Genomic DNA, 115,343 nt, shown 5'->3' on the forward strand with positions numbered 1-115,343 from the left:
CGGGTCGAAGGGGGCGACGGGGTCGTGGCGCAGCCGGCGCGCGTAGTCGGCCTCGGCGGCGAGGGCGTCGGCGAGCGCGTCGCGCTGGGCGCCCCAGCGGCGCACCGGGAAGAGCACGATCAGGGCGGCCTGCACGATGCCGCCCACCATGATCATCCCGGCGTGGCCCGCGGCGGCGCTCACCGAGGTCGGGAGGGTGACGGTGACGAGCATGATCGCCACGTTGGAACTCGCGATCATGCCCGCGGTGGGGCCGATCGCCCACGCCATGCCCGCCAGGAAGGTCCACAGCGCCAGCAGCCCGACGAACAGGATCTGGTGAGACCCGGTCAGGTACCCGACGAACGTCGTCACGGCGAGGCTCGCGCCGGACGCGAGCGCGAGGACGGGGCGGGTGCGCCAACTGCGCTGGAAGGTGGCGAGCGCGGCCTGGAAGGCGCCGAAGGCGGAACTGGCGGCGACCGCGGGACCGAAGAAGTGCAGCGCGGCTCCGACGAGCAGGGCAAGGCCCACGGCGGCCCGGACGGCGACCAGGGGATCGAGCCGCTGCCGCTCGACGGTGAGTCCGGAGCGGGCGGTGTCCTTCAGGGCTTGGAGCCAGCTCATGGTCCGAGATTAGTGGGTGGGGGGCGGATGGGGCATAGGGGGCTTAAGGGGGGCGAAGGGGGGGTGAGGGCTGGGGTGCGGAAGCGGGGCCGGTGCGGGGGCTGGGTGGAGGGAGCGGGAGAGGCGCGCGGGGTGCGGGCAGTGGGTGGGTGCGGGCGCGTAACCGGTGCCGGCCCCGCGCACCGTACGCCGCTCAGCGGGTCAGACGGTCGCGCTGCTCCCGAGTCCCGTGCACCGACGCCCGGTCCGCCGCCGCCGTGCCGTGCTCCCAGCCGGCCAGGTCGTTCACGCCACGCACGCGCGTGGACGTGGTGCGCGGGAACATCTGCTCCGCGCGGTCCGTGACCGCCACGTCCCGCGCCGCGAGGACCGGCAGCAGCGAGCCCGCCGACTCCTCCACCACGTGCTCGGTGGCCTGTGCCAGGCGCGTGCCCAGCCGGCTCGCGTACGCCGTCAGGAAGGACTGGCGGAACGACTTGGTGCGCTTGCGGCCCCCGGCCCGCTGGGCGGCCTCCGCGCGCGTCATCGCGGCCGTCCCCTGCACCAGCAACGAGGTGTACAGCAGCTCGACGGCCTCCAAGTCGGCCTCGAAACCGACGACCGTCGAGAAACCGCACTCGCTGTTCCACACGGCCCGGCAGCGGTTCGCGGTGGCGACGGCGTCCAGCAGGATCGCCTTCGCCGTCTCGTACGGGGCGTCCACGCCGATCCGGCACGCACCCGGCCCGCCCGCGGCCCCGTTCCCCTCGGCGGCGAGGACCGCCTCGTCGATGCTGTGCCGCGCCATCAGCTCCTGCGCCTTCCCGGTGAGCGCCTCGGCCTCCTCCGGGTACTCGGTGGCCTCCGCCTTGGCGAGCAGGGCGCGGATACGGGTGAGCATGCGCGGTTCGCCGGGGGCCGGCCGGGCCTCCCGTACGAGAGCCGGGGCGCCGCCCGGCGCGGGCCCGACCGGCTCGATGGAGGGCAGCCGCAGCAGCAGCCGCAGCAGCTCCAGCACCGCGGTGGCCAGCGCGAACCGGTCGGTCCTCTCCCGGCGGGCGAGAGCCTCGGCGTACTTCTCGTCGCTCTTCCACCACACCTGCCCGCCCACGCCCAGCTCGGTCAGCTGGGCCTGCCAGCGCGGCGGTACGCACGCGCGCCCGTACCGCCGGTGCTCGGCGGCCACCAGGTCGGCGAGGAGCCGTACGTGGACCTCCTTGAGGTCGCGGGCGACGAGCCGGGCGACATCGGCGGGCTGCCAGCCGCGGTCCCAGGCGCGGCGGACGAACTCCTCCCCGCGGCGCAGCACTTCGCGCCCCGCGTCCGGCCAGGGGGCGGCGGCCAGCAGCGAGGCGCCCAGGTCGAGGTCCTCGTCGCCGGTGCCGTACAGCGCGGAGAACGCCCGGTCGGCGCCGGGAAACGCCTGGTCGGTGGCCTGGTCCGGGCCCGGCGTAGTGCGGTCGGTCAACGTCGTGTCTCCTCGGTCGGGCTCACCCTCCTGGTATACCTCGCCCGGCCCCGGGCGCTGCCCCGAGGGCCACGGGGCGGGACCGCCGCCACGGCCCGCGCTCCGGCCCGTTGTCAGTGGTGGCTGTCACACTCGCAAACATGAGCGACCGTTGGGCCATCGCCGAGGAGCCGGGCGGCGGGGCGCTGCTCGTTCCCCTCCGGCGGGACGGCCGACCCGCCGGTGAGGTGCGCCGCGAGCCCGACCTCGTCGAAGCCGTCCGCTCCCGCCCCGAGGTCGGCCGCTGGGTCTGGCGCTCGACCGCCGAGGTCTACCCCCGCCTCCTCGCCGCCGGAGTCCGCGTCGAGCGGTGCTACGACGTCGAGGACGCCGAACTCCTCCTTCTGGGGCACGCCGGCCGCTGGGGCGAGCCCCGCTCGGCGGCGGCCGCCCACGCCCGGCTGCACCACCTCCCCGTACCGCCCGATCCCCCGCAGCGCGCCGCCGAGCCCGGCTCGCAGTCCTCCCTGTTCGAGCCGCAGCCGGTGCACGTCCCCTTCGCCTCCCTGCTGGAGGTGTACGAGGACCAGGTCCGGCGGCACGACGAGGCGAAACACCCCGGCCGGATGCGGCTGCTGACCGCCGCCGAGTCCGCCGGGATGCTCGTCGCCGCCGAGATGAACCGGGCCGGGCTGCCCTGGCGGGCCGACGTCCACCGGGCGGTGCTGGACGAGCTGCTCGGCGAGCGGTACGCGGGCGGCGGCGACCCGCGCAGGATGGCGGAGCTCGCCGACCAGGTGTCCCAGGCGTTCGGACGGCGGGTGCGTCCGGAGCTGCCGGCCGACGTGATCAGGGCGTTCGCGCAGGCCGGGATCAAGGTCAGGTCGACCCGCCGCTGGGAGCTGGAGGAGCTCGACCATCCCGCCGTCGCACCGCTGATCGCGTACAAGAAGCTGTACCGGATCCAGACCGCGCACGGCTGGGGCTGGCTCCAGGACTGGGTGCGCGACGGCCGCTTCCGGCCCGAGTACCTGCCCGGCGGGACGGTCACCGGCCGGTGGGTGACCAACGGCGGGGGCGCGCTCCAGATCCCCAAGGTGATCCGGCGGGCGGTGGTCGCGGACGAGGGGTGGCGGCTGGTGGTGGCCGACGCCGACCAGATGGAACCGCGGGTCCTGGCCGCGATCTCCCGCGACCCCGGCCTGATGGACGTTGCCGGGCAGCCGGGCGACCTCTACAAGGCGGTCTCCGACCGCGCCTTCTCCGGCGACCGCGAGGCGGCCAAACTCGCCGTGCTGGGCGCGGTGTACGGCCAGACGTCGGGCGACGGCCTGAAGAACCTGGCCGCCATGCGGCGAAGATTCCCGCGCGCCGTCCAGTACGTGGACGACGCGGCCCGCGAGGGCGAGGAGGGCCGCCTCGTACGGACCTGGCTCGGCCGCACGTGCCCGCCCGCGCCCGGCTCCGGGGACGACGACGAGGCGGGCATCCCGCAGGAGCGGGGCGCCGGTCCCACCCCGGGGGAGGACGAGTTCACCCCGGGGTACGCCTCGCGCAACGCCCGGGCCCGCGGCCGCTTCACCCGTAACTTCGTGGTGCAGGGCAGCGCCGCCGACTGGGCCCTGCTGATGCTGGCGGCCCTGCGGCAGTCCCTCCACACCTCGGGGATGAAGGCCGAACTGGTCTTCCTCCAGCACGACGAAGTGATCGTGCACTGCCCCGAGGACGAGACGGACGCCGTCGCCCGTGCGATCCGCGCGGCCGGCGAGCTGGCCGGGCGCATCGCCTTCGGCCGGATTCCGGTGCGCTTCCCGTTCACGGTGGCGGTGGTGGAGTGCTATGCCGACGCCAAGTAGGCGGAACGCACGGCCGCCCCCCGGCTACCCCGCCCAGGCGCCCGGGCGAACCCGGCCCGCCCCTGCTCACCCCTCGTGGGCGAGCCTTTCCCCGAGACATGTCGCACCCGCATTCCCAGGCACCCCGTGGGTACCCGGGACGCATGTACACACATGGCATCGAAAGCGTCCGACTCGCCGGAACGGAGCTCGCCGCCAACCGTGACCTGATGGTGGGCATCGCCCCCTTCCTCGTCGGGCTGGCCGTCGTGGCGATCCTCATCGGCGCGGTGTGGCTCGGCATCCGGGTCAAGAAGCGCGAACCCGCCGCGCCTCGCCCGGAGGAGCAGCCGCGCGCCCCGCAGCGGGACCACCCGCCGGGCGAGATGCAGGAGGTCCGGGAGCCGAACGAGGTGCCGCAGGACGGTGTACGCCGCACCCCGCACCAGCTGGGCGGGAACGGCGGGCACGGCAACGCGGGCACCCGCCCGGCGGCCGAGGGCACCGAACCGCCCAAGTGGGGCGACAAGTCCGGCGGGGCGTTCGGCAGCGGCGGCACGGGCGGCTGAGTCGCCCTCGACGGAGGGAGTCCGTCCACCGCGGAGGGGCGCCCGTCCGGCGCGGTCACCGCGGGCGCGCCCCACGGACGGACGTCCGTCCACCGCCGGTCACCGCGGGCGCGCCCCCTGACCCGTACACCTCAGAACACGTGCACCACACGAAACACCGGAACCACCACAACACGCACCACCAGAACCACCAGATCCACAGGGAGGATCCCTTCACCATGACCACCTCCACCTCCACCTCCACCCCCACCCCCACCCCCGTCCACACCTCCGCCCCCACCATCGAGGGCACCCTCCCCGAGGCATCCCGTCGCACGGTCGGCGACGCCCTCCAGGGCGCCCTGGTCGACCTGATAGACCTGTCACTGCTGGCCAAGCAGGCCCACTGGACGGTCGTCGGCCCGCGCTTCCGCTCGGTGCACCTCCAGCTGGACGAGATGGTCGACACCGCCCGCACCTACGCGGACACCGTCGCCGAGCGGGCCTCCGCGATCGGCGTCGCGCCGGACGGACGGGCGACGACCGTGGGCAAGCTGACCCAGCTGCCGCAGCCGCCGAGCGGCTGGCTCGCCGACGGCGACGTGGTGGCGCTGCTGGTCGAGGCGCTGGGCGGCGTGATCCTGCGGATGCGCGAGCGCATCGACGCGACGGACGCGCCGGACCCCGTGTCGCAGGACCTCCTCATCGCGCTGACCGCCGAGCTGGAGAAGCAGCGCTGGATGTTCCAGGCCGAGAACCACTGAGGCCGAACGAGGCGGGACGGACGTCCGGTTCCCGGGCTCCCGTCCCGCCACGGGCCCCGCCCCGCCCGCCCCGGCTGGAGATGCGTGGTCCGCGGCCCTGTGCGTACCTGGGAGGGACCGAAAAGGAGCCCTCCCCATGCCCCACCAGCCGACCGGGGACTCGTCGTCGGTGTCACCACCCCAGACGTCCCCGTCGCCGCGACAGCTGCGCACACCCGCTCACACCACCGGTGAGTCCGGGCTGGTCGTCCCCTACGGGGCGACGGGCCCGCTCCCGGTCCTCGCCGTGTACGAGGACTTCCGCTGCCCGTACTGCGCGGCGGTGGAGACCTCCGCCGGGGCGGCGATCCGGCGCTTCGCCGACGAGGGCAGGCTGCGTGTGGAGTACCACTTCGCGGCCTTCCTCGACGGCATGCTCGGCGGCCGGGGCTCGGCACTGGCGCTCGGCGCGGCAGGTGCCGCCGTGAATGAGAGCCAGCGGGACTTCAAGACCCTGCACGACGCGCTGTACGCCCAGCAGCCCGACGAGAGCGTCGACTCCTACGGCAGCCCCTCGGTGCTGCTGCGCGTCGCCGAGTCCGTCGGCCTCCTCGCACCGGCTTTCCGCGAGGCGGTCGCCACCGGGACGTACACACCGTGGGCAGTGGCGGTCGGGGACGCCTTCGGGCGCAGCGGCGTGCGCGGCACCCCCACTCTTCGCCTCGGCGAGGTGACGATCCGCGGGCTCGACCGGGTCGGCCGCGCGCTGCCCGCGCCGGAGGTCGCCGAGCAGATCGAAACGGCGCTCGCGGCACGCTGAGCCCGCACCCGTACCCGGGCGGGGAACCCGCTCCCGACGAGCTGTTCCCCATCGCGCACCCCCCTGTCAGGCTGGGGACATGGCAGCAACCGCAGGTCACGGCGCGTCGGGCGCAGGGGTGTTCTTCCGTCGGCTGAGCAGGTGGCAGGCCGACCAACAGCGCGACTCCCTCGCGGACCTGCACGTAGCGGCATACCGGGCGAGCCCCGCTCCTCCGCCCGACGACTCGTGCGCCGAGAACCGCCCGCCCTCCCCGGTCCCCCGGTTCCACGACCGGAACCCCTTCCTCGCCCGTTTCGCGGAGGACGTCCAGCGCCCCGGCTTCGACCTGCTGGTCGCCACCACCGGCCCCCGCCTGGTCGGCTGCGTCTACGGGTACCTCCCCGACCGGCAGGGCTCCTGGTGGTACGGACGTCACGACATCCCCGCCCCGGATCTGGGCCAACTCGCCGATTCGGGGCGGGTGTTCAACATCGCGGAGCTGATGGTCGACCCCGAGCACCGCCGCCGGGGCATCGCCCGGCAACTCCAGGAACGCCTCCTGGTCCGGGTCGACGCGGAACTCGTCACCACCGTCATCGAAACGTCCAACTCGGCGGCCAAGGCGGCGTACGAGTCCTGGCTGTGGAGCCGAACCGACCGCCTCCCCGCCGCGAACGGCCGCCCCGAACTCGAAGTCTGGACCCAACGCCCCCCGGCCTAGCCCCGGTCGGCACCGAGGAGCTGCCCCGCCGCCCCTCCCCCGCGACCCGCACGCCACCGACCGCCCGGCACCGCACCACGCGCGCCGACTGCCCCACGGGCCTCGCCACGCCCCGCCGTTGACACCCCCTGCCGGCCCCGCTTCACTCCCCCTCATGAATCTGCACGTGAAAGACTTCGACCACCTCGTCCTCAACGTCCAGGACGTCGAACGCTCCCTCGCCTTCTACACCGGCCCGCTCGGCCTGGAGCCCGTCCGCGTCGAGGAATGGCGCGACGGGAAGGTCCCCTTCCCGTCCGTCCGCGTCACGCCCACCACGATCATCGACCTGTTCAGCCGACCCCGCGGGTCGTCCAACGTCGACCACATCTGCCTGACCGTCGAGCCGCTCGACTGGCAGGAAGTCATCGACTCGGGGGTCTTCACCGTCCTGGAGGGCCCGGTTCCGCGTTTCGGCGCCCGCGGCACCGCCCAGTCCCTCTACGTGCAGGACCCGGACGGCAACACCGTCGAACTCCGCTGGTACCCGCAGGACGCCGAGTAACCGTCCGCCGCCGGCCGGTCGGCCCCGACCGCGCCGGGCCGACGGCCGGGCGGAACATCCCGAAGTCGTCCGAGATCGGCAAGTAGGAGCGGGTTGCTGTCCTTCCGCGGCCCGCCCTGTTGCCATGAAGGGGTTGCTTTCCTTCTCGGACAAGGGAGTTCTCTCGGGATGCGGACCACCACACTGGGCAGGGACGGACCGGTCGTCGGCAGGCTGGGACTGGGGGCGATGGGCCTCTCGTACCGCTACGCCCCGGCCCTGCGGGACAGGAGCAAGGCCGTATCGCTGGTCCAGGAGGCGGTGGACCGCGGAGTCAATCTCGTCGAGACGGCCGGCGCCTACGCGGCCGGGGACAACGAGCGGCTGATCGGCGAGGCGATCCGCGGACGCCGGGACGAGGTCGTACTGTGCACCGGCGGCGGCCTGCTCGGCGACGCGGACGGCACGCTGCGGCCCGCCGGCGGCCCGCAGGAACTGCGGGCCGGCGTCGACGAGAGCCTGCGCCGCCTGCACGTGGACCACATCGACCTCTACCTGCTGCGCCGCGTCGATCCCGGCGTCCCGCTGGAGGAGAGCTGGGGTGCGCTGGCCGAACAGGTCTGGGCGGGGAAGATCCGCATGCTGGGCCTGCCCGTCGTCACCGTGCAGCAGGCCCGCGCCGCCGAGGCCGTGCACGAGGCGGCGGCGATGGCGGCCGAGGTGTCGCTGTTCACGCGCTGCGGCCTGGACGACGTGGTGCCGTACGCGGTGGAGCGCAGGATCGCGCTGCTGGCGGGCGCCCCGCTCGGCCGCGGCCTGCTGACCGGCGCGCTGGCCCGGTTCGACGACCTGCCGCTGGACGACTGGCGGCGCACCCAGCCCCGCTTCGCCCCGCGCGCCATCCGCCACAACTTCGCGCTCGCGCAGGCCGTCTCCCAGGTGGCCGTCCGGCACGGGGCGAGCCCCGCCCAGGTCGCCCTGGCATGGCTGCTGCGGCTCGGTGAGCACGTGGTGCCGCTGCCCGGCACGAGGGCGGCGGAGCACCTCGCGGAAAACCTCGGCGGCGACCGGCTCCGCCTGACCGAGCAGGACCTGACCGATCTGGAGTTCCTGCCCTACCCGTCGGGCGCCCCGGAGGCGTGAGCCGCTCCCGGCCCGCGCCCCAGGGCGTGAGCCACCCGGACACACCCCAGTCACCACATCCCGCCACGGCACCCCGCACTCCCCGCACCTCCGTCCCTGACGCACCTCATCTGGAGTTCTCTCATGACGACCTCTCTGGTAAGGCCGGTCCTCCCGCCGTCGCGGGTAACGAACACCGGCGTGCACGGAACCACGGCACCGGGGTTCGCCTCCGTGCGCCACCTCTTCGAACGGGCCTGCCTGGACGCGGGCCCGCCCGGTGAGCAGGGAGCCGCGCTGGCGGTCGTACGGGACGGTGAGATGGTCGTCGACCTGTGGCACGGCACCGCCGACCCGGTCACCGGAACGGCGTGGACCGGCGACACCCTCCAGCCGGTGCTGACGGGCTCCCACGGAATCCTGGCCACGGCGGTCCTGCTGCTCGCCGACATGGGCGCGCTCGCACTGGACCGGCCCCTCGCGCACTTCTGGCCGGAGTTCGCGATGCGCGGCAAGGAGGCGGTGACACTGCGGGACGTGCTGACCTTCACCGCCCGCCTCCCCGGCATGACGGCCCCTCTCGACCAGCGGGACGTCGAGAACCCGCGCATGATGGCCGCGCTGCTCGAACTGCACAGCCTGGAGGACGACCCGCGGGCCGGCGGCGTGCTGCACGGGCCGTGGACCGCCGGGTGGATCGTCGCCGAGGTCGTCCGCCGGGTCGACGGTCGTGATCTCGACCTGTTCTTCCTGGAGGAGATCGCGGGTCCGCTGGGCCTCGACGTCCACTTCGGACTCGTCCCCGACCAACTGCCGCAGGCCGCGCGGATCTCGTACGAGGCGGGCTTCGGCGGCCGTTTCCCGGCACTGGGCGCCGGGGCGGACGGCGGCGGGGCGGACCTCTTCGCGCGCGTGTGGGAGAACCCGTCGCCGTTCCCCGCGGACCCGGGTGTGTGGAGCGAGAACCGGCGGCGCTACGCCGTCGTCCCCTCGCTGGGCGTGTACGCGTCGGCCCGCGGTCTCGCCCGGCTCCAGGGCGTCCTTGCCGCGGACGCCGTACGGGCCCCGGGCGAGGAACCGCTCCTGCTCTCGCGCCGCATGCTCGACCAGGCGCGGAGCTTCTGGGTCGAGGGCCTGGACCCGCTGCTGGGCGGGATCAGCGCATACGGCGAGGGCGGCCTGCAACTCCTCGACGAGGGCCTCCACCCGGCCGTCCGCTCCGGCGCCTTCGGCCACCAGGGGCCCGGCGGAGTCGCGTACCAGGCCTGGCCGCAGGCCGCGGCGGGGGCCGCAATGGTCCGCAGCCGGCTGACGACGGACCCCGGCACGGGGGTCCTGGACGAGGTCGCGGGCGCTGTGGCGAAGGCGCTGCGCGCCGTCTGAGCCACGGCCGGACGGGAACGGGCGGAACCGGCCTGCGGGCGGGTCCCGCCCGACACGACGTTCGGACGCGGGTTTCGCGCGGCGTTCCGCTCGGACGTGCGTTCCGCTCGGACGTGCGTTCCGCCCGGCGTCACGTGCAATCGCGGGTCCGTCCGGCGTCACATGCAGACGCGGGTCCGCCCGGCGTCACAAGCAGACGCGGGTCCGTCCCGGCACGGCATGGGGGACGGACTCGGCCCGCATCACCTCCGCCCCGCCTCACCCACCCCTCCCACTCCGTCGGCCGTGAGGCCGTGCAGGACGACGTCCCAGACCGAGTCCCAGTCCGCCTCCCGCCCCCCGGCCCGGTCCGCCTCGCGCACGGTGCCCCGCGTCGCACCGTGGGCGGCCATGGCTCCCTCCGCCAGGTGTTCCAGCAGGGCCACGGCATCCCCCGGGGATATTCCGGGACGCAGCCGGTGCGCACCGTGGGCCCGGTCGAGCAGGCCGTGCAGGACGGGAAGCCAGGTCTCGGTCAGCGGCGGCACCTCCCCGGGGCGGTCGGTCTCCAGCCGTCGCGCGGCCCGTACGAAGGGGTCCTCGTACGCCAGCCTGGCGAGCCGGCCGATGAGCGTGCGCAGCTCCCGCATCGGGTCGGCCGCCCCGAGATCCTCCAGGCAGCATCCCAAACGGGCCCGCGCGGCCGTCCGCACCTCTTGCGCCAGCACGTTCTTGGTCCCGAAGTGAAAGGTCAGCGCGCCGATCGAGGTCGCTGCCCGCCAGACCATCCGCTGGAGTGAGGCGCCCTCGTAGCCGCGCTCGGCGAACTCCTCGGCGGCCGCTTCCATCAGGGCCCGGCGCGTTCTGGCCGCTCGTTCCTGCATGCGCCTTCTCCTTGAACCTCGGCAAGTAGTCGAACCCCCCATGGAAAATATAACGAACATTCTCTATGTTTGTTACTGTGCAGAGCAACCACCGACCTGGGAGGGACCTGCAGTGACGACGACGCAAGAGACGCCCGACATGCTGACGGGCCGGCCGCTGGGCGATCTGTCCCGCCGCCTGTTCGGTCACCTGCACCGTTCCGACCAGCAGCGATGGGGGCATGTGTATCTGCAGGGACTGCTTCGTACGCACGGCAAGAAGACCGTGAGACGGATGGCGGCGGTCGTGACCGGTTCGGAGGCCGCCTCGGTCTCGTTGCACCAGTTCGTCAATGCCAGCCCCTGGGAATGGGCCCCGGCGCGCGGCGAACTGGCCCGCTGGGCCGCCCAGTCACTGCCCGTACGGGCCTGGACCCTGGCGCCCGCGGTGCTGCCCAAACGCGGCAACCACTCGGCAGGAGTGCACCAGCGCTTCCTGCCGGAGTCCGGACGCACCGTCAACTGCCAGCTGGGCCTCGGCCTGTTCCTGGACGCCGGACAGGCGCACGTGCCGGTCGACTGGCAGCTGTTCCTGCCGCCCCGCTTCACCGGCGACGAGGCGGTGCGCGACCGGGCGAAGATCCCCGCGTCGGCGCAGGCCCGGCCGCTGTGGGCGCACGCCCTGCGACTGGTCCAGGACATGGCGTCGCGGTCGGGCGGGCGGACGGCACCGGTGGTGGCCGACCTGACGGCTTTGTGCGACACCATGCCGCTGACACGGCGGCTGCACGGCGGCGGGCACACCTTCGTCCTCGCCGTCCCGGGCCAGACCACCCTCGCGGACCCGAATCTGCCGCCCGGCGAACGGGAGTCGGTGCGCGGTCTGCTGCTGCGCCGGGGCCTTCGGCACCCGGTGGGGGCGGGCCGGCAGGTCGTCTCGTACGACACCCCGGTGCGCGGGCTGCGCCCGGAGGGTCAGCACATCCACGCGACCGGCCGACTGCTGGCCGAGTGGGACGCGGGCACCGGACGTCCCGGCCGGATCTGGCTGACGAACATCACCGACCGCCACCCGGCGGAGCTGCTGGACCTGGCCCGTTCGCCGCAGGGGGCGCGGACCGCCATCGCCCGCATGGGTGAGGACTTCGGCCTCCTCGACTTCGAGGGGCGCTCCTTCCCCGGCTGGCACCGGCACATGACCCTCGTCTCGGCCGCCTACGCGTGCAGCACCCTGGAGGGCATGGGACGCTGATCGAATGATTGCGCCTACAAGTACATAGCGGACGGACCCCAAGTTCACGGGTTCGGCAACTCCCCAGATGATTGCATGGGCATGTATCTTGTTGTTCATCACATCGAGAAGGGGAGTCGTTCCATGACGATCCAGCAGCAGCCGCGCGCCGCCTCAGATCAGGCCATGTGGGAGGCCGTTCTCGGCCTGCACGCCTTCGTGGAGCGTCAGCTCGCACAGACCCTCCAGCGCCGCCACGGCGTGGGCCTGTCCGAGTACCGGGCCCTGGAGGTCCTCACCCAGGCCGAGAAGGGCGAGCGCCGCATGCAGGAGCTCGCGGACCACATCGGGCTGGGCCAGAGCTCGGTCACTCGCCTGGTGGGACGGCTGGACAGCGCCGGCTACGCCTACAAGGACAACTGCGCCGACGACCGGCGCGGCGTCTTCGCTGTGATCACCGAGGAAGGCCGCAAGCGCTACCAGGATGCCCGTGCCACGTACGCCGACGTCCTCAGCTCGGCCCTCAACACGGCGGGCGCCGACGATCAGTTCGCCCGCGCGGTGCAAGCGTTGCGCAGCGCCGCCTGACACCGGTCTCGACAGACGGCGGGAGCGCCCGGGGTGACCCGGCGCCCCGCCGTCTTTTGCATGTGCGGGATCACTTCCCGGCGCTCGGGGAGGTGACCTGGATCACTCCAGCCTCGTAAGTATTTGCTTGACCATGCATATAAAGACCCCGTAGGTTCTCTCTCGTAGCCAAGAAGCCAAGTCCAACGAGGGGGGACCGTTGCCTTCGCCACGCCTGTTGCAGGCACTCAGCCGGCACGTGCAGGAACAGCCCGACAGCACCGCGCTCGTCTTCGCCGGCGAACGGGTCACCTACGCCGGCCTCGACCGGCTGACCCGCCGCGCCGCCACGGACCTCGACGGCGTCGACCTCGGCCCCGTACGTGCCCTGTGCGTCCCGGCCCACAAGTCGCCGGAGACCGTCGCTCTGCTACTGGCGGCATGGAGTCTGGGAATCAACACCCTGGTCCCGTCGCCCGGCCTGGGCGCCGCCGCCCTGGCCACGCTCACCGCCCAGGCGCACGGCCCGCTGTCGGCGGTCGCGGTGCCCGGCGGCGGCGCGGTCCTGACGCGGCAGGCGGCGGACCCGGCGCTGTCGGACGGGTTCAGCGCCCCCGACCCGCGGGAGTCGCTGCTGACCCTCACCACCTCCGGGTCCACCGGCGTGCCCAAGCTCGTACCGGTCCGCACCGAGGCCTTCGACCGCTTCGGCGCCTGGGCCACGGAGAAGTTCGGGCTCGACGGCGGGACCCGCTCGCTGAGCTTCTCGCCGCTCAACTTCGACCTGGCACTCCTCGACGTGTGGGCGGTGCTCCAGGCCGGCGGCACCGTCGTCCTGGCCGACGCCGGAGCCAGCGGGGACGCCGGCTACCTGCGGGACCTCACGCAGAACAACGAGGTGACCCTCGTCCAGGGGGTGCCACTGCTGCACCGGCTGCTGGCGACGGGCGGCGCCCGCTATCCGGCGGTCCGCACGGTCGTCTTCACCGGGGAGGCCGTCTCCGACCAGGGCCTGCGGGACGCGTTCGCCGCCTGTCCGGCCGCCCGCTTCCACAACGTCTTCGGCTGCACCGAGACCAACGACAGCTTCGTCCAGGACATCGACCCGGACGCGTACATGCACCCGCTGCCCATCGGCGACCCGATCGACGGCACCGACGCCGTGCTGCTGATCGAGGGGGCCGAAGGCACCGAGGTGCTGCGGGGTCCCGGCACCGGCGAACTGCTGGTGCACACCCCCTTCCAGACGTGCGGCTACCTGGAGCAGGCCCGCAACGCGCACGCCTTCATGCCGGACCCGCGCGGCGGCGGCGCCATGTTCTACCGCACCGGGGACCTCGTCCACCGCGACGCCGACGGCCGCCACTTCCTCCAGGGACGCACCGACTTCCAGGTCAAGGTGCGCGGCGTGCGCACCAACACGCTGGAGGTCGAGACCGTCCTGGCGGCACACCCGGACGTCGTCGAGGCCGCGGTCGTCGCGCTGCCCTGCCCCGAGGCCGGCACCCGGCTGCACGCCGAAGTGGTGCGCCGGGACGGCACCACCCTGAGCTCGCTGGGCCTGCGGGCGTACGCGGCCAAGCACCTGCCGCGGCACGCGGTGCCCAGTTCCGTGGGGCTCGGCGGCACGCCGCTGCCGAAGACCCAGACCGGAAAGCCCGACCGTAATTCGATCAAGAAAACCAAACTGAACGGAGCCTCTTGATGATCACCGGCGACAACGACCCGATCCGCGAGTACATCGTCCGGGAATTCCTGGGCGGCGAGGACACCGAAGACCTGACCGACGACTTCGACCTCATCGAGAGCACCGTCGTCAACAGCCTCGGCCTGGTCCGCCTCATCTCCTGGATCTCCGAGACGTACGGCATCTCCGTCGACGACATACCGCTGGAGCCGGACGTCTACCGCACCCTCGCGGACATCCGGAACTTCGTCCGGCAGGCCGCCCCGGCCACGGTCTGACCACGCCTCTCCTCCCGCGCACAGCTCCCGCACACGGCACACGGCACACAGCAACACCCGTCCGCAACACAGCGATGACAGGAGTACTCGCCATGATCGTTCGTTCTCTTTCCGACGTCCCCGCGGTCGAGTGGGGCAGCGGCACCAGCCACCGCCTGCTCACCGAGGCCGACGGCATGGGCTTCACCGTCTGCGAGACGCTGGTCCGCCAGGGCACCTCCAGCGCGTTGCAGTACCTGGGCCACCTGGAGGCCTGCTACTGCATAGGCGGCTCGGGCGAGGTCGTCACCACGGACGGCGCCCACCACAAGATCATGACGGGCACCATCTACGCCCTGGACAAGAACGACGCCCACCACCTGATCGCCTCCGACGACGAGGACCTCCTGCTGGTCTCCGTCTTCAGCCCGGCCCTGCGCGGCGACGAGAAGCACTCGCTGTCCGAGGACGGCTTCTCCCGCTACTGACCCGCTCCGCCGGGGGCGGGCCCGCACACCCGCGGACCCGCCCCCGGCACCGCCCCGCACTCCGCGCCCAGCACCCGGCGCCGGCCCGGCGCCCAGCGAAAGGCAAGGCAGAACACGCATGGCAGCAGACACAGCCGAAGACACCTACGGCGTCACGGCCCCGTACGCGGACGAGCTGAACGACGACGTCGCCCGCTGGGACCGCGCCGCCGAGTTCCCGCACGAGAAGTGGAAGCCGCTGCAGCGGTCCGGCCTCTTCACCCTCCCCTTCGCCCCGGAGTACGGCGGCTCCGGCCGGACGCTCACCGAGACCATGAGGGCGCTGGAGGGCCTCGGCCACACCAGCCGGGACGCCGGCCTGAACTTCTCGGCGTCCACGCAGATCGTCAGCGTCGGCATCCCGCTGCAGGCGTTCGGCTCCGACGCACTGCGCGAGCACTACCTGCCGCGCGTCACCTCCGGTCAGGCCATCACCGCGCACGCGATCACCGAGCCGGGCCACGGTTCGGACGTGATGAACATCCGGACCACGGCCGTCCGCGACGGCGACGAGTACGTGCTCAACGGCGGCAAGATGTTCATCACCAACGCCCCGGTCGCCGACCTCTTCCTGCTCTACGTCCGTACCGGCAAGCCGGGCGCCTTCGGCCTCAGCACCTTCCTCGCCGAACGCGGCACTCCGGGCCTGACGGTCGGCGAGCCGCTGGAGACGATGGGACTGCGCACGTCCCCCATCAGCGAGGTCCTCCTGGAGGATGTCCGGCTGCCCGTCGGCAACCGGCTGGGCAGCGAGGGCGCCGGGTTCCTGATCATGGACCACGTGATGAAGCGGGAGGTCCTCTTCTCCTTCGCCGTCAACCTCGGCGAGATGACCCACCGCCTGCAGCGCGTGGTCGAACACGCCACCACACGCCAGCAGTTCGGCACCGCCATCGGCAAGAACCAGGCCGTCGCCCACAAGGTGGCGGACATGAAGATCGCCGTGGAGACCGCCCGCAAGTGGCTGTACGACACCGGCCGCAAGGTCGAGGCGGGCAAGGACGCCTCGACGGACGTGGCCATCACCAAGATCGTGGTCAGCGAGGCCAACCAGCGCACCGCCCAGGACGCGATCCAGATCTTCGGCGCCCGCGGCTACCTGACGGACACCGGCATCGAGCGCGAGCTGCGCAACGCCGCCGCCGGCTCCATCTACTCCGGCACCAACGAAATCCAGCGCAACTGCATCGCCGCCCTGATGGGCCTGTGACGAGAGGCACCCACATGACCGACACCCTCGCCGAAGCCGCGTTCGTACCGACGGCAGTGCCCGAACAGCCCGACCCGTCCGGGCGGGCGACCGCCCCCGAGCAGCTGACCGCCGACGACCGCGCACACCTCACGGCGGCCACCGACTTCCTCGACTACGAGCACGAGACCGTCAAGGCCTTCGTCGACAAGGCCCTGGTCGGGGTCGACCGCGAGACCGCCGACCCGGTCGACCTCGCCGTCGCCCTCTACTACGCGGTGCGCGACGGCATCCACTACGAGGTCTACGGCGCCAGCCTGTCGCCGCAGGGCCTGCAGGCGTCCTCCATCATCGACGCCCGCAAGGGCTTCTGCCTGCACAAGTCCGTCCTCTACGCCGCCTGTTGCCGCGCCGTCGGCATCCCCGCCCGACTGCACTACAGCGACGTCCGCAACCACCTCGCCTCCGACCGGCTGCGCTCGTACATAGGCGGCGACGTCTTCTTCCACGGCCTGGCCACCGTGTATCTCAACGGGCGCTGGATGAAGGTGACCCCGGTCTTCAACAAGCTCCTGTGCCGGCTGTACGGCATGACTCCGCTGGAGTTCGACGGCCGCTCCGACAGCCTCTACCACCCCTTCGACGCGAAGGGGCGGCAGAACATGGAGTTCCTCACCGACCACGGCGACTTCGACGACGTCCCGTACGAGTTCGTGATGGGCAACATGCGCCGCAAGCACCCGAAGTTCCTGGACAAGGACGGCACCGGCACCGTCAGCGGCGGCTCGCTCGCCGACGAAGCGGTCTGAGCCCCGGGCGCGCCCACCCCCGCCGCGGGCACCGCATCCGCACCGACACAGCAGCAGGACAGCAGAAGAGGAGAGGCACCCCATGACGCAGTTCCAGGCCCGTGAGGACGGCTGGGCCGCGACCGCCCGCGTCGGCGTCGTCGTTCCGCACGCGGACGTCGGGCCGGAGACCGAGCTGCAGGCGATGGCGCCGCGCGACGTCTCCGTGCACGGTTCGCGCGTCCACTTCGGAGCGATGCGCCCCGGCGGGGAGATGGACCCCAAGATCCCGCACGACCCGGTGCGCGCCTTCATCGACCCGCCCTTCATCGACGACGCGGTGGAGCTGCTCGCCGCCTCCCCGCTGGACTCCATCGCCCTGGGCTTCACCAGCTCTGCCTACGTCCTGGGCGCCGACGGCGAGCAGAAGCTGTTCGAGCGGCTCGCCGAACGCACCCGCGGCATCCCGCTCACCGGCACGACCCACGCCGCCGCGGCCGGCTTCACCGCCCTGGGCGCCGAACGGATCGCGCTCGTCAACCCGCCCTGGTTCGACGACGAGCTGTCCGCCCTGGGCGCCTCGTACTTCGACGAGCGCGGCTTCGACGTCGTCCACCACGCCCCCTGCGGCCTCCCCAGCAACCAGAAACTGATCACACCGGAGGCGCTGGTGCACTGGATCGAGACAGCCGTCGCACCGCACCAGCCGCAGGCGGTACTGGTCGCCGGCAACGGCATCCGCGCGGTGGGCACCATCGCGGGCCTGGAGGAGCGGCTCGGGTTCCCCGTACTCACCGCGAACCAGGTGCTCTTCTGGCACGCGCTTCACCTCGCCGGGGGAAGCGGGGCGGCCGCGCGGATCACCGAGTACGGATCCCTGTTCAGCGTCCGCCCCGAGTCCGAGGGCGCGGGCATGGGCGTGGCGGTGGGTGCGGCCGCATGAGCATGCTGCCCGCGTACGGCTACCAAGCCGCCGTGCAGGAGACCTGCGACACCCCGGAGTACTTCGTTCCCCTCGTGTGCTGGCACGACGACGGGACCGGCGTGCGCGGCCTGGTGCTGCACCGCGGATCGCTGCGCCCGGCGGAGCAGGTGCCGGGATTCCGGCGCTATCTCGCCCACGAGGACCTTGAGCAGTACGCCACGACCGGTCCGTGGTCGCTGCTCGCAGCCACCGCCTGATCCGACCCGTGGCGGGGACCGGCCGGGTCCCCGTCGCATCAGGAGCCGTATCGACATGACACACGACCTCAAGTGGTCCGACGCACCCCCGGGGGAGGTCCGCGATCCGGTCGGCATCTGGATTGTCCGGGCTCCGGCAGGGCAGCACCTCTCGGACGGCGGGCCTCCGCCCGACTGGTTCGACGAGAGGGAAAGGCGCCGGCTGGCCTCGATACCGCAGCCGGCCGGGAGGGAGGCCTACGTCTTCGCCCACTGGGCGCTGCGGAGCGTTCTCGGGTCCTCGCTCGGCTGCTCACCCAGGAGCGTCGGCTTCCTGCGGCAGCCGTGTCCCGGCTGTGGCGGGGCACACGGAAGACCGGCCATCCGCGACCCGGGCCCGGACAGCGAAGCACTGGAGTTCTCGATGTCGCACAGCGGGGACCACGTCGCCATCGGCGTCGCCGAGGCCACCATCGGCATCGACATCGAGTCCTGGCCGACCCCGGAATCCGTCGCCGGTTACCTGCCGTTCCTCCACCCGAAGGAACAGCAGTGGCTGGGCGGGCGTCCAGATGACGAACTCGTCCGGGACTTCGCCCGCCTGTGGACCCGCAAGGAGGCCATGGCCAAGGCGACGGGCCAGGGCATGGCCGCCATCATGAACCGGCTGGATCTCACCAACCAGCCGCTCGGCTGGCGGGTACGGCAGCTGCTCGCACCACCCGGGTACGAGGCCAGCTTCGCGGTCCCGGCCTCGGTGCACGTCGACGTCACGATGCACGACGAGCTCCCGGAGCCGATGCCGGAGCCGGTGGCCATGCCGGAGCCGGTGCAGGTCTGACCCGACGGCGGGCGGCCCGTATCCCCCTTGGCAAGGGATACGGGCCGCCCGCCGCGCTGCGTACTGCGTTGTTTCCGGTAATACGGTCTACAGGCCGATCGCGGGCTCGACGGTCACCTCGGAGCTGAAGACCCGGACGCCGCGCTGCTCGATCGACACGTCCACCCGGCTCCGGCCCGTGCGGTCGCGGACCGGCTCGCCGGCCAGGACGGAGGCGGGGACGTCGAACTCGACGTACCGGGCGAAGTCCGTCTTCATCCCGGTGACCACCGAAGCTCCGTCGCCGACGGCGTGCGCCGCCTGCCGGGCGGCTTCCAGGAGAAGCATCCCTGGCACGTGATCGACGGCGTGGTCGAACAGCACCGGGTGCCCGGGGTCCACCCGCAGCCTCCACTGTCCGGGCACACCGGCCGGATCCGGTGAGAGCACCACGTCGTCCGGGGAGACCCGGTCCACCAGGTGCGGCTCCACGGGCGGGCCCGGCGGCAGGCAGTGCGCGAGCGCGGCGCCGATGTCCGCGTAACTCCCGCGCAACCGCCGGTATATGGCCGCGGGCTGGTTGTTGAAGCGGGTGTGAGCGGTACCCATCAGCCGCTCCCCCAGGTGGACTTCCATGTCCATCGTCATGCCGGCGAACCTGGCGCCGCGGCGGACCACGTCCGAGCAGGACACCACGAGGCGCACCTCCTCCTCGGTGGTGGCCACCAGCGACGCCAGCGGCTCGATCGAGAAGCTGAAGTTCTCCCACGCCTGCTTGTACTCCCGCGGAACGCCGTGCACGGCGTGGGACAGCAGCGGCACCGCCTGGCGCACGCTCTCGGCGAGCAGCAGCGGGTCGTACACCCCCTTCGACGGGCGGTAGAAGCCGTGCCCCTGCGGCCAGCGTGCGGTGATCACGTATTGCCCCTGGGACGGCTCGGCCCACGCCTTGAGCAGCACTTCCTCACCCCGAAGCTTGTGCACCTGCCACTGATGGACCGACTGCGTCTCAAGATCCAGTACCGAAACAGACAACTTTCCGCCCCCACGATCGGTAGTCATTTGCGGACGACTACACAGAGATGCCCGAGGCCCACTCCGTGTACCCGACGCAAAAATAATGATCCTTTTGTTTTCTTAAGTCAAGGGGTCGCAATCTCTTTGTCTTCTTGCGAGAGGATTAGGGGATATTGGCAACTCAAAGCCCATAAAACGGACTTGCTCAAACCGGGGGGCCCTCGGATAACGTAAGGAGCGTTCTTTTTGGGAAGGTGAGAGAAATGGCGCAACTGAAACAGGAGCGAGCGGAACAGACCCGCCGCACACTCCTGCTCGCTGCAGCAGAGGTCTTCGACGAGTCCGGCTACGCGGGGGCCAGCATCACCCGCATCCTCAAGCGCGCCGGCGTGACGGCAGGGGCGCTCTACTTCCACTTCGGCTCCAAGGAAGGCCTCGCCAAGGCCGTGATGGTCGAGCAAGGTGAGCACCTCGAACTGCCGGGCGGCCCGGACGGTTTGCAGCGGCTCGTATACATCACCCTGTACTTGGCCCGGCAGTTGCAGGTCGACCCGGTTCTGCGTGGCGGCGTACGGCTAGCCGTGGAGCAAGGTGAGTTCGGCCTGCAGGACGACGAGGCCTATCAGGGATGGATCCAGGTCTTCGACGAACAGTTGCTTGCCGCCCGCTCCCATGGCGAACTGGCCCACGACGCGCTGGTGGACGAGGTGTCCTGGCTCCTGGTGGGTTCGTTCACCGGAATGCAGCTCTTCTCCCAGATCACCACCCACCGGGCTGACCTGCCTGCCCGGATCCGTATGCTGTGGCGCTACCTCCTACCGTCCGTGGCGTCCCCGCAGATCAAGAGATCGATCGTCATCGACGATGCCCCGTCGGCCGAGCAGAGCGCGTGAGGGCCACAGTCATCGGCGCGACCGGCTTCATCGGTGGCGCCGTGGTGGACCAACTCCTCTGCCTCGGGGTGGAGGTCAGAGCCGTAGGGCGCCACGCCCCGGCCGTCGAGGAGCGGGCAGGGGTCGAGTGGGTCGAAGCCGACCTTGCGGAGCCGCCCTCCTTGCGCGGTCTGTGCAGGGGCAGTGATGTACTGCTGCAACTCGCTTCGTACATCGGGCCCGACCCCGCACGCTGTCACCGCGTCAACACACTCGGCACCCGTGAGGTGGTGCGCGAAGCAGAGCGCTCCGGAATCCGGCGCACGGTCCTGCTGTCGACGGCCGCCGCGTACGGGGCCGGAGTGCACCGTGGGGTCGCTGTCGGACAGGTGGAGCCCGGTCCGCTTTCGGTGACCAGCGCAAGTCGTCGTGCCGCCGAGCAGTCGGTCCTCGATGCCCACGGGGTGGTGCTGCGGCCCGGTCTGGTGGTCGGCACAGGCGACCGATGGGTGGTGCCCGCACTCGCGGATGCTCTCCGCAGGGTGCCTGCACGCTGGAGCGGCGGACAGGCACTGCACTCCCTGATCTCCGTGCACGACCTGGCCCGGCTGATCGCCGGGATCACGGTCGTACAGCCCACCCCGGAAACGGGAGGACGCATCTTTCACGCGAACCATCCGCGCCCCGTGCCGATCGCCGACTTGATCTCCTCGCTGGCCGCGCGCGGACTTGTAGTGGACCCGACGGAGGATTGGCCGCTCGACCGGTGCCTGGCCGCGCTCGGTGAACGGTCCGGTTGGGTGAGCGAGCGTCAGTTCCGGTTGCTCGCTGAGGACCACTGGTACCTGAGCGAGGATGTGTGGAACGCGTTCGGCGTCGCCCCCGCCCCCGATCCGCTGTTATGGCTCACTCATGCGGCCGACTGGTATCGGAGGCACTTGGCCGAGACGGACCGCCACAGCGCTCAGTCTCGCTGTTCCGGTTGAGTCGATGAGGTTGTCGCTGGGCGCCGGCACTCGGGCGCGCGGGGCGCTTTCGCCGCCCAGCACGGATGTGGCTCGGCGCGATGGCTGGATGCCGGATCGGACGGAGCCGCCCGGCCGGCCGGAGGCGGCCACGCGTCGTGCCGGGAACCCGTGCACCCGCGCTGCGAGCACCACCAGGACCCCGGCCGGCGCGGGCTCGATCGTCCACACCTCGGAGCCGCCCTCGCGGTGGACGGCGGCAGAACCGCGAAGTGACACAGCACGCACGCCACAGGCGCCGGGTGCCCTTTTCCAGAAAGGGCAGCAGGCGCCTGTGGGCGTTGGCTTCGGCGTACGTCAGACCGTCACCGTTCCGGGCCGGTCCGTGAGACGCCCGGCTTCCGGGGTCCCGGCCTGTGCCTCGGCGGGCTTCGTACGGTCGGCGAGCTTGAGCCAGATGACTCCGACGATGATGACGGCCAGCCAGACGCCCTTGGTCACGGTGAGGGTCTCGTCGAAGAAGAGCGGGCCGAAGACCGCGGCACCGACCGCTCCGATACCCGCCCAGACGGCGTAGCCGACACTCACGTCGATCGTGCGCAGGGCGAGGCTCAGTGCGTAGAGCGTGAGGAGGAAGAACACCACGGCGACCAGGGACCAGGTCAGGCGGGTGAAGCCTTCACTGCCGCCGACGGCGAGCGCGTACCCGATCTCGAAGACTCCGGCGAGGAGGAGCATGAGCCAGGCGTTGGCGGAGCTCCGGGCTGCGTTGGACATGGGAGGTGGGTCCTCTCGTGAAAGATCGTCAGGTCGTTGCGGGTGGAGCGGAGTGCGAAGTCGGGGAGGCCGGGCGCGGGGCTCAGGCGGAGCCGCTCAGCTGCAGGCCGACGACCCCGCCGATGACGAGGGCGATGCCGATCAGCTTGTTCAGGTTCAGGCGCTGGGCGAAGAACAGCGCTCCGATGACCGTGATGCCGACACCGGCGACGGACGTCCACAGGGCGTAGCCGACACCGACCTCGAAGGTCAGCAGCGCCTTGCTGAGGAAGAAGGTCGCGGCGGCCCCGCTGAGCAGGGTGATGGCGGTCCACTTGCGGTTCTTGAAGCCTTCGGCCTTGCCGGCGGCGATGGCGACCGTGGTCTCGAAGGCTACGGCGATCGCGAGGTAGAGCCAGTGCATGGGGGTGGTCCTTCCGTGCGGTGTATGGAGGAGGAGAGGGAGGGGCGTCGTACCGGAATGCGGGTCGTACCGGATTGCAGGTCGTACGGGAGGGCGGAGAGACGCGGGCCGGTTACCGCCCGGCGCGGCTCAAGGTGAGGAAGTCCTGGAACGGCTGCTCCGCTTCGGGAAGTTGCAGCGCCGTGACCTTCAGGGGCCAGTCCGCCGGATCCTCGGCGAAGAGGGAGTACGAACTCGTGTAGTCGAACCCGTACCGGGCGGCGGTCCTGCGGTCGGCGACGTGCACGATGTGGCCGATGCTGGCGTACAGCGACGCCATGTAGCACAGCGCGCAGGGTTCACCGGAGGCGATCAGGGTGGCTCCGGCCACGGCGCGGATGCCGTGCTTGGTGGTGGCCTCCCGGAGGGCGACGACCTCGGCGTGGGCGGTGGGGTCGTTGTCCTCGCGTACCCGGTTGAAGCCGGTCCCCAGGATCCGTCCACTGCCCACGATCACGCCGGAGAAGGGGATGCCGCCCTGCGCCACGTGCTCGCGGCTGAGCCGGATCGCTTCGTGGGCGTAGTCCATCAGTTCGCTGTCGTGTGTACGCATGAGCAGTTCGTCTCCCGAGTGACGCGCGACCTATCACTTGCCTGCACAAGCAAGCAGATGGTGACACCAGATCGCCGTCGGCGTTCCGGCCTTGGGTACTAATCTTGTATGTGCAAGTAACGACTGTCAAGCCGTCGTGCGGAGGCGCGCGTTGGCCAGCGTCGCCAGCGGCTCCAGCACCCCGGGATCGAACGGCGCCAGGGCCACACCCGCGGCCACCCTGCGCGGCAGATCGGGGTTGGCCAGCGCGGCCGTCCCGATCGCCAGGAGATCGGCGTGCCGTTCGTCCAGGACGCGCCGTGCCGCCGCGTCCTGGTGCAGCGCGCCGTTGGCGATCACCGGAAGTCCGGTGACCTCGCGGGCGAGCGCGGCAAGCGTCGGCTCACCGGGGAGCCAGTCCCGCCAACCGCCCGCGAGGTGCACGTAGTCCGCCCCCGCTTCGGCTGCCGCCGAGAAGACGGCGCCGGCCTCCGCGTCCCCGCCCGGCCATCGCCACGAGGCGTCGTTGATCTTCCCCTGCGAGAACCGCACACCGACCGGGAAACCCGACCCCACCGCGCGTGCGACCTCCGACACCACTTCCCGTACGAGCCGCAGACGCCCTTCGAGGGCGCCTCCGTAGGCATCGGTCCGCGTGTTCGTGTACGGAGTGAGGAACTGGTCGAGCAGGTAGCCGTTGGCCGCGTGAACCTCCACGCCGTCGAACCCGGCCCCCCGGGCCCGGACCGCGGCGGCGGCGAACCCCTGCACCGTCTCGTCGATCTGGCCGTGCGTCATCTCTGCGGGGACCGGCCAGCGCCCGTCCCCCCGGTACTTGGCCAACTGCTCACCCAGCGGCCGGACCGGCGAAGGTCCCGCGGTCCCGTCGCGGAAGCGGTTGCCCTGCGCGAGCGCTCCGGCGTGCATCAGCTGCAGGACGATGCGGGCCCCGGCCGCGTGGGCCCTGTCCACGACGGGCCGCCAGGCGGCGGCCTGCGCCTCGTCCGTGATGCCGGGCTGATGCAGGTACCCCTGACTGAACGCGGTGTCGGTATAGGTCCCTTCGGTCACCAGGAGCCCGAACCCGCCCTCGGCGAAGGCCCCGTAGTACTCGGCCATCTCCTCCGTGGCCCTGCCGTCCTCGGTGGCGGACACCCGGGTCATGGGGGCGAGGGCGAACCTGTTGCGCAGATCGAGCCCCGCGAAACGGCAGGCGGCGAGGGCGGGATGACCGCCGGGAGGACTCCCGGACGGCAGCCCGCCCGAGGTGCCGGGCGGCGTGCGGGGCCGCGTGACGGACGGGGTGCCGGCCGAAGCGCCGGGCCGTTCGTCGGGCCAGGTACCGGACGGATCGACGGGCCGGATACCGGACGCAGCGCCGGACCCGGTATCGGGGCGGGCGCCGGAACGACTGCCGGGCCGGACCCCGGAAGGGCCGACGGAACGGCCACCCGGATGAGTGCCGCTCACCTCAGCAGCCCCCGTCGATACCGCAGGAAGCCCCGTAGACGGTGTCCTCGGACTGCTGTGCCTGGGCGTCGAGGATCGCCTTGCGCAACTGCGCGGGCCGCGGCACACCCTCGATCCGGGTGTCACCGATCAGCAGGGTGGGCACCGACTGCACCCGGTGGGCCGCCGCCTCGCGCAGCGCCTCCTTGTGCTTGGCGCGGTACGTGCCGTCCGTCAACGCGCCCCGGAAGCCCGCCTCGTCGAGGCCGACCTCGCCGGCCAGTGCGGTGAGGACGTCGATCTCCCCCAGGTCCTGACTCTCCTGGAAGAACGCCCGGAACATCCGCCGGTTGTAGGCGGTCCCCAGGCCGTGCTCCGCCGCGTACTGGTAACCCTCGAAAGCAAGGGCGGTGTACGGCTGCGGGGACACGGTGGGGAGCGTGATGTCGACCCCCAGACGGCGGGCCATGGGATAGACGGCCCGCTGCCAGATGGCCGGAAGGTACTCGTCCTCCGGTCGAAGGGTGGGCTGCGGGTGGGGACGCAGCTCGAACGGCATCCACTCGATCTCCACCTCGACGCCGACATCCGCCACCCCCTCTTCGAGGGGGCCCTCGGCCAGCATGCAGAAGGGGCAGACGTAGTCGGACCAGATCTTGATCTTTACGGGATCGGCCATGCGCAGACCTCCAATTATTTGATCGCACACGCAATGACATCCCCCGACAGCTCGACAGGGGACACGCGGAACACCAAGAAGGTTGCACGCACATGCACTTTAGTGTCAAGTCGCCGGTCCCACGGCAGAGATCAGCGTTTTCTACGGCGCCCCGTCCCCCGGACACGAAAAAGCCCCAGGTCACCGCAAGTGAGTCCTGGGGCTGATCCGAGCCGCCTCCGGGTCTCGCGCCCGAGACCTGCGCTTGACCGAACCGAGTGGTCAGGTGCTCCCCTCGCGCGTCAGCGCCCCTTCTTCGCCGTACGGCTGCCGCAAGCCCAGCTGCCGTACGTCAAGGGTTTCCGGACTGTGCATCGGGACGCACGTCGATCAGCACACCTCGCCGGTCCAGGTCGAGAACGTGCTCCATGTCCCGTGCCAGTACCTGGGCGTCCGAGTGGGCGAGCACGACCCTGCCGTAGGAGGTGATCAGGTCGGTCGTCTTCTCGATGCGGGCGCCCGGCACCTGGTCGCAGGTGTCGAAGAGGTAGCTGTCGAGGGCCTGGCAGCTCTCTCGTACCCGGTTCACGCCGACCACGCCCGCCACCGGCGAGAACAGGAAGCACTCGACGACGCTCTTGTGCAGCACCGGTCGTGTCCCGGTCCGGCTCAGGAAGTCGTCCGGCTGCACGCGTGCAGCCAGCGCCAGGTCGATGAGGGAGTGCGAGGACGCCGCCTCGACCAGGTTCGGTCCTTGACCGCCGTGCATCCGGGCACCCGTCTCGATGAGGACCGGCCCGTCCTCGGTGAGGATGAGCTCGCTGTGGGCCGGCCCGTTCTCGATCCCCAGCGCGGTCAGAGCCTTCTCCACATAGGCCACCAGGTCGGGGTGCGCGGCGACGTCGACGCCCTTCATCGCACGGTAGACGGGATTGCCCTCCACGTTCTCCTTCGTGTACCGGAACATGTCGACGACGAAGTGGTCGCCGTCGAGGGAGACCGAGTCGACCACGAACTCAGGTCCTATGACGCGTTCCTGGACAAGAACTTCGGTGATGTCCTCGCCGGAGAAGTCAGCGCGCCGGAACAGGTTCTGACAGGCGGCGCGCACCTCGTCCGGGGTCGAGCAGAAGAAGACGCCGTCAGTGGCGAAGGACTTCACCGGCTTCACCACGAACTGGGTCAACCCGCTGCCGGCACACCACTTCAGGGCGGAATCGAGATCAGCCGCCTTGTGGTGCGAAATGTGCCGGAGACCCGCGTCCCGCAGGCGGTGCTGCATCAGGAACTTGTCCCTGCGGGCCAGGGACGAGCCGGAGTTCGGGCGAAGCCCCCAGTGAGCGGCGAGGGCGTCGAATGCCTCGACCCCTGGCTCCGACCCGCAGATCACAGCCTCCGGGCGCCCGCCGCACAGCGCTTCAACCGCTGCCGCCGTCTCGGCCACGGAGACGAACCGGACCTCTCCGACGAAGTCCTCGGGTACATATGACGCCGTGAGCGCGGTAGGCAACAGGTCCGAAGTCAGCACGGCGACCGCGTCCAGTCCGTACAACTCCCTTGCGCGACGGGCGAAGACCCCGCCGCTGGAGAACGGATCCACGACCACCAGCTTTCCGGTCACCCGCCCTTCCGCACCGTCGGAAAGGTCAGGGCTGATTCGCATTTCCGGTTCACGCATTTTCCAGAACTTTCTCTGTGGGGGGATGTGCCCGCCGTGTACCTGCATCGGCTTCCCGTACGAGGGTCACCGCGACTGCCCCAGCAAGTGCACACCCGCCGGATATCCAGAGCGTGGCCTGCCAGTTTCCTCGCTGCAGGAGATCTCCGTAGACCGCCGCAGCGACAGCTCCGCCGAGATAGAACGACGATTGCCGAAGGCTGGTCGACACCAGTCTCCGCCGTGGCAGGAAGCCCGAAATGGCGACGGTGTCGAGCAGGGGCATCAGACAGTAATTGGAGAAGAGCCGCAGCAGGTAGAACAGCACGAAGACCACCAGCGGAACCGTGAAGGACTGCACCATCAAGCTGACGAAGGCGAGCCCTCCGAAGAATCCGGCGCTGGGGCGGAGGGAGAAGCGCTTGACGAGGAGAGGAGCTACGACAGCACCGACGACACTGACGACCTTGTCACCGCCCAGAATCAGCGAGATCTCGCTGACCGGAAGGTCGTAGATCTGCCGGAAAAGGACATTCGCGAACCGGAAGACGAGCGTGATCGAGGCCCCCAGACAAGCGGCCGCAAGGACGAGTACCGCGAAGTTTCGCCTCTCCTCGGATGTGATCCCGTCGCCCGTCGCCTCGGCCTTGTCCGTCCGCAGCGTCTTGCGTGCCGAAGGGACACGCAGCACGAGCATCAGGCAACCGGAGAGGAAAGAAATCAGCAGGATGACCTGATACTTCTGCAGATCCGCCAGCGGGAGCAAGCTGCTCAGGGCCGAAACCACGGCGGAAGCAACAGCACCTGCACCGAGATAACAGATGAAGAACCCGCTGAACAGGCGGGTCCGCGCAGCGTCCGGAACATGGGAGGCAGCAATCGAGTTGCCCAGCGAAAGGCACCCGAGAAACCCCACTTGGTTCAGGCCCAGCGCCACGGCCGCGGCAGGAACCGACGGCACGAACGGCATAGCGGCGAACGGGAAGGCAAAGAATACGGACGCCCAAATCAGCAGGGTCCGGTGGGACACGAACCGCGGCAGCACCAGGAGCGGCACGACCGCGACCGCCATGGCTCCCGTACCGATGGAGTAGATCGCCCCTGCCGCCGCCTCGTCAATTCCGCGGTCGGCGAGGTAGAAGTTGAACACCACGTCGAAAATGGTGTTGGAAAGCCCCATGAAGAACGAGGCTCCAAGGTAATAGAGGATGGGACGCGGCACCATCGACAGTTTGTCACGCAAGGGAAGGTTGTTCCTCAGTCGTTTCGAGTGTGTTCAGCAGTCCCGCGGCCCTCGCGCCGAGATCCGCCGCGGACGCCGGAGCGTCAGACATTGAGTACGAGACGGTCACTTATCGCCTTGCTCACACATGCGATCATGTAGCCCGACTCGGCCTTCTCCTGATCGGTGAGCACTTCGTCACGATGGTCGATACGACCCGTCCGGACCTCGATCTCACACGTCCCGCAAATACCCTGCCGGCATGACGAGGAGACAGCCACTCCATTGCGCTTCAACTCGTCCAGCAGGGGCTGATGCTGTGCGGCCCGGAACGTGATACCGCACTTTGCGCATTCCACCTCAACGGTTTCCGGCAGACCGCCGACAATAGGCGCGGCAGGTTCGTCAGTGACCAGAAGCCGCTTCCCCGACTCCCTTGCCACAGCGTTGCGCACATCCGCGACCATTCCTGTCGGACCGCAGACGCCGACGGTGCTTCCCTCCGGTATCCGGGCGACGACCTCGGTCCAGTCCGGTCGGCCCCCGGTCCCGGTATCCACAACTTCGACGGTGCCGCCCTGTTCTCGTGCCAGATCCTCGATCCGGTCGAGGAACGGGAACTCGCCTTCGCCCCGATCGACATAGACCAGCCGCCAACCGCGCAACCGTCCCGCGGTCAGCACAGCGAGAATCGGGTTGATGCCCACACCACCGGCCAGGAAGTGGGTGAAGGGCGCGGCGTGTTCAGCGGTGAAATGCCCTCCCGGCGAGCTCACGGCAACGGGGGCACCGACGTGCAGACGCGGGGAGAGGACATCACGTCTGCCACCTCGGTGCCGATTGCGTACCGCCAGCTCGTAACCGTCGTCGCTGACCGCCACGACGGTGAGGGTCTTGAGCCGGGGACCGATACGCAGGGTGACGTGCTGGCCGGGGACCGCGGTCGGCAGGCGCGCCGCTCCCTGTGCGCCGGTCAGCCAGTACTGCGTAACGGTCGGCGTCAGCGAGCGCGCGGCCCGAACGACTGCCGTATTCATGGTGTTCACGCGACCAACCCCGATTCCTGGAACGCCTCAAGCGTTGCGCCGTGCTCCAGAGCGCCGGCCTCGACGAAGTACTGCAAGGTCGGCGCGGCGCCGCGGCGCACGTCCGCCACGATCCTGTCTCGGGTGTAGACCTCGCTCATGACCTGCTCCACCGCCTCGCCTCCGAGGCCGGCGGCCCTCAGCCCCAGAGCGGTACTCGGATAGTCCGGTTCCAGGAACGCGAAGATCAACCGAGGTATGTAGGGGCCTGCCAGTTCCCGTTCCCTCTTCGTCATCGCAGGCCAGGTACCGAAGCAGCGTCGAGAAGTACGTGTGGTGCTTGGCCTCGTCGACGGCGTGGTCAGCCACCATTTCCCGTACGGCCTCGGGAAGCCTCCTGTCCTGCGGAAGTTCATCGAGCAGCGAGGAGATCAACGTTTCACTTACGATCGCGGACAGCATTTCGTCGAGTCCACGGATCTCACTCGGCAGTTCTTCATGGATGCGCGCGAGAACGCCGGTGAAGGTGGGCGCCTGAGGCAGGGCCGGCACGATCTTCGTGCGACTCCGCACCTCCCGCAGGAGTTCATAGGTGAACTGTGCGTGCCACGCCTCATCGGTGACGATCTTGAATGCGTCCAGAAGCATCCCCTCGGGAAGGTCGATACCGGCCATCCCGCGACTGATGTGACCGGTCACCGGTATGACCGCACTCTGTTCCAGGTCGATCGTGAACTTCAGGTACTCGTAAAGGCGGTGAACGAGGACCGTCTCACGGACCCCGGGCTCCGACTCCTGGAGAATCGGATGCGCCATGGCGGGAACAAGTTCTGGGCTGAAGAAAATCTCACCGTCACCGGCCAGCTCCCGCACCGGACTGTTCCTGACGGTGGCCACACGCTCCCAATTGCGAAAGCGGCTTCGATATCCGGCTGTCACGACCGCCTGATCGAGGCTCTTCTGGTGATGCCGGTGGAGAACACTTCGGTTCGCCGTACTAGCAAATTGCAGTGCCATACTGCTGAAACCTTCACAGAGTTGTCCCCGATCTGTGTGTGACCTGGGATTTGAGATTCCCCCGGGGTTCGGAGGGCACGAGTTGTGCCATCGCTCGCACAATGACATCGAACGGGCGGGCATGTGATTCAGGCCCCGCAAGACGTGGATGGTGTCACCGGCGAAAGTCCCCGTCAAGAGGCAAAATTTTGCCGATATAGAACCCCGGCGGCTTTCTGCGACACAACGCACTGGAACGCAGAGAGGTGACCGGCAAATATGTGCCGGTCACCTCTTGGAGGGCCAGAAAGGAGCGGCAATAATCTGCCGCTCCACTGACCTCGGAGCCACAGCTAGAATCGACTCCGGTCCGCGCCCCGAGCGGGCTGCGGATCGTGCCCCTACAGAGCTGCTTCGGCGCCTCGCTGCGGCAGCAGCACGACGTACCGGAGCACGTGCTGGTACGCGGGAAGGAGGACCTGGGAGACGACACTGACCGGCTCGGGCGAGATGTGCGGCAGCGCGAGCTTGTATCTGTGTCCCTGTCGGAAAGCGATCACCTTGGGGCCCTGCGCCCAGATTTGACGGCACTCCGGGTCCCGCAGGATGTCATTGATGAGGTTTTCCAACGCTTGATCGGAGGCAGTGGCCCGCGCGAATCGCAGCATGGCTACGTATACCTCCGCGTGTGATCGCCAGTCCAGGATCTGCACGCGGGCCCGTTGGTCGGCGAGTGCCCAGCGCATGAGATTGGCGCCTGGCTCGCGCACCCAAGGAAACCAAGCCGCCATCATTGTGTTGTACCCGAGGATGTTCCAAGCGGCGTCGGTGAGATAGGCAGGAAATTCCGTCTGAGCTGTGACGAGACGCAGCAACGTGAACTGCTCCTCGGCCTCCCCGCCTTCATCGACCAGGGCTACCGAAGCGCCGTCGAGCGCAAGGCCGTACAACACCATGCGTTCATCGGGTCCGAGCAGTAGCGCCTCGGAAAGTTTGTTGAGGGTGGTCCCGGAGAGCGAAATGGCCGCACCCGCCTCAAGACTGCGGTACCAGCGCTCGCTGACGCCCATGAACTCCGCAACCTCCTTTTGCGGGAGGGGGCGGCTCCGCTGCAACTTGATACCCGCGTCGACGCGCCAGGACCGCAGCAGCGCGGACAAATCCATGGGGTGCGCGGCGGAATCTCTACTGTCTTCGGTGACCGCTTTCACAAGCATTCCTCTCAGCGGTAAAAAGTAGTTGACGCAGCCTCACCTCGCAAACTCTACCTTCCACTCCTGCCGCGGATCCATTTGTCCCTCCCGATATAAGGAGGGTTGGCGGCAGGCGCTCCAGCGCACCGCATGACGCGATTCGTTGCGACCCCGCGCGACCAAATAAGCATTCGTCAGCGGGTAGTTGAGCACTGCCCCATGCCAACTCACCGCAGCTACCTCCAGGAAGGCCTGAAGGCCATCGCACCTCGCTGACGAGGGGGCGCTGGGCGAGGCCGTCGCCACGGCGTCGGCGGTACGCGACGGCGGGCCGGCCCCGCACCCCGTACGCGCAGGTGCAGGCCCCCGTCGACGGGCCCGGCGTCACGTGCCGGTGAGCTTGTCGAGGTCGGGGGCGTAGACGGTCATCCAGTGCGGGTTCAGCCGGTAGTAGACGACCTCGCGGTTCCAGTCGAAGGCGTCGTCGTCGTAGAAGTCCTGCAGGTAGGTGAGGAGTTCCTGCCAGTCGGCCGTGGTCTCGGCGCCCTCGGGGTTCAGCTCCTCCACCGTGCCGTGGGTGAACACGCCGAGGTCCTCGCCGCGCATGTGCGCGACGCTGGCAGCCGGACGGGCCGCGAGATGACGGGCCTTGGCGGCGTTGCGCGCCGTGCCGAAGTGCCAGCGGCCGTGCAGGAAGTGCCCGTCGGCGCCGCTGATCCGCGGTTCGCCCTTTGCGGTCACCGTGGAGAGGGCGAGCGTGCACATGCCGTTGAGGACCCCGGTGAGCTGCGCCGCCGTGATGGTGCGGCCCTCGACGATCGAGCGGAGGTGTGCGGTCGAGCCGGAGAGGGAGGAGTCGAGGAGGGACTGGAGCCTGTCGAGTTCTTCTGGGGTTTCGCGCATACGTCCATCGTCGGCCGCAAACCCGACACCCTCTGTCGTCATTGTTGAAGCAGCGGTGAGGTTGCTCCGCGCGGGTCGCGCTCGATGCTGCGTGGCTGGCAACAGGTGGAGGAGGTCAAGCGAACCGGGAGCAGCGCGAACTCAGCGGGGAACGGTTCACCAGGGTGGCCCGGACGGCACCGAGCGCACCTCCGTCAGCGGGCCGGCCTGGACGCAACGGAGACCACTGAGCCTCGCGAGGGCCGTCTGCGCCGTCGCCGTCACCCCCGGACATGAAAAAGCCCCAGGTCACGGCGAGTGAGTCCTGGGGCTGATCCGAGCCGCCTTCGGGATTCGAACCCGAGACCTACGCATTACGAGTGCGTTGCTCTGGCCAACTGAGCTAAGGCGGCGCCGCTGTGTTCACACCATGGTGCGATCAGCAGCGTGCCCAAGTCTACACAGTTTCGGGGGGTGCTCCGTCCACCCCCGGAGTGAGGGCTTCCGCGCAGGTCAGGAGCACTGTTTGCCGTCTTGTGGAGGGGTGCCTTCCAACAGGTAGGCGTTGATCGCGGTGTCGATGCAGTCGCTGCCTCGGCCGTAGGCCGTGTGGCCGTCGCCGTCGTAGGTGAGGAGGGTGCCGGTGGCGAGCTGGGCGGCCAGGGACTTGGCCCATTTGTACGGGGTGGCCGGGTCTCGGGTGGTGCCGACGACGACGATCGGGGCGGCGCCCGGGGCTTCGATGCGGTGGGGTTTGCCAGTGGCGGGAACCGGCCAGGAGGCGCAGTTCAGGGAGGCCCAGGCGAGGCCCGCGCCGAAGACCGGGGAGGCCTTCTCGAAGGAGGGGAGGGCGGTCTCGACGTCGGCGGCGGTGGCGAAGGCCGGGGGGAGGTCGAGGCAGTTGACGGCGGTGTTGGCGTACATCAGGTTGGCGTACTCGCCGTTGGGCCCGCGCTCGTAGTAGCTGTCGGCGAGGGCGAGGAGTCCGTTGCCGTCGCCTCGCTGGGCGGCTTTGAGGCCCGCGCGGAGCCTCGGCCAGGCGCCCTCGTCGTACATGGCGGCGATCGCTCCCATGGTGGCGAGGGCTTCACCGAGGGGGCGGTTCTTGTCCTTGGTGGGGGCGGGCTTGGCGTCGAGGGCGGTGAGGAGGGCCTTGAGGCGCGTGGCGGCCTGGGCCGGGGTGCCGGTGCCGAGGGGGCAGTCCCGCTGCTTGACGCAGTCGGCGGCGAAGGACTGGACGGCCGTCTGGAAGCCGGCCGTCTGGTCGCGGTTCAGGTCGCGGGACGGCAGGGAGGGGTCCATCGCGCCGTCCAGGACGAGGCGGCCGGTGCGGTCGGGGAAGAGTTCCGCGTAGGTGGCCCCCAGGAAGGTGCCGTACGAGGCGCCGACGTACTGGAGCTTCTCGTCGCCGAGGATCTCGCGGAGGAGGTCCATGTCGCGGGCCGCCTCGACCGTGGAGACGTGCGGCAGGATGCGGGCGGAGCGCTTCTTGCAGCCGGCCGAGAACTTCTCGTACGCGGCGGACAGCGCGGCCACCTCGGCCGCGTTGTCCGGGGTCTGGTCGACCTGGGTGTGCGCGTCCATCTCCTTTCCGGTCAGGCACTGGACGGGTTCGCTGCGGGCGACGCCACGGGGATCGACGGCGACCATGTCGTAACGGGCGCGGACCGGCGCGGGGTAGCCGAGGCCCGCGTACGCCTGCAGGTAACCGATCGCGGAACCGCCCGGTCCGCCCGGGTTGACCAGCAGTGACCCGTTGCGCTTGCCGGGGCCGGTGGCCTTGACGCGGGCCACGGCGAGCTTGATGTCGCCGCTGCCTCCGCTTCCGCTGCCGGGCTTCGCATAGTCGAGGGGGGCCTTCATGGTGGCGCACTCGAAGCCGGGGACACCGCACTGGCGCCACGTCAGTTTCTGCGCGTAGTAGGGGGCGAGGGCCGCGCGGTCGGCGGCGCCGGAGGAGCCCTGCGCCTGCCCCTGGGTGGTGGTGGACACCGTTTTGATCGGCGGGGACGACGTGCCCGACGAGCAGCCGGACGCACCCCCGACCAGTAGGCCGGTCGCGGCGAGGAGGGCGACTGACGTACGCAGCCGGGGGCGGGGCGAGGTACGGGGCGGGGGCCTGAAGTCCATGCCCGGAGCGTAGTCGCGACGTGACGTGTCGTGCATGCTCGGTGTGCCCGGGTGCTCGTACGAGTGAGGCGGTCAACGGGCTGCCGTGGTGTTGAGGCGGTCCACGGGGTGGCTGCCACGTGGCCGTCGGGGCACGCGGCGGTGCCCCTCGGGCCGCGTGACGTTCAGCCCGTGCGCAGGGACACCGCCATCGCCTCGACCGCCAGGAGGGGCGCCACGTTGCGGTCCAGGGCTTCACGGCAGGCGATGATCGACTCGATGCGGCGCAGGGTGCGCTCGGGGGTGGAGTCGCGGGCGATCCGGTCCAGGGAGTCCCGTACGTCCTCGTTGGCCAGCGCCACGGACGAGCCCAGCTGGAGGGCGAGCACGTCGCGGTAGAAGCCGGTCAGGTCGGTGAGGGCCAGGTCCAGGCTGTCGCGCTGGGTGCGGGTGGAACGGCGCTTCTGGCGGTCGGCCAGTTCCTTCATCGCGCCAGCCGTGCCGCGCGGCATGCGTCCGCCGGTGGACGCGCCGAGCGCCGCCTTCAGGTCCTCGGTCTCCTTCCCGTCGACGTCCTCGGCCACCTGTTTGGCGTCCTCGGCCGCCGCGTCGACGAGTTCCTGGGCGGCCTTGAGGCAGGCGCCGATGTCGTCGGTGCGGAGCGGGAGGCGGAGGACCGCGGCGCGTCTCTTGCGGGCCCGTTCGTCGGTGGCGAGACGGCGGGCCCGGCCGATGTGGCCCTGCGTGGCACGGGCGGCGGTCATCGCCGCTTCGGGGTCGATGCCGTCCCTGCGTACGAGAACGTCGGCCACCGCAGCGACCGAGGGGGTGTTCAGGGTGAGGTGCCGGCAGCGGGAGCGGATGGTGGGCAGCACGTCTTCGAGGGAGGGCGCGCAGAGCAGCCAGACCGTGCGGGGGGCGGGCTCCTCGACAGCCTTCAGGAGTACGTTGCCCGCGCCCTCGGTGAGGCGGTCGGCGTCCTCCAGGACGATGACCTGCCAGCGTCCGACAGCGGGTGAGAGCTGGGCTCGGCGGACCAGGTCCCGGGTCTCCTTCACGCCGATGGACAGCATGTCCGTACGGACGATCTCCACGTCGGCGTGCGTGCCGATGAGAGTGGTGTGGCAGCCGTCGCAGAAGCCGCAGCCCGGGATGCCGCCGAGGGCGCGGTCCGGGCTCACGCACTGGAGGGCTGCGGCGAAGGCGCGGGCGGCGGTGGAACGGCCGGAACCGGGCGGGCCGGTGAACAGCCAGGCGTGCGTCATCTTGGACGCGTCGGGGGCGGTCCCTCCAGAGGTCTGGAGGGTGACCTGCGCGTCGGCGTCCTTGGCGGCGCCGGCGAGCTGTTCCTGAACACGTGCCTGTCCGACGAGATCGTCCCAGACGGTCATGTGGGGGTTGCCCTCCTTCCTCTGGTGGCGGGGTGGTGCGTGGGTGGCCCGCGGGCTGCATGGCAGGGCGGGGTGCGGGCCCGCGGGTCGCGTCGCGGGATGGTGGCGCGGGCCCCACGGTCGCGCCCTGGGTCCATTGTGGCGGCACCCACTGACAACGTGCGACGGGCTTTTCCGGACCGCCTCCCTCCGCGGGGCGGCCTCGTTGCGGGCAGGGCTCCCGCCAGGCCTCGGGGTCTGGGGCGCGTCTCCCTGCCCGTACCCACGAGCCCGGAGCGGCCACCGGCCCGCCACCAGGGCTTTTCCAGATCAGCGACGTCCCTTGCCGTGCCCGTTCCCCTGGTCGCCGTTCTCTCCGTCCGGGTCGCCCAGCAGCTCGTCGGCCAATGACGGCAGGTCGTCCAGCGGGGTTTCCTCCGCCCAGTCCGATCGGCGGCGCGGACGTTCGGGTGCGCCGCCGCCCCGGGCATCCGGGTCGAACTGGGGAAGTTCCCGGGTCCGGTCCTCCCCGCCGCCGGTCACTGCCGGCTCGTCGCGGAAGTACCCGCGCGGAACCCGGTCCGCCGGTTCGCCGCGCGCCCCCGCTTCGGGCCCGCCCCGGGCACCCGCGTCCCGCACGGGCGGCAGCACAGCGGTCTCGTCCATCGGGGAAGCCGGAGCCGCCGGGGAAGTCGGAGCCGGCGGAGCCACCCGGCCCGGTCGGACCGGCGGCAGCACCGCGGTCTCGTCCGCGGCCGAACCCGCTGCCGAACCGGACGGCGAAGCCGCCTGCGAGCGCTCCGTCCGCGAAGGAGCCTGCGGCAGCACCGTCGTCTCCTCCATGTCCGCGCGCGGGTCAGCGGGGGGCGCGGGAGCTGCGGACGGCGCGTCGTCCTTCGTCATGTCCAGCCGCACGACCGGAGTCGGCACCGTCACCTCGCTGTCGGACTCCGGCTGCTTCCGCAGCGAAGCACGACCGGAAGCGGCACTTCCGGAACCAGCAGCTCCGGAAGCAGGGGTTCCGGAGGTGGACGTTCCGGAGGTAGACGTTCCGGGCGCAGGCGCAGGGGGATTTCCGGGAGCCGGGGGCGAGGCCGGGCGAGGCGCAGGCGTCGGGCCGGCGCTCGCGGCCGACAGGGCCGCCGCGGCAGCCGCCGCGTTTGCCGCCTCCGTCGCCCGCCTGGCCTCCTCGGCCCGCAGCAGCGCCTCCTCCGCCTTGCGCTGCTTCTCGCGTCGGCGTTCCTCCGCCTCCGCGCGCAGCCGGGCCTCTTCCTCGGCCTGCTTGCGCAGGCGCTCCTGCTCGGCCGCCCGCGCCTTGGCCTCGGCCTCGCGGCGCACCCGCTCCTCCTCGGCGAGCCGGCGCGCCTCCTCGGCCCGCAGCCTGACCTCCTCGGCCTGCCGCTCCGCCTCCCGCTGGCGCGCCTCCTCGATCTCGCGGCGCTTGCGCTCCTCCTCCTCGGCTCGCAGCCGGGCGAGCTGCTCCTGCCGTTCGCGCTCGATCCGCTCCTCCTCGGCCTTGCGCGCGGCCTCTTCCTCGGCGAGGCGGCGCGCCTCTTCCTCGGCTGCCTTGCGGGCGGCTGCGGCGGCGGCGATCTCCTGTTCGGACATCGGCAGCATCTGGTCGAGCCGGTGGCGTACGACCGTGCTGACCGTCTCGGGCTCCTGGCCCGCGTCGACGACCAGGTATCGGCTCGCGTCGGCCGCCGCCAGGGTCAGGAAGCCGGACCGTACGCGCGCGTGGAACTCCGGAGGCTCCGACTCCAGCCGGTCCGGCGCTTCGGTGAAGCGCTCGCGCGCCGTTTCGGGCGACACGTCCAGCAGGATTGTCAGATGCGGTACGAGGCCGTGCGTGGCCCACCGCGACATGCGGGCGATCTCCGTGGGGGCCAGGTCGCGGCCGGCGCCCTGGTAAGCCACCGAGGAGTCGATGTACCGGTCGGTGATGACGACCGCGCCGCGCTCCAGGGCCGGCCGTACGACCGAGTCCACGTGTTCCGCCCGGTCGGCCGCGTACAGCAGCGCCTCCGCGCGGTTCGACAGGCCCGCGCTCGACACGTCCAGCAGGATCGTCCGCAGCCGCTTGCCGATCGGTGTCGCACCGGGCTCGCGGGTGACGACGACCTCGTGGCCCTTGGCCCTTATCCAGTCGGCGAGAACCTTGGCCTGGGTGGACTTCCCCGCTCCGTCGCCGCCCTCCAGGGCGATGAAGAACCCGGTCGCGGACGGTGCCTGCGCCGGCTCGCCGCCCGAGATCGCCTCGCGCAGGTCACGTCGCAGGGGCACCCCCTGCCGGTCGTCCGTCTTCGCGAGCACGAGCGCGGCCACGGGCAGCAGCAAAGCTCCGACCAGCATCAGCGTGTACCCGGCGCCGCCTCCCCTGATGAAGACGAAGCTCCCGCTCTCCAGCCGGTGGTAGCCGATCGCAGCGGCCAGCAGCGGCCCGGCGAGAACGCCGACTGCGCCGCAGAGGCGCACGACCGCCTGCAGGTGCTCGGTCGTACGGGCCCGGCGGTATTCCTCGGTCTCCAGGTCGAGCAGGGTGTGCCCGGTGTTCGCGGCGACGCCCGCCGTGAAGCCCGCGAGAAGCGCGAGGAGCAGCACGGTGGTGGTGTCGGGCACGACGCCCATGGCCAGCAGCGCGACACCGGTGGCGGCGATCGCCAGGGCAAGCAGCCGGCGGCGCGACAGGGTGGGCAGGATCCGGGCGGCGCCGCGGATACCGGTGCCGGTACCGGCCGCGAGGGCCAGCACGAGCAGCGCGAAGACGGCCGGACCGCGCCCGAGGTCCACCGCGTGCAGTACGGAGACGGCCCCGGCGGCGGCGATCGCCGCGGTCACGGCGGCGCAGGCCGGAACCAGAAGCGGAATGGCACCGGTACGCCCCTTGTCGGGACCGTTGCCGGTACTGGGACGACGCAGTCCCTCAAGCGGCGACCGGGGACGCGGGGTGTGCGCGTCAGGCAGCCGAAGCAGCACCAGGATCGAAACGGAAGCCGCGAAGAGCCCTGCGGCGAGGTACGAACCGAGCGCAGCCTGGTGGTGCGAGAACCAGTCGAGCCCGGCGCCCAGCAGCCGTCCGAGCAGGGTGGCGGCCAGCAGAACGGCGGCAGCGACGGGGATGGCCACGAAGCGTGTACGGAGGGACAGCTTCCGCAGAGCCCCGAGGTGATCCGGAAGCGGCCGTACCGCAGCCCCTTCGATCGGCGGCGCGGGCAGCAGCGCGGGCGCGGCGCTCTCGTGCGCCACCGACCAGAACCGCTCCGCGACCCCCGCGATGAACACGGTGACCAGCAGCATCGCCGTCGCCCTGTCCGGCAGCCAGACCACCCACAGGGGAGCGACGACGAGCAGCGCGACCCGCAGCCCGTCGGCGGCGAGCATCGCCCACCGCCGGTCGAGCGGGCCGCCCGGCGCGACGAGCGCGGACAGCGGACCGAGGAGCACGGCGCCGAAGAGAAGCGTGGCGAGGAGGCGGGCACCGAACACGGTGGCCACGACGAGGGCGACACCGCGGTAGTCGCCGCCGAAGACCTCCCGGGGGCCCGATGCCTCCAGCGTCAGCAGGAGAAGTACGAGAAGGGCGAGAGCATCTCCGACACCGCTGACGAGCTGTGCGCTCCACAGCCGCTTGAGCGGCTGATGGCGCAGGAGAGCCCGGACGGCTCGCTCGCGGGAGTCTGCGGCTAGTGCGTCGGAGGTGGGGCTCACGACCGTTGGCTGCTCGGCTCGCGTCATCCCGTCAGCCTATCCGCAGTGCCGGGGGCGTATGCGCGAGTACTCGAACTGGAGTGTGGGGCGCTCCCCCGCGTCAGCCCGCACGGACCGTGGGCCCAAGCAACCGTCGTCAGCCCGCTTGGGCGGCGGGGCCCAGTGATCCACATCAGCCCTCTTGGGCGGCGGGGCCGGCCGCCCACAGGGGGCGCGGGTGTCCCCCTGCACGAGCGAAGCCGAGTGCTTGCGGCAGGGCGGGCAAGGGGGCGGCCCCCGCGCGGAGCGTCGCCCCCGCCGTACGCCCTTGCTTCCGCCTGCCCGAAGAGGGCCGACGTCGAGGGCCGGTCCCCGTCCCCCCGACTACTCCGAAGGCGCGGCCGTCTTCTTCGCAGCAGCCGTCTTCTTCGCGGCCGTCCCGGAAGCCGTCTTCTTCGCCACCGTCTTCTTGGCCGCGGCCTTCTTCGCCGGCGCCTTCTTCGCGGGAGCCTTCTTCGCCGCCTTCTTGGCGACCTTCTTCGCCGGCCCCTTCGCCCGCTTCTCCGCGAGCAGTTCGTACCCGCGCTCGGGCGTGATCTCCTCGACGCTGTCGCCGGACCGCAGCGTCGCGTTCGTCTCGCCGTCCGTCACGTACGGACCGAACCGTCCGTCCTTCACCACGACCGGACGCTCGCTCACCGGGTCCGTGCCCAGTTCCTTCAGCGGCGGCTTGGCGGCGGCCCGCCCGCGCTGCTTGGGCTGGGCGTAGATCGCCAGCGCCTCCTCGACCGTGATCGAGAAGAGCTGGTCCTCGGTCTCCAGCGACCGCGAGTCCGTGCCCTTCTTCAGGTACGGACCGTAGCGCCCGTTCTGCGCGGTGATCTCGACGCCCTCGGCGTCGACCCCGACCACCCGCGGCAGCGACATCAGCTTCAGGGCGTCCGCCAGGGTCACCGTGTCCAGCGCCATCGACTTGAACAGCGAGGCCGTCCGCGGCTTGACGGCGTTCTTGCCCGTCTTCGGGGTGCCCTCGGGCAGGATCTCCGTCACGTACGGGCCGTAACGCCCGTCCTTGGCGACGATCTGCCGTCCGGTCTCCGGGTCCACGCCCAGCTCGAAGTCGCCGCTCGGCCTGGCCAGCAGCTCCTCCGCGTACTCCACGGTCAGCTCGTCCGGGGCCATGTCGTCCGGGACGTCGGCGCGCTGGTGGCCCTCGGCGTCCTTCTCGCCGCGCTCGATGTACGGCCCGTAGCGGCCGACCCGCAGCACGATCCCGTCGCCGACGGGGAACGAGGAGATCTCCCGGGCGTCGATCGCGCCGAGGTCCGTGACGAGCTCCTTGAGCCCGCCCAGGTGGTCGCCGTCGCCGTTGCCCGCCTCGGACGCCAGCCCGGCCGCCTCGCCCTCGCCGAAATAGAACCGCCGCAGCCACGGCACGGACTGTGCCTCGCCCCGCGCGATGCGGTCGAGGTCGTCCTCCATGCGGGCGGTGAAGTCGTAGTCGACGAGCCGGCCGAAGTGCTTCTCCAGCAGGTTGACCACGGCGAACGACAGGAACGACGGGACGAGCGCCGTCCCCTTCTTGAAGACGTAGCCGCGGTCCAGGATCGTGCCGATGATCGACGCGTACGTGGACGGACGGCCGATCTCGCGCTCTTCCAGCTCCTTGACCAGCGAGGCCTCGGTGTAGCGGGCGGGCGGCTTGGTGGCGTGCCCGTCGACGGTCATCTCCTCGGCACCGAGCGGGTCGCCCTCGGCGACCTGCGGCAGCCGGCGCTCGCGGTCGTCGAGCTCGGCGTTCGGGTCGTCGGCGCCTTCGACGTACGCCTTCATGAAGCCGTGGAAGGTGATCGTCTTGCCGGAGGCCGAGAACTCGGCGACCCGGCCGTCGGCGGAGGTTCCCGCGATCTTCACGGTCACCGAGTTGCCGACCGCGTCCTTCATCTGGGAGGCGACGGTCCGCTTCCAGATCAACTCGTACAGGCGGAACTGGTCGCCGGTCAGGCCGGTCTCGGCCGGAGTGCGGAAACGATCACCCGACGGGCGGATCGCCTCGTGCGCCTCCTGCGCGTTCTTGACCTTCCCGGCGTACGTGCGCGGCTTGTCCGGCAGGTAGTCGGCGCCGTACAGCTGGGTCACCTGGGCCCGCGCGGCCTGGACCGCGGTGCCGGACAGCGTTGTGGAGTCCGTACGCATGTAGGTGATGAAGCCGTTCTCGTACAGCTTCTGGGCCACCTGCATGGTCGACTTCGCACCGAAGCCGAGCTTGCGGGACGCCTCCTGCTGGAGGGTCGTCGTACGGAACGGGGCGTACGGCGAGCGGCGGTACGGCTTGGACTCGACCGAGCGCACCGCGAAGGAGGAGTCGGCGAGGGCGGCGGCCAGTGCGCGAGCATTCGCCTCGTCCAGGTGCAGGACGTCGCTCTTCAGTTGTCCGTCCGCGCTGAAGTCGCGGCCCTGGGCGACGCGCCTGCCGTCGACCGTGGTCAGGCGGGCGACCAGGGCGGACGGGTCGGAGGCGTCCCCGGTGCGTCCGGTGGAGAACGTACCGGTGAGGTCCCAGTACTCAGCAGAACGAAACGCGATGCGCTCGCGTTCCCGGGCGACGACGAGGCGTGTCGCGACGGACTGCACCCGGCCCGCCGAGAGCTTCGGCATGACCTTCTTCCACAGGACGGGAGACACCTCGTAGCCGTACAGCCGGTCGAGGATGCGGCGGGTCTCCTGCGCGTCGACCATCGGCTTGTTCAGCTCGCGCGGGTTCGACACGGCCTCGCGGATCGCGTCCTTGGTGATCTCGTGGAAGACCATCCGGTGGACCGGGACCTTGGGCTTGAGGACCTCTTGCAGGTGCCACGCGATGGCTTCGCCCTCGCGGTCCTCATCGGTGGCGAGGAAGAGTTCGTCCGACTCGGCCAGCAGCTCCTTGAGCTTCTTGACCTGCGCCTTCTTGTCGGCGTTCACGACGTAGATGGGCTGGAAGTCGTGCTCGACGTCCACGCCGAGGCGGCGTACCTCACCGGTGTACTTGTCGGGCACCTCGGCGGCGCCGTTGGGGAGGTCGCGGATGTGCCCGACGCTCGCCTCGACTACGTATCCGGGGCCGAGGTAGCCCTTGATCGTCTTCGCCTTGGCAGGCGACTCGACGATGACGAGTCGGCGGCCGCCATGTGCGGTCTCGCTGGTCGGGGACAACTTGGCTCTTCTCTCCGGTCGACACTCGGTGGTCACAAGTGGTGGTCGGTACCCGTCCGGCACGGCTGTGCCGGACGGGCAACGCTGCGGAGTGTGACGGTACAACCCGCCCCCGTGTCAAACGGCAAAAGCCCGAAAGACCGCAACGGCCACACCGGAGACGGTAACCCGACAATCGCCATTCCTGCCGCCCGGACCGCCACGCCGCCCCCGGACGCGCTCGGCCCGTCCGCAATCCGGGGACGCGTCGGCCCGGCCCGTGAGAGGGCCCCGGGCCCGGCCCGGATCCGGCGCGGCGACCACCTCCAGGGGCCTGCGGCCAGCGGTTCCGGAAAGCGGCGCAAGGGGGCGCGCGCCGCGAAGTGGCGCGACCCGTCGGTGTCCCGCCCTGCGCGGCCCCGCACCGTCCGGCCCCTTCACCCCACCGGTACCAGGAACCCCTGCTCGACCAGCAGCCGAATGGCCTCCGGCGTCCGGTCCCGCAGCAACACGGGGTCCTCCTCCATCAATTGGGCGATGGCGTCCAGAATCTGCCCCGCGCTCAGCGACCCGTCCGACACCCCTGCGAATCCCGCACCGACCGTGTCGACCTTCGTCGCCCGCCGCATTCCCCGGTGCTGACGCAGCACCACGTACTCCGGATCCTCGTCCCCCGGCACCCCGATCTGCTCCTGCACGATCTCCTCGGCCAGCACGAACCGGTCGGCGAGCAGCGCCGCGTCGTCGTGCGTCCGCAGGTAGTCCTGACGCTCGAAGTGCGCTCGGATCACCGGCCCGAGCGGCTGCTCGACGGGGTGCGGCCACTCCTCGACAGTGACGGACGGCTCACCCGTGGCCCCTGCCGCGCGCTTGCGCAGGGTGATCCATCCGAAGCCCACCCCGGTGGTCCCGCGCGCCTCGAACTCGTCGAGCCACGCCTCGTACCGTGCCGCGTACTCGGCGGGTTCGCTCCGGTGGTCGCCGCCGTCCCGCAGCCACAGTTCCGCGTACTGCGTGATGTCCTGCACCTCGCGCTGCACGATCCACGCGTCGCAGCCGGCCGGCACCCAGGAACGGAGCCGGTCCTTCCAGTCCTCGCCCTCGACGTGCTGCCAATTGGCCAGGAACTGCGCGTACCCGCCCTCGTTCAGCCGCTCCCCCGCGCCGGACACCAGCGTGCGGCACAGGTCGTCACCGCCCATTCCGCCGTCCCGGTAGGTCAGCCGCGCGCCTGGCGAGATCACGAAGGGCGGATTGGAGACGATCAGGTCGTACGTCGCTCCCTCGACCGGTTCGAACAGGGAGCCCTCCAGCAGCTCGGCCGGTGCCGCGCCCGACAGGGCGAGGGTCAGCCGGGTGAAGGCGAGCGCACGTGGATTCAGGTCGGTCGCCGTCACCCGCACGGCGTGCTGCGCGGCGTGCAGCGTCTGGATCCCGGAGCCCGTGCCGAGGTCGAGGGCGGAAGCGGCGGGGGTGCGTACGGTGATCGAGGCGAGCGTGGTGGACGCGCCTCCGACGCCGAGCACGACGCCCTCCTCGCGGGTGCCCGCGCCACCCGCGCCGCCCACCGAGCGGCCGAGATCGGACACGATGAACCAGTCCTGGCCGTCGTCCCCGCCGTACGGACGCACGTCGACGGTCGCCCGGACGTGGTCGCCGTCGGCCACCAGCCAGCCGCCGGCCAGACATTCCGCGACCGGCAGCACCTCGGCGGCGCGCGCGGCGGGCACGGACTCCTGGAGCAGGAAGAGCCGGACGAGCGTTCGAAGGGGCCCGTCCCCGCGGGTCGCCCGCAGCGCGGGCACGGTCTCGCCGCGCGCCAGGGCGCTGTAAGCGGGCGCGCCGAGCAGGTCGAGCAGGCCGTCGGCGGTGAACGCGGCGGCGAGCAGGGCGTCCCGCAGCCGGGCCGCGTTCTCGGGGCCGGGCAGGGACTCGGGCAGGGGCGCGGAAAGGCTGGTCTGACTCACCCGGCCATTGTCACCGCTGCCACTGACAATCGCCGTACCGGCCGGGCCCGCCCGCGTGCGACGGGCCCGGCCTTCCGGCGCGGGTCCGAGCGGCCCTACGCCGGCTTCGGTGCCCCCGCGCCCCCGGAGCTCGGGCAGAAGGACTTGGGCACCGGCAGCTCGCCGACCTTCCCCAGGTCCTCGCCGAGCTTGTCCAGGCCCTTCGGGAACTCCTTGCCCTTCGGGTCCAGGGCGTCCGCCTGCTTCTTCAGGTTCTCGAAGGCGGTGGCCTGCCCCTCCAGGTTCTTGATCATTTCCTTGTGGTCGCGCTCGCCGTTGGCCACCGGCGGGGGCCCGGCGTCGCGCAGGGCCTTGATCCGTTCCCGGGCGGCCTCCGCGTACATCTGGAAGGCCTCGGAATCGGCCTTCTTGATGTCCTCGGGCTTGCCGTCGGCGGCCGTCGCCTTCAGCAGGCCGTCGGCCTTGACCCGCTTCTCCTCGGCCGCCTTCTCCTTGGGGCAGTAGGACTTCGACCAGGCCGCCTGCTCCTTCTTGGCCTTCTCCTCGGGGCTGTCGCCGCAGGCGGTCAGCGTGGCCGCCATCATCAGTACCGCACCGCCGGACAGTGCGGCTGCAAGCTTCTTGTTCACCGGATTGGTCCCTTCCAAGGTTCTCGGCCCCGGAACATACACGCCAAGTGGGCTACCACCGGGTGCCGGGTGACACATTCATCCGATATTGAAGCCATTTGCACCACGAGAGAGACGGCTCACGGGCGTCGTTCGTGTCCCCGCGCACGTCCCGCACAAACCCCGCGCACCACACACGGAACGGGCGGGCGGCGCACCAACGCGCGCCGCCCGCCCGCCTCCTGACGTGCCGTGCCGCCCCCGTACCCGGCCCGGGGCGTCACCCTCCGCGCCTCACCCCGGCGACCTCACCGCCTTGGACGCCACCGGCGGCTCCGACTGCTTCGGAACGCCTCCCTCCGTACCGCCCCCGTCCCCCATCGCGACACCGCGCCGCTTCGACACGTACACCGCCGCGACGATGACCCCGAAGGCGATGACCGCGACGACCGCCCGCACCCACGGGTTCGCGTCCACACCGAAGCTGTACTGCACGACAGCGGGGGCGATCAGCAGCGCCACCAGGTTCATCACCTTCAGCAACGGGTTGATCGCGGGACCCGCGGTGTCCTTGAACGGGTCGCCGACCGTGTCGCCGATGACGGTCGCGGCGTGCGCGTCGCTGCCCTTCCCGCCGTGATGTCCGTCCTCGACGAGCTTCTTGGCGTTGTCCCAGGCGCCGCCCGAGTTGGCGAGGAAGACCGCCATCAGCGTGCCCGCCCCGATCGCCCCCGCGAGGTACGAGCCGAGCGCCCCCACACCGAAGGTGAACCCGACCGCGATCGGGGCCATGACGGCGAGCAGGCCCGGGGTCGCCAGCTCACGCAGCGCGTCCTTCGTACAGATGTCGACGACCCGTCCGTACTCCGGCTTCTCCGTGTAGTCCATGATCCCGGGATGCTCGCGGAACTGCCGCCGCACCTCGAAGACCACGGCGCCCGCCGACCGGGACACCGCGTTGATCGCCAGCCCGGAGAAGAGGAAGACGACCGCCGCGCCGAGCATCAGCCCGACGAGGTTGTTGGGCTGCGAGATGTCCATGGAGAGGTTGACCGGCGTACCCTCCCCGCCGGTCACGATGCCTGCCTTCCGCGCCGCGCCGAGGATCGCGTCGCGGTACGAGCCGAAGAGCGCCGCCGCCGCGAGGACCGCGGTCGCGATGGCGATGCCCTTGGTGATGGCCTTGGTCGTGTTGCCGACGGCGTCCAGGTCGGTGAGCACCTGCGCGCCGGCGCCCGTGACGTCTCCGGACATCTCGGCGATGCCCTGCGCGTTGTCGGAGACCGGGCCGAACGTGTCCATCGCGACGATCACGCCGACGGTGGTGAGCAGTCCGGTTCCGGCGAGCGCGACCGCGAAGAGGGCGAGGATGATCGACGTTCCGCCGAGCAGGAACGCCCCGTACACCCCGAGCCCGATCAGCAGCGCCGTGTAGACGGCCGATTCGAGCCCGATCGAGATGCCCGCCAGTACGACGGTCGCGGGCCCGGTCAGTGACGACTTCCCGATGTCCCGCACGGGCCGCCGACTGGTCTCGGTGAAGTACCCGGTGAGCTGCTGGATCAGCGCGGCCAGCACGATGCCGATGGCCACGGCGACCAGCGCCAGCACCCGTGGGTCCCCGCTGTGCCCGAGCACGGATTCGTCCCCGACGCCCCGCAGATCGGCGTACGACGACGGCAGGTGCACGAAGACGGCCACGGCGACCAGCACGAGCGAGACCGCGGCGGAGATGAAGAACCCGCGGTTGATCGCCGTCATGCCGCTGCGGTCGCCGCGCCGTGGCGCGACGGCGAAGATGCCGATCATCGCGGTGATCACGCCGATCGCCGGGACGATCAGCGGGAAGGCCAGGCCGGCGTCGCCGAAGGCCGCCATGCCCAGGATCAGCGCGGCGACCAGGGTGACGGCGTACGACTCGAAGAGGTCGGCGGCCATGCCCGCGCAGTCGCCGACGTTGTCGCCCACGTTGTCGGCGATCGTGGCGGCATTGCGCGGATCGTCCTCCGGAATGCCCTGCTCCACCTTGCCGACCAGGTCGGCGCCGACGTCGGCGGCCTTGGTGAAGATGCCACCGCCGACCCTCATGAACATCGCGATCAGGGCCGCCCCGAGGCCGAAGCCCTCCAGGACCTTGGGCGCGTGTTCGGCGTACACGAGGACGACGACGGCCGCACCGAGCAGGCCGAGGCCCACCGTGATCATGCCGACGACGCCGCCCGTACGAAAAGCGATCTTCATCGCTTTGTGCGAGACCTTGGTCAAATCCTTTTCCGGCTCCCCGGCCACAGGAGTCGCTTCCCGCGCAGCCGCGGCGACGCGCACATTGCTTCGTACGGCAAGGCGCATACCGATGTATCCGGTGGCCGCCGAGAACAGAGCGCCGACGAGGAAGAACAGCGACCGTCCGATCCGCTGCGAGGTGTTGTCCGCCGGGAGCAGCAACAACAGAAAGACCACGACGACCGCGAAGATCCCCAGAGTGCGCAGCTGTCGCATCAGATAGGCGTTGGCGCCTTCCTGGATGGCGACCGCGATCTCCTTCATGGAGTCGGTGCCCTCGTCGGCCGCCAGCACCTGGCGCACCAGCAGCCGGGCGACGATCAGCGCGGCGACGGCGACGGCCGCGATGACGATCACGATGAGGCGGTTGTCTTCGGTGAGGGAAACCGCGAGGTACGAGACATGATCGGACTGTGGGGAGTTGAGAAGTCCCGCCATTCGTCCTCCTTGATGCAGAAGCTCAAGATGTGGACGGATTGTAGGTAGCGGAAGCTGTTCCCAACAGAGTGCCGTTCAACCGATCACGGAAAACGATCGAGGAATACCGCGCAAAAAACGAAAGGCCCTGCTCAGCAGGGCCTTTCCTTCATCACTCGAACCACTTCGGAATCACTGGGGAAATGCATTCACGGCATTACCACCGCCGAAGTGGTGGGCCAGCTCATCAGGATCACTCCGCCGCCGGGCCCGCCGGTGACCCGGAGGTCGTCGACGAGCCCGCTGATCACGGCGAGACCCATGTCGTCCTCGCCGTCGGCATCGAGATCCACGGCGCCCGGCACGGCCGCGGAGGCGCTGCGCGCCCCTGGAGCCGAACTGTCCAGAACGGGCACCTCGTCGCCGACCTCGATGGAGAAGGACTTCTCCTCCTCGGTCAGCGCCACCCGCACCGGAGCCGCGATGTTGTTCGTACGGTGCAGCCCCACGGCCCGGGAACAGGCCTCGCCCACCGCGAGCCGGACCTCGTCCAGCACCGCCTCGTCGACCCCGGCACGGCGCGCCACGGCGGCCGCCACGAGGCGGGCCGTCCTGACGTGCTCGGGCTGGGCGCTGAAACGGAGTTCCACGGTGGCCATTGCGCTCCCCCTAGGACGTACGGGCGTGCATGCGCGGGGGACCGGACCATGAGCCCGGCACCCCGCAAAATGTCCTGCTTGTGTTGCTTGTTCTGCTTCCGGTGGACCGAAAGCCGTCGGCGCGACCGTCAGTCGGTGGCGGCGACGGCTTCGTCGACCGTGGTGTGAATCGGGAACACCTTGGTCAGCCCGGTAATCCGGAAGATCTTGAGAATGCGCTCCTGGTTGCAGACCAGGCGCAGCGAGCCCTCGTGGGCGCGCACACGCTTCAGTCCGCCCACGAGCACGCCGAGGCCGGTGGAGTCGAGGAAGTCCACGCCCTCCATGTCGACAACCAGGTGATAGCTGCCGTCGTTCACCAACTCGACCAACTGCTCGCGCAGCTTGGGCGCGGTATACACATCAATCTCGCCACCGACCTCGACGACCGTTCGGTCGCCAGCAGGTCCAGTCACATTGCGAGTCGACAGGGACAGGTCCACGGATCCTCCAGCACCTTGCTATCGAGCGGCCGCCCCCCTGAGGTCTCCCCGGCGGAGCCAGAGGACGGAACGCCAGCCGCGAAAGGCATTCAATCACTTACCAGCAGGCGAGCACGACGCCTTGGGACCATTGTCCGTCACGCCAGTGACACACTCGGCGGTGATGGCCACCAATCCCCGTACCGGACGACCTGCCCAGAGCAGGGCCCAGACCCCGTCTCCCGGCGAGGTCCTCGCCCGTCTCACCGCAGGGGGGAGCCGGGCCGCTCGCGTCACTCATACGGAGCACCTGCCCCCGAGAGAGGGCAGCCATGCAGTGTGGCCCCACCGCATCCGTACCGAAGTGATCACGACGATCCGGGAAGCCGGGATCGAGCACCCCTGGACCCACCAGGCGCGGGCCGCGGAGCACGCCCTGGACGGCGAATCCGTGGTGATCGCCACAGGAACGGCCTCCGGCAAGTCCCTCGCGTACCTCGCACCGGTCCTCACCGCGCTCCTCGACGGCTCCGAGGCCCCCAACGGCCGCGGGGCGACCGCCCTCTACCTGGCGCCCACGAAGGCGCTGGCCGCCGACCAGCGGCGCGCGGTGAAGTCGCTCGCGGCCCCCCTCGGCAACGCGGTCCGCCCGGCGGTCTACGACGGGGACACCCCCGTCGAGGAACGCGAGTGGGTCCGGCAGTACGCGAACCTGGTCCTCACCAACCCGGACATGCTGCATCGCGGGATACTTCCCTCCCACCCCCGCTGGTCGTCCTTCCTGAAGGCCCTGCGGTACGTCGTCATCGACGAGTGCCACACCTACCGGGGTGTCTTCGGCTCGCACGTGGCCCAGGTGATCCGCCGGCTGCGGCGACTGTGCGCCCGGTACGGATCCGAACCGGTCTTCCTCCTCGCCTCCGCCACCGCCGCCGAGCCCGCGGTGGCCGCGGGGCGCCTTACGGGGCTGCCCGTCGCGGAGGTCGCGGACGACGGCTCCCCCCGCGGCGAGCTGGTGTTCGCGCTCTGGGAGCCGCCGCTCACCGAGCTGCACGGCGAGAACAACGCACCCGTCCGGCGTACGGCCACCGCCGAGACCGCGGACCTCCTCACCGACCTGGTTCTCCACAAGATCCGCACAGTCGCCTTCGTACGGTCCCGCCGCGGCGCCGAACTGATCTCGCTCATCGCCAAGGACCGGCTGGCTGCGGTCGACCGCTCGCTCCCCCACCGGGTGGCCGCCTACCGCGGCGGCTACCTGCCCGAGGAACGCCGCGCCCTCGAAGCCGCCCTCCACTCCGGCGAACTGCTCGGCCTGGCCGCCACCACCGCCCTCGAACTCGGCATCGACGTCTCCGGCCTGGACGCCGTCCTCATCGCGGGCTACCCGGGAACCCGCGCCTCCCTCTGGCAGCAGGCCGGCCGTGCGGGCCGCTCCGGCGAAGGCGCCCTGGCGATCCTCGTCGCCCGCGACGACCCCCTGGACACCTACCTCGCCCACCATCCGGAGGCCCTGTTCTCCCAACCCGTCGAGTCGACGGTCCTCGACCCGGACAACCCCTACGTCCTGGCCCCCCACCTCTGCGCCGCAGCGGCCGAGCAGCCGCTCACCGAGTCGGACTTCGCCCTCTTCGGCCCCGCATGCGAGCCCCTCCTCCCGTCCCTCGAAGCGGCCCACCTGCTCCGCCGCCGCAACCGATCCTGGTACTGGACCCGCCGCGAGCGGGCCGCCGATCTGGCCGACATCCGGGGTGGCGGCGGCCGTCCCGTCCAGATCGTGGAGGAATCCACGGGCCGGCTCCTCGGCACCGTCGACGCCGAGGCCGCCCACACCGCCGTCCACCAAGGGGCCGTCCACCTCCACCAGGGCCGCACCTATCTGGTCCGCCACCTCGACCTCGAAGACTCCGCAGCACTGGTCGAGGCGGCCGACCCGCCGTACTCCACCACCGCCCGCGACACCACCTCCCTCTCCGTCCTCACCACCGACGAGACCGTCCCGTGGGGCACGGCCCGGCTCCAGTACGGCTCCGTCGAGGTCACCCACCAGGTGGTCTCCTATCTCCGCCGCAAACTCATCACCGGCGAAGTGCTCGGCGAGACCAAACTCGACCTCCCGCCCCGCACCCTGCGCACCCGCGCCGTGTGGTGGACCCTCACCGAGGACGACCTCGACACGGCCCGCCTCATCCCGGAGACCCTCCCGGGTGCCCTGCACGCCGCCGAACACGCCGCCATCGGCCTGCTCCCGCTGTTCGCCACCTGCGACCGCTGGGACATCGGCGGCGTCTCGATCCCCCTCCACCCGGACACGCTCCTCCCGACGGTCTTCGTGTACGACGGCCACCCCGGCGGCGCGGGCTTCGCCGAGCGCGGCTTCCACACCGCCCGCGCCTGGCTCACCGCCACCCGCGAAGCCATCGCCTCCTGCGAGTGCGACGCCGGCTGCCCTTCCTGCATCCAGTCCCCCAAGTGCGGCAACGGCAACGAACCCCTCCACAAACGAGGCGCCGTCCGCCTCCTCACCACCCTCCTGAACGCAGCCCCCGCCCAACCGCCCGAGTCCTGAGGACACACCCCGACAGCCGGGGACTGCCCGAAGGCGACACCCGCAGGACCTGGGAGTGCGGAGAGCCCGCGGGGACCTAGCGAGCACGAGGGGCGCCCGGAGGACCTGGGAGGGCGGGGCGCCCGCGGGACCTGGCGTGCAGGCTCCCCCGCTGGACCTGACGAGTACGGGGCTCCCGGAGACCGCGCCCGGCCCCGCGGAGCCCGAGCCCCCGGGCCCCCGCCGTGTCCGGAGACGCCACGCGCGCGCATGCATCCGCACCGCGCCTGCCGCGCTCAGTGCCCCGGGCCCGCCCTCGACCGCACCACCACCGCATGCGGCCCCACGCTCACCGCCGCCGACACATCCGCCACTTCCCCCCGCACCGCGCACTCCACCACACGCACCCCCTGCGCCGCCGCGACCTCCACCGCCCGTCCGCAGGCCACCTCCTCCCCCCGTGCCCACGCCCCCGCCGCCGCCAGCGCCGCCAAGTCCGCACCGCCGCCCGCCCGGTGCCGCGCCACCACGACCTGCGCCATGGCCAGCACCCCGGCGAACACCACGGCCAGCACCGCGACGACCCCCAGGCCCCAGACCGTCGCCGACCCCCGCTCCCCCCGGCCCAGCCGACCCAGACGACTCAGCCGACCGGACCACCTGCCCAGCCGAGGCCGCCCCGGCCCGGACCAGCCGCCCCCCTCCCCCGTCGGTCTCCCACAGGCCCCGAACCCCCACCGACCCAGGCACCAGCACCGGCCCAGGCACCACCACCCCGAGCTCCGCCTCCCCCTCCCCCGCCCTCTCACGTCCCCGCCCCCACCGACTCCTCCGCCAGGGCGACCGCCTCCGCCCGCAGCGTCAGCCGCAGCCGCCCCGCCCCCAGGACGCCCGCGCCCGGCACGGGGGCCTCGACCCGTACCCGCACCAGGTCGCCCTCCCGCCGGAACGCCACGCGTGCCCCGTCCGGAGCCGCCTGCCGGGCCGCCTCTTCCGTCGCAGCCCGGGGCTCCTGCCGGGCCGCGGCCCGAGCCCCGGCGCGGGCCGCGTCCACGCACTGGATCTGGGCGGAGGCGGCCATCAGCGCCCACACCAGCGCCATCCCGAACAGGAGCAGCACCGGCAGTCCCATCGCCGCCTCCGCCGTCACGTATCCGCGGTCCGCATCCCGCACACCGCCTTCCCGCTCGTCCACCTCCGTCGGCTCCTCAGAACTGCACATCCAGCGCCCTCCCCACCGCCGCCTGCAAGGCCGCCGAAACAGCACCGCTCGTCACCACCTTGTAGAGCACGGCTGCGAAGGCGCAGGCCGCGATCGTCCCTACCGCGTACTCGGCCGTGGACATTCCGTCGTCGGCAGCCCACCGCCCCCGTACTCGCGCCCGCACCCTGCCCGCACTCCGCACCGCCCGGTCCTGCAACCACTTCCACATGTCGACCTCCCGCAGATCAAAGCCAATGCCCTTCCCGACAACCCAGTCCCGCTCACCGTCCCGCCAGCAGTCCCTCCCCCAGCCCGATCACCACCGGTGCCACCCCCAGCAGCAGGAAGGCCGGCAGAAAGCAGACCGACAGGGGCAGGACGATCAGCACGGCCGCCCTGTTCGCACCCGCCTCGGCCCGGCGCGCCCGCTCGGCCCTGAGCCGGTCCGCCACCCGGCCCACCGGTCCGGCCGCCGGAGCGCCGCTTGCCCCGGCCCGCTCCAGGCACCTCGCCAACCCAGCAGCGCCCGGTACCGCCCCCAGCCGCCCCCACGCCTCGGCGGGTTCTCCTCCGAGCCGCAGTTCGGCCGCCACCCGCACGAGCCGTTCTCCGACCGGTCCGCCGAGCGACTCCCCCACCGCCCCGGCCGCCTCCACGGGCCCCGCCCCGGCAGCCACGCAGGCCGCCAGGAGGTCCGCCGCGAGCGGCAATTGCCGTCCAGCGGCAGCCGCCTCCTCCCCGGCCGCCTCACCCCGCGGCTGCCGCGCCCGCCACCATCGCCGCACCCCGATCGCCGCAGCACCGCCGACGAGGCAGCCCCACACCCCGCCCACCAGCACGTATCCGAGAACCACGGCACCCACGGGGCCGCCCCAGCCCCGTGCCCACGCCGCCCCTCCCCGCCAGTTCCGGCGCCCTCCCGTCCCGTACACCGCGGCCTCGACCGCAAGCAGCGTCGCGAGCCGCCGTTTCGTCTCCCGCTCCCGCCGCCCGCCGGCCACGGCGAGGGCCAGGCATCCCACAGCCGCACCAACCGACACCACTGCCCCCAGCCTGTGGACAACCTCCCCGTTCACGCGCCCTCCCCCTCTCCGCCCCGCACGATCCGGCGCGCCCAGACGAGCCCCCCGGCCTCCAGCGCCCCGCCCATGACCAGGCACCCCCACCCCCACGGCGTGTGCAGCAGCACCCTCAGCGGATCCGCGCCCATCGCACTTCCGATCAGCACCCCCACGACCGGCAGCAGTGCGAGCAGCCCGACCGTCGACCAGGCCCCGGACAGCCTGGCCCGCAACTGCTCCCGCCGGTCCTGTTCGTCCCGCAGGGCGGCCTCCAGCCGGTCGAGCCCTGCCACCAGCCCGGCCCCGCTGCCCACCGCCACCTGCCAGCACACCCCGATCCCGGCCAGCCCTCCGGCCCCCGGCTCCCGTGCCGCCCTGCGCAGCGCCTCCGGCACGTCGCCCCCGAACCGCGCCGCCGCCACGACGTCCGCCTCTGCTGCCCCGAGCCCCCCGGTGTCCACGGCGGCCACGCACAGGGCCCGCCCCGGATGGCCGCCGGCCCGCAGCTCCCCGGACAACGCCCCGCACAGGTCGATCACCCGCTCCCCCCTGCGCTTCCGTTCCCGCGCCGCCTGCCTCACCCGTAGCTGTCGCCCCACCCACGGCACCGCCGCCGCCCCCAGCGCGAGCGGAATCACCGATTCACCCAGTACGGCGAGCACACCCGACACCGGCACGCACCACCACTGCGGGCGCACCCGCTCCCGGACCACTCCCCACCACCGCTCCCGCGGGAGCGCCGCCCTCTCCTGCGCCACGCCCCCGGCCACCACCAGCCGCGCCCGGCGCAGCTCGCCCTCCGAGCCGACCAGCAGTGCGGCGGCCAGCCCCGCACACACCGCCGCCCACACAACCGCCCCGCCCGCGGTCACCACGCTCCCCCGATCAGTTCCCGCAACCGCGGCCATCCCCGCTCCTCCACGAACCCCCCGACGCCCCACCGCAGCGCGGGCACCGTCCTCACCAGGCCGGCCGGATCCCGTTCGAGCACATGCAGCTCCGCGAGCCGGCGCCGGCCGTCCCGGTCCCGCACGAGATGCAGGACCACTGACAGCGCCGCGGCCAACTGACTGTGAAGCGCGGCCCGGTCGAGCCCGGCGGCCGTCCCCAGCGCCTCCAGCCGGGCCGGAACGTGCCCCGCCGCATTCGCATGAACCGTTCCACAACCGCCCTCGTGTCCCGTATTGAGAGCCGCCAGCAGCTCGGTCACCTCCGCCCCGCGCACCTCGCCCACCACCAGCCGGTCCGGTCGCATCCGCAGCGCCTGGCGCACCAGGTCCTGCAAAGTCACCCGTCCGGCGCCCTCCTGGTTCGGCGGCCGTGACTCCAGCCGCACCACGTGCGGATGGTCGGGCCGCAGCTCCGCCGAGTCCTCGGCCAGCACGATCCGCTCCCGCTCGCCCACCAGCCCCAGCAACGCCGACAGCAGGGTGGTCTTCCCGGCCCCGGTCCCCCCGCTGATCAGGTACGACAGGCGGGATTCCACCAGCGCCCGCAGCACCGCGTCCCCACCCGGCGGTACCGTCCCGGCCGCCACCAGTTCCTCGGGCCTGAAAGCCCTGGGCCGCACGACCCGCAGCGACAGGCACGTCGTCCCGACCGCCACCGGCGGCAGCACCGCGTGCATCCGCGTCCCGTCGGGCAGCCGCGCGTCCACCCACGGCCGGGCGTCGTCCAGCCGTCGCCCCGCGACGGCCGCGAGCCGCTGAGCCAGCCTGCGCACCGCCGCGGCGTCCGGAAAGGTCACCGCGGTGAGCTCCAGGCCCGCACCCCGGTCCACCCACACCCGGTCCGGTGCGGACACCAGCACGTCACTTACGGACGGATCGGCGAGCAATGGCTCCAGCGGCCCCGTCCCCACCAGCTCCGACCGCAGTTCCTCGGCCGCGCCCAGCACTTCGGCGTCTCCCATCAACCGGCCCTGGGCGCGCAGCGCGGCGGCCACCCGCGCGGGCGTCGGCTCGGCCCCGCTCTCCGCAAGCCGTTGCCGTACGGCGTCCAGCAGCACGCTCGTGCTCATCCGGCCGCACCCCCGACCAGCGCCCGCTCCCAGAACGCCGTACAGAACCGGGACAGCGGCCCGCGCGCCGAGCCGCCCGGCGGCTCCCCGTCCGCCATCGCCTCCCACAGGCGCGGCTCCGCGGGCAGTTCTCCCACCAGCGGCAGGTCCAGCGCCTTGGCCACCCACTCCTCGTCCAATCCCGCCGCGTACGGCCCGCGCACGACGGTCCGCAGATCGCCGAGAACCATCCTCACGGCCGAGGCGACCCGCTGTGCGGCGGCCACCGCCCGCAGCTCTCCGGGGACCACCAGCAGCCCCAGGTCGAGCTGGGCGAGCGCCTCCGCCACCCCCTCGTCCACCCGGCGCGGCAGGTCCACGACCACCACCCCGCCGGCCCGCCGCGCGGCCGCCAGCACGGCCCGCATCGCCTCGGGCGGGATCACCACCGCGTCGCTCCGGTCCCAGCTCAGCACGCGCAGCCCGTGCAGTCTGGGCAGCGACTCCTCCAGCGCGGCGCTGGCCACTCGCCCTCGGGAAGCGGCGAATTCCGGCCACCGCATGCCCTGTGCGCTCTCCCCGCCCAGCAGGACATCGAGTCCGCCGCCGAGCGGGTCACCGTCGATGAGCATCGTCCGCCTGCCGTCCCGCGCCGCCGCCAGGGCCAGCGCACAGGCCAGAGTGGAGGCCCCCGCTCCGCCGCGTCCGCCCATCACCCCGACCGTGAGTGCTTGACGGCCGACGCCCTCCGCCGCGTCGGCGATCTGGTTCACCAGCCAGTTCTCGGCGTCCGGCAGCCGCAGCACGTAGTCCGCGCCGATCTCGACGGCCCGCTGCCACACCAGCGGATCGTCCTGGTCGTGCCCCACGAGCATGACCCCGCGTCCGCGCACGGCTCCGCGCACCCGGGCCGCGGCGTCGTCCCCGACGAGCACCAGCGGCGCCGCCTCCCAGCTGCCACGCCGTTCCGGCAGCCCGTAGTGGACTTCGGGCTCCGCGCCGGCCGCGGCGCACAGCCGCAGCAGATCGTCGAGCAGATCCACGTCCTCGGTGACGATCAGCGGCCCGCCCCGCCGCCCGTCGGCGGCCGACAACCGGTCGCCCGTGATCGGTCCAGTCACGATGCACACCCCTCTCGCCGCGCTCTTCAGCGACAGCGATTCCGACTTCCGCGAACTCCGCGGCTGGAATCACCGTGCAGCGATCCGGAAATCCGTGTGGATCTTGCTCGAAAACAGTGGACAACTCATCGGTTGTGCATATTCCACTCACTCATACCGGTGACTTCCAAGGGGAGCGGAACAACTACACAGCGTGACGAGTTCGCACGGTACGAGTCCCTCCCCGAAGAGCGGTCGTGAGCGGAGGAGACGCACGATGAGGCCGCACGATCGACGGGCCGAGTGCTCGAAAAGCATCCGGACATGCGACGACCCCAGCCGGGGGGGAGAGCTGGGGTCGTCTGCCACGGTTCGACTCGGGGGGGGAGGAGCCGAACCGGGGTAGCACGGTCGCGAACGATCCGTGACTTCCATGGTGTACCCGAGAGGCTTCTCAGGCAAACCCACACGCCCCAGCGTACGCCGAATGGTGGGCCCCTATGCTCGCTTCGTGGAAAACCACTCGTTGCCGCGCACCGCTGCCTTCTTCGATCTGGACAAGACCGTCATTGCGAAGTCGAGCACGCTGACCTTCAGCAAGTCCTTCTACCAAGGCGGCCTGATCAACCGCCGCGCCGTTCTACGCACGGCGTACACCCAGTTCGTCTTCCTGGCGGGCGGCGCGGATCACGATCAGATGGAGGGGATGCGCAAGTACCTCTCGGCGCTCTGCAAGGGCTGGAACGTCCAGCAGGTCCGGGAGATCGTCGCCGAGACCCTGCACGACCTGATCGACCCGATCATCTACGACGAGGCTGCCTCCCTCATCGAAGAGCACCACGCGGCCGGCCGCGACGTCGTGATCGTCTCGACGTCCGGCGCCGAGGTCGTGGAACCGATCGGTGCCCTGCTGGGCGCGGACCGGGTCGTGGCCACCCGCATGGTGGTCGGCGCCGACGGCTGCTTCACCGGCGAGGTGGAGTACTACGCGTACGGGCCGACCAAGGCGGAAGCCGTCAAGGAACTCGCCGCATCCGAGGGGTACGACCTGTCGCGCTGCTTCGCGTACAGCGACTCGATCACCGACGTGCCGATGCTGGAGTCGGTCGGCCACCCCCACGCCGTCAACCCGGACCGTGCGCTGCGCCGTGAGGCGACGGCCCGCGAATGGCCGGTTCTCGTCTTCAACCGCCCCGTACGGCTCAAGCAGCGCCTTCCGCACCTCACCATGCCGCCGCGCCCCGCACTCATGGCGGCGGCGGCGGTGGGCGCCGCGGCCGCCACCGCCGGACTGGTCTGGTACGCGAGCCGTCGCCGCACCCCCGTGGACGCCTGAGGGTATGCCCGTATTTGAGAGTAAAAGTAAAGAAGCTCTGCCGAGGGTTCCGCTCACCCGGGAACGGGAGTAGAAAGGACTCAACGGCCCGCGAGACCCAGGCCATCCGAGATGGATCGCCTGCCAGGCATCACGGCCCCACGGACCGCGCATGGAAGTCGAGCACCCACGCGACGTCGACCCGTCGATTACGGGCCAGCCGCACCAGGTGACGGGCGAAGATCCCGACCTGATGGGCAAATATTCGAGGACGCTTGGTAACTCGACGGACATGCCAGCGGCGGTACCGATTCCGGTACCGCCGCACTTTTGTGCCCGTCGACGCCTGGAACCATCCGCGCCCTGCGCCACCTGGACCCGTCCGTGCCCCACCGGCATCCGGCTCACCCGCGCACCCTCCTGCCGCAGCCGTCCAGCAAGCCCGGCCCGCACCCCCCGAGCAGGGCCCTCGAACCGCGCGGAAAGCCGTCAGGCCGCGCCGCGCTGCAACGCCTCGCACACCGCCATCGACTCGCGCGCCCCCAGCTCCACCGCGCGCCCGCAGTGCACGATCCACGCGGCCACGCCCTCCGGCGTGCCGGAGACGTAACCCTCCAGCGCCGCGAGGTACTCCGCCCGGCCCCGTTCGGCGTGGCCGACCTCGGCCGGGCAGACCGACTTGGGGTCCAGACCGCTGTTGATCAGCACGATGCGCTCGGCGGCCCGCGCGACGAGGCCGTTGTGCGAACCGAACGGCCGCAGCGCCAGCAGCTCCCCGTGCACGACGGCCGCGGTGACCAGGGCGGGCGCCGCCGCTCCTCCCGCGATGATCAGCTGCGACAGACCCTCCAGCCGCCCGGCCACCTCACTCGCACTCGGCAGCGGCAGCCCGACCAGCGGCTCGGACACGGCCTCGCCCGCCAGCCTCGGCCGTCCGACCAGTTCGTCGGCGATCCCCGCCCCACCGGCCGCCACCAGGTGCAGCCGCGCCAGCACCCGCAGCGGGGACTGACGCCAGATGGACAGCAGCTGACCGGCCTCGGCCGTCAGCCTCAGCGCCCCGCCGATCACCCGCGCCTCGTCGTCGCCGCTGAAGTCGGTCCGCCGGCGCACTTCCTCCAGCGCCCAGTCAGCGCCCGAGAGCGCCGCCGAGCCGCGTGCGCCGCGCAGCGCCGCCTCCCCGGTGATCGAGTTGCTGCGACGCCGCATGACACGGTGCCCGTAGACCCGGTCCACGGCCTTGCGTACGGAATCCACGGCCTCGGGCACGCCGGTCAGCGCGCCCAGCGCCGCCAGCGGATCAGCGTTCGTACTCATAAGTAGCGAGCGTACGCACCGATAGGGCGCACCCCGCTCCGCCCCACCTTGGAGTGGTCTTCTTCACTGATCGCACCAACGCAACGCATTCATGCCATTACCCTTGGTGAACATGAAGATCGCTTTCGTCGGGAAGGGCGGCAGTGGCAAGACCACGCTGTCCTCGCTGTTCATCCGCCACCTCACCGCCAATGAAGCCCCGGTTGTCGCCGTCGACGCCGACATCAACCAGCACCTGGGCGCGGCCCTCGGCCTCGACGAGTCCGAGGCGGCGGCGATGCCCGCGATGGGCGCGCACCTGAACCTCATCAAGAACTACCTGCGGGGCACCAACCCCCGTATCGCGTCCGCCGAGACCATGATCAAGACGACGCCGCCCGGCGAGGGTTCCCGGCTGCTGCGCGTCCGCGAGGACAACCCGGTGTACGACGCGTGTGCCCGCCCGGTCCTCCTCGACGACGGCGAGATCCGGCTGATGGCGACGGGCCCGTTCACCGAGTCCGACCTGGGCGTGGCCTGCTACCACTCCAAGGTCGGCGCGGTCGAGATGTGCCTGAACCACCTGGTCGACGGGCCCGACGAGTACGTCGTCGTCGACATGACGGCGGGCTCGGACTCCTTCGCGTCGGGCATGTTCACCCGCTTCGACATGACGTTCCTGGTCGCCGAACCTACCCGCAAGGGCGTCTCGGTCTACCGCCAGTACAAGGAGTACGCCCGGGACTACGGCATCACGCTCAAGGTCGTCGGCAACAAGGTGCAGGGCCAGGACGACCTGGACTTCCTGCGCGACGAGGTCGGCGACGACCTGCTGGTGACCATGGGTCACTCGGACTGGGTGCGCGGCATGGAGAAGGGCCGCCCCTCGCGATTCGAGCTGCTGGAGGCGGACAACCGCCTCGCTCTCCAGGTCCTGCAGAACGCCGCCGAGGACAGCTACGCGCACCGCGACTGGGAGCGGTACACCCGTCAGATGGTGCACTTCCATCTGAAGAACGCGGAGAGCTGGGGCAATGCGAAGACCGGCGCCGACCTGGCTGCCCAGGTCGACCCGGCCTTCGTACTGGACGAGCGGCGGGCGGTTCCGCAGCCCTCGTGACCCGGCCGAGGGGTCAGTGACGCTCGGCGTGCTTCGCGGGCGCGACGGCGGCCGGGGGCTGGGCCAGGAAGGTGCCCCAGTCCGTCTTCGGCGCCTGGCCGACCTTCAGGGTGCGGAGCTTGGCCAGGACCTGCGGGTCCTGGGCGTCCAGCCAGTCCGCGAGCTGGCGGAAGGACACGCAGCGCACCTCCTGCTGGGTGCAGACGGTCTTGATGGTGTCCTCGATGGCGCGCATGTACGTGCCGCCGTTCCAGGACTCGAAGTGGTTGCCGATGATCAGCGGGGCGCGGTTGCCCCGGTACGAGCGCTCGAAGGCCTGCACCAGGCCGTCGCGCATCTGGTTGCCCCAGTACTCGTGCTTGCTCTCGTCACCCCGGGCCGCGCCGGACTGGTTCATGTAGAAGTTGTAGTCCATGGACAGGGTCTGGAAGGCGCGGCCCGGGATGGGGACCAGCTGCATCGACAGGTCCCACAGCTTGCCCTGCTTCTGGGGCCAGATCTGGTCGTTGACGCCGCTGGTGTCGTAGCGGAAGCCCATCTCGGAGGCCGCCCGCATGAAGTTCTTGCGGCCCTCCAGGCAGGGGGTGCGGGCGCCGATCAGTTCCGTTTCGTAGTCGAAGGGCAGCGGCTTCACGGACTTGAGCGCCGCGTTGGACTTCCAGTTCTTGACGAAGGCCTTGGCCTGGAGGATCTCGCTCTTCCACTCCTCCTTCGACCAGGTGCCGACGCCGCCGTCCTTGCCACAGAAGTGGCCGTTGAAGTGCGTGCCGATCTCGTTGCCCTCGAACCAGGCGCCGCGGATCTGCTCCACGGTGTCCTTGATTCCCCTGGCGTCGTTGAAGCCGATGTCGGAGCGGCCCACCGAATGCCGGGGCGGGTTGTAGAGCGTCTTCTTGTCCTCGGGCAGGAGATAGACCCCGCTGAGGAAGTACGTCATCTTCGCGCCGTACTTCTGGCCGACCTTGCGGAAGTGCGAGAAGAGCCGCTGGCTGTCCTCCCCGGCCCCGTCCCACGAGAACACCACGAACTGCGGCGGCTTCTCACCGGGTGTCAGTTTCCGCGGTACGGGCTGGAACGGCTGGGGCCCGGTGTACGCGGTGGAGCCGTCGCCGATGAGACGGACAGGGCTCTTGGGGGCGGCGGCCGGACCGTTTTCCTTGGCGCCGTGGGCACCGCTTCGGCCCACGTCGGCGCCCCGGTCCGCGGAGCCCGCGCAGCCCGCGAGAAAGGCCAGGGACATTACTGCGGCTGTGACGCCGAAAGTGACTCTCTTCGTGGCGGCCATCATCCGCCCACCTCTTTCTGGATCGGCTTTTCCAACGGCCGCAGCCCGAACAGGCCGAAACGGCGCGGCAAACCTCGCATGCACCCACACGCCTATTGATGCGACAAGCCGTAGAAAAGCTTTATTCACCGGTTCGGGTGAACACACGACCCATTTGCCCCCATAGGCCCTGCCGACTCTTTACTCCGAATTACGATTCATTTACCGAGAGTTTTAAGTCCCCCGCTGCATGCCGTGACCCACGGCCGCGACACCTGAGTCCCGCGACCCGCGCTGCCCCGGAGGAGACAAAGATGTCTGCTTGCGTACCCACTCGCCCCGACCACACCTCTCGCACCACCCGGGCCTCCCGGTTCCAGCGACCGCACAGCCCGCCGTCCGACGCCTCCGGCGCACCCGGCGAGGGCGGATCCCGCAGAGGCCGCTTCAAAATCGCCGGCTCCGACGTGTCCGCCTCGATCACCGTGTTCCTGATCGCGGTGCCCATGTCGCTGGGGCTGGCCGTCGCCATCGGCGCGCCGCTCCAGGCGGGATTGATCGGCGCCGCCGTCGGCGGCATCGTCGCCGGCCTCCTCGGCGGCTCCCCCCTCCAGGTCAGCGGCCCCTCCGCCGGGCTGACCGTCGTGACCGCCGAGCTGATCCAGCGGTACGGATGGCGCACCACCTGCGGGATCGTGATCTGCGCCGGTCTGGTGCAGGTCCTCCTCGGGTCCCTCAAGGCCGCCCGCAACGCGCTCGCCGTCAGCCCCGCCATCGTGCACGGCACCCTCGCCGGCATCGGCGTCGCCATCGCACTGGCCCAGCTGCACATCGTCCTGGGCGGCTCACCGCAGAGTTCGGCCACCGCCAACGCCCTGGCGCTGCCCGAGCAGCTGGCGAACGTCCGGCCCGCCGCGCCGCTGATCGGCGCGCTCACCATCGCCGTGCTCGCCCTGTGGCCCCGCCTTCCCGGCCGTACGGGACGAATCCTCCGCAAGACCCCCGCCGCGCTCGCGTCGGTCGCGCTCGCCACGGCGGTCGCCGCCCTCGCGGCCCCCCGCATCGCCCGGGTCGACCTGCCGTCCTGGCGCAGTCACGCGCTGCCGGAAATGCCCGAGGGGCCGGTACTCGCCCTGGTGGCGGCGGTGCTGACCGTGACCCTGGTGGCGAGCCTGGAGTCGCTGCTGTCCGCGGTGGCCGTGGACAAGCTGGCCGCCGACCGGGCGACCACCGCCGGGACGGCGCCGGTACCGCGCTCCGACCTGGACCGCGAACTGCGCGCGCAGGGCGCCTCCAACATGCTGACCGGGCTGCTCGGCGGGCTGCCGATCTCCGGCGGCGCCGTGCGCAGTTCCGCCAACGTCCGGGCGGGTGCGGTCAGCCGGGCCTCCACCGTGCTGCACGGGGTGTGGGTGCTGCTCGCCGCCGCGCTGCTGGTCGGCGTGCTGGAGTGGATTCCGCTCGCCGCGCTGGCCGCCCTCGTGATGGTGGTGGGCATCCAGATGGTGAGCTTCGCGCACATCCGTAACGTGCACCGGCACCGGGAGTTCCTGGTGTACGCCACCACGGTCGCCGGTGTCGTGCTGTTCGGCGTACTGGAGGGCGTGGCCGTGGGCGTCGCGGTCGCCGTCGCCGTGGCCATGCACCGGCTGGCCAGAACTCGTATCGTCGCCGAGGTCACGTCCGACGGGATCCATCACGTACGGGCCCGGGGGCAGTTGACCTTCCTGGCCGTGCCCCGGCTGAGCCGGGCCCTGAGCCAGGTGCCGCGCGGGGCGCACGCGGTGGTGGAGCTGGACGGTTCCTTCATGGATCACGCGGCGTACGAGACCCTGCAGACCTGGCAGGACTGTCATGTGGCGCAGGGCGGGAAGGTCGAGGTCACGGGCCGTACCGGCATCCGGGTCTCCGGTTCCGCTTCGCATCCGGCGCACAACTGCTGCCGGCCGTGGACGCCCTGGCGCAACCACCACTGCTCCGAACACGCCCCTCCCGCCGAGGCGTCCACGCCGTCCCGCCCCGCGCGCACGCGTCACCTGGCCAGCGGGCTCAGCGCGTTCCAGCGCAACACCGCGCCGCTGGTCCGCGACGAACTGGCCCGACTGGCCCGCGAGGGACAGCAGCCGACGCAGCTCTTCCTGACCTGCGCGGACTCCCGGCTGGTCACGAGCATGATCACGTCGAGCGGGCCGGGCGACCTGTTCACCGTGCGCAACGTGGGCAATCTGGTGCCGCCGACCGGCTCCGAGGCCGGGGACGACTCGGTTGCCGCTGCCATCGAGTACGCCGTGGACGTGCTGGGGGTCGAATCGATCACGATCTGCGGACACTCCGGTTGCGGGGCCATGCAGGCCCTGCTGAACGGGCCCGCCGAGGGCGGGGCGAACACCCCGCTGCGACGCTGGCTGCGGCACGGGACGCCGAGCCTCAAGCGGATGACGAGCCGGTCCCACTCGTGGGCGCGGATCTCCGGGCGGCTGCCCACCGATGTGGTCGAGCAACTGTGTCTGACCAATGTGGTCCAGCAGTTGGAGCACCTGCGCCAGCACGAGTCGGTCAAGCGGCGGCTCGCCGAAGGCACGCTGGAGCTGCACGGAATGTACTTCCACGTGGGCGAGGCACAGGCGTATCTGCTGGTCGACGGGGCCCGCGTCGGGGAGACCATCGAGGTCTTCGAGCGGGTGCCACCGTCGGTGGACGCCGGACAGCCCGTACCGCCACTGCCGTCGCACACCGAGCTGCCGTCCCACGCGAAGCCGGTGACCCGGCCGAAGCCCTCGTCGCACTCCGAACTGGAGGACCTCAACGCCTGAACCTTCGCAGGCGTGCGTCCGTGCAACCGTATGGCCCCCCGCGCAGGGACGCGCGGGGGGCCGTACGGGTGTCGGGCACGGAGTCCGGGGGAGACGGCGGGCAGTACGTCGTAGCAGTGCGCAGCAGCTCAGAGCCGCAATAGGTCTAAACCAATTGTCCGATGGCTCTTGTCACCCGGCCCCGGGACTGATGAGCTGGACACCGGGACACATCGGACGCCCTGGGAATGGGAGATGTCGTGAGCAATGAAAGCCTGGCCAACCTTTTGAAGGAAGAGCGTCGATTCGCTCCTCCCACAGAGCTGGCCGCGAACGCCAACGTCACCGCGGAGGCGTACGAACAGGCCAAGGCCGACCGTCTCGGCTTCTGGGCCGAGCAGGCGCGCCGGCTCACCTGGGCCACCGAGCCCACCGAGACGCTCGACTGGTCGAACCCGCCCTTCGCGAAGTGGTTCGCGGACGGCGAACTCAACGTCGCCTACAACTGCGTGGACCGGCACGTCGAGGCCGGCAACGGCGACCGCGTCGCCATCCACTTCGAGGGCGAGCCGGGCGACAGTCGCGCCCTCACGTATGCGGAGCTCAAGGACGAGGTGTCGCGCGCCGCGAACGCCCTGACCGAGCTGGGCGTACGCAAGGGCGACCGCGTCGCCGTCTACCTGCCGATGATCCCCGAGGCCGCGGTCGCGATGCTGGCCTGCGCCCGGATCGGCGCCGCGCACTCGGTCGTCTTCGGCGGTTTCTCCGCCGACGCCGTCGCCTCCCGCATCCAGGACGCCGACGCGAAGCTCGTCATCACCGCCGACGGCGGCTACCGGCGCGGCAAGCCGACCGCACTGAAGCCCGCGATCGACGAGGCCGTCGCGAAGTGCCCGCAGGTGGAGCACGTCCTCGTCGTACAGCGCACGCAGCAGGAGACGGCGTGGGACGCGCCCCGCGACGTGTGGTGGCACGAGATCGTGGAGCGTCAGTCCGCCGAGCACACGCCGGAGGCCTTCGACGCCGAGCACCCGCTGTTCATCCTCTACACCTCCGGCACAACGGGTAAGCCCAAGGGCATCCTGCACACCTCTGGCGGCTACCTCACCCAGACGGCATACACCCACCACGCGGTCTTCGACCTCAAGCCGGAGACCGACGTCTACTGGTGCACCGCCGACATCGGCTGGGTGACCGGCCACTCGTACATCGTGTACGGCCCGCTCGCGAACGGCGCCACGCAGGTCATGTACGAGGGCACGCCCGACACCCCGCACCAGGGGCGCTTCTGGGAGATCGTCCAGAAGTACGGCGTGACGATCCTCTACACCGCGCCGACCGCGATCCGCACGTTCATGAAGTGGGGCGACGACATCCCCGCGAAGCTCGACCTGTCGTCGCTGCGGGTCCTGGGATCGGTCGGCGAGCCGATCAACCCCGAGGCGTGGATGTGGTACCGCAAGCACATCGGCGCCGACAAGTGCCCCATCGTGGACACCTGGTGGCAGACCGAGACCGGGGCGATGATGATCGCGCCGCTGCCGGGCGTGACGGAGACCAAGCCGGGTTCGGCGCAGCGCGCACTGCCCGGAATCTCCGCGACCGTGGTCGACGACGAGGCCCGCGAGGTACCCGACGGCGGTGGCGGCTACCTGGTGCTGACGGAGCCGTGGCCGTCCATGCTCCGTACGATCTGGGGCGACGACCAGCGGTTCCTCGACACGTACTGGGCCCGGTTCCAGGACAAGTACTTCGCCGGTGACGGCGCGAAGAAGGACGACGACGGCGACATCTGGCTGCTGGGCCGGGTCGACGACGTGATGCTGGTCTCCGGTCACAACATCTCCACCACCGAGGTCGAATCCGCGCTCGTCTCGCACCCGTCGGTCGCCGAGGCGGCCGTCGTGGGCGCCGCCGACGAGACGACCGGTCAGGCGATCGTCGCCTTCGTGATCCTGCGCGGCACCGCGTCCGAGACCGAGACGCTCGTCGCCGAACTCCGCAGCCACGTAGGCACCGCCCTCGGCCCGATCGCCAAGCCGAAGCGCATCCTGCCGGTCGCGGAACTACCCAAGACCCGCTCCGGAAAGATCATGCGGCGGCTGCTGCGCGACATCGCCGAGGACCGTGAGCTGGGCGACGTCTCGACGCTCACCGACGCCTCGGTGATGGGCCTCATTCAGGCGAAGCTGCCGAGCTCGGCACAGAACGAGGACTGAAACGCGTCATCGCGGGCAAGGGCATCCGGACGGCGGCTCCGCCGTGCCGGGTGCCCTTTTCGCTCGTATGGTGAAGATCGCCGGATACGTCCTTGCGCACCCCGGGTAGAGTTGATCGTCGCGTCAGGAGCGCGTCAAAACTCAACAGGTGCGCCGGGAAGTCTGGTCGGCAATGTGCTTCGTGCTGCCCACCGACCGGAGGTTTTTCCCGTGGCCGCCCCCCCTCAGACCCCCACGCCCACCCCGCCGGGAGACCGCAAGGTGCTCGGCCGGCTCCCGCTCCCCGAGCGGACGTACGTCGCCAACGCGCTGCGCACCGAGACGGTCGGCGGAATACTGCTCCTCATAGCCGCGATCGCCGCACTGATCTGGGCGAACACCTTCGGAGCGAGTTACGAGGCCTTCCGCAATCTGCACTTCGGCCCCGACTTCCTCCACCTGAACCTGAGCATCCAGCACTGGGCCGCCGACGGTCTGCTGGCCATCTTCTTCTTCGTCGCCGGCATCGAGCTCAAGCGCGAGCTGGTCGCGGGCGAACTGCGCGACCCCAAGGCCGCCGCCCTCCCCGTGATCGCCGCCGTCTGCGGCATGGCAGCCCCGGCCCTGGTCTACGTCGCGGTGAACACCTTCGGCGGCGGCGACCTGGGCGGCTGGGCCGTTCCGACCGCCACCGACATCGCCTTCGCCCTGGCCGTCCTCGCGGTCATCGGCACCTCGCTGCCGTCCGCGCTGCGGGCCTTCCTGCTGACCCTGGCGGTCGTCGACGACCTCTTCGCGATCCTGATCATCGCGGTCTTCTTCACCAGCGACCTGAACTTTCTGGCGCTCGGCGGGGCGGTCGTCGGCCTGGCCCTCTTCTGGCTGCTGCTGCGCGTAGGCGTCCGTGGCTGGTACGTGTACGTGCCGCTGGCCCTGGCGATCTGGGGCCTGATGTACAACAGCGGCGTGCACGCCACCATCGCCGGTGTCGCGATGGGCCTGATGCTGCGCTGCTCGCGGCGCGAGGGCGAGGAGCACTCGCCGGGCGAGCACATCGAGCACCTGGTGCGACCGGTGTCGGCAGGGTTGGCGGTTCCGATGTTCGCCCTGTTCTCGGCCGGTGTCGCCATCACCGGCGGTGCGCTCGCCGACGTGTTCACCAAGCCGGAGACGCTGGGCGTGGTGCTGGGCCTGGTGCTCGGCAAGGCGCTGGGCATCTTCGGCGGTACGTGGCTGGCGGCCCGGTTCACCAAGGCGGAACTCAACGACGACCTGGTCTGGCCCGACGTCTTCGCGATCGCCACGCTGGCCGGAATCGGCTTCACCGTCTCGCTGCTGATCGGCGAACTCGCCTTCACCGACGACCTGAAGCTCGCCGACGAGGTCAAGGCGTCCGTCCTCATCGGCTCGCTGATCGCGGCTCTGCTGTCGGCGGTACTGCTGAGGCTGCGGGTCCGCAAGTACCGTGCGCTCTACGAAGAGGAAGAGCGCGACGAGGACATGAGCGGCGTGCCGGACGTCTACGAGGTGGGCCAGCAGGACTACCACCTGCGGATGGCCGCCATCCACGAGGCGAAGGCCGAGGAGCACCGGAAGCTGGCCGAACAGTGCGCCGGCGGCGACAAGAGCGGAGAAGTGCCGGGGGCAGCGCGCGACGAGGGCGCCGGTCCGGCATGATCTGACTGGCGATCCAACGAGTCCGGGCCGAGACGGGCCCGGACTCGTACAGCTTGAACCGAAGAAGGAGACAGCGATGAGCGACCCCGCGCGCAACGTCCACGGCGTCGAGAGCGCCGAACGCAGCCTCGGCCAGCTGGTCGCCGCGGCGACCACCGAGATGTCCGCGCTCGTGCACGACGAGATCGCGCTGGCAAAGATCCAGCTCAGGCAGGACGTCAAGCGCGGAGCGGTCGGCGGCGGGGCGTTCGGCGCGGCGGGGGTCGTGCTGATCTTCTCGCTGCCGATGCTGAGCTTCGCACTGGCGTACGGCATTCACGCGTGGACCGACTGGCACCTCTCGGTCTGCTTCGTACTTTCCTTCGTCGCGAACCTGCTGGTGGCAGGGCTGCTCGCGCTGATCGGCGTCGTCTTCGCGAAGAAGGCCAAGCAGGGCAAGGGCCCGCAGAAGGTCGCCGCCTCCGCCAAGGAGACGGCCGCCGTCCTCGGAAACGCGAAGCCCCACCCGCGAGAGGTGCAGGACGACACGGTCGTTGTGGCACGCTCATCGGTATGACAGCCCTCGACGCGGACAGCTCCTCCGGTACGCTCCCGCCGGCCCCGGTAAGCGGACCGTCGGCCTCCGGCAACGGGTCGACGGCCTCTCTCGTACGGCTCGACGGGCCGTGGACACACCGGGACGTGGCCGCCAACGGCGCCCGCTTCCACATCGCGGAGCTGGGGGAAGGACCGCTGGTCCTCCTGCTGCACGGGTTCCCCCAGTTCTGGTGGACGTGGCGGCACCAGATGACCGCGCTCGCCGACGCCGGTTACCGGGCCGTGGCCATGGACCTGCGCGGAGTGGGCGGCAGCGACCGTACGCCCCGGGGTTACGACCCGGCCAACCTCGCGCTCGACATCACGGGCGTCGTACGGTCCCTGGGCGAGCCGGACGCCGCTCTCGTCGGGCACGACCTGGGCGGGTACCTGGCCTGGACGGCGGCGGCGATGCGGCCCAAGCTGGTGCGCCGGCTGGTCGTCTCGTCGATGCCGCACCCCAGGCGCTGGCGCTCGGCGATGCTGTCGGACTTCGCCCAGACCCGGGCCGGCTCCTACGTCTGGGGATTCCAGCGGCCGTGGGTGCCGGAGCGTCAGCTGGTCGCGGACGACGCGGCGCTGACCGGACGGCTGATCCGCGAGTGGTCGGGGCCCCGGCAGCCGGAGGACAAGGACGTGGACACCTACCGCCGGGTGATCCAGATCCCCTCGACCGCGCACTGCTCGATCGAGCCGTACCGGTGGATGGTGCGGTCGATGGCGCGCCCCGACGGGCTCCAGTTCAACCGGCGGATGAAGGCACCGGTGCGGGTGCCGACACTGCACCTGCACGGTGCGCTCGACCCGGTGATGCGCACGCGCAGCGCGGCCGGTTCGGGCGAGTACGTCGACGCGCCCTACCGGTGGCGGCTGTTCGACGGGCTCGGGCACTTCCCGCACGAGGAGGACCCGGCGGCCTTCTCCACCGAGCTGGTGAACTGGCTGAAGGACCCCGAACAGGACCGGTAGCAGCCCCCGCCCAGCAGCAAATCTCTTCACGCACCGGAACGCTTGTCCTACGAACAGCCAAATGCCTGCCGCATAGGCCAATTGGCGGGCCGTCAGGCGATTACCGACCTTGGGGCCCGGGCAAACGTCGGGGTATGGGCTGGACGCACGACTTCGGTGACTCAGCACGCAACCGCCGCTCGGCCACAGCGCCGACCACCCGCGAGAGGGGACGCCCGCACGATGAGGGTCATGTACACCCCGGTCAGGCGATGGGCATCCCGCGCATCCTCCGGCGCCGCGCCCGGTGGGTGTCGGCGCGACTGAGGCACCAGCGGACCTGATCCGTCGTCCGCGGCTGCGACCGTACCCCCCGTCCCTGGCGGTCCGGGGTGCGCGCGTGCGCGCGCGGGGCTAACGCTCCCGGAGGTACCCGAGGCCCGGGTGCGCGTCCCGGTAGCCCGTCAGCAGCCTGCGCGCCACCTGGACCGAGTCGACGAGCGGGTGCAGGGCGAACGCCTTCACCGCGTCCCGCGCCGACCCGCTCTCCGCCGCGTCAAGTACGCAGCGCTCCACGGCCTTCACGGCGGCCACCAGACCCGCCTCGTGGCCGGCGAGCTGCGACACGGCGACGGGTCGGGCACCGGCCGCGTCGACCGTGCAGGGGACCTCGACAACGGCTGCCTCGTCGAGGACGTCCAGGACCCGGCCCCCCGGCCGGTCCGGCATCGCGTTGCGGACGTTGAGGATCAGCGTCGTGCGTTCGTCGCGCGCGACGGCCCGCATCAGGGCCAGCGCGACGTACTCGTACCCGCCGGACTCCAGGTCGTCGGCCGCGCGCTCACCCGCGCCCGCCGCCTCCCGGTTCTCCGCCATGTACGTCGCCTCCCGCTCGGCCCTCGTACGGTCCCAGGCCTCCCAGGCAGCGCCCGAGGGCGCGCGGTGCGGCCCGGCGGACAGCTCCTCGTAGAAACGTGCCTGCTGGTCCCGGAGGAAGGCTCCGCGGGTCTGCCTCGCCTGCCGGTAGGCCGCCACCGCCTCCCGGTTGAAGTAGTAGTAGTGCAGGTACTCGTTGGGCACGGAGCCCAGCGCACGCAGCCAGTCCGCGCCGAACAGCCTGCCCTCCTCGAAGGACGTCAGCCGGGCCTGGTCGACGAACAGCTCCGGGAGTACGTCGCGGTCGTCGACGTACAGGCCGCGCAGCCAGCCCAGGTGGTTGAGACCGGCGTAGTCGGCGCGGGCCGCCGCCGGGTCGGGCACGCCGAGGGTCCGCGCCACCCGGCGGGCCAGGCCGACCGGTGAGTCGCAGATGCCGATGACCCGGCTCCCGAGATGGCGCGACATCGCCTCGGTGACCAGTCCGGCAGGGTTGGTGAAGTTGATCACCCAGGCGTCCGGGGCCAGCCGCGCCACCCGGCGGGCGATGTCGACCGCGACGGGCACCGTCCGCAGCCCGTACGCGATGCCGCCCGCGCCGACGGTCTCCTGCCCCAGCACCCCCTCGTCCAGGGCCACCCGTTCGTCGGCCGCCCGGCCCGCCAGACCGCCGACCCGGATCGCCGAGAAGACGAAGTCCGCGCCCCGCAGAGCGTCGTCGAGGTCCGTGGTGACCCGCACCTCGGGCGCCTCGGGGGCGCCTTCGGCGCGGGCGGCCACCGCCTGGTCGCAAAGGACCCGGGCGATGGCGTCCAGCCGGGCCGCGTCGAGATCGTGCAGGGTGACGCGGGTGACACGGCCCTCGCCTCGGTCGCGCAGCAGCGCCCCGTACACCAGGGGGACACGGAATCCGCCGCCGCCCAGGATCGTCAGATGCACGCTTCAGCCTCTCGGATCGGGGATCGGCAGTTCTTCGGACCAGGACCTCAGAGCGCGCAGCCCTGGCTGTCCACCTGCTGGTTGGCCGTGCGGCCGATCCTGATGTCGTCGCGGATCTCGTCGACCGTCAGCGCGTACCCGGTGTCCGGGTCGTCCAGGGACTTGGCGAAGACGACGCCGTACACCTCGCCCTCGGGGGTGAGCAGGGGGCCGCCGGAGTTGCCCTGGCGGACCGTCGAGTACAGCGAGTAGACGTCGCGGCGGACCGTGCCGCGATGGTAGATGTCCGGGCCCTTGGCGTTGATGCGGCCGCGGACGCGCGCCGAGCGGACGTCGTACGCGCCGTTCTCCGGGAACCCGGCGACGATCGCCCCGTCGCCGCTGCGGGCGTCGCCCTCGGTGAACTGGAGCGGGCGCGCCCTCAGGTCGGGTACGTCCAGGACGGCGATGTCGCGCTGCCAGTCGTAGAGGACGACCTTCGCGTCGTACAGCTTGCCCTCGCCGCCGATCTGCACGGTGGGCTCGCTGACCCCGCCGACGACGTGCGCGTTCGTCATGACGCGGCGGTCGGAGAAGACGAAGCCGGTGCCCTCCAGGACCTTGCCGCAGCTGGGCGCGGTACCGACGACCTTGACGATGGACTGCTTGGCGCGAGCCGCGACCGGGCTGCCCGCGAGTTTCGGGTCCGGGGCCCTGACCTCGGTGATCGGCTCGTTGGAGAACGGGCTGAACACCTGCGGGAAACCGTTCTGCGCGAGCACCGAGCTGAAGTCCGCGAACCAGTTGGCGGCCTCGCCCGGCACCACCCGGTCCACCCCGAGCAGCACCTTGGAACTGCGCACCTCCTTGCCGACGGTGGGCAACGAGGTGCCCGCGACGAGCGAGCCGATCAGCCACGCCACGAGCAGCATCGCGCAGACGTTGACCAGCGCGCCGCCGGACGCGTCCAGGGCGCGCGCGGGCGACCAGGTGATGTGCCGGCGCAGCTTGTTGCCGAGGTGGGTGGTGAAGGCCTGCCCCACCGAGGCACAGACGATCACGATCACGACCGCCACCAGGATGCCGGTGGTGGAGTCGCCGAGGGACGAACCGTCGGCGAACCACCCCCAGACCACCGGCAGCAGATAGACCGCGGCGAGTCCGCCGCCGAGGAACCCGATCACCGACAGCACGCCGACGACGAATCCCTGGCGGTATCCGATGATCGCGAACCACACGGCAGCGAGCAGCAACACAATGTCCAGGACGTTCACGCCCGCCACCCTGTCATGTCCGTCATGCGTGCCAGTCGAGAGGGACCTCGCGAGAGGGGTCCCAGGGCCGCTCCCAGCCGGCGAAGTGCAGCACTTTGTCGACCACACCGGCCGTGAATCCCCACAGCAGGCCCTCCTCCAGCAGGAAGGCCGGGCCACGGTGACCACGCGGGTGCACGCTGGTGGCGCGGTTGGCCGGGTCAGTGAGGTACGCCACCGGCACCGTGAAGACACTGGCCGTCTCGCCCTGGTCGACGGCACCGACCGGGCTCGGGGAGCGCCACCAGCCCAGCACGGGCGTCACCACGAAACCGCTGACGGGGATGTAGAGGCGGGGCAGCACGCCGAAGACCTGAACGCCGGAGGGGTCGAGTCCGGTCTCCTCCTCGGCCTCCCGCAGCGCCGTCCGCAGCGGCCCGGTGGTCAGCGGGTCGCCGTCCTCGGGGTCGAGGGCGCCGCCGGGGAAGGAGATCTGCCCCGCGTGCGAGCGCAGGCTGCTCGCACGCTCCATCAGCAGCAGCTCGGGGCCGTGCGTCCCCTCACCGAAGAGGACCAGGACGGCGGACTGCCGCCCGCTGCCGCTCGCGGGCGGCAGGAAGGCGCTGAGCTGCTCCGGCCGGACGCTGCGGGCCGCGGCGGCCACCGGCTCCAGCCAGCCGGGCAACCCGCGGTCGGTGACGTTGACCAGGGGGAGGCCGGGGACGTCCGCCGGTGGCGCGGCCCCGCTCCCGTACACCTCACTTGTGGCGCTCGGCGCGCTCGCACGTCTCATAGGCACCCCCGTACTGTCCCGTACTGTCCCAACGTCCGCTCCCGGGACGATCGTTCCGGATTCGGCCGACCCGTTCGGTCACGGTGCGGCCGGCCCCGCTCCCAGCGGCGGGGCGGGTTTGCCGCCCGCGTCCAGGAACGACTGCGGGGGCTTCAGCCGCTGCCCCGGGTACCCGCCCTTCTCGTACTTCAGCAGCTTCTCGGCCTTCTGCGGGTCCGTCTCGCCCTCGCCGTACGACGGGCACAGCGCGGCGATCGGGCAGGCTCCGCAGGCCGGCTTGCGGGAATGGCAGATGCGGCGGCCGTGGAAGACGACGCGGTGCGAAAGCATCGTCCACTCGCTCTTCGGGAAGATCTCGGCGACCACCGCCTCGACCTTGACCGGGTCCTCCTCGTCGGTCCACTTCCAGCGGCGCACCAGGCGGCCGAAATGGGTGTCGACGGTGATGCCGGGGACTCCGAAGTAGTTCCCGAGGACCACGTTGGCGGTCTTGCGGCCCACGCCCGGCAGCTTCACCAGGTCCTCGATCCGGCCGGGCACCTCCCCGCCGAAGTCGTCCCGCAGGGCCGTGGCGAGCCCCAGCAGGGACCTGGCCTTGGCGCGGAAGAAACCCGTCGGCCGGATGATCTCCTCCAGCTCCTCCGGCACCGCCGCCGCCATGTCCTCCGGCGTCGGGTAGGCCGCGAAGAGGGCCGGAGTGGTCTGATTGACCCGCAGGTCCGTGGTCTGGGCGGACAGCACCGTGGCGACCAGCAGCTGGAAGGGGTCCTCGAAATCGAGCTCCGGATGGGCGTACGGGTAAACCTCCGCGAGCGCTCGGTTGATCTTGCGGGCGCGGCGGACCATGCCGAGGTGCGACTCGGCCTTCGCCTTTTTCGCCGCCCTCACCGGCTTCGCCGCGCCCTGTTCGCCCACGGCTGAATCACGACCTGCTGTCACCTGCCCTGCCCCCTTGACCTGCGCTCTCACCGGCTTGTTGGACACCCGGCCAGCCTAGAGGCAGGCACTGACATCCGCCTTGGTCACGGCCAAATGCCTACCCAATCAGCCCCCTGCAGCACGACCAGGCCCGCTGGTAAGTCATCCTTAGTGATTGATCGCACTGTTTTACCGTCCGGCATCATGGGGACCCAGGTCCCCTGAGCAGGTCGACAAGGAGAGAACACGTGGACGACGTTCTGCGGCGCGCCCCGCTCTTCGCGGCGCTCGATGACGAGCAGGCCGCGGAGCTGCGCGCCTCGATGAGTGAGGTGACCCTCGCACGCGGGGACGCCCTGTTCCACGAGGGCGACCCCGGCGACCGCCTCTATGTGGTGACCGAGGGCAAGGTGAAGCTGCACCGCACCTCCCCCGACGGCCGCGAGAACATGCTGGCCGTGCTCGGCCCCGGCGAACTGATCGGCGAACTGTCGCTCTTCGACCCGGGCCCGCGCACCGCCACCTCGACGGCACTCACCGAGGTCAAGCTGCTCGGCCTCGGCCACGGCGACCTCCAGCCCTGGCTGAACGTACGCCCCGAGGTCGCGACCGCGCTGCTGCGCGCCGTGGCCCGCCGGCTGCGCAAGACCAACGACCAGATGTCCGACCTGGTCTTCTCCGACGTACCGGGCCGGGTGGCCCGCGCGCTCCTGGACCTGTCGCGCCGCTTCGGCGTGCAGTCCGAGGAGGGCATCCACGTCGTGCACGACCTCACGCAGGAAGAGCTCGCCCAGCTGGTCGGCGCCTCCCGCGAGACGGTCAACAAGGCGCTCGCGGACTTCGCGGGCCGCGGCTGGCTGCGCCTGGAGGCACGGGCCGTGATCCTGCTGGACGTCGAGCGTCTGGCGAAGCGCTCGCGCTGACGGGACCGCTCGCCCGCACGGCAGCTTCCTCCGCCCGTACGGGAGTGGGCCGCACCCTCCTGGGGTGCGGCCCACTGGCGTACCCGGACAGGCCCGTACGGGCGGCGCGCACGGGCAGGACCGCACCGACGGCACGTACCGGCAGGCGCTCGGCGTGACGGGCCGTGCCGACGCTCCGAACCGGCGCGCACGTACCCGGCCGGGCCCGCGGCGGCGGTCCGTAGGTTCGTACCGGTGCACGCGTACCCGGGTGCGCCGTGTCTCCGTGTCCGGCCTGCGGTCAGTTCTTGCCGACGATCACGGGGGTCTTGCCGCCCTCGCCGCACGGGACCGCGTACACCGGGTGCTTCTGGGCGGCCTCCTTGTAGGCGTCGATGCACTGGTTGTAGAGCACCTTGTCGGTGAGGGAGTTGTTCAGGATGCGATTGGCCTGCGCGATGCCCTCGGCCTCGATCTTTCGGCGCCTGGCCTCGGCGGCGGCCGTCTTCGCCGCCTCCTCGGCCCGCTCGGTGGACTGCTGCTGCTGGATCTTGCGGTCGATCTGGCCCTGGAGCTGGGCGGACGGCTTCACGTTGCGCAAATTGACCGCGGTGACGGCGATCCCGCGAGGGGCCAGCCGAGCCTTGGTCAGGTCGCCGATCTCCGCGTTGATCTTCTCGCGGGCCGAGGAGTAGCCCTGCTCGCTCGTGTGCCGGGCGAACACGTTGCGGATGATCTCCCGGCTGTCCGGCTGCACCAGACGCTGCTGCACGGACTCCTCGCTGCCCGCGAGGCGGTACAGCTCCACGACCTTGTCCGGGGTCACCGCCCATTTCACGGTCACCTCGACCTCCATGACGCCGCCCTGCGACGAACGGACTTCCACGACGTCCTTGTCGGACAGGTTGAGGTCGACGGGACGCGTCGAGAAGGACGTGACGGTGGTGAACGGCGACCGGATGTGCATCCCGGACAGCATCGGCCCGCCGACCTTGCCGAAGGTGACCGGCACTCCGACTTCGTACGCGCTCATCACGTACAGGCAGCTGGTGATCCCCGCCAGGAGACCCGCCAGGAGGGCGCCCGCCGCGCCCAGCTTCAGACCGCGGGCACGCTGCGCGCGGCCGACCAGGAACAGCACCAGTGCCGCGAGGAGCAGCAGGATGGACAGCACGAACACAGTGGTTCCCCCCAGGAACAAAACGATCATGATACGAACGCGGACGATGTAGGCGGAGCGTAAGCCATGGCGGCCGAACAGGGCGGTGGGATGGGAAGGCGAAGCCACCCGTACATCGAGCGCGAAGGCTCGCTGAAGCGGGTCCAGGAGGAGTTCCGGCCCGTCGTGGACGCGCTGCACGCGCGCGTGGCCGAGGTGTTCGGCCCCGACCGGCTGCACAGTGCCTACCTGTACGGGTCGGTGCCGCGCGGGACCGCCCGCCCCGGCCGCTCGGACCTCGACGTCCTGCTGGTCCTGCACGCGCAGCCGACGGAGGCCGACCGGGCGGACGCGGAGCGCGTCGGTGCGGAACTGGACGCCGGGTTCGGGCAGATCGACGGCGTGGGAACGCTGTTGTTCAGCGAGACCGTGCTGATGAGCGAGCTGGAACGGTACGACCTGGGCTGGTTCGTCGCCTGCCTCTGCACACCCCTCATCGGGCCGGACCTGGCGCAGCGGCTGCCCCGCTACCGGCCCACCTCGTTGCTCGCCCGGGAGACCAACGGGGACCTGGCAGACGTGCTCCCGCGCTGGCGGGAACTGGTCGGCCGGGCCGCTACGGACACGGAACGGCGCCGATTGGCACGCATCTTCGCGCGGCGCCTCGTACGGACCGGCCTGACCCTCGTCATGCCGCGCGCGGGCCTTTTCACCAGCGATCTCACCGAATCCGCCGAAGTGTTCGCCCGCTACTACCCGGCGCGTGGCGACGAGATGCGAAAAGCCGCGCAGGCGGCCGGGAACCCGACGGCCGATCCGTCCGTTCTCCTTTCGTACACCGAGGATCTCGGCCCGTGGCTGGCGAGCGAATACATCGCGGTCCACGGCCGCAAGACTCCCCGGCCGTACTGAACCACCGCAGGCCCCGGGCCTTCGCGCCCCCGCAGCTTGTGAACTGCACAGGGATGAAGCAGGAGTTCCGGTTCCGCACGGCATCGGCCGACCCGACCGGCCCGCCCGGCCCCACACGATCCGGAGCCTTCCGGACGACCCGCAGCCTCCCCCACGGTCCGGAACGAGCCGTACGACCCCGCGCGGCCCGTACGGCCCGCAGCAGTTCCGCGCGGCTCAGATCAGGCCGTGCTCGCGCAGGTACTCCAGCTGCGCGCGCACCGACAGTTCGGCCGCCGGCCACAGGGAACGGTCCACGTCCGCGTACACCGCCGCCACCACCTCGGACGCACCGCGGTGCCCGTTCTCCACGGCCGTCTCCACCTGCGCCAGCCGGTTGGCCCGGTGCGCCAGATAGAACTCGACCGCGCCCTGGGCGTCTTCGAGCACGGGACCGTGCCCCGGCAGGACGAACCGCACCCCGTCGTCCACCGTCAGCGACCGCAGCCGCCGCAGCGAGTCGAGGTAGTCCCCCAGCCGCCCGTCCGGGTGCGCCACCACTGTCGTGCCGCGCCCCAGTACCGTGTCCCCCGTCAACACGGCCTGGTCGGACGGCAGATGGAAGCAGAGGGAGTCGGCGGTGTGCCCGGGAGTGGGCACCACCCGCATCTCGATTCCGCCGGTGGTGATCACATCACCCGCGCCCAGTCCCTCGTCCCCGATCCGCAGCGCGGGATCGAGCGCCCGCACCGGGGTCCGGGTCAGCTCCGCGAACCGTGCGGCGCCCTCCGCGTGGTCCGGATGCCCGTGCGTCAGCAGGGTCAGCGCGACGCGCTTGCCCGCCCTCTCGGCGGCGCCGATCACCGCCCGCAGGTGCCCGTCGTCCAGGGGCCCGGGGTCCACCACGACGGCCAGGTCCGAATCCGGCTCGGACACGATCCAGGTGTTGGTGCCGTCGAGCGTCATCGCCGACGGATTGGGGGCAAGGACATTCACCGCGCGTGCGGTGGCACGCCCGGACAGCACACCGCCCCGCGGCTGGCCCGGCAGGGCCGCTGCGTCGGTCAACGGGATCCTCCCCGGGTTCCGCCGCCCGCGGCGGGGACGTGTTTGGTGAACTCCTCGTGGCCCGGCCAGCTCAGCACCACCTCGCCGCCCTCCAGCCGTGCCTGTGCAAGCACGGGCGTCATGTCCCGGTCAGCTGCCCCGGCCAGGACCTCTGACACCGTCCCGTACGGCTGGAGTCCGCGCAGCGTGGAAATGGTGGGCGGCATCATCAGCAGCTCACCCCGGTCGTAACCGGCGGCGGCCTCGGCCGGGGCGATCCACACCGTCCGGTCGGCCTCCGTGGAGGCGTTGCGGGTCCGCTGCCCGGCCGGCAGTGCGGCCACGAAGAACCAGGTGTCGTACCGCCTGGGTTCGAACTCCGGGGTGATCCAGCGCGCCCACGCGCCCAGCAGGTCGGAGCGCAGCACCAGCTGCCGCCGGTCGAGGAACTCGGCGAAGCCCAGCTCACGGGCGACCAGGGCCTGCCGGTCCGCCTCCCAGTCCGGGCCGGTGATGTCACCGACCACGGTCTGCGCGGTGGGTCCGGCAAGGAGGACGCCCGCTTCCTCGAAGGTCTCGCGCACCGCCGCGCAGACGACCGCCTGGGCGCCGCCCGGGTCGTCGGGCAGCCCGAGCCGTTCGGCCCAGCGGGTCAGCGAGGGGCCCGCCCAGCGGACGCGGGAGTCGTCGTCGCGGGGATCGACGCCGCCCCCGGGATACGCGTACGCGCCTCCGGCGAAGGCCATGGAGGCGCGTCTGCGCAACATGTGTACGGACAGCCGGCCCGCGTCACCGGCACCGCTCGTACCGTCGCTCAGCAACAGCACCGTCGCGGCCCGCTTCGGGGCGGCGGCGACCAGCTCGCCGTTCGCCAGCGCACGGATCCGGTCGGGCCATTCGGGCGGGTACCACTGACCATTGGACATGGCCGGATGCTACGGGCAACCGTCCCGATGTTCGAGAGGCGGCTGCCCCCAGCACGCGTCCACAAGTGCTCATCCAGCGGAGCTCGGCCATCGGTGCTCATGCATCGGTGCTCGGACACCAGCACGCACACGCCGGCCCTCGCGCACCTGCACGCCCAGGTTCCGGCGCACACCGCCCTTCGCGCGCCCGCACGCCCGGGTACCGGCACACACCAGCCCTCGCGCGTCCGCGCCCTCAGGCAGCGGCACTCGCCCGGCGCACTCGCCTGTCGCACTCGCCTGCCGAGGAGGGTCAGGCGCTGACGAGCTCCACCTGGATCTCGACCTCGACCGGTGCGTCAAGCGGCAGGACGGCCACGCCGACGGCGCTGCGGGCGTGCACGCCCTTGTCGCCGAGGACCTCGCCGAGCAGCTCGCTCGTGCCGTTGAGCACGGCGGGCTGGCCGGTGAAGTCCGGGGCCGAGGCCACGAAGCCGACGACCTTCACGACGCGCGCGATGCGGTCCAGGTCACCGACGACGGACTTCACGGCCGCCAGGGCGTTCAGCGCGCAGATCCGCGCCAGGTCCTTGGCCTCCTCGGGGGTGACCTCCGCGCCGACCTTGCCGGTGCACGGCATGGCGCCGTCCACCATCGGCAGCTGGCCCGCGGTGTACACGTACACCCCGGACTGCACGGCCGGCTGGTAGGCGGCCAGTGGCGGAACCACCGCCGGCAGGGTCAGGCCGAGCGAGGCGAGCTTCTCCTCGACAGCGCTCATGCGGACTTCTCCCGCTTGAGGTAGGCCACCAGCTGCTCCGGGTTGTTCGGCCCAGGCACTACCTGGACGAGCTCCCAGCCGTCTTCGCCCCACGTGTCCAGGATCTGCTTCGTCGCGTGCACGAGCAGGGGGACGGTGGCGTATTCCCATTTGGTCATGCGGCCGACTGTAGCCGGTGGAAACGGACGGGAAGGACGGCCTCCTGATTGGGCGACGGGCGGACTGGTTAGGCTCGGAGGCGTGAGCAGGCTCCAGGTCGTCAGTGGCAAGGGCGGTACCGGCAAGACCACGGTCGCCGCCGCACTCGCGCTCGCCCTCGCCACCGAGGGCAAACGCGCCCTCCTGGTGGAGGTCGAGGGCAGACAGGGCATCGCGCAGCTCTTCGAGACGGAAGCCCTTCCGTACGAGGAGCGCAAGATCGCTGTCGCGTCGGGCGGCGGGGAGGTGTACGCCCTCGCGATCGACGCGGAACGCGCGCTGCTCGACTACCTCCAGATGTTCTACAAGCTGGGGAGCGCCGGCCGGGCCCTGAAGAAGCTCGGCGCGATCGACTTCGCGACAACCATCGCACCGGGGCTGCGGGACGTCCTGCTGACCGGCAAGGCCTGCGAGGCGGTGCGCCGCCGGGACAAGAAGAACGCCTACGTCTACGACTACGTGGTGATGGACGCCCCGCCGACCGGGCGCATCACCAAGTTCCTCAACGTGAACGACGAGGTCGCGGGCCTGGCGAAGTTCGGGCCGATACACAACCAGGCGCAGGCCGTGATGCGGGTCCTCAAGTCCCCCGAGACGGCCGTGCACTTCGTGACGCTCCTGGAGGAGATGCCGGTCCAGGAGACCGCCGACGGCATCGCGGAGCTGCGGGCCGCCGAGCTGCCCGTCGGCAAGGTCATCGTGAACATGGTCCGCCCGCAGCTGGTGGACGAGCAGGCGCTGCGCACGGCGGCCGGCGAGCAGCGCACCGAGGTGGCCAGGGCGCTCTCCCGGGCCGGCCTGGGCGGGGCAGGGCGCGGAGGCGTCGCCGAGCGCCTGGTGGAGCCCCTCCTGGAGCAGGCCGCGGAACACGCGCAGCGGGTCGAACTGGAGCGGGAGCAACGTGCCGCGCTGGCCCAGCTGGACCTGACGACGTACGAACTCCCGCTGCTGGGCGAGGGGTTGGACCTGGCCGGCCTGTACCGGCTGGCGGCGGAGCTCCGTGCCCACCTGGGCGCGGAACGAGCGGGGGGAACGGCATGAGCACAAGCACGGGCAGGCCGCAGGCGATGGCCGCGGCACCGGCGCTGGACATCGATCCGCTGCTCGACGACCCCGCGACCCGCATCATCGTGTGCTGCGGCTCCGGCGGCGTCGGCAAGACGACGACCGCGGCCGCCCTGGGCGTACGCGCGGCCGAGCGCGGGCGGCGTGCGGTCGTACTGACCATCGACCCGGCGCGCAGGCTGGCGCAGTCGATGGGCATCGACTCCCTCGACAACGTGCCGCGCCGGGTCAAGGGCATCGACGAGGGCGCCGGTGGCGAGCTGCACGCGATGATGCTCGACATGAAGCGCACCTTCGACGAGATCGTCGAGGCGCACGCGGACGCGGACCGGGCCCGCGCCATCCTGGACAACCCCTTCTACCAGTCCCTGTCCGCCGGGTTCGCCGGTACGCAGGAGTACATGGCGATGGAGAAGCTGGGCCAGCTCCGTGCGCGCGACGAGTGGGACCTGATCGTCGTGGACACCCCGCCGAGCCGGTCCGCACTGGACTTCCTGGACGCCCCGAAGCGGCTGGGGTCCTTCCTGGACGGCAAGTTCATCCGGGTGCTGATGGCGCCGGCGAAGGTCGGCGGCCGCGCCGGGATGAAGTTCCTCAACGTCGGCATGTCGATGATGACGGGCACGCTCAGCAAGCTGATGGGCGGTCAACTCCTGCGTGATGTGCAGACGTTCGTGGCGGCGATGGACACGATGTTCGGCGGCTTCCGGACGCGGGCGGACGCGACGTACCGGCTGCTCCAGGCGCCGGGCACGGCCTTCCTGGTGGTCGCCGCCCCGGAGCGGGACGCGTTGCGCGAGGCGGCGTACTTCGTCGAGCGGCTCGCGGCGGAGGACATGCCACTGGCCGGTCTCGTACTCAACCGGGTCCACGGCAGCGCAGCCCCTCAGCTGTCGGCCGAGCGGGCACTCGCCGCCGCGGAGAGTCTCACGGCGGAGAACGGCCACGGGGAAAACCTCGGCGAGCACGGCATTGTGGATCAGACGGACGGGAATGCTGGTCCTCGTGACGCCACGGCCGCCACTCCCCAGACGCCCGGGTCACCCCCGACGCCCAGCACAACGCAGACCCCTGAGTCACCCCAGGCCCTTGAGCACGCTTCCGCCGAACGCGCCGCCGACTCCACGGACGAGGACGGCGCAGACGGTGTCGAGCAGCTGACGGCGGGCCTGCTGCGGCTGCATGCCGAACGCATGCGGGTACTCGCGCGTGAACAGCGAACGCGCGACCGCTTCACCGCGCTCCACCCCGAGGTGGCAGTGACCGAAGTCGCCGCCCTGCCCGGGGACGTGCACGATCTGGCCGGTCTTCGGACCATCGGTGAGCGGCTGGCGGACGATCAGGCATCCCCGCCCGACCTCGCACCTTCTGCACCGTCACCTTCGGTCTGACGGACCCCAGTTCGACACCGGAGCACTCGCGGTCCTATCCGTACTCGTCCCGCACCCGTCAGCGCGGGGTCCGACGTAACCCGTCCGGCCCCGTGCCACGAGTGGCCCAACGAGCACGATCGGCCTAGCCCACCGCGGCGTACGTCTCCTCGTAGATCTCGTCGTCCTCCAGCACGTCCGGCAGGATTCCCGCGCTGCGCTCGTACTCCGTGCGCGCGGTCTCCAGGAGCCGACGCCACGAGGTGACGGTCGGACGCCGGCGCAGCAGAGCGCGGCGTTCCCGCTCCGTCATGCCGCCCCACACGCCGAACTCGACGCGGTTGTCCAGCGCATCGGCCAGGCACTCGGTACGCACCGGACATCCGGTGCACACCGCCTTGGCCCGGTTCTGCGCTGCTCCTTGTACGAACAGTTCATCCGGATCGGTAGTGCGGCAGGCTGCCTGCGCACTCCAGTCGGTTACCCAGCCCATCCCGGCGCCGTCCTCTCCCGAATAATCGAGGCTCCCCCACGGCGACAGCGGCATATTCACCGCTGCCAGTTGAGGACGTTACGGAAGGTGGGCACAGCGCAACACCCCCTTCGGGCCCAATCTTGAATGGCCCGAACGGACTATGCGTTAGCGGCAGATCACCCAGGGGAGTGACCAGGGAGCACGCGCCATCCCGCCGATCACCCAGCGGTAAACCGGGACAGTTCAGCCCGAGTGTGGCAGTTTCACCGGGATCAGGCCGACATAGCGGACGTCATGCCGCTCACCTGAGGCGCAAATGCACTGCTGTGACAGAACGAGAGCAGCTTAGGCCAGAGCCTTTCCGCGTGTCCGGCGAATACGCACGCGGACGCCTCCCCCGCCCCCGGACGAGATCCCGCCAACGACACCCCGCCATGTCGACGCCCGGAAGCCCGAACCACCCGGCAGCCCCCGGCCGACCCGTCCTCCACTCCCCGGATGTCACAACCTGGTACTCGAACATCCCGAGAGACCCCCGCTCCTGCGGAACGCCCTGGTCTACGGATTAGGCTGCCCCCATGGCAAAGAAGCGCTCGGGCGGGGGTCTCTCAAGGACCCAGCAGGCCGCCAAATTCCTCGGTGTCAGCGTGCTCTCCGGAGCCGTGCTGGCAGGCATCGCCCTGCCCGCCGCCGGTGCGCTCGGCCTCGCGGCCAAAGGCACGGTCGAGGGATTCGACACCATCCCCGCGAACCTCAAGCGACCTCCGCTGAGCGAGCGCACCACCATCCTGGACAGCGCGGGCGGCAAGATCGCCACGGTGTTCTCGCGCGACCGTACGGTGGTCCCGCTCAAGGACATCTCGCCGTACATGCAGAAGGCGATCGTCGCGATCGAGGACAACCGGTTCTACGAGCACGGCGCGATCGACCTCAAGGGCATCCTGCGCGCACTGAACCGGAACGTGCAGGCAGGCGGCACGGCCCAGGGCGCTTCCACCCTGACCCAGCAGTACGTGAAGAACGTCTTCGTCGAGGAAGCCGGCGACGACCCGGACAAGGTCGCCGAAGCCACCCAGCAGACTCTCGGCCGCAAGATCCGCGAACTGAAGTACGCGATCCAGGTCGAGGAGGAGCTGGGCAAGAAGAAGATCCTGGAGAACTACCTCAACATCACCTTCTTCGGACAGCAGGCGTACGGCGTCGAGGCAGCCTCCCAGCGCTACTTCAGCAAGCCCGCCAAGGACCTGAAGCTCGAAGAGGCCGCGATGCTGGCCGGGCTGGTCCAGTCGCCGACCCGGTACGACCCGGTCAACGACTCGGCCGAGGCCACCAAGCGCCGCAACATCGTGATCCAGCGCATGGCCGACATCCGCCAGATCTCGCCGGCCGAGGCGGCCCGGGCCAAGGCCACGCCGCTGAAGCTGAAGGTCAGCAAGGCCAAGAACGGCTGCATCACCGCCGTGAGCGGCGCGGGCTTCTTCTGCGACTACGTACGCGCGGTCTTCCTCAGCGACCCGATCTACGGCAAGTCCAGGGAGGAGCGGGCCAAGATCTGGAACCAGGGCGGGCTGACGGTCCGTACGACCCTGGACCCGAAGGCGCAGGAGTCCGCCCAGGCCTCGATCAAGGACCACGTCTACCAGAGCGACAAGGTCGCCACGGCGGTCACCCTGGTCGAGCCCGGCACCGGCAAGATCCTCGCGATGGGCCAGTCCAGGCCGTACGGCTTCGGCCCCAACGAGACGCAGATCAACTACTCGGTCGACAAGCAGATGGGCGGCTCCAACTTCGGCTTCCCGACCGGCTCGACCTTCAAGCCGTTCCTCGCGGCGGCGGCACTGGAGCAGGGCAGGCCACCGACGCAGGTGTACTCGTCGCCGTACCAGATGCCGTACCCGGAGCGGGTCACCACGTGCAGCGGCAAGCCGTGGGTGAACGCCGCGAACGAGAAGCTGGAGAACGAGGACGAGAGCGAGGTCGGCCCGTACGCGCTGCGCGAGGCGATGGGCAAGTCCGTCAACACGTACTTCGTCCAGATGCTCCAGGACATCGGAATGTGCCCGGTGCGCCAGCTGAGCGACAAGATCGGCCTCGTACAGGGCAACGGGGGCAAGATCCCCGAGGTCCCGTCCTCGCTGACCCTCGGTTCCACCGGTGTCTCCCCGCTGCGGATGGCCAGTTCGTACGCGGCCTTCGCCAACCGGGGCACGTACTGCACGCCGATCGCCATCGAGGCGATCACCGGCCGCGGCGGCAAGGCCTTCCCGGTACCGAAGACCTCGTGCTCGCTGGCGATGGCCGAGCAGACGGCGGACACCATCAACACCCTGCTGCGCGGAGTGGTCGACTCCGGTACGGGTAAGGAAGCCGGACTCAAGAACGGCCGGGACAACGCGGGCAAGACGGGTACCACCGACGCCCGCAAGAACGCCTGGTTCGTCGGCTACACGCCGAACCTGTCCGGCGCGGTCTGGGTCGGCAGCCCGTCCCAGCAGGTGGAGATGGAGAACATCACCATCGGCGGCCAGTACCAGCAGAAGGTGTACGGCGGACAGGTTCCGGGCCCGATCTGGAAGGACGCCATGACCGGCGCCCTGGAGGGCAAGGATTCGCCCCAGTTCAACAGCGTCCACATCCCCGAGGACAACAAGGACAAGAACCGGCCGGGCGGCGACAACAAGCCGCCGGGAGGCAACCCGGGCGGAGGCAACGGCACCCCGGGCGGTGGCAACGGCAACCCGGGCGGTGGCAACGGGAAACCGGGTGGCGGCAATGGAAACCCGGGCGGCGGCAACGGCAACTGGCCCGACATCCTCGGCGGGGACTGGCCGTAAACGAGCCGAACCCCCGTAACGGCCGAACACCTGTAGCGGGCGCACACCCGTAGTGGCCGGAGACCCGTATCGGCCGAAGCGCCCGGCCGAGACGTCGGAGCTGCGGCCCCGAGGGCCTGACGAGCCGCGAGCCCCAGGGCCGAACGAGAGGGGGGCTCCACCCGTGACCGGGTGGAGCCCCCCTCTCCGTACCGTCGGCTCTCCGTACCGTCAGCCCGCCAGGAGCCGCTTCACCGCGGCGGCGACGCGGCCGCCCTCGGCGCGCCCCGCGACCTTCGGGTTGACGATCTTCATGACCGCTCCCATCGCCCGCGGCCCCTCGGCTCCCGCCGCCCGCGCCTCCGCGACCGCGTCCGCGACGATCGCGGTGAGCTCGTCGTCGCTCAGCTGCTGCGGGAGGTACGTCGCGAGGATCTCGCCCTCCGCCTTCTCCCGCTCGGCCTGCTCGGCCCGGCCGCCCTTGGCGAACGCGTCGGCCGCCTCACGGCGCTTCTTCGCCTCCTTGGCGATCACCTTCTCGACCTCGGCGTCGGACAGCTCGCGGGCCTCCTTGCCCGACACCTCCTCGACCTGGACGGCGGCGAGGGTGAGCCGGAGCGTGGAGGAGCGGAGCTCGTCACGCGCCCGGATGGCTGCGGTGAGGTCTTCCTTCAACTGCGACTTGAGCTGGGACTTGAGCGTGGTCATGACGCAAGTGTGGCAGGTCGTACGGGCCCACCGCCCGCCGATTTGCGCACCGCGCCCACCGGCACCAGCCGTCGTTCCGCCCCCGTCGGCGCCCGCACCAGCACCTGCGCCCGTCCCCGTACCGGTCTGCGACGATGGGCACATGCGCGCACGTTACGGAGTACCCCTGGGAATCACGGCCGTTGGAGCGGCCGGACTCGCCTACGCCACCGGTATCGAACCCCGTCTGTTCCGGCTCCGCCGGGTGACCGTCCCCGTCCTGCCACCGGGGGCCCGCCCCCTGCGCGTACTCCAGGTCTCCGACATCCACATGGTGAGCGGGCAGCGCAGGAAGCAGCGCTGGCTCCAGTCCCTGGCCGGCCTGCGCCCCGACTTCGTCGTCAATACGGGTGACAACCTGTCCGACCCGGAGGCCGTGCCGGAGGTCCTGGACGCGCTCGGACCGCTGATGAGCTTCCCCGGCGTGTACGTGTTCGGCTCCAACGACTACTACGGTCCCAAGCCGCGCAACCCTGCCCGCTATCTGCTGGAGAAGGCCCAGGGCAAGCACGGCCTGAACGGCAACGAACCCGTCGTCGGTGCCGTGCACAACCCGTGGGAGGACCTCCGCGACGGCTTCGACGCGGCGGGCTGGCGCAACCTCACCAACACCCGCACCCGCGTCAAGCTCCCCACCGCCGAGGGCTTCGACCTGGCTTTCACGGGCCTCGACGACCCGCACATCAAGCGCGACCGGTACACCGAGGTGACCGGCGGTCCCGACCCCTCCGCCGACTTCTCCATCGGTGTCGTCCACGCCCCGTACCTGCGCTCCCTGGACGCCTTCACCGCCGACGGCTACCCGCTCGTCCTCGCCGGGCACACCCACGGCGGCCAGCTCTGCATCCCCTTCTACGGCGCGCTCGTCACCAACTGCGACCTGGACACCGGCCGCGTCAAGGGCCTCTCCACCCACGAGTCCGGCGGCCACCGCTCGTACCTGCACGTCTCGGCGGGCTGCGGCGCCAACCGCTACACCCCGGTCCGCTTCGCCTGCCCCCCGGAGGCAACCCTGCTGACGCTGACGGCGGCGTAGGGACCGGCCCGGGCGCGTGGGTACGGGTGCGGTGCGGTGCGGTCCTGGCTGCGGCCGCGGTCTTCGCTGCGCTGCGGGGTATGCGGCCCAGCCCAGGGAGGACAAGAGGGGACTTTCTCCCCGCGCCCGTTGGTCCCGTCTCCCCTACCGTGGAGTTCATGATCGCTCCGTCCCCCGCGGGCTCCACGGGCGTGCCCGCCTCAGCAGTCGTACCGCCCCGCCGCCGCCCGTACGCCGCCGCCTTCCGGGCGCTCCTGTGCGCGGCGGCGGTCACGGGCATCGTGATCGACCTGTTCATCGGTGACCCGTCGCGCGTGCCGATCTACTTCACGATCCAGTCGAACGCACTGCTCGCCCTGACCCTCGGCTGGTCCGCCGTCCGCGCCTGGACCGGCGGCCCGCCCCTCTCCCCCCGCCTGACCGGCGGTGCGCTCCTCTTCATCGTGATCACCGGCCTCGTGTACCACCTGATCCTCGCCAACGACGCCTCCGGCTTCTCCATGACCGACGACCCCGCCCACCGGGACACCGGCTGGCACACCGTCTCCAACCAGCTCCTCCACACCGTCACCCCCATCGGCGCGGTCCTGGACTGGCTCCTCCTCACTGCCCCCGGCGGCCTCGCCTACCGGTACGCCGCCCAGTGGCTCGCCTACCCGGCCGCGTACTTCGCCTTCGCCCTGCTCCGCGGCGCCGCCCTCACGCCCGGCACCCCGGCCCGCTACCCCTACCCCTTCCTGGACGCCGCCGCCCACGGCTACGCCGGCGTCGCCACCAACGCCCTGGTCCTGGGCCTGCTCTTCTACGCCCTGGCCCTGTCCCTGGTCGCCCTGGACCGGGTACGTCCTTACCTGCAACCCCGCGAAAACCGGATTTCGCCTACACGCGCGGGTGGGCTAAAGTAATCGATGTCGCCGCGGCAACGTGGTGGACATCGGGGTGTAGCGCAGCTTGGCAGCGCGCTTCGTTCGGGACGAAGAGGTCGTGGGTTCAAATCCCGCCACCCCGACAGTCAAAACAGCAGATCAGGCCCGGTCTTCCTTCTCGGAAGACCGGGCCTGATCTGCGTTGTGGGAGTGCTGGGGAGTGAGCAAAGGTGTGGATCATGGAAATCCCCACCCAGCGACGCTACGTGGATCCCGGTGAGGGGACTGCGGAGTCCCCTGGCCACAGCGGTCGGGCCGAAGCTCCACCGAGGTACAGACCGGGTCCGAGTAGCGAGGGACACGCGGCCGCTGCACGCACCGGGAAGCCGCTTGCGGGCCCACACGCACGCGTCGCGCTGTTCGGCACCGGTCCCTCCCCTGTGGGGACCGGTGGCGAACAACGCGACGGTGTCGATACGCGCCGCATCGGCGTCAGCGCGGGTCGAGGTGCATCGGATCCGCAGTCGACACACAGAGGGAGGGCAGCCTCACAGGGGCACCGCCCCCTGGGCGCGGCAGTAGTGACCTACTCTGACGCTGCGTGGTCGGATCAGTACCGGAAGGCGATCCTGCCAGTTGCAACTCAACCCGAGGAGTCCCCACCGTCGTCCGGACGTCATAATCCCAGGTCAGGGGTATAAAGCGAGTTTTCCGGTCCGGATATCCGCATGCGACAGAAGTAAGGGGTGGAGGCCTTGAGTCCCGACTCAAGGGCGCGCACAGCCTTCGCGGAGCGTCTCGCGCTGCTGTACAAGGAAGCCGGTAACCCTCCCCTCCAGCGTGTGGCCGAGTCGGTCGTCCGCCTCCAGCGGGTCGATGAGCGAGGCCGGCCCGTACGGGTATCTGCCCAGCGGCTCAGCGACTGGCGACGGGCCAAGAACGTCCCTGCCCAGTTCGCCGCTCTCGCAGCGGTGCTGCACATCCTGATCCCCGAAGCACGGCGAGAACGTCCGACGCCGGTGTCCGCGGGTCTGTACGACATGGCGCAGTGGCAGCTCCTCTGGGACCGCGCGGTGACCGACCCGGTCACCAGCCGCGCCGCTACGACATCCACGGAGGACGAGGGTCCCTTTCAGGCCGGGGCCCGGGCCGACCCGGGTGTGTGCCCGTACCGGGGACTGGCTTCGTATCGGCAGCAAGACGCCCGGTGGTTCTTCGGCCGCGAGCGGAGTACTGATGCCCTCGTCGCCCAGCTTCGCGCGGCGGAGAAGGCGGGCGGCTTAGTCATGCTCGTGGGTGCCTCGGGATCGGGGAAGTCCTCGCTTCTGAACGCCGGCCTGGTGCCCGTAGTGCAGAGCGGCTCGCTGAGCACGGACAGCGGCCGAGCAGATTTCGTACTGCAACTCGTACCTGGAGCAGATCCGCTCGCAGAGTTGACCCGTCGCATACCTGAACTCGCGGACGTCGTCTCTGCCGCGGAGGAACCCGCGGCGCCGGAGCCCGGTACTCCGGAATTCGGGCACGCAGTACGGAAGGCTCTCGCCGCATGGGCACGGCAGGCGACGTCCTCCGCCGCCCGTCCGGTGATCATCGTGGACCAGTTCGAGGAAGCGTTCACGCTCTGCTCCGACGAAGCGGCCAGGCGCACCTTCGTCCAGGTCCTTCATGCCGCGTGCTCGCCCACTGCCCCTGACGACCCTGCTCCGGCGCTCGTAGTCCTCGGCCTGCGGGCCGATTTCTACGAGCAGTGCCTGCGGCACCCCGAACTGGCCGACGCACTGCAACACCGGCACATGGTGCTCGGGCCTCTCTCCCCATCCGAATTGCGCGATGCCATGACCGGCCCGGCCAAGGCTGTGGGACTGGAACTCGAAACGGGCCTCACGGAGCTGATCGTCCGGGAAGTCGGCACGGACGGTTCCAACGGAGCACACGACGTGGGAGTGCTGCCGCTCCTCTCCCATGCCTTGATGGCGACCTGGCAGCGACGGAAGGCGGGACGGCTGACGCTGGCCGGCTACCGCGCGGCGGGGGGCATCCAGGGGGCGGTGGCGGCGACCGCTGAACGCGCCTGGTCCGACCTCGACCCGGCGGCGCGCACGGCCGCGAGACTGCTCCTCCTCAGGCTTGTCCGGCTGGGCGAAGACGTCCAGACCACCCGCAGGCGGGGGACCCGACGCCAACTGGCGGAGGAGTCGACGGACCCCGGCAAGACGGAGGAGTCCCTCGAAGCGCTGGTCCACGCACGCCTGGTGACGCTCGACGCGGAAACCGTGGAGATCACGCATGAGGCGTTGCTCCACGCCTGGCCCCGCCTTCGTGGCTGGATCGACGAGGACAGAGACGACCACCTGCTGCGCCAGCGCCTTGAGGAGGACGGCAAGGCATGGGAGGAGTCCGCCCGCGATGCGGCGCTTCTCTACCGGGGTTCTCGGCTGGAACAAGCCCGGGACTGGGCAAGATCTACCGGCGACACCTTCCTGACCCGGGGCGCGGTGGATTTCCTGGCCGCTTCGGCCAAGCTGAACCGACGCTCGCGCTGGATCGCCCGCGGTGCGGTGGCGGCTCTGGTCGCGTTGGCGATCGTGGCTGTCTCCTCGGCAGTGGTGGCATGGCAGCAGCGCGACGACGCGGTCTTCGAGCAGGTCATCGCCGAGGCTGACCGAGCCCAGCACACCGACCCATCGCTGTCCGCTCAACTCGGCCTGGTGGCACACCGCTTGCGACCGAACGACGAGGCGACGAAGAATCGGTTGCGCTCCATCGTGAACGCTCCTCTTGCCACTCCTCTTCTTGGCCACACGGGCGCCGTCTACCTCACCTCTTTCAGCCCGAACGGGAGGCTCCTGGCCACTGCGAGCTACGACCGAACCGTTCGCCTGTGGGATGTAGCAGACCCGTCGCGCCCCAAGAGCCTGGGCGAACCCCTGACCGGCCATAAAAGCTGGGTGAGCAGCGCGGTCTTCAGCCCGGACGGCAACACCCTCGCCAGCGCATCTGAGGACGGCGTGATCAGGCTGTGGAACGTTCGGGATCCCCACCGTCCGCAGCTACTGGGTGACCCGATAGCCAGCGACGGGGGCTCGATCTATCTGGTCGCTTTCAGTCCGGACGGGCGCACTCTGGCCACAGCCAATGACGACCACGACGTTCGCCTGTGGAACGTGGAGAACCCGGGCCGTCCGGAAGCGCTCGGTGCGTTTCCCGGACACACCGCCGCGGTGCGCTCCGTGGCCTTCAGCCATAACGGGCGGACGCTGGCGGCCGGCGGTGACGACGGCACGATCAGGCTGTGGGACGTGGCCGACCCTCGTCGCCCGAAGCCACTGGACAGAGTACTGACCGGCCATACCGGCACAGTGCATTCCGTGGCCTTCAACCCCGACGGCCGTACTCTCGCCAGTGGTGGCTCGGACGACACCATCCGGTTCTGGAACGTGACCGACCCGCGTCGCGGGGAAGCCCTCGGCTCACCGCTGACCCTTCACACCGGCCCCGTATGGTCGGTGGCCTACAGCCCCAACGGGTCCATGCTCGCGGCGGCGAGCGCGGACAGTACCGCGAGTCTGTGGAACGTCAGCGATCGTGCGCATCCTTCTCAGGTCGGCGAGTCCCTGACCGGCAGCAGCGGGGAGATGTACGCTCTCGGCTTCCGCCCCGACGGACGGACCCTCGCCACCGGCAGCGGAGACAACAAGGTCCGCCTGTGGTCGATACCGACGGCGGACATGATCGGCCGGATCGGCGCTTTCCGGCCAGACGGGAAGGTGCTCGCCACTGCCGCGCGCGACGAGCAGGTTCGGCTCTGGAACGTGGAGCGCCCCAACCGGCCTGTGCGGCTGAGCCAACCCTTCAAGCTTGGAGAAGGGGAGGCGCGTGCGCTGGAGTTCTCCCCCGACGGCCACACGCTCGCGGTGCTGACGGGACGCCGTGCCGTGCAGCTGTGGAATGTCACCGACCCGGCTCGGCCCATCCCCTACGGACCCCCCGTCGCCCTGGGGACACGCTTCGCGGGACCCCACGCTCTGGCTTTCAGCCCGGACGGACGCACGCTGGCGACCGCCCAGACCGACCACACCATCCAGTTGTGGAACGTCAGCGACCCGACCCGCCTCGTTCCGCGCTCCGCACCGCTCACCGGTCACACGGGCTACGTCAATGCGCTCGCCTTCAGCACAGATGGACGAGCTCTCGCCAGCGGCAGCGCCGACGGCACCATCCGGCTCTGGGACGCGACCGATCCCCGCCGCGCACGTCAGCTGAGCAAACCCCTGGTGGGGCACCTGGGCCCGGTCAACACGCTCGCCTACAGCTCGGACAGCCGCACCCTCGCCAGCGGGAGTGACGACGGTACGGTCCAGCTCTGGAACGTCACCGACCCCCTCAAGGCCAACCGGCCGGAGTCCTCCCTCACCGGCCACACCGACGCCATCGTGTCTCTCACTTTCAGCCAGGACGGTCACACCCTGGCCAGCGGCGGCAACGACAACACGGTCCGTCTCTGGGATGTCACCCATCCGTCCAGCGCCTCCCCCATCGGTCAGTCGATGAGCCCCAACGCCAAGACCGGCAGCTTCCTGTCGTTCAGTCCGCAAGGCCGCATGCTCGGAGTTTCGAGCGGCACCGATACGGTCCGGCTCTGGAACCTGGAAACCTCCGAGGCGATTCACCGCATTTGCTCGACCACGCGAAGCGTCCTGACGCGGGAGAAGTGGCTGGAATACCTACCCCGTATGTCCTACGCTCCCCCCTGCGACGAATAGCGCTCCTCCCTCGTCACCCGCAGAGCACCTCCCGTGATCCCGATCACAACCCCCTGCTTGAACCGAGAGTGACCTATCCCCGCGTCGGCAGGCTTGTTACGGTTCGTCACAGCCCGGTCGTTGATGCATCCCCCGTCGTCAACGGCCGGGCGTTTTCATGCTTCCGCAGGGTCCGACTCAAAGCAGAAGAGCCCGGTTCGCTCGACGCTGAGCCGGGCTCATTTCGTGTTGGATGTCCAGTTGGCGACGGCAGCGGCCTCTGACTTCTCTACGGACGGCAGGCTAGGCGCCGGTTCTGAGCAGTTCCTCAAGCACGGCCACCGCCGAGTGCGGAGAGAGGCTGCGGCGTGCGGCCAAGGCCGCCTCCCAACGAGCGCTGCCTTTGTGGTCAGTCCGGAGGAAAGCCCGAGGGGGTGGTCTTGTATTCAACTCGTCTTTATGAGCGCGCCGACGATGACAATCTCGCCTCACCCATCAAGACCTCTCTTTATGAGTCGTATGCTGAGCAGCGTCGAACGGCAGGTCGGTGAGCACTTCGTGGCAGTGGCATACGAGCGGATCGCGGACGAACTCCGCGAGGCCATCCGTGCAGGTCAGCTCAAGCCAGGAGACCGGCTCCTGTCGGAGGCGAAGCTCGCCGAGAAGTACCGGAAGAGCGTGCCGACGATCCGTGACGCGCTGCGTCTCCTGCGCGACGAAGGACTCGTCGAGAAGGAGCACGGCCGAGGCACCTTCGTCCGCCGGCCCCGCACGAAGGTGTCGCGGACGAACACTCGCCACCAGTGGGAGAAGGACCGCGCACGCGACCCGGAAGAGAACCAGGCGAAGACCGGAGCTCAGGCGAAGACCGGAGCTACGGAGCACGACACCGAGCTCACGGTCAACGACCTGGTCTTCCACTCCTCGTACCGCGAGGTCGAGGCATCCGAGGAGATCGCGAGGGCGTTCGGCGTCGACGAGGGAACGCCACTCGTCGAGCGGACCTGCCGGACGCGGTACGCGGCAGAGGACGCGCCCTGCAACCTGGTCACCTCTTACCTCGTCCGCGAGATGGTCGCCGCGAATCCCGACCTCCTGGACGAGACCGGGGAACCGTGGCCCGGCGGCACCCAGAACCAGCTCCACACCGTCGGAATCGAACTGGACCGGATCGAGGAGCACGTCACCGCGCGCCCGCCGACCCCGGAAGAGGCCGAAGAGCTGGGACTGCCGCACGGCACGGCCGTCCTGATCCTGCGCAAGACGGCGTACGACACGAGCGGCCGGGTGGTGGAGATGTCCGTCATCACCCTCCCCGGCGACCGCACGGAAATGCTGTTCACGACTCCCCTGGAAAGGTGGTGAGCCGTGACCCGGCGCATCATCATCGTCACGGCCGTACACGCGCCTTCGGCGCACTTCCTGTCGGACGCGTACAAGTCGCTCTGTGAGCAGGAGCTGCCCGAGGGCTGGGAGTGGCACTGGCTCATTCAGGAGGACGGCCAGGGCGACAAGGTCGCTCCCCACGTCCCTCAGGACGAGCGGGTGAGCTTCCGGCAGGGGCGGCGGGGTGGGCCCGGAGTGGCGCGCACGATCGCACTCGCCCACGCGGACGGCGACTACGTCAAGGTGCTGGACGCCGACGACCAGCTGCCGCCCGGCGGCCTGGCCCGCGACCTCGCGGCACTCGAAGCGGACCCGAGCATCGGCTGGGCGACGTCACGCGTGCTCGACCTGCTTCCCGACGGCTCGACGGCCGGCTTCCCCGGCGATCCCGAGCCCGGCCCCATCGAGCGGGGCGAGGTGCTCGACTTCTGGAAGGCCAACAACTTCCGCGCCTCGGTCCACCCGGCGACCCTCTTCGTCCGGCGTGACCTGCTGGTCGCACTGGGCGGCTGGATGGCGCTTCCGGCTTCGGAGGACACGGGCCTCCTGCTCGCTCTCAACTCCGTTGCCCGCGGCTGGTTCTCCGCCGAGGTGGGACTCCACTACCGCAAGTGGGAGGGGCAGGCGACCGGCCAGACCGCGCACGTCGACCCGGCTGAGCGCGACGCGCGCATGGCCGTTGTCGAAGCCCGCGCTCGCGCGCTGGACTTCTTCCAGTGGCGCTACCCGGTCAGCTCGGACTGACCGGAAAGACCTTCCCGGCGGTCGGAGCGGTCAGCTCCGACTGACCGGGCCTTCGTAGACGATTTCACAGAGGGCGGCGGGCGGAAGAAGGAGCCTGGTGACGACCTCGTTGATCGAGCACTTCCGGCCGCCGTCACGTACGTGCAGCCCCGACGTCTGTCGGCCCACCCGCTCTTCTCCTGCAGGGAGCGTCAGACGATGCCACTGACACAGCGACGGCATCCGCCGCTACCTGGACGGTGCTCTCCACGGGCAGCCCACCTGCCATGTGCGGGCCTTGCTCTGCCGAAAGCAGGTGGATTCTGGGGATCTTGCTCCCGCTGGAACGGGACCGTACGGTCACGGACATGCTTCCTGCTGCCACTCCGTCGCTCTCGGAGCTGATGGTCACTCTCAGCCGCGGATATGTGCGCAACGTTCCTGGATCGTTGCTCAAGGGGCCCATCGCGGCCAGGTATCTCAATCCTCATCTGCGGGATCATCCCCGCCGCAGAGCCGTGGAAGCCCGCTTCGACGCCCGCTTCGCGGTCGACACCCGCGACCTCATCCAGCGCTACATCCACCTCTTCGGAGTGTGGGAGCCGCACATGACCCAGTGGCTGCGGGGGCGTCTTAAGACTGGTGACGTGCTGGTGGACGTCGGCGCCAATGTGGGCTATTTCACCGTCCTCGGCTCACGGCTCGTCGGCAGTGCCGGCAAGGTGGTCGCCATCGAGGCCTCTCCTGCGTTCCACCGCAGAGTGCTGCAACACATCGAGCTCAACGGCTGCGGAAACGTCCGTGCCGTCAACAGCGCCGTCGCCGACAGCCACAAAACCCTGACGTTCGTGCTCGCCAGCTCGAACAACATGGGGGCCAACAGCATCGTCCCGTACGACGGGCCTGCCGAATCGTCCTTCGACATGGAGGCGGTACCGCTCCCCGAACTCCTAAAGCCCGACGAACTCGCCCGAGCCCGCGTCATCAAGATTGACGTCGAAGGCGCCGAGGGCGGTGTCATCCGAGGACTGGCCCCGGTACTCGGCAAGCTGCGTCAGGACGTGGAGATCGCGGTGGAGGTCACTCCTGAACGAATGGCCAAGCTGGGGGACTCCCCGGAGGAGTTGCTGGCGACCATGCGAGAGCACGGCTTCCACACGTACCGCTTGCCGAGCGAGTACAGGCCGGAGAGCTACCCACCTGCTATCCGCCGTCCTACACCACCGGTGCGTTGGCGCGGGCCGATTGTTGGCGAGAGCGAGTTGCTCTTCTCGCGCATCGACGCGGAAGTCTTGGCTTAACCTTGCGCTCACTCGCCTCGAGTTCCGCCACCCTCGCCTCCAGGCGGCGCACCCTCTCGTCCGGATCAGCGGACGCGACCGCTGCCGACCGCCTCGTCCGAAGGGCAGCCGTCGGACGGTGCGCGGCAGTGAGCGCGGCCGGCGCCGACGTCGTGGAGCTGCGCATCAGTCGGGCCCGCAGACCCGGCAGCGCCGAGGCGGAGGTACTCCCGTGGCGTACCAGCCGCTGCGGGCGTCCGGTTTGATGGGGGGATGAGCAGCAGCGGAGAGAACAGCAGCAGTGCGGCCGTCCCCGAGTGGGAGATGCGCTTCCGGGCGCCGCGGGTTTCGTTGCCCGAGTGGGCCGAGGGGGCTCCGGAGCGGTCGTTGTTCGTGTCGAACGCGACCGGCACCTACGAGCTGTACGCCTGGGACCGGGCCAGTGGTGCGCAGCGGCAGGTGACGGACCGGGCCAACGGGACGACCGACGGGATGCTGTCGCCGGACGGGGAGAGCATCTGGTGGTTCGACGACAGCGACGGGGACGAGTTCGGGGTGTGGATGCGGCAGCCGTTCGCGGGCGGGGAGGACGTCGTGGCCGTGGAGGGCCTGGAGGCGTCGTATCCGGCCGGGCTGGCGCTGGGGGCCGACGGGACCGTGGCGGTGGGGCGGTCGACCGACGAGGAGGGGTCGACCGTTCATGTGGTGCGCAAGGGTGAGGGGGCGCCCCGTGAGCTGTACCGGCACCGGGAGTCGGCCGGGGTCGGGGGCCTGAGTCACGACGCGTCGCTGCTCGCCGTCGAGCACACCGAGCACGGCGACGCGATGCACTCCTCGCTGCGGGTGCTGCGGGTGGCGGACGGAAGCGTCGTCGCGGAGCTGGACGACACCCGGGACGGGACCGAGGAGCTGGGCCTGGAGGCGCTCGGGTTCGCGCCCGTGGACGGGGACAGCCGGTTGCTGGTGGGGCACCAGCGGCGCGGGCGGTGGGAGCCGATGATCTGGGACCCGGTGACGGGCGTCGAGACGGAGCTGGCCATCGACCTGCCCGGCGACGTGAGCGCGGACTGGTACCCGGACGGCAGGGCCCTGATCATCGGGCACAGCTTCGAGGCCCGGGGGGAGCTGTGGCGGTACGAGATCGAGGGCGGCGTCCTGGAGCGGGTGCAGACGCCGCCGGGGTCGGTGAGCGGGGCCACCGCCCGGCCCGACGGTTCGGTGGAGTACATGTGGTCGTCCGCTGCCGAGCCTCCGGTCGTACGGTCCACGGGCGGTGGTGTGGTGCTGGATCCGCCCGGCGCGAAGGCGCCGCGGTCCGTGCCGGTGGAGACGGTCTGGGTGGACGGGCCCGGGGGGCGCGTCCACGCCCTCGTACAGCGGCCGGAAGGACACACGGCGGGGAACGGCGGGCCGTTGCCGACGATCTTCGAGGTGCACGGGGGGCCCACGTGGCACGACAGCGACTCCTTCGTGGCGGGGCCGGCCGCCTGGGTTGATCACGGCTTCGCCGTCGTACGGGTCAACTACCGGGGCTCGACCGGGTACGGGCGCGCCTGGACGGACGCGCTCAAGCACCGGGTCGGGCTGATCGAGCTGGAGGACATCGCCGCCGTACGGGAGTGGGCCGTGTCGTCCGGGCTCGCCGACCCGGAGCGGATCGTGCTGTCCGGGGGGTCGTGGGGCGGGTACCTGACGCTCCTCGGACTGGGGGTGCAGCCGGACGCGTGGGCACTTGGGCTCGCGGCGGTTCCGGTGGCCGACTACGTGAGCGCGTACGAGGACGAGATGGAAGCGCTGAAGGCCATGGACCGGACGCTGCTCGGAGGCACGCCCGAGGAGGTGCCCGAGCGGTTCGCCGCCTCGTCGCCGCTGACGTACGTGGACGCGGTGAAGGCGCCGGTCTACATCTCGGCCGGGGTGAACGACCCGCGGTGTCCGATCCGGCAGATCGACAACTACGTGGACCGGCTGCGGGAGCGCGGGGCGGTGCACGAGGTGTACCGGTACGACGCCGGGCACGGGTCGCTCGTCGTGGAGGAGCGGATCAAGCAGGTGCGGCTGGAGATCGATTTCGTGCGGCGGCACCTGGGGTGAAGCGGACAGGGCGTTCCCGGGCCGCCCCGCCCGCCGGAGGGGCGGTCCGGGAACGTACCTTGGGAGCGTGTACCGGTTTCTGCTGACCCCGCGCTGGTGGGGGATCAACCTGTTCGTCGTGCTCGCCATCCCCTTCTGCATCTACATGGGGTCCTGGCAGCTCGGCCGCTTCGAGGACCGGGTCGACTCGCACCGCAGCGCGGAGACGGCCCCCGACCCGGCGAAACAGGCCGCCCAGCCTCTGGAACGGCTGCTTCCGGTGACGACGGAGACGTCGGGCAAGCTCGCGGAGGTACGGGGGCGTTACGCCGAGCAGTTCCTCGTACCGGGGCGGACGCTCGACGACCGGCAGGGGTACTACGTCCTCGCGATGCTGAAGACGGCCGGAGCGGGCGGTGACGGCGGGAAGGCGCTGCCGGTCGTACGGGGATGGGCCGCCGGAGACGCGCGCGGCGCCGCCCCGCCGCCCGCGCCCACCGGCGAGGTCACCGTGACGGGAGCCCTCCAGGCATCCGAGAACGCACAGACGGACGGCGTGAACACGGCCGGGGGGCTGCCGGCCGGACAGGTCGGAATGATCAGCTCCGCGACGCTCGTCAACCTCGTGCCGTACGAGGTCCACGACGCGTGGATCACGCAGAGCGCGGGAGGCGAGGGCACGGGGTCCGGAGCGCCGGGCGGCCTGAAGCCGGTGCCGGCGGTGGCGCCGCAGGGCAGTGGCCTCGACCTGAAGGCATTCCAGAACCTCGGGTACACCGGCGAGTGGTTCGTCTTCGCGGGCTTCGTGCTGTTCATGTGGTTCCGCCTCGTGCGCCGGGAGGTCGAGGCGCTGCGGGACCTGGAACTGGGGATTCAGTCGGAGGACGCCGCGGCGGACACGGAGTCAGCGGAGGCAGCCGGGACGGGCGGGGCCGTCGAGGCGGCCGGGGCCGAGGCCGGGGTACGAGGGAAGTAGCGCGGCGCCGGGCGGGCATCGCCTTCCCAGGCGTCCGAGGGGCCGACCGAGCGGGCCACGGGCGGTCGGTCCCGCCGCCCGGGGCGGCCCCCACGCGCGGGCTGAGCCGTCCCGGCCGAAGGGCCGGAGGACACAGGGGCGGCGCCACCGGCGCTGGTTGAGCCGGCCCGGAACAATACGGGGCGAGGGGTCGCAAGGCCCAGGGGGTGGCCGACCGGGGCCGCGGGTGGATCGGCCGGGTCGTGGGGGTCAGGGGGTGGTGTTGAGGACGCCCGTGCGGTAGATCGTTCCGGCGCAGGCGTTGGGGATGGTGGCTTCGGCGCTCGGGGCGCCCGGTTCCGCCGTGTGGGTCACGGCGACCTTGCCCTCCGCCGGGTCGCCGTCGGCCGTGCCGAGCTGGGTGGTCGTGCCGGTGGCGTCCGTCCCGTCCACCGTCTCCGGAACCTTGCCGCCGCCGGGCTCGTCACCGCCGGGGGTGCTGCCGGTCGTCTGCCCTGGGTCGTCACCTGCCCCGTTGGTGGGCGAGGGATCCGGGGAGGCGCCGGTCGTGGGGCACGTGTCCTGGGGCACCCAGGCGAACTGCACCTCGTACGCGGCCTCCGGCGGCAGCACCAGGCTGCGCGCTTCCATAGCCGGGTCGGGAAGGCCCGCGGCGGGGTCGTCCGCGGTGTGGTCGACGACCTTGATGCGCTTGCCGTCGGCCGCGCCCATCGCGTGGAAGTTCATCCGGCCTTCGCCCGGCACGGCGCAGTCCGAGGCGGACTTGTTGGCGATGCGGAACGTGCCGTAGACCCGTCCCTGGGCGTCGGGGGCCCCCGTGGTCGCCTTGACGACCGCGAGCTGGGTGCCGTCGCAGGCGGGCTTCTCGGGCTCCGACGCGTCCTGTTCGTACGCGCCCTCGCCCGGCTCGGCGCGGCCGGTGCCGGACTTCCCGGCGTCGGGGCTGCCCGCCTCGGACTCCTTCTCCTTGCCGTCGGGGTCCGCGCCGGTGGTCTCGCCCGGGGTCCTGCCGCCGAGCGCGCCGCCGTCGCTGCCGCGGCCGTCGCTGCCGGGGCCCCGGCCCGTGGGGTCGGTGCCGGGGTCCGGGGAGTCCTGGGCGTGGCCCGCGTTGGCGGGGCGGGCGGTGGCGGAGTCGCGGGACTGGGACACGTGCAGGAACGCCGGGACCGCGGTGCCGATCAGCAGTGCGGCGGCCGCCGCGCCGACGACGGCCTGACGCTTCCTGGCCCGGCGGACCGGGACCGCCCGGCGCAGGTGGTCGAGGGCTCCGTCGGAGGGTGCGAGATCCGCCACCGCACCCTGCAGAAGCCGGCGTACGGCGAGCTCGTCGGGGCTGAGCGCGGGGCCGCCCCGACCGGAGGAGCCCCCATCGGCGGCATCGTCCTCACCGAAGGGGCCATGGCCCGTACCGCGCGCGCCGAAGGAGGGCCCGCGTCCCGAGCCGCCCCGGCCGGAGGCGGGGCCGCCGGGGCCGGGGGTGCGGTCGCCGGAGCCGGGCGTGTAGCCGCCGGTGCCGGGGGTGCGGTCGCCCGCGCGGTCGCTGTCCCTGGTGCCGTGCGGCGGGATGTCTCGCCCGTGGCGCTCGTCGCGCCCGTTGCGCCCGTCGTTCACTTTTCCGTTCCCAGTCCGGTCGTTTCTCGGCCCGTCCGGCCCGTACTGCTCGCCGCGCCCGAGGCGATCGTCTCCTCCGTCGCCGTGGGGGCGGCCGGTCCTGTCGCCGTTCATACGGTGGCCTCCATCGCGACGCGCAGCGCCGCGATCCCGCGTGAACCGTACGCCTTCACGGACCCCAGAGATATTCCGAGCACCTCGGCGACCTGCGCCTCCGTCATGTCGGAGAAGTAGCGCAGGCTGAGCACCTCGCGCTGGCGGCGCTGCAGTCCGCGCATCGCCTTGATCAGCGCGTCGCGCTCCAGGCTGACGTACGCACCCTCCTCGGCGCTCGCCATGTCCGGCATGGGTTTGGAAAGGAGCTTGAGGCCCAGGATGCGGCGGCGCAGCGCCGAGCGGGAGAGGTTGACGACGGTCTGACGCAGGTAGGCCAGGGTCTTCTCGGGGTCACGGACGCGTCCGCGTGCGGAGTGCACTCGGATGAACGCCTCCTGCACGACGTCCTCGCAGGACGCGACGTCGTCGAGGAGGAGCGCGGCGAGGCCGAGCAGCGAGCGGTAGTGCGCGCGGTAGGTCTCGGTGAGGTGGTCGACCGTGGTGCCCTCGGCGAGGGTCGTCTCGTCAGCGGTCACGGGCGAGGGACCGTCCGGCGCGGAGTCCTGCACGGGCTGCGGGGCCGGCTGGGCGGCCGGCCGGCGTCCCGGCTGCGACGGGAGCTGCCGGGCCTGCTGCGGAGGAATGTGCCGCAGGGGAAGCGGAGCGGTGGATTCCGAACCGACGCCCAGGACGGGGACGGTCCCCGGAACCGGTCCCGAAAGAGGTCCCGCGACGGGTCCCGGCAGGGCGCCCGTACCCGGCCCGGTGGGAGGCTGCGCCACCGGGTGTGCCGCGAAGCGCGCGGGCCGCGCCGCCGGCATGGGGGCGATCACCGGCATGCCGCCGGGCACGCGGGACGTACGCCGCGGGCACACCTGTGCGCCGCGCCGCAGGACCGCCGTGATGTCGAGAACCTCTGCTGCCACGCCTGTTGGACACGCTTCCCCCCACCAGGGTTGTACGCGCAGGCCGCCGCTTTTGACTCCACACCCGGTGTGCTCGGCGTACCCCGTCCGTCCGGTCCATTCGGTGCACCGATTCGCGCCATGCGTAATCGCCCCTCCCCATTGCCCCAATTTCTCCCCATAAGAAGGGATTGCCGCGGCCCCGCCCAAGGGCGATCACAAAGACGCTCCCCGCTCAGTCCCCGGTTCCCGCAAGGCCGCCAGACGACCGGAGCAGGGCCGGGACAGTTCCGGAACCATGCCGGTGGCGAATAATCAAAACACGCTCATTCGTCGCCATACACGGTCCAGACCTGTTATCCACTCACAGAGTGTTCACAGATCCTACAAAGAATTCCGGTCAGCTCGCCGCTGGTTCAGAAGCGACCAATTCGCCGATCTGCACCGTATTCAGGGCAGAACCCTTGCGGAGATTGTCGCCACACACGAAAAGTTCGAGGCCCTGCGGATCGTCGAGGCTGCGGCGCACCCGTCCCACCCAGGTGGGGTCGGTGCCGACCACGTCGGCGGGGGTCGGGAAGTCGCCGGAACCCGGATCGTCGAAAAGGACCACGCCGGGGGCGGTGGCGAGGATCTCGTGCGCCCGCTCCACGCTCACCTCGGACTCGAAGCGGGCGTGCACCGACGCGGAGTGGGTGCTGATCACCGGAACCCGCACGCAGGTCGCGGTCACCCGCAGATCCGGCAGACCGAGGATCTTGCGGGACTCGTTCCGGATCTTGAGTTCCTCGGACGACCAGCCGCCGTCGCGCACAGAACCCACCCACGGCACCACGTTCAGCGCCAGTGGCGCCGGGAACGGGCCCAGGCCGTCGCCGACCGCCCGCCGGACCCCGCCCGGCGCGGTGCCCGCGTCCGGCTCGGCCGCGAGCAGCGAGAGCTGGGCGCGCAGGGTGTCCACACCGGCCTGACCGGCTCCGCTCGCCGCCTGGTAGGAGGAGACGACCAGTTCGGTCAGCCCGAACTCGGCGTGCAGCGCGCCCAGCGCGACGATCATGGAGAGGGTGGTGCAGTTCGGGGAGGCGACGATGCCCCGCTGCCGTGCCCGTACGGCGTGCGGGTTGACCTCGGGGACGACCAGCGGGACGCCCTCGGCCATCCGGAACGCGGCCGAGTTGTCCACCACGACCGCGCCCTTGGCGACGGCGACCGGCGCCCACTGGGCGGCGACCTCGTCGGGTACGTCGAAGAGGGCGACATCGACGCCCTCCAGGGCTTCCTCGCAGAGCGTCACCACCGTCACCTGCTCCCCGCGTACGGCCAGGGTGGTACCGGCCGTACGACGGGAGGAGAGGAGTCGGATCTCGCCCCAGACGTCGGCGTGCTGCGACAGGATCTGGAGCATGACCCGGCCGACCGCCCCGGTCGCCCCGACGACCGCGAGCGTCGGCTTGTGCGTCACCTTCCGGTGCCTCCGTAAACCACGGCCTCGTCCGAGTCCGTGTCGAGTCCGAAGGCGGTGTGCACGGCGCGCACGGCCCCCGTCACGTCGTCGGCGCGGGTGACCACCGAGATGCGGATCTCGGAGGTCGAGATCAGCTCGATGTTCACGCCCGCGTCACTGAGCGCCTCGAAGAAGGTCGCGGTGACTCCGGGGTTGGTCTTCATACCGGCTCCGACGAGGGAGATCTTCGCGATCTGGTCGTCGTAGCGCAGCGACTCGAAGCCGACGGCGGCGCGGGCCTTCTCCAGCGCCTCGGTCGCCTTGCGGCCCTCGGTCTTGGGGAGGGTGAAGGAGATGTCCGTCAGCCCGGTGGTGGCGGCGGACACGTTCTGCACGACCATGTCGATGTTGATCTCGGCGTCCGCGATGGCGCGGAAGATCGCCGCGGCCTCGCCCGGCTTGTCCGGCACTCCGACGACCGTGACCTTGGCCTCGGAGACGTCGTGGGCGACTCCGGAGATGATGGCCTGCTCCACCTGCTGGTCTCCCTGCGGCTCGTTGCTGACCCAGGTGCCGCGCAGTCCGGAGAAGGACGAGCGGACGTGGATCGGGATGTTGTATCGGCGTGCGTACTCCACGCACCGGTGCAGCAGCACCTTGGAGCCCGAGGCGGCGAGCTCCAGCATGTCCTCGAAGGAGATCCAGTCGATCTTCTTCGCCTTCTTCACCACGCGCGGGTCGGCGGTGAACACGCCGTCCACGTCGGTGTAGATCTCACAGACCTCGGCGTCGAGGGCGGCGGCCAGCGCCACGGCCGTCGTGTCCGAGCCACCGCGACCGAGGGTCGTGATGTTCTTCCCCTCCTGGCTGACGCCCTGGAACCCGGCGACGATGGCGATGTTGCCCTCGTCGATCGAGGTCCGGATGCGGCCCGGGGTGACGTCGATGATGCGCGCCTTGTTGTGGACCGAGTCGGTGATGACACCGGCCTGGCTGCCCGTGAAGGACTGGGCCTCGTGGCCCAGGTTTTTGATCGCCATGGCCAGCAGAGCCATGGAGATCCGCTCTCCTGCGGTCAGCAGCATGTCGAATTCGCGCCCGGCAGGGATCGGAGATACCTGCCCGGCGAGGTCGATCAGCTCATCCGTGGTGTCGCCCATCGCGGACACCACGACGACGACCTGATGGCCGTCTCTCTTGGCATCCACGACCCGCTTGGCGACACGCTTGATGCCTTCGGCATCGGCGACGGAGGAGCCTCCGTACTTCTGCACGACAAGGCCCACGTGCGCTCCTCGTTAGTCCATTACGGCAGTTCATTACTGCGCTCGGGTCAGTTTAACGAGCAGGCCGGTCGCGCCGGGTGGGTATCGCATGGTGAGACGTTCCGCTCACACCCTGGTCCCGCCCGCGCGGCCCCGCCTGCTCGACGGGGATGCTGCCCCGCCGCGGTGGTCGTACTCGAAAGGTGTGCCGGGTCACACGGGAACCGGGCCGGCACACGGTCCGTCCCAACGGCGCGCCCCACCGCAGCCACTGGAACTCCGTGCTCCACCCGCTCTGGAGGAACCATGAACAGACGTACGGCAGCCGCCTGCGCCGTCCTCACCCTGCTCACGCTCACCGCCGCCTGCGGAACCGAACCCGGCGACCGCGCGGACGGCGCACCGGCGCGGGACCTCGCCGACCGGGTCTGTCCCGTAGTCGACGCCACGGCGCAGGACCTGCCGACCCAGGACGGCACCCCGATGAACACCCCCGAGGCGAGCGCCCTGGCGGCGGCCGTCGACCCGCCCAAGCGCGGCACCGGGGCGAACGCCGCGTACTACGACGTCTACAGCGACCTGATCGTCGACCAGCCGGCCGGCCGCGTCGCCCTGTGCGTCACGGACCTGGAGCGCGGCCGGGCCTGGCGGGCTGCGGTGGCGAAGGCGCATCCCGAGGTGGACGTGGAGCGGCTGGACCTCTACCGGGGGCGCTGGTCGAAGAAGACGCTCGACGCGGCGGGCGACCGCGTGTGGCGGAACCCGAAGCAGTACGCCTTCCCCCTCCACACCCTGTCCCGCGACGGCACCAAGGGCCTCACCGTCGGCACCAGCGCCGAGGGCGCGAAATCGGCGGACTTCCGCAAACAGCTCACCGAGAACGCGGGCGGGGTCGCGGTACGGGTCGAGGCGACCGGCCCCGTGGAGGCGCTCGGCGGCGACGTGAAGCGCGGCTGACCGGACGTTCCGGGGGGCGGGCCCCGGGGAGCCGTGCGTAGGGGTGCCGTTCGTAGGGGGCGCGCCGTTCCGAGGGGGCGCCGTTCGGAGCGGAGGAGGGGCGGCGCAGGGGGCGGCGCGGAGGAGGAACGCGAAAGAGGGGCGCACCGCAGCGGGCGGTGTGCCCCTCCTCCGTGCCGCCCGGCCTGCAGCCGAGGCACCCGGCCCTACGGCGTCTTGAGTCCCAGCGGTCCCGCGATCTCCTCCAGCATCACGCGTCCCGCCTCCTCCTCCAGGTCCGCCTCCGCCGCCAGGTCCTCGTCCGTGTCCAGGCCGTCGAGTTCTTGGAGCGGCTGGTCGAGGCGGACGTGGGCGACCAGGGACTGGAGCGCGCGCAGCGTGGCCGAGGCGGTGGAGCCCCAGTTGGAGAAGTAGGAGAACTGCCACCACCACAGGGCCTCGGAGGTGCGCCCGGCCCGGTAGTGCGCCAGCCCGTGCCGCAGGTCGGTGACGACGTCCGCGAGGTCGTCGGAGATGCGGCAGGCGACAGGAGGCTTGCGCGGCTCGTACGGGTCGAAGACCTCGGAGTACACGTCGATGGGCTCCAGCATGCGCGCGAAGCGGATGCGGAGGTCGTCGACGTCCGGCTCCGGGCCGAGATCCGGCTCGTACCGCTCGTCCGGGACGATGTCCTCGTGTGCGCCCAGCCGGCCGCCGGCGAGCAGCAGCTGGGACACCTCCAGCAGGAGGAAGGGCACCGCGCTGTCCGGTTCGTCGCCCTTGGCGACCTCCGTGACGGCCAGGATGAAGCTCTCGATCTGGTCCGCGATCTGCACCGCGAACGAATCCGGCTCCTGGCCCCGGTCCCCTGCGACCGAACCCACAATGACGTCAGACATCCAGCAATCGTCTCCCCTCGAAGGCACGCCCGAGCGTGACCTCGTCGGCGTACTCAAGGTCTCCCCCTACGGGTAGACCACTGGCCAGCCGGGTGACCTTCAAACCCATGGGTTTGATCATCCGGGCCAGGTACGTGGCGGTGGCCTCGCCCTCCAGGTTCGGGTCCGTCGCGAGGATGAGCTCGGTGACGGAGCCGTCGGCGAGGCGGGCGAGCAGTTCGCGGATCCGCAGATCGTCCGGCCCGACGCCCTCGATGGGACTGATGGCGCCGCCCAGGACGTGGTAACGCCCCCGGAACTCCCGGGTCCGCTCGATCGCGACGACGTCCTTGGGCTCTTCCACGACGCAGATGACGGTGTCGTCACGGCGCGGGTCGCGGCAGATGTTGCACCGCTCCTCCTGCGCGACGTTCCCGCACACGGCGCAGAAGCGGACCTTGTCCTTCACCTCAAGGAGGGCGTGCGCGAGCCGGCGTACGTCGGTCGGCTCGGCCTGGAGGATGTGGAAGGCGATCCGCTGCGCGCTCTTGGGACCGACGCCGGGCAGCCTGCCCAACTCGTCGATGAGGTCCTGGACCACGCCTTCGTACAACGGATTGCCTTCCCTGGTTCTGCTTGGTTCGTACGGTAGTTGCTGCGGGGGCCCGGACAGAAGAGCTGGTGGGCCGGTGTCTGGGACCGGTGCCCGGGGCCCGGCGCGCGGTCCTGCTCCGCGCGGGCCGCCGACCCGGGCCTCCGGCAGGCGCCCCGGGCCCGAAAGCGCAGGCCGGCTTCGGAGGGCAGGCTCCTCAGAAGGGCAGGCCGGGCATGCCGCCCAGGCCCTGGGTCAGCGGGCCGAGCTTCTCCTGCTGGAGGGTCTGCGCGTTCTCGTTCGCGGCCTGGACGGCGGCCACGACGAGGTCGGCGAGGGTCTCGGTGTCGTCCGGGTCGACGGCCTTGGGGTCGATGACCAGGCCGCGCAGCTCGCCGGAGCCGTTGACGGTCGCCTTGACCAGACCGCCGCCGGCCGTGCCGTCGACCTCGGTCCTGGCGAGCTCCTCCTGCGCGTTCGCGAGGTCCTGCTGCATCTTCTGGGCCTGCTGGAGCAGCTGCTGCATGTTGGGCTGGCCACCACCGGGGATCACGGCATGTCTCCTAGTCGTCGGTCGTACGGGTCGGGCATTCCGAGCCTACGTGGTCGCCCGACGGCATGCCCCACGCCGTACCCAGCAACTCTTTCGAGTGAAGGGTTCGCGCTCTCCCACCTGATCACGGCCCCCTACGGGGGGAAATACCGGGACAACGGCCACGCGGCCCACCGTTCGGCGGTAGGAAGGGCCAAGCGCACCCGTACGGAGGAGTTTGGCCGGTACGCGGCGGTGGGCGCCGTCCGCGCGGCGTTTCGACCCGCACGCAGACCTCGCGCACGCGGGCGTCCTGCCCGCAGACGTCCTGCAGGCAGTCGTCCTGTAAGCAGTCGTCCCGAACGACCCGCACGAACCGTACGAGTCAGTACGCATTCTCAGACGCAGAGGAGTGCCCGGTGAGTCAGCCGGAGATGCAGCCCGAGGGGCCGTCGGCCCGGCACGACGCCGGCGCAGTTTCCGGTGCCGGGAGCCCTGTCAACGACGACTGGGGCTGGGACGAGGAGGACCTGGCGGGACGGCCGTTCCCGCTCGGCGACTGGGGCGAGCCCGCGGAACGGCTGGACGAGCTGTACCGGTGGGTCGAGGAGGGCGCGCTGCGCACCGCCCGCTGGTACCTGGCGGACCGGGGCTGGAAGCGGCGGGGTGCGCGGGCGCTGCGCGCCGGGGCGGCGGTGGCCGTCGTCGCGGGCGCCGCCCTCCCCCTGCTCGACCTGATCGGCGCGCTGCCCGGCGGGGCGGGCTGGGGCTACCTCTCGCTGCTGGCCGCGGCGGCGTGCGTGGCCTGCGACCGGTACTTCGGGCTGACGTCCGGGTGGATGCGGGACACGGCGACCGCGCAGGCGGTGCAGCGGCGGCTCACCGCGCTCCAGTTCGACTGGGCATCGGAGAGCGTACGGGAGATCCTCGGGCCCACCGAGGGGACGGCCAGTGAGGCGGCGGAGCGGTGCCTGCTGGTGCTGCGGCGGTTCACGGAGGACGTGACGGAGCTGGTGCGCGTCGAGACGACGGACTGGATGGTGGAGTTCCGGTCCGGTCCCGCGCCGCTGGTCATGCAGACGTTGGGGGCGGCTTCGGCGGCCCGTCCGGAGGGGGCGGCGGGGCATCCGAGCGGGCGGGTTCCGCTGCCGCCGGGGACTCGGCCGAACATGCCTCGCCAGAGGCCGCCGGAGTCGCCGAGGTAGGTGGGGCGGGGAGCGGGGAGGCGGGAGCGGGAAGCCGGGGGCTGGAGCGGTAGCGGGAGCGGCGGGGCGGGTGCCGGGGTGGGTGCGTGCGGGTGAGTGGGCTGGGCGTTGGACGGGGGGGTGCACCTCCGGTGGGGGCCGCCCCCTTGCCCGCCCGTTCCGCCCCCGGGGGGCGGCCCCGGTGCCCAAGGGCGCTACGGGGCGGGCGGTCCCGCCGCCCAAGGGCGCTACCGGGGGCAGGGCGCGCGGCCCCGCCGGCCAAGGGGGCTGCGGGGGCGGTGCGCGCGATCCGGGGTGGTCAGCTGAAGACGATCATGGAGCCTTGGCCCAGGCTTCGGGTTGTCGCGGCGTGCAGGCCCAGCCAGACGTGCCGTTCGCGGGCGAACGGGGACGGGTCCACCGGTCCCGGGGCGGGCTCCTCCAGGGCGGTCGGCCCGGCCGGAGGGGCCGGCGGTGCCGGCGGGTTCGCGGGGTCGATGCCGATGGACGGAGCCACGTACTCCAGCTCCCGCAGCAGCCCCTGCGCGGACCCCAGCGGCCCGCCCCCGCCGAGGAGCTCGTCGTTCGCCAGCGGCACGGGGAAGTCCACCGGCACGTACGCCCCCGCGTGGTCGTAGTGCCACACCAGGTGCGACCGCAGCGCGCTCTCCTCGAACATCTCCAGCAACTGCTCGTAGTCACCCCCGAGTTCGTCGACCGGGGTGACCGCGAGTCCGCGCACCTGCAACAGGTACGCCCGCCGCAGGAAGTGCAGCGCGTCGTAGTCGAAGCCCGCGACGGGCGCGACGCCGCCGGACAGCCCCGGCATGTACGGGAAGATCGGGACCGTCGGCAGGCCGGCCTCCGTCAGCGCCTTGTCGTACGCGGCGATCTCTTCGGCGAAGGGGTTGTCGGGGCTCTGGCACAGTACGTCGACAAGGGGGACCAGCCACAGGTCACAGGCCAAGGGGTGCGCTCCTCCACGGTCCGCGGTGTCCGGCCCCGTGGTCGGCGACCGGTCGCAACAGCGTAGTGCCATGCGCACGCCGCGCGAAGGGTGCCCGTCGCAGGCCCGGGCCTCAGATCCCGGTCCGTTCGGTGTGTTCCGCCCGCCCTTCGAGCCGGTCCGCCCACCCCAGCGCCGTCCTGTCGTGCGCGGCCAGCAGCTCGTAGACGGCCTCCTCGTCGCACCGCGCGAGCGCCGCGACGACTTCCTCGTGCCCGCTCCACAGGCAGTCCGCCGCCCGGAGGTCGAGTTCCGCCCGCAGATGCAGGACGGAGAACACCCAGCACCGGACGCGGAGTTGGTGCAGGAACTCGGCTATGTGCGGGTTGCCGATCATGGTGGCCAGCTCCTGCCAGAAGCGCAGGTCGTAGCCGATGAGAACGTCCAGGTCCCCCGCCCTGGCCGCCCGCGCCGCCTCCTCGGCCCGGCGCCGCAGCACCGCGAGCCGGTCGGGCGCAAGGTCGCTCGCGGCGATGGCGAGCCGCTGGTGGACGCCGGACACCACGAGGGAACGCGCCTCGACCATGCCCCTGAACTCGGCGACGCTGTACTCCCGTACCCGGAATCCCTTGTGCTGGTCGGAGGCGAGGAGGCCCTGCGCCGCGAGGTCGAAGAGCGCCTCGCGCACGGGCGTCGCGGAGACCTCGTAACTCTCGGCGATGTGCTTGACCGTGAACTCACGGCCGGGTTGCAGCCGTCCCGCCAGCACTTCGTCACGCAGTGCGTCGGCGAGCTGCTGGCGCAGGGTGCTGCGGTTGACGGTCCCGCGGGTACCGGCTCCGCTCGCGGGCATGGTGACTCCCCCTTCGTCCGCTCCGGACACCCTATGGGGCGGACGGAGCGGGACAAGGGGGAAGATCACATGCCGTCGCGCGGGACGGCGCCGCAGGTCACGCGGTGTGCTCGTCCGCCACCGTCAGTGCCTCGTCCAGGGCCGCCAGGCCTTCCTTCGCCTCGGCCTCGGTGACGTTGCACGGCGGTACGACGTGCGTGCGGTTCATGTTGATGAAGGGCCACAGGCCCCTCTTCCTGCACGCCGCCCCGAAGGCGGCCATCGGTGCGGCGGCGGCGCCGGTCGCGTTGTACGGCACCAGCGGTTCCCGCGTCTCGCGGTTCTTCACCAGCTCCAGTGCCCAGAACATGCCCGTACCGCGGACGTCGCCGATGCTCGGGTGGCGTTCGGCGAGGTTCCGCAGGCCCGGCTCGATGACGGTCGCTCCGATGTGCGCGGCGTTCTCGACGACCTGCTCCTCCTCCATCACCGTGAGCGTGGCAACGGCCGCGGCGCAGGCGAGCGGGTGCCCGGAGTACGTCAGACCGCCCGGGAAGGCGCGCTGGTCGAAGGTCTCCGCGATCTCGCCGGAGATCGCGACGCCGCCCAGCGGCACGTACCCGCTGTTCACGCCCTTCGCGAAGGTCATCAGGTCGGGCACCACGTCGTAGTGCTCGGCCGCGAACCACTTGCCGGTGCGCCCGAAGCCGGCCATGACCTCGTCCAGCACGAAGACGATTCCGTGGCGGTCGCAGATCTCCCGCACGCCCTTGAGGTAGCCGGGCGGCGGCGTCATGATCCCCGCGGTGCCGGGCACGGTTTCGAGGACGATCGCGGCGATGGAGGCCGGCCCCTCGAAGGCGATCGTGTCCTGCAGGTGCTGGAGGGCGCGGGCGCACTCCTCCTCCTCGGTCGACGCGTAGAACACGGACCGGTAGAGGAACGGCGCCCAGAAGTGGACCGCCCCGGAGGTCCCGTTGTCGGAGGCCCAGCGGCGCGGGTCGCCGGTCAGGTTGATCGCGGTGTTCGTCCCCCCGTGGTACGAGCGGTACGCGGCCAGCACCTTGTGGCGGCCCGTGTGCAGGCGGGCCATCCGCACGGCGTTCTCGATGGCTTCGGCGCCGCCGTTGGTGAAGAAGATCTTGTCGAGGTCGCCCGGGGTGCGGGAGGCGATGAGGCGGGCGGCCTCGGACCGTGCCTCGACGGCGAACGCCGGGGCGAAGGTGGTCATGGTGGCCGCCTGCTCCTGGATCGCCCGGACGACCTTCGGGTGCTGGTAGCCGATGTTGGTGAAGACGAGGCCGCTGGTGAAGTCGAGGTAGCGGTTGCCCTCGTAGTCCCAGAAGTACGAGCCCTCCGCACCGGCGACGGCCAGGGGGTCGATCAGGCCCTGGGCGGACCAGGAGTGGAACACGTGCGCCCGGTCGGCGGCCTTGACGGCTGCGCCCTTGGCCGGGTCGGGGGTGAGATGAGGGGTCATGGAAAAAGGGTAGAGAACGCGGGGCCGGGGCCGCCATGACCATCTTGTACGGGTGGGGGCGTACGGGTCGGCAGGGTGTCGAGAGCGGGGGCCTCTCGGGGGCGGACCCCGTCGACGCGTCCGGTGGGGGCGCGGGGGTACGGGATGCGGAGGCCGCTGCGACCGCCCCCGGTCATGCGCCCGGAGGCGCGTCACGAGAACGCCCCTCACCGCGTGTACGTCACCGACTTCCCGTCCCCCGTCGTACGCCGCATCCGCCCGTCGGGCAGCAGCACCACCTCGGACGCCCTGCCCGGTGAGCACGTGCTCGACGGGCCCAGCACGACCCGGGACGGGCCGAGCCGCAACGGCCCGTACTCCCCGGGCTCCGCGGTCAGATCGGCCTCGAAGCGGCAGTGGTAACTCCCGGCTCCGGTCGTCCCGTTGGCCGTGAGCGTCATGACGGTGTCGCCCACCTTCCCCTGCCGGATGGTGAGGCTCCGCGTACTGATCCCGGCGTCGCCGCCGACCGTGCCGCGCCAGGTCCCGAGGTACCCCGCCGGGACGGTGGTGGCTTCGGAGGGGGGCGGGGTGTCGCCGCCGGCCGGGTCGGAGGACGACTCGGGGGTGGTGGGCGTGCTGCCCGTACCGGGGGCCGCCCCCTGCCCGGTGGGGCTGTTGTTGCCGGTGGGTGAGGCGGAGGGACGGTCCGTGGCGTCGTCGCCCCGCATGAAGGTGTAGACCGCCCCGCCCGCGCCCAGCGCCACCACGAGTGCGACGGCGATCAGGGCGGCGGTGGCCCGGTTGCTGCGGGGCGGGGGCCCGGAGTCCGGCGTACCCATCGGGGCCGGGTAGCCGTAACCGCCGGGCGGGGTGGGGTAGCCGTACGGGTCAGGTGCCCCGTGGCCGTGACCCTGACCCGCCGGAGGCAGCTGGGGGTGGCCGTAACCGCCGTACTGGCCGGGCGGGGTCGGGTACCCGTACGCGCCGGGCTGGGCGGGCGGCAGTGCGGGGAGCGGGCCCTGCCCGTGCCCGTGGGGCTGCGCGGGCGCGCCGCCCGGGGAACGCGGCGTGCCGGGGGCGGGCGGGCCGCCAGGGCTCCCGGCGGTGCCCGGGACACCTGCCCCTCCGGGAGCGCCCGCGCCGCCGGCCCCCGCTGGGGTACCGGGTCGGTTCGGGACGACGACGGTGGGCAGCGAGTGCACCCCGCCGGGACGACCGGGGCCGCTGGGGCCACCGGGGCTGCTGGGGTTTCCCGGGCTACCGGGCACACCGGGGCCGGCGGAACCGTCGCCGGGGCCGGCCGGCTGGTGCGGGCTTCCCGGCGGCGGAGTGCCCGGTCCCCCCTCGGTGGGCGGCTGCGGGACGGCGGAGCCGGGAGCTGCGGAGCCTTCGGCCGGGCCGGGACCGGCAGGTGGAACGGATCCGACGGAGGCGCCGTGGACGGCGGGTGTGCCGGACCCGGCGGTCTTACCCGGCCCGGCAGGTGCGCCGGGAGACCCCGCGGGGCCGTTCGCGGTGGGGGCCACGAGCGACGTCGCCGGGTTCTCCAGATCCAGCAACTGGACCGCGTGCGCACCCAGTTGGGCCACCAGGGACGCCGGGAGCCACGGGTCCCCCGGGGCCTGCCCCGGGCCCGTACGGGACAGGAGGTCGTCCAGCGCGGGACGGGCGGCGGGGGGCTTCTGGAGGCAGTCGCGGATCAGGTCGTGGAGGGATTCCGGAACGCCGGAGAGGTCCGGGGGCTCCTGGGCGATGCGGAACATCATCGCGTGCACGCCGCTGTGCGAGGTGCCGAAAGGCAGCTTGCCGGTGGCCGCGTACGCGAGGACCGAACCCAGGCAGAACACGTCGCACGCCGGGGTCACCCGGTCGCCGCGGATCTGCTCCGGCGCCATGAAACCCGGCGAGCCGACCAGTGCGCCGGTGCGGGTCAGACCGCTTTCGGTGACCGTTTCGAGGGCACGGGCGATGCCGAAGTCGATCACGCGCGGCCCGTCGATGGTGACCAGGACGTTGGAGGGCTTGAGGTCGCGGTGGATCAGGCCCGCGGCGTGGATGTCCTTGAGCGCACGGGCGAGGCCGGCTGCGAGGATCACGACCGAGCGCTCCGGCAGGGGGCCGTGGCTGCCGGAGACCACCTGCTGGAGGGTGGGCCCGGCGACGTAACCC

The 115,343-nt window shown here is 71.0% G+C and carries 99 protein-coding genes, 2 tRNA genes and 1 pseudogene (2 of these 102 running past the window's edge); 45 read left to right on the plus strand and 57 right to left on the minus strand.

What is annotated here, in order from left to right; all coding sequences use genetic code 11:
- Both HNQ79_RS22255 and HNQ79_RS22260 read right to left on the minus strand, forming a co-directional pair.
- On the minus strand, positions 1-606 hold the 5' end (the start) of the coding sequence (locus HNQ79_RS22255) for an FUSC family protein (RefSeq protein ID WP_185033827.1). The gene continues 1,638 nt to the left of window position 1, outside the view; only the first 606 of its 2,244 coding nucleotides appear in the window; its start codon is at positions 604-606; the stop codon falls past the left edge of the window.
- A gap of 193 nt (positions 607-799) precedes the next feature.
- Positions 800-1,975 carry a DUF2786 domain-containing protein gene (locus HNQ79_RS22260; RefSeq protein WP_229923307.1) on the minus strand — a complete coding sequence of 392 codons (1,176 nt, stop codon included), beginning with the start codon at positions 1,973-1,975 and terminating at the stop codon, positions 800-802.
- A gap of 218 nt (positions 1,976-2,193) precedes the next feature.
- Between HNQ79_RS22260 and HNQ79_RS22265 the strand changes: the two genes are divergently transcribed.
- From HNQ79_RS22265 to HNQ79_RS22300, 8 genes are all read left to right on the plus strand, one after another.
- A complete protein-coding gene (locus HNQ79_RS22265; protein WP_185033831.1) occupies positions 2,194-3,888 on the plus strand; it encodes a bifunctional 3'-5' exonuclease/DNA polymerase in 1,695 nt (564 codons plus the stop codon).
- A 143-nt stretch (positions 3,889-4,031) separates the two neighbouring features.
- Entirely contained in the window at positions 4,032-4,436 is a 405-nt protein-coding gene (locus tag HNQ79_RS22270) for a DUF6479 family protein (RefSeq protein ID WP_221508036.1), read from the plus strand.
- Between the two features lie 281 nt (positions 4,437-4,717).
- Positions 4,718-5,179, plus strand: coding sequence for a Dps family protein (locus tag HNQ79_RS22275; protein ID WP_229923306.1), 462 nt, complete (start codon positions 4,718-4,720; stop codon positions 5,177-5,179).
- Positions 5,180-5,315: 136 nt separating this feature from the next.
- Positions 5,316-5,978 (plus strand): DsbA family protein, encoded by a 663-nt coding sequence (locus HNQ79_RS22280; protein ID WP_185033835.1) that lies wholly within the window; start codon positions 5,316-5,318, stop codon positions 5,976-5,978.
- 79 nt (positions 5,979-6,057) lie between these two features.
- Positions 6,058-6,681, plus strand: a complete 624-nt coding sequence (locus tag HNQ79_RS22285; RefSeq protein ID WP_185033837.1) for a GNAT family N-acetyltransferase — start codon at positions 6,058-6,060, stop codon at positions 6,679-6,681.
- A 154-nt stretch (positions 6,682-6,835) separates the two neighbouring features.
- Positions 6,836-7,225: a VOC family protein gene (locus HNQ79_RS22290; RefSeq protein ID WP_185033839.1), complete on the plus strand. Its 390-nt coding sequence runs from the start codon at positions 6,836-6,838 to the stop codon at positions 7,223-7,225.
- A gap of 168 nt (positions 7,226-7,393) precedes the next feature.
- Entirely contained in the window at positions 7,394-8,347 is a 954-nt protein-coding gene (locus HNQ79_RS22295; RefSeq protein WP_185033840.1) for an aldo/keto reductase, read from the plus strand.
- 123 nt (positions 8,348-8,470) lie between these two features.
- Positions 8,471-9,709 (plus strand): serine hydrolase domain-containing protein, encoded by a 1,239-nt coding sequence (locus HNQ79_RS22300; RefSeq protein ID WP_185033841.1) that lies wholly within the window; start codon positions 8,471-8,473, stop codon positions 9,707-9,709.
- A 242-nt stretch (positions 9,710-9,951) separates the two neighbouring features.
- On the opposite strand, the gene HNQ79_RS22305 is transcribed toward HNQ79_RS22300, so the two are convergent.
- Positions 9,952-10,572 carry a TetR family transcriptional regulator gene (locus HNQ79_RS22305; RefSeq protein ID WP_185033842.1) on the minus strand — a complete coding sequence of 207 codons (621 nt, stop codon included), beginning with the start codon at positions 10,570-10,572 and terminating at the stop codon, positions 9,952-9,954.
- 139 nt (positions 10,573-10,711) lie between these two features.
- Here HNQ79_RS22305 and HNQ79_RS22310 point away from each other — a divergent pair, with 139 nt between their 5' ends.
- From HNQ79_RS22310 to HNQ79_RS22355, 10 genes are all read left to right on the plus strand, one after another.
- Positions 10,712-11,803, plus strand: coding sequence for an IS701 family transposase (locus HNQ79_RS22310; protein WP_221508058.1), 1,092 nt, complete (start codon positions 10,712-10,714; stop codon positions 11,801-11,803).
- A gap of 123 nt (positions 11,804-11,926) precedes the next feature.
- Positions 11,927-12,370 carry a MarR family winged helix-turn-helix transcriptional regulator gene (locus tag HNQ79_RS22315; RefSeq protein ID WP_185033844.1) on the plus strand — a complete coding sequence of 148 codons (444 nt, stop codon included), beginning with the start codon at positions 11,927-11,929 and terminating at the stop codon, positions 12,368-12,370.
- A gap of 199 nt (positions 12,371-12,569) precedes the next feature.
- Entirely contained in the window at positions 12,570-14,054 is a 1,485-nt protein-coding gene (locus HNQ79_RS22320; RefSeq protein ID WP_221508037.1) for an AMP-binding protein, read from the plus strand.
- Positions 14,054-14,314 carry an acyl carrier protein gene (locus HNQ79_RS22325; protein ID WP_185033845.1) on the plus strand — a complete coding sequence of 87 codons (261 nt, stop codon included), beginning with the start codon at positions 14,054-14,056 and terminating at the stop codon, positions 14,312-14,314. The genes HNQ79_RS22320 and HNQ79_RS22325 overlap by 1 nt, the downstream gene beginning before the upstream one ends.
- 92 nt (positions 14,315-14,406) lie before the next feature.
- The gene (locus tag HNQ79_RS22330) at positions 14,407-14,781 is read left to right on the plus strand and encodes an ectoine synthase (RefSeq protein WP_185033846.1); all 375 of its coding nucleotides are present in this window, start codon (positions 14,407-14,409) and stop codon (positions 14,779-14,781) included.
- A gap of 118 nt (positions 14,782-14,899) precedes the next feature.
- On the plus strand, positions 14,900-16,030 hold the full coding sequence (locus HNQ79_RS22335; protein WP_185033847.1) for an acyl-CoA dehydrogenase family protein: 1,131 nt from the start codon (positions 14,900-14,902) through the stop codon (positions 16,028-16,030).
- A 14-nt stretch (positions 16,031-16,044) separates the two neighbouring features.
- The gene (locus tag HNQ79_RS22340; protein WP_229923289.1) at positions 16,045-16,818 is read left to right on the plus strand and encodes a transglutaminase-like domain-containing protein; all 774 of its coding nucleotides are present in this window, start codon (positions 16,045-16,047) and stop codon (positions 16,816-16,818) included.
- A gap of 82 nt (positions 16,819-16,900) precedes the next feature.
- A complete protein-coding gene (locus tag HNQ79_RS22345) occupies positions 16,901-17,740 on the plus strand; it encodes a maleate cis-trans isomerase family protein (RefSeq protein WP_185033848.1) in 840 nt (279 codons plus the stop codon).
- Entirely contained in the window at positions 17,737-17,979 is a 243-nt protein-coding gene (locus HNQ79_RS22350; protein WP_185033850.1) for a DUF6253 family protein, read from the plus strand. The genes HNQ79_RS22345 and HNQ79_RS22350 overlap by 4 nt, the downstream gene beginning before the upstream one ends.
- Positions 17,980-18,034: 55 nt before the next feature.
- A complete protein-coding gene (locus tag HNQ79_RS22355; RefSeq protein WP_185033852.1) occupies positions 18,035-18,799 on the plus strand; it encodes a 4'-phosphopantetheinyl transferase family protein in 765 nt (254 codons plus the stop codon).
- Between the two features lie 87 nt (positions 18,800-18,886).
- Here the strand turns inward: HNQ79_RS22355 and HNQ79_RS22360 are convergent, their stop codons facing one another.
- On the minus strand, positions 18,887-19,813 hold the full coding sequence (locus tag HNQ79_RS22360; protein ID WP_229923288.1) for a ScbA/BarX family gamma-butyrolactone biosynthesis protein: 927 nt from the start codon (positions 19,811-19,813) through the stop codon (positions 18,887-18,889).
- Between the two features lie 245 nt (positions 19,814-20,058).
- On the opposite strand from HNQ79_RS22360, the gene HNQ79_RS22365 reads away from it, so the two are divergent.
- On the plus strand, positions 20,059-20,688 hold the full coding sequence (locus HNQ79_RS22365) for a ScbR family autoregulator-binding transcription factor (RefSeq protein ID WP_185033856.1): 630 nt from the start codon (positions 20,059-20,061) through the stop codon (positions 20,686-20,688).
- Entirely contained in the window at positions 20,685-21,653 is a 969-nt protein-coding gene (locus HNQ79_RS22370; protein ID WP_185033858.1) for an NAD-dependent epimerase/dehydratase family protein, read from the plus strand. The genes HNQ79_RS22365 and HNQ79_RS22370 overlap by 4 nt, the downstream gene beginning before the upstream one ends.
- A 336-nt stretch (positions 21,654-21,989) precedes the next feature.
- Here the strand turns inward: HNQ79_RS22370 and HNQ79_RS22375 are convergent, their stop codons facing one another.
- The 22 genes and pseudogenes from HNQ79_RS22375 to HNQ79_RS22475 form a co-directional block, all read right to left on the minus strand.
- Positions 21,990-22,409 (minus strand): DMT family transporter, encoded by a 420-nt coding sequence (locus tag HNQ79_RS22375; RefSeq protein ID WP_185033860.1) that lies wholly within the window; start codon positions 22,407-22,409, stop codon positions 21,990-21,992.
- An 82-nt stretch (positions 22,410-22,491) separates the two neighbouring features.
- The gene (locus HNQ79_RS22380) at positions 22,492-22,812 is read right to left on the minus strand and encodes a DMT family transporter (RefSeq protein WP_185033862.1); all 321 of its coding nucleotides are present in this window, start codon (positions 22,810-22,812) and stop codon (positions 22,492-22,494) included.
- Positions 22,813-22,924: 112 nt separating this feature from the next.
- A complete protein-coding gene (locus HNQ79_RS22385; RefSeq protein ID WP_185033864.1) occupies positions 22,925-23,404 on the minus strand; it encodes a nucleoside deaminase in 480 nt (159 codons plus the stop codon).
- 126 nt (positions 23,405-23,530) lie between these two features.
- The gene (locus HNQ79_RS22390; protein ID WP_185034160.1) at positions 23,531-24,640 is read right to left on the minus strand and encodes an oxidoreductase; all 1,110 of its coding nucleotides are present in this window, start codon (positions 24,638-24,640) and stop codon (positions 23,531-23,533) included.
- Between the two features lie 214 nt (positions 24,641-24,854).
- A complete protein-coding gene (locus tag HNQ79_RS22395) occupies positions 24,855-25,511 on the minus strand; it encodes a DsbA family oxidoreductase (protein WP_185033866.1) in 657 nt (218 codons plus the stop codon).
- Between the two features lie 331 nt (positions 25,512-25,842).
- Positions 25,843-27,111, minus strand: a complete 1,269-nt coding sequence (locus HNQ79_RS22400) for an ATP-grasp domain-containing protein (protein WP_185033868.1) — start codon at positions 27,109-27,111, stop codon at positions 25,843-25,845.
- Between the two features lie 49 nt (positions 27,112-27,160).
- On the minus strand, positions 27,161-28,390 hold the full coding sequence (locus HNQ79_RS22405) for an MFS transporter (protein WP_185033869.1): 1,230 nt from the start codon (positions 28,388-28,390) through the stop codon (positions 27,161-27,163).
- 83 nt (positions 28,391-28,473) lie between these two features.
- Positions 28,474-29,406 carry an iron-sulfur cluster-binding domain-containing protein gene (locus tag HNQ79_RS22410; RefSeq protein ID WP_229923305.1) on the minus strand — a complete coding sequence of 311 codons (933 nt, stop codon included), beginning with the start codon at positions 29,404-29,406 and terminating at the stop codon, positions 28,474-28,476.
- A 5-nt stretch (positions 29,407-29,411) separates the two neighbouring features.
- Complete coding sequence (locus tag HNQ79_RS33880; RefSeq protein ID WP_229923286.1) at positions 29,412-29,690, minus strand: hypothetical protein; 279 nt, start codon at positions 29,688-29,690, stop codon at positions 29,412-29,414.
- A gap of 73 nt (positions 29,691-29,763) precedes the next feature.
- Positions 29,764-30,534: pseudogene (locus HNQ79_RS34790) on the minus strand (diiron oxygenase); the annotation flags it as partial.
- A 257-nt stretch (positions 30,535-30,791) separates the two neighbouring features.
- A complete protein-coding gene (locus tag HNQ79_RS22420) occupies positions 30,792-31,601 on the minus strand; it encodes a helix-turn-helix domain-containing protein (RefSeq protein WP_185033872.1) in 810 nt (269 codons plus the stop codon).
- 366 nt (positions 31,602-31,967) lie between these two features.
- Entirely contained in the window at positions 31,968-32,486 is a 519-nt protein-coding gene (locus HNQ79_RS22425; protein ID WP_185033873.1) for a pyridoxamine 5'-phosphate oxidase family protein, read from the minus strand.
- Positions 32,487-32,804: 318 nt separating this feature from the next.
- Positions 32,805-32,878: transfer RNA gene (locus tag HNQ79_RS22430), tRNA-Thr, on the minus strand.
- Positions 32,879-32,978: 100 nt separating this feature from the next.
- A complete protein-coding gene (locus HNQ79_RS22435; protein ID WP_185033874.1) occupies positions 32,979-34,595 on the minus strand; it encodes an alpha/beta hydrolase in 1,617 nt (538 codons plus the stop codon).
- A gap of 164 nt (positions 34,596-34,759) precedes the next feature.
- Entirely contained in the window at positions 34,760-35,965 is a 1,206-nt protein-coding gene (locus HNQ79_RS22440; protein WP_185033875.1) for a DNA polymerase III subunit delta', read from the minus strand.
- Between the two features lie 309 nt (positions 35,966-36,274).
- Complete coding sequence (gene tmk, locus HNQ79_RS22445) at positions 36,275-39,679, minus strand: dTMP kinase (protein ID WP_185033876.1); 3,405 nt, start codon at positions 39,677-39,679, stop codon at positions 36,275-36,277.
- 336 nt (positions 39,680-40,015) lie between these two features.
- Positions 40,016-42,826 carry a type I DNA topoisomerase gene (topA, locus tag HNQ79_RS22450; RefSeq protein WP_185033877.1) on the minus strand — a complete coding sequence of 937 codons (2,811 nt, stop codon included), beginning with the start codon at positions 42,824-42,826 and terminating at the stop codon, positions 40,016-40,018.
- 416 nt (positions 42,827-43,242) lie between these two features.
- The gene (locus HNQ79_RS22455; protein ID WP_185033879.1) at positions 43,243-44,772 is read right to left on the minus strand and encodes a DUF7059 domain-containing protein; all 1,530 of its coding nucleotides are present in this window, start codon (positions 44,770-44,772) and stop codon (positions 43,243-43,245) included.
- Positions 44,773-44,867: 95 nt separating this feature from the next.
- Positions 44,868-45,401: a small secreted protein gene (locus tag HNQ79_RS22460; protein ID WP_185033881.1), complete on the minus strand. Its 534-nt coding sequence runs from the start codon at positions 45,399-45,401 to the stop codon at positions 44,868-44,870.
- A 273-nt stretch (positions 45,402-45,674) separates the two neighbouring features.
- Complete coding sequence (locus tag HNQ79_RS22465; protein ID WP_185033882.1) at positions 45,675-48,101, minus strand: sodium-translocating pyrophosphatase; 2,427 nt, start codon at positions 48,099-48,101, stop codon at positions 45,675-45,677.
- 188 nt (positions 48,102-48,289) lie between these two features.
- Positions 48,290-48,739, minus strand: coding sequence for an ATP-binding protein (locus HNQ79_RS22470; protein WP_185033883.1), 450 nt, complete (start codon positions 48,737-48,739; stop codon positions 48,290-48,292).
- Between the two features lie 128 nt (positions 48,740-48,867).
- Positions 48,868-49,221, minus strand: a complete 354-nt coding sequence (locus tag HNQ79_RS22475; protein WP_185033884.1) for an STAS domain-containing protein — start codon at positions 49,219-49,221, stop codon at positions 48,868-48,870.
- A 163-nt stretch (positions 49,222-49,384) separates the two neighbouring features.
- Between HNQ79_RS22475 and HNQ79_RS22480 the strand changes: the two genes are divergently transcribed.
- Positions 49,385-51,769 (plus strand): DNA 3'-5' helicase SftH, encoded by a 2,385-nt coding sequence (locus tag HNQ79_RS22480; RefSeq protein WP_229923284.1) that lies wholly within the window; start codon positions 49,385-49,387, stop codon positions 51,767-51,769.
- Positions 51,770-52,044: 275 nt separating this feature from the next.
- Here the strand turns inward: HNQ79_RS22480 and HNQ79_RS22485 are convergent, their stop codons facing one another.
- The 7 genes from HNQ79_RS22485 to ssd form a co-directional block, all read right to left on the minus strand.
- Positions 52,045-52,323 (minus strand): Rv3654c family TadE-like protein, encoded by a 279-nt coding sequence (locus HNQ79_RS22485; protein WP_229923283.1) that lies wholly within the window; start codon positions 52,321-52,323, stop codon positions 52,045-52,047.
- 230 nt (positions 52,324-52,553) lie between these two features.
- A complete protein-coding gene (locus HNQ79_RS22490) occupies positions 52,554-52,970 on the minus strand; it encodes a TadE family type IV pilus minor pilin (protein WP_185033885.1) in 417 nt (138 codons plus the stop codon).
- Complete coding sequence (locus tag HNQ79_RS22495; protein ID WP_185033886.1) at positions 52,957-53,181, minus strand: DUF4244 domain-containing protein; 225 nt, start codon at positions 53,179-53,181, stop codon at positions 52,957-52,959. The genes HNQ79_RS22490 and HNQ79_RS22495 overlap by 14 nt, the downstream gene beginning before the upstream one ends.
- Positions 53,182-53,233: 52 nt before the next feature.
- Positions 53,234-54,028 carry a type II secretion system F family protein gene (locus HNQ79_RS22500; protein WP_185033887.1) on the minus strand — a complete coding sequence of 265 codons (795 nt, stop codon included), beginning with the start codon at positions 54,026-54,028 and terminating at the stop codon, positions 53,234-53,236.
- Positions 54,025-54,921, minus strand: coding sequence for a type II secretion system F family protein (locus HNQ79_RS22505; RefSeq protein WP_185033888.1), 897 nt, complete (start codon positions 54,919-54,921; stop codon positions 54,025-54,027). The genes HNQ79_RS22500 and HNQ79_RS22505 overlap by 4 nt, the downstream gene beginning before the upstream one ends.
- Complete coding sequence (locus tag HNQ79_RS22510; protein ID WP_185033890.1) at positions 54,882-56,033, minus strand: TadA family conjugal transfer-associated ATPase; 1,152 nt, start codon at positions 56,031-56,033, stop codon at positions 54,882-54,884. The genes HNQ79_RS22505 and HNQ79_RS22510 overlap by 40 nt, the downstream gene beginning before the upstream one ends.
- Positions 56,030-57,133 carry a septum site-determining protein Ssd gene (ssd, locus tag HNQ79_RS22515; RefSeq protein ID WP_185033892.1) on the minus strand — a complete coding sequence of 368 codons (1,104 nt, stop codon included), beginning with the start codon at positions 57,131-57,133 and terminating at the stop codon, positions 56,030-56,032. Before ssd ends, HNQ79_RS22510 begins: the two co-directional genes overlap by 4 nt.
- A gap of 466 nt (positions 57,134-57,599) precedes the next feature.
- On the opposite strand from ssd, the gene HNQ79_RS22520 reads away from it, so the two are divergent.
- On the plus strand, positions 57,600-58,448 hold the full coding sequence (locus HNQ79_RS22520; protein ID WP_185033894.1) for an HAD family hydrolase: 849 nt from the start codon (positions 57,600-57,602) through the stop codon (positions 58,446-58,448).
- Between the two features lie 468 nt (positions 58,449-58,916).
- Here HNQ79_RS22520 and HNQ79_RS22525 read toward each other — a convergent pair whose 3' ends face one another.
- Positions 58,917-59,744: a Fic family protein gene (locus tag HNQ79_RS22525; RefSeq protein WP_185033905.1), complete on the minus strand. Its 828-nt coding sequence runs from the start codon at positions 59,742-59,744 to the stop codon at positions 58,917-58,919.
- 112 nt (positions 59,745-59,856) lie between these two features.
- On the opposite strand from HNQ79_RS22525, the gene HNQ79_RS22530 reads away from it, so the two are divergent.
- A complete protein-coding gene (locus tag HNQ79_RS22530) occupies positions 59,857-60,843 on the plus strand; it encodes an ATP-binding protein (RefSeq protein WP_185033907.1) in 987 nt (328 codons plus the stop codon).
- 13 nt (positions 60,844-60,856) lie between these two features.
- Here the strand turns inward: HNQ79_RS22530 and HNQ79_RS22535 are convergent, their stop codons facing one another.
- Positions 60,857-62,131 (minus strand): polysaccharide deacetylase family protein, encoded by a 1,275-nt coding sequence (locus tag HNQ79_RS22535; RefSeq protein WP_185033908.1) that lies wholly within the window; start codon positions 62,129-62,131, stop codon positions 60,857-60,859.
- 290 nt (positions 62,132-62,421) lie between these two features.
- Between HNQ79_RS22535 and HNQ79_RS22540 the strand changes: the two genes are divergently transcribed.
- The 6 genes from HNQ79_RS22540 to HNQ79_RS33890 all read left to right on the plus strand — a co-directional run bounded on the left by HNQ79_RS22540 (position 62,422) and on the right by HNQ79_RS33890 (position 70,642).
- Positions 62,422-64,920 carry a bifunctional SulP family inorganic anion transporter/carbonic anhydrase gene (locus tag HNQ79_RS22540; protein WP_185033910.1) on the plus strand — a complete coding sequence of 833 codons (2,499 nt, stop codon included), beginning with the start codon at positions 62,422-62,424 and terminating at the stop codon, positions 64,918-64,920.
- 227 nt (positions 64,921-65,147) lie between these two features.
- Entirely contained in the window at positions 65,148-67,118 is a 1,971-nt protein-coding gene (gene acs / locus HNQ79_RS22545; RefSeq protein ID WP_185033912.1) for an acetate--CoA ligase, read from the plus strand.
- A 210-nt stretch (positions 67,119-67,328) separates the two neighbouring features.
- Positions 67,329-68,774, plus strand: a complete 1,446-nt coding sequence (gene nhaA / locus HNQ79_RS22550; RefSeq protein WP_229923282.1) for a Na+/H+ antiporter NhaA — start codon at positions 67,329-67,331, stop codon at positions 68,772-68,774.
- 76 nt (positions 68,775-68,850) lie between these two features.
- A complete protein-coding gene (locus tag HNQ79_RS22555) occupies positions 68,851-69,330 on the plus strand; it encodes a phage holin family protein (RefSeq protein ID WP_185033916.1) in 480 nt (159 codons plus the stop codon).
- Entirely contained in the window at positions 69,327-70,319 is a 993-nt protein-coding gene (locus tag HNQ79_RS22560) for an alpha/beta fold hydrolase (RefSeq protein WP_185033918.1), read from the plus strand. The genes HNQ79_RS22555 and HNQ79_RS22560 overlap by 4 nt, the downstream gene beginning before the upstream one ends.
- A 134-nt stretch (positions 70,320-70,453) precedes the next feature.
- Positions 70,454-70,642, plus strand: coding sequence for a hypothetical protein (locus HNQ79_RS33890; protein WP_229923281.1), 189 nt, complete (start codon positions 70,454-70,456; stop codon positions 70,640-70,642).
- 70 nt (positions 70,643-70,712) lie between these two features.
- Here HNQ79_RS33890 and HNQ79_RS22565 read toward each other — a convergent pair whose 3' ends face one another.
- From HNQ79_RS22565 to nth, 4 genes are all read right to left on the minus strand, one after another.
- Positions 70,713-72,113: a 6-phospho-beta-glucosidase gene (locus HNQ79_RS22565; protein ID WP_185033920.1), complete on the minus strand. Its 1,401-nt coding sequence runs from the start codon at positions 72,111-72,113 to the stop codon at positions 70,713-70,715.
- Positions 72,114-72,160: 47 nt separating this feature from the next.
- Positions 72,161-73,366 carry a MarP family serine protease gene (locus HNQ79_RS22570; RefSeq protein WP_185033930.1) on the minus strand — a complete coding sequence of 402 codons (1,206 nt, stop codon included), beginning with the start codon at positions 73,364-73,366 and terminating at the stop codon, positions 72,161-72,163.
- A 22-nt stretch (positions 73,367-73,388) separates the two neighbouring features.
- Entirely contained in the window at positions 73,389-74,138 is a 750-nt protein-coding gene (locus HNQ79_RS22575) for an NUDIX hydrolase (protein WP_185034165.1), read from the minus strand.
- A gap of 78 nt (positions 74,139-74,216) precedes the next feature.
- Positions 74,217-75,053, minus strand: a complete 837-nt coding sequence (gene nth / locus HNQ79_RS22580) for an endonuclease III (protein WP_229923304.1) — start codon at positions 75,051-75,053, stop codon at positions 74,217-74,219.
- Positions 75,054-75,304: 251 nt separating this feature from the next.
- On the opposite strand from nth, the gene HNQ79_RS22585 reads away from it, so the two are divergent.
- Positions 75,305-75,979, plus strand: coding sequence for a Crp/Fnr family transcriptional regulator (locus tag HNQ79_RS22585; protein WP_185033934.1), 675 nt, complete (start codon positions 75,305-75,307; stop codon positions 75,977-75,979).
- Between the two features lie 280 nt (positions 75,980-76,259).
- On the opposite strand, the gene HNQ79_RS22590 is transcribed toward HNQ79_RS22585, so the two are convergent.
- Positions 76,260-77,168 carry a prohibitin family protein gene (locus HNQ79_RS22590; RefSeq protein WP_221508038.1) on the minus strand — a complete coding sequence of 303 codons (909 nt, stop codon included), beginning with the start codon at positions 77,166-77,168 and terminating at the stop codon, positions 76,260-76,262.
- Between the two features lie 36 nt (positions 77,169-77,204).
- Here HNQ79_RS22590 and HNQ79_RS22595 point away from each other — a divergent pair, with 36 nt between their 5' ends.
- Entirely contained in the window at positions 77,205-78,029 is an 825-nt protein-coding gene (locus HNQ79_RS22595) for a nucleotidyltransferase domain-containing protein (RefSeq protein WP_229923279.1), read from the plus strand.
- Between the two features lie 216 nt (positions 78,030-78,245).
- Here HNQ79_RS22595 and HNQ79_RS22600 read toward each other — a convergent pair whose 3' ends face one another.
- The 4 genes from HNQ79_RS22600 to sp36 all read right to left on the minus strand — a co-directional run bounded on the left by HNQ79_RS22600 (position 78,246) and on the right by sp36 (position 80,899).
- A complete protein-coding gene (locus HNQ79_RS22600) occupies positions 78,246-79,076 on the minus strand; it encodes an MBL fold metallo-hydrolase (RefSeq protein ID WP_185033936.1) in 831 nt (276 codons plus the stop codon).
- Positions 79,073-79,981 carry an NUDIX hydrolase gene (locus HNQ79_RS22605; RefSeq protein ID WP_185033938.1) on the minus strand — a complete coding sequence of 303 codons (909 nt, stop codon included), beginning with the start codon at positions 79,979-79,981 and terminating at the stop codon, positions 79,073-79,075. Before HNQ79_RS22605 ends, HNQ79_RS22600 begins: the two co-directional genes overlap by 4 nt.
- Before the next feature lie 292 nt (positions 79,982-80,273).
- Positions 80,274-80,741 (minus strand): RidA family protein, encoded by a 468-nt coding sequence (locus HNQ79_RS22610; protein WP_185033940.1) that lies wholly within the window; start codon positions 80,739-80,741, stop codon positions 80,274-80,276.
- Entirely contained in the window at positions 80,738-80,899 is a 162-nt protein-coding gene (sp36, locus tag HNQ79_RS22615) for a Sp36 family protein (protein WP_075033571.1), read from the minus strand. Before sp36 ends, HNQ79_RS22610 begins: the two co-directional genes overlap by 4 nt.
- A gap of 64 nt (positions 80,900-80,963) precedes the next feature.
- Between sp36 and bagA the strand changes: the two genes are divergently transcribed.
- Complete coding sequence (gene bagA, locus HNQ79_RS22620) at positions 80,964-81,980, plus strand: ATPase BagA (protein ID WP_260421751.1); 1,017 nt, start codon at positions 80,964-80,966, stop codon at positions 81,978-81,980.
- Complete coding sequence (gene bagB / locus HNQ79_RS22625) at positions 81,977-83,395, plus strand: ATPase BagB (RefSeq protein WP_185033944.1); 1,419 nt, start codon at positions 81,977-81,979, stop codon at positions 83,393-83,395. The genes bagA and bagB overlap by 4 nt, the downstream gene beginning before the upstream one ends.
- 124 nt (positions 83,396-83,519) lie before the next feature.
- Here bagB and HNQ79_RS22630 read toward each other — a convergent pair whose 3' ends face one another.
- The gene (locus HNQ79_RS22630) at positions 83,520-83,867 is read right to left on the minus strand and encodes a WhiB family transcriptional regulator (protein WP_185033946.1); all 348 of its coding nucleotides are present in this window, start codon (positions 83,865-83,867) and stop codon (positions 83,520-83,522) included.
- Between the two features lie 560 nt (positions 83,868-84,427).
- On the opposite strand from HNQ79_RS22630, the gene HNQ79_RS22635 reads away from it, so the two are divergent.
- Positions 84,428-86,683: a transglycosylase domain-containing protein gene (locus HNQ79_RS22635; RefSeq protein ID WP_185033948.1), complete on the plus strand. Its 2,256-nt coding sequence runs from the start codon at positions 84,428-84,430 to the stop codon at positions 86,681-86,683.
- 210 nt (positions 86,684-86,893) lie between these two features.
- Here the strand turns inward: HNQ79_RS22635 and HNQ79_RS22640 are convergent, their stop codons facing one another.
- A complete protein-coding gene (locus tag HNQ79_RS22640; RefSeq protein WP_185033950.1) occupies positions 86,894-87,370 on the minus strand; it encodes a GatB/YqeY domain-containing protein in 477 nt (158 codons plus the stop codon).
- Between the two features lie 142 nt (positions 87,371-87,512).
- Between HNQ79_RS22640 and HNQ79_RS22645 the strand changes: the two genes are divergently transcribed.
- The 9 genes from HNQ79_RS22645 to HNQ79_RS22685 all read left to right on the plus strand — a co-directional run bounded on the left by HNQ79_RS22645 (position 87,513) and on the right by HNQ79_RS22685 (position 100,491).
- Positions 87,513-88,445 (plus strand): metallophosphoesterase, encoded by a 933-nt coding sequence (locus tag HNQ79_RS22645; protein ID WP_185033952.1) that lies wholly within the window; start codon positions 87,513-87,515, stop codon positions 88,443-88,445.
- Between the two features lie 158 nt (positions 88,446-88,603).
- On the plus strand, positions 88,604-89,350 hold the full coding sequence (locus HNQ79_RS22650) for a Pr6Pr family membrane protein (protein ID WP_185033954.1): 747 nt from the start codon (positions 88,604-88,606) through the stop codon (positions 89,348-89,350).
- Between the two features lie 30 nt (positions 89,351-89,380).
- Positions 89,381-89,454, plus strand: a tRNA-Pro gene (locus HNQ79_RS22655).
- Between the two features lie 603 nt (positions 89,455-90,057).
- Positions 90,058-94,074, plus strand: a complete 4,017-nt coding sequence (locus tag HNQ79_RS22660) for a WD40 repeat domain-containing protein (RefSeq protein WP_185033956.1) — start codon at positions 90,058-90,060, stop codon at positions 94,072-94,074.
- Positions 94,075-94,611: 537 nt separating this feature from the next.
- Positions 94,612-95,418: a GntR family transcriptional regulator gene (locus tag HNQ79_RS22665; protein WP_185034171.1), complete on the plus strand. Its 807-nt coding sequence runs from the start codon at positions 94,612-94,614 to the stop codon at positions 95,416-95,418.
- 3 nt (positions 95,419-95,421) lie between these two features.
- On the plus strand, positions 95,422-96,183 hold the full coding sequence (locus HNQ79_RS22670; RefSeq protein ID WP_185033958.1) for a glycosyltransferase family 2 protein: 762 nt from the start codon (positions 95,422-95,424) through the stop codon (positions 96,181-96,183).
- Between the two features lie 383 nt (positions 96,184-96,566).
- Entirely contained in the window at positions 96,567-97,463 is an 897-nt protein-coding gene (locus HNQ79_RS22675; RefSeq protein ID WP_185034173.1) for an FkbM family methyltransferase, read from the plus strand.
- A gap of 252 nt (positions 97,464-97,715) precedes the next feature.
- Positions 97,716-99,536, plus strand: a complete 1,821-nt coding sequence (locus HNQ79_RS22680; RefSeq protein ID WP_185033960.1) for a S9 family peptidase — start codon at positions 97,716-97,718, stop codon at positions 99,534-99,536.
- Positions 99,537-99,603: 67 nt separating this feature from the next.
- A complete protein-coding gene (locus HNQ79_RS22685) occupies positions 99,604-100,491 on the plus strand; it encodes an SURF1 family protein (protein WP_185033962.1) in 888 nt (295 codons plus the stop codon).
- Between the two features lie 249 nt (positions 100,492-100,740).
- On the opposite strand, the gene HNQ79_RS22690 is transcribed toward HNQ79_RS22685, so the two are convergent.
- The 4 genes from HNQ79_RS22690 to HNQ79_RS22705 all read right to left on the minus strand — a co-directional run bounded on the left by HNQ79_RS22690 (position 100,741) and on the right by HNQ79_RS22705 (position 105,833).
- Entirely contained in the window at positions 100,741-102,102 is a 1,362-nt protein-coding gene (locus tag HNQ79_RS22690) for a hypothetical protein (protein ID WP_185033963.1), read from the minus strand.
- Positions 102,103-102,212: 110 nt separating this feature from the next.
- A complete protein-coding gene (locus tag HNQ79_RS22695; RefSeq protein WP_229923303.1) occupies positions 102,213-102,767 on the minus strand; it encodes a SigE family RNA polymerase sigma factor in 555 nt (184 codons plus the stop codon).
- Between the two features lie 736 nt (positions 102,768-103,503).
- On the minus strand, positions 103,504-104,565 hold the full coding sequence (locus HNQ79_RS22700) for an aspartate-semialdehyde dehydrogenase (protein ID WP_185033965.1): 1,062 nt from the start codon (positions 104,563-104,565) through the stop codon (positions 103,504-103,506).
- On the minus strand, positions 104,562-105,833 hold the full coding sequence (locus HNQ79_RS22705) for an aspartate kinase (RefSeq protein WP_185033967.1): 1,272 nt from the start codon (positions 105,831-105,833) through the stop codon (positions 104,562-104,564). The genes HNQ79_RS22700 and HNQ79_RS22705 overlap by 4 nt, the downstream gene beginning before the upstream one ends.
- Positions 105,834-106,118: 285 nt before the next feature.
- Here HNQ79_RS22705 and HNQ79_RS22710 point away from each other — a divergent pair, with 285 nt between their 5' ends.
- Positions 106,119-106,769: a hypothetical protein gene (locus HNQ79_RS22710; protein ID WP_185033968.1), complete on the plus strand. Its 651-nt coding sequence runs from the start codon at positions 106,119-106,121 to the stop codon at positions 106,767-106,769.
- A gap of 206 nt (positions 106,770-106,975) precedes the next feature.
- On the opposite strand, the gene HNQ79_RS22715 is transcribed toward HNQ79_RS22710, so the two are convergent.
- From HNQ79_RS22715 to HNQ79_RS22725, 3 genes are all read right to left on the minus strand, one after another.
- Positions 106,976-107,647: a DUF5063 domain-containing protein gene (locus HNQ79_RS22715; protein ID WP_185033970.1), complete on the minus strand. Its 672-nt coding sequence runs from the start codon at positions 107,645-107,647 to the stop codon at positions 106,976-106,978.
- Positions 107,640-108,239, minus strand: coding sequence for a recombination mediator RecR (gene recR, locus HNQ79_RS22720; protein WP_185033972.1), 600 nt, complete (start codon positions 108,237-108,239; stop codon positions 107,640-107,642). The genes HNQ79_RS22715 and recR overlap by 8 nt, the downstream gene beginning before the upstream one ends.
- Before the next feature lie 196 nt (positions 108,240-108,435).
- The gene (locus tag HNQ79_RS22725) at positions 108,436-108,771 is read right to left on the minus strand and encodes a YbaB/EbfC family nucleoid-associated protein (protein ID WP_185033973.1); all 336 of its coding nucleotides are present in this window, start codon (positions 108,769-108,771) and stop codon (positions 108,436-108,438) included.
- Between the two features lie 398 nt (positions 108,772-109,169).
- Between HNQ79_RS22725 and HNQ79_RS22730 the strand changes: the two genes are divergently transcribed.
- Positions 109,170-109,955 carry an SLATT domain-containing protein gene (locus HNQ79_RS22730; protein WP_229923278.1) on the plus strand — a complete coding sequence of 262 codons (786 nt, stop codon included), beginning with the start codon at positions 109,170-109,172 and terminating at the stop codon, positions 109,953-109,955.
- Between the two features lie 298 nt (positions 109,956-110,253).
- On the opposite strand, the gene HNQ79_RS22735 is transcribed toward HNQ79_RS22730, so the two are convergent.
- The 4 genes from HNQ79_RS22735 to HNQ79_RS22750 all read right to left on the minus strand — a co-directional run.
- The gene (locus HNQ79_RS22735) at positions 110,254-110,901 is read right to left on the minus strand and encodes a putative DNA-mimic protein (RefSeq protein ID WP_185033975.1); all 648 of its coding nucleotides are present in this window, start codon (positions 110,899-110,901) and stop codon (positions 110,254-110,256) included.
- Between the two features lie 112 nt (positions 110,902-111,013).
- A complete protein-coding gene (locus HNQ79_RS22740; RefSeq protein WP_185033977.1) occupies positions 111,014-111,733 on the minus strand; it encodes a GntR family transcriptional regulator in 720 nt (239 codons plus the stop codon).
- Positions 111,734-111,830: 97 nt separating this feature from the next.
- On the minus strand, positions 111,831-113,192 hold the full coding sequence (locus HNQ79_RS22745) for an aspartate aminotransferase family protein (protein ID WP_185033979.1): 1,362 nt from the start codon (positions 113,190-113,192) through the stop codon (positions 111,831-111,833).
- Between the two features lie 206 nt (positions 113,193-113,398).
- Positions 113,399-115,343, minus strand: the 3' portion of a protein-coding gene (locus HNQ79_RS22750) for a serine/threonine-protein kinase (RefSeq protein WP_185034178.1). The gene runs 272 nt beyond the window's last position; 1,945 of the gene's 2,217 nt are visible here — the last part of the coding sequence; its start codon lies beyond the right edge, outside the window; the stop codon is at positions 113,399-113,401.

The sequence above is a fragment of the Streptomyces candidus genome, assembly GCF_014207445.1.
Lineage (GTDB): Bacteria > Actinomycetota > Actinomycetes > Streptomycetales > Streptomycetaceae > Streptomyces > Streptomyces candidus.

Excerpts from the sequence above, each read along its gene's own strand:
- HNQ79_RS22265 (WP_185033831.1), top strand. The coding sequence starts at position 2,194 with ATGAGCGACCGTTGGGCCATCGCCGAGGAGCCGGGCGGCGGGGCGCTG.
- HNQ79_RS22270 (WP_221508036.1), top strand. The coding sequence starts at position 4,032 with ATGTACACACATGGCATCGAAAGCGTCCGACTCGCCGGAACGGAGCTC.
- HNQ79_RS22280 (WP_185033835.1), top strand. The coding sequence starts at position 5,316 with ATGCCCCACCAGCCGACCGGGGACTCGTCGTCGGTGTCACCACCCCAG.
- HNQ79_RS22285 (WP_185033837.1), top strand. The coding sequence starts at position 6,058 with ATGGCAGCAACCGCAGGTCACGGCGCGTCGGGCGCAGGGGTGTTCTTC.
- HNQ79_RS22290 (WP_185033839.1), top strand. The coding sequence starts at position 6,836 with ATGAATCTGCACGTGAAAGACTTCGACCACCTCGTCCTCAACGTCCAG.
- HNQ79_RS22295 (WP_185033840.1), top strand. The coding sequence starts at position 7,394 with ATGCGGACCACCACACTGGGCAGGGACGGACCGGTCGTCGGCAGGCTG.
- HNQ79_RS22300 (WP_185033841.1), top strand. The coding sequence starts at position 8,471 with ATGACGACCTCTCTGGTAAGGCCGGTCCTCCCGCCGTCGCGGGTAACG.
- HNQ79_RS22305 (WP_185033842.1), bottom strand. The coding sequence starts at position 10,572 with ATGCAGGAACGAGCGGCCAGAACGCGCCGGGCCCTGATGGAAGCGGCC.
- HNQ79_RS22310 (WP_221508058.1), top strand. The coding sequence starts at position 10,712 with ATGCTGACGGGCCGGCCGCTGGGCGATCTGTCCCGCCGCCTGTTCGGT.
- HNQ79_RS22315 (WP_185033844.1), top strand. The coding sequence starts at position 11,927 with ATGACGATCCAGCAGCAGCCGCGCGCCGCCTCAGATCAGGCCATGTGG.
- HNQ79_RS22325 (WP_185033845.1), top strand. The coding sequence starts at position 14,054 with ATGATCACCGGCGACAACGACCCGATCCGCGAGTACATCGTCCGGGAA.
- HNQ79_RS22330 (WP_185033846.1), top strand. The coding sequence starts at position 14,407 with ATGATCGTTCGTTCTCTTTCCGACGTCCCCGCGGTCGAGTGGGGCAGC.
- HNQ79_RS22335 (WP_185033847.1), top strand. The coding sequence starts at position 14,900 with ATGGCAGCAGACACAGCCGAAGACACCTACGGCGTCACGGCCCCGTAC.
- HNQ79_RS22340 (WP_229923289.1), top strand. The coding sequence starts at position 16,045 with ATGACCGACACCCTCGCCGAAGCCGCGTTCGTACCGACGGCAGTGCCC.
- HNQ79_RS22345 (WP_185033848.1), top strand. The coding sequence starts at position 16,901 with ATGACGCAGTTCCAGGCCCGTGAGGACGGCTGGGCCGCGACCGCCCGC.
- HNQ79_RS22350 (WP_185033850.1), top strand. The coding sequence starts at position 17,737 with ATGAGCATGCTGCCCGCGTACGGCTACCAAGCCGCCGTGCAGGAGACC.
- HNQ79_RS22355 (WP_185033852.1), top strand. The coding sequence starts at position 18,035 with ATGACACACGACCTCAAGTGGTCCGACGCACCCCCGGGGGAGGTCCGC.
- HNQ79_RS22365 (WP_185033856.1), top strand. The coding sequence starts at position 20,059 with ATGGCGCAACTGAAACAGGAGCGAGCGGAACAGACCCGCCGCACACTC.
- HNQ79_RS22375 (WP_185033860.1), bottom strand. The coding sequence starts at position 22,409 with ATGTCCAACGCAGCCCGGAGCTCCGCCAACGCCTGGCTCATGCTCCTC.
- HNQ79_RS22380 (WP_185033862.1), bottom strand. The coding sequence starts at position 22,812 with ATGCACTGGCTCTACCTCGCGATCGCCGTAGCCTTCGAGACCACGGTC.
- HNQ79_RS22385 (WP_185033864.1), bottom strand. The coding sequence starts at position 23,404 with ATGCGTACACACGACAGCGAACTGATGGACTACGCCCACGAAGCGATC.
- HNQ79_RS22395 (WP_185033866.1), bottom strand. The coding sequence starts at position 25,511 with ATGGCCGATCCCGTAAAGATCAAGATCTGGTCCGACTACGTCTGCCCC.
- HNQ79_RS22410 (WP_229923305.1), bottom strand. The coding sequence starts at position 29,406 with ATGAATACGGCAGTCGTTCGGGCCGCGCGCTCGCTGACGCCGACCGTT.
- HNQ79_RS33880 (WP_229923286.1), bottom strand. The coding sequence starts at position 29,690 with ATGACGAAGAGGGAACGGGAACTGGCAGGCCCCTACATACCTCGGTTG.
- HNQ79_RS22425 (WP_185033873.1), bottom strand. The coding sequence starts at position 32,486 with ATGCGCGAAACCCCAGAAGAACTCGACAGGCTCCAGTCCCTCCTCGAC.
- HNQ79_RS22435 (WP_185033874.1), bottom strand. The coding sequence starts at position 34,595 with ATGGACTTCAGGCCCCCGCCCCGTACCTCGCCCCGCCCCCGGCTGCGT.
- HNQ79_RS22440 (WP_185033875.1), bottom strand. The coding sequence starts at position 35,965 with ATGACCGTCTGGGACGATCTCGTCGGACAGGCACGTGTTCAGGAACAG.
- tmk (WP_185033876.1), bottom strand. The coding sequence starts at position 39,679 with ATGACGCGAGCCGAGCAGCCAACGGTCGTGAGCCCCACCTCCGACGCA.
- HNQ79_RS22465 (WP_185033882.1), bottom strand. The coding sequence starts at position 48,101 with ATGGCGGGACTTCTCAACTCCCCACAGTCCGATCATGTCTCGTACCTC.
- HNQ79_RS22470 (WP_185033883.1), bottom strand. The coding sequence starts at position 48,739 with ATGGCCACCGTGGAACTCCGTTTCAGCGCCCAGCCCGAGCACGTCAGG.
- HNQ79_RS22480 (WP_229923284.1), top strand. The coding sequence starts at position 49,385 with ATGGCCACCAATCCCCGTACCGGACGACCTGCCCAGAGCAGGGCCCAG.
- HNQ79_RS22490 (WP_185033885.1), bottom strand. The coding sequence starts at position 52,970 with ATGTGCAGTTCTGAGGAGCCGACGGAGGTGGACGAGCGGGAAGGCGGT.
- HNQ79_RS22495 (WP_185033886.1), bottom strand. The coding sequence starts at position 53,181 with ATGTGGAAGTGGTTGCAGGACCGGGCGGTGCGGAGTGCGGGCAGGGTG.
- HNQ79_RS22505 (WP_185033888.1), bottom strand. The coding sequence starts at position 54,921 with ATGGCCGCGGTTGCGGGAACTGATCGGGGGAGCGTGGTGACCGCGGGC.
- HNQ79_RS22510 (WP_185033890.1), bottom strand. The coding sequence starts at position 56,033 with ATGAGCACGAGCGTGCTGCTGGACGCCGTACGGCAACGGCTTGCGGAG.
- HNQ79_RS22520 (WP_185033894.1), top strand. The coding sequence starts at position 57,600 with ATGGTGGGCCCCTATGCTCGCTTCGTGGAAAACCACTCGTTGCCGCGC.
- HNQ79_RS22525 (WP_185033905.1), bottom strand. The coding sequence starts at position 59,744 with ATGAGTACGAACGCTGATCCGCTGGCGGCGCTGGGCGCGCTGACCGGC.
- HNQ79_RS22530 (WP_185033907.1), top strand. The coding sequence starts at position 59,857 with ATGAAGATCGCTTTCGTCGGGAAGGGCGGCAGTGGCAAGACCACGCTG.
- HNQ79_RS22535 (WP_185033908.1), bottom strand. The coding sequence starts at position 62,131 with ATGATGGCCGCCACGAAGAGAGTCACTTTCGGCGTCACAGCCGCAGTA.
- HNQ79_RS22540 (WP_185033910.1), top strand. The coding sequence starts at position 62,422 with ATGTCTGCTTGCGTACCCACTCGCCCCGACCACACCTCTCGCACCACC.
- acs (WP_185033912.1), top strand. The coding sequence starts at position 65,148 with ATGGGAGATGTCGTGAGCAATGAAAGCCTGGCCAACCTTTTGAAGGAA.
- HNQ79_RS22555 (WP_185033916.1), top strand. The coding sequence starts at position 68,851 with ATGAGCGACCCCGCGCGCAACGTCCACGGCGTCGAGAGCGCCGAACGC.
- HNQ79_RS22560 (WP_185033918.1), top strand. The coding sequence starts at position 69,327 with ATGACAGCCCTCGACGCGGACAGCTCCTCCGGTACGCTCCCGCCGGCC.
- HNQ79_RS33890 (WP_229923281.1), top strand. The coding sequence starts at position 70,454 with ATGGGCTGGACGCACGACTTCGGTGACTCAGCACGCAACCGCCGCTCG.
- HNQ79_RS22575 (WP_185034165.1), bottom strand. The coding sequence starts at position 74,138 with ATGAGACGTGCGAGCGCGCCGAGCGCCACAAGTGAGGTGTACGGGAGC.
- HNQ79_RS22590 (WP_221508038.1), bottom strand. The coding sequence starts at position 77,168 with ATGATCGTTTTGTTCCTGGGGGGAACCACTGTGTTCGTGCTGTCCATC.
- HNQ79_RS22595 (WP_229923279.1), top strand. The coding sequence starts at position 77,205 with ATGGCGGCCGAACAGGGCGGTGGGATGGGAAGGCGAAGCCACCCGTAC.
- HNQ79_RS22605 (WP_185033938.1), bottom strand. The coding sequence starts at position 79,981 with ATGTCCAATGGTCAGTGGTACCCGCCCGAATGGCCCGACCGGATCCGT.
- HNQ79_RS22610 (WP_185033940.1), bottom strand. The coding sequence starts at position 80,741 with ATGAGCGCTGTCGAGGAGAAGCTCGCCTCGCTCGGCCTGACCCTGCCG.
- sp36 (WP_075033571.1), bottom strand. The coding sequence starts at position 80,899 with ATGACCAAATGGGAATACGCCACCGTCCCCCTGCTCGTGCACGCGACG.
- bagB (WP_185033944.1), top strand. The coding sequence starts at position 81,977 with ATGAGCACAAGCACGGGCAGGCCGCAGGCGATGGCCGCGGCACCGGCG.
- HNQ79_RS22630 (WP_185033946.1), bottom strand. The coding sequence starts at position 83,867 with ATGGGCTGGGTAACCGACTGGAGTGCGCAGGCAGCCTGCCGCACTACC.
- HNQ79_RS22635 (WP_185033948.1), top strand. The coding sequence starts at position 84,428 with ATGGCAAAGAAGCGCTCGGGCGGGGGTCTCTCAAGGACCCAGCAGGCC.
- HNQ79_RS22640 (WP_185033950.1), bottom strand. The coding sequence starts at position 87,370 with ATGACCACGCTCAAGTCCCAGCTCAAGTCGCAGTTGAAGGAAGACCTC.
- HNQ79_RS22645 (WP_185033952.1), top strand. The coding sequence starts at position 87,513 with ATGCGCGCACGTTACGGAGTACCCCTGGGAATCACGGCCGTTGGAGCG.
- HNQ79_RS22650 (WP_185033954.1), top strand. The coding sequence starts at position 88,604 with ATGATCGCTCCGTCCCCCGCGGGCTCCACGGGCGTGCCCGCCTCAGCA.
- HNQ79_RS22675 (WP_185034173.1), top strand. The coding sequence starts at position 96,567 with ATGGTCACTCTCAGCCGCGGATATGTGCGCAACGTTCCTGGATCGTTG.
- HNQ79_RS22680 (WP_185033960.1), top strand. The coding sequence starts at position 97,716 with ATGAGCAGCAGCGGAGAGAACAGCAGCAGTGCGGCCGTCCCCGAGTGG.
- HNQ79_RS22710 (WP_185033968.1), top strand. The coding sequence starts at position 106,119 with ATGAACAGACGTACGGCAGCCGCCTGCGCCGTCCTCACCCTGCTCACG.
- HNQ79_RS22715 (WP_185033970.1), bottom strand. The coding sequence starts at position 107,647 with ATGTCTGACGTCATTGTGGGTTCGGTCGCAGGGGACCGGGGCCAGGAG.
- HNQ79_RS22740 (WP_185033977.1), bottom strand. The coding sequence starts at position 111,733 with ATGCCCGCGAGCGGAGCCGGTACCCGCGGGACCGTCAACCGCAGCACC.
- HNQ79_RS22745 (WP_185033979.1), bottom strand. The coding sequence starts at position 113,192 with ATGACCCCTCATCTCACCCCCGACCCGGCCAAGGGCGCAGCCGTCAAG.